This window comes from Streptomyces sp. NPDC029836 (genome assembly GCF_055574495.1).
In genome coordinates this window covers 623,432-735,744 of record NZ_JBVHZI010000001.1, presented here as the reverse complement: position 1 = coordinate 735,744, position 112,313 = coordinate 623,432, and the positions used below count along the sequence as shown (strand labels likewise).

Annotated in this window: 106 protein-coding genes, 7 pseudogenes and 1 riboswitch (1 of these 114 cut by a window edge); of the genes and pseudogenes, 72 read left to right on the top strand and 41 right to left on the bottom strand. The window is 72.0% G+C overall.

Going from position 1 to position 112,313, the window contains the following annotated elements; translation table 11 throughout:
- Positions 1–342: the 5' end (the start) of an FAD-binding oxidoreductase gene (locus tag ACZ4XJ_RS03500; RefSeq protein WP_468495148.1), read on the bottom strand. It extends 1,275 nt beyond the left edge of the window; 342 of the gene's 1,617 nt are visible here — the first part of the coding sequence; the start codon lies at positions 340–342; its stop codon lies off the left edge, out of view.
- 64 nt (positions 343–406) lie between these two features.
- Between ACZ4XJ_RS03500 and ACZ4XJ_RS03495 the strand changes: the two genes are divergently transcribed.
- On the top strand, positions 407–1,093 hold the full coding sequence (locus ACZ4XJ_RS03495) for a TetR/AcrR family transcriptional regulator (RefSeq protein WP_468495147.1): 687 nt from the start codon (positions 407–409) through the stop codon (positions 1,091–1,093).
- Here ACZ4XJ_RS03495 and ACZ4XJ_RS03490 read toward each other — a convergent pair.
- Positions 1,080–1,547, bottom strand: a complete 468-nt coding sequence (locus ACZ4XJ_RS03490) for a MarR family winged helix-turn-helix transcriptional regulator (protein WP_468495146.1) — start codon at positions 1,545–1,547, stop codon at positions 1,080–1,082. The two genes, ACZ4XJ_RS03495 and ACZ4XJ_RS03490, sit on opposite strands and share 14 nt — an antisense overlap.
- A gap of 89 nt (positions 1,548–1,636) precedes the next feature.
- Between ACZ4XJ_RS03490 and ACZ4XJ_RS03485 the strand changes: the two genes are divergently transcribed.
- Both ACZ4XJ_RS03485 and ACZ4XJ_RS03480 read left to right on the top strand, forming a co-directional pair.
- Positions 1,637–2,536 (top strand): SDR family oxidoreductase, encoded by a 900-nt coding sequence (locus tag ACZ4XJ_RS03485; RefSeq protein WP_362884205.1) that lies wholly within the window; start codon positions 1,637–1,639, stop codon positions 2,534–2,536.
- 611 nt (positions 2,537–3,147) lie between these two features.
- Positions 3,148–4,206 carry an AraC family transcriptional regulator ligand-binding domain-containing protein gene (locus ACZ4XJ_RS03480; protein ID WP_468495145.1) on the top strand — a complete coding sequence of 353 codons (1,059 nt, stop codon included), beginning with the start codon at positions 3,148–3,150 and terminating at the stop codon, positions 4,204–4,206.
- 198 nt (positions 4,207–4,404) lie between these two features.
- On the opposite strand, the gene ACZ4XJ_RS03475 is transcribed toward ACZ4XJ_RS03480, so the two are convergent.
- From ACZ4XJ_RS03475 to ACZ4XJ_RS03460, 4 genes are all read right to left on the bottom strand, one after another.
- Positions 4,405–5,268, bottom strand: coding sequence for an ABC transporter ATP-binding protein (locus ACZ4XJ_RS03475; protein ID WP_468495144.1), 864 nt, complete (start codon positions 5,266–5,268; stop codon positions 4,405–4,407).
- The gene (locus ACZ4XJ_RS03470) at positions 5,268–6,356 is read right to left on the bottom strand and encodes a FecCD family ABC transporter permease (protein ID WP_468495143.1); all 1,089 of its coding nucleotides are present in this window, start codon (positions 6,354–6,356) and stop codon (positions 5,268–5,270) included. Before ACZ4XJ_RS03470 ends, ACZ4XJ_RS03475 begins: the two co-directional genes overlap by 1 nt.
- Positions 6,357–6,370: 14 nt before the next feature.
- Complete coding sequence (locus ACZ4XJ_RS03465; protein ID WP_468495142.1) at positions 6,371–7,360, bottom strand: ABC transporter substrate-binding protein; 990 nt, start codon at positions 7,358–7,360, stop codon at positions 6,371–6,373.
- A 404-nt stretch (positions 7,361–7,764) separates the two neighbouring features.
- Positions 7,765–7,892: riboswitch (cobalamin riboswitch) on the bottom strand.
- A gap of 396 nt (positions 7,893–8,288) precedes the next feature.
- Complete coding sequence (locus ACZ4XJ_RS03460; protein WP_468495141.1) at positions 8,289–9,461, bottom strand: glycosyltransferase; 1,173 nt, start codon at positions 9,459–9,461, stop codon at positions 8,289–8,291.
- Positions 9,462–9,666: 205 nt separating this feature from the next.
- Between ACZ4XJ_RS03460 and ACZ4XJ_RS03455 the strand changes: the two genes are divergently transcribed.
- Positions 9,667–10,317 (top strand): hypothetical protein, encoded by a 651-nt coding sequence (locus ACZ4XJ_RS03455; protein WP_384000140.1) that lies wholly within the window; start codon positions 9,667–9,669, stop codon positions 10,315–10,317.
- A gap of 63 nt (positions 10,318–10,380) precedes the next feature.
- Here the strand turns inward: ACZ4XJ_RS03455 and katG are convergent, their stop codons facing one another.
- Positions 10,381–12,612: a catalase/peroxidase HPI gene (gene katG, locus ACZ4XJ_RS03450; RefSeq protein ID WP_468495140.1), complete on the bottom strand. Its 2,232-nt coding sequence runs from the start codon at positions 12,610–12,612 to the stop codon at positions 10,381–10,383.
- Positions 12,613–12,876: 264 nt separating this feature from the next.
- Between katG and ACZ4XJ_RS03445 the strand changes: the two genes are divergently transcribed.
- From ACZ4XJ_RS03445 to ACZ4XJ_RS03430, 4 genes are all read left to right on the top strand, one after another.
- Positions 12,877–13,290, top strand: a complete 414-nt coding sequence (locus ACZ4XJ_RS03445) for a Fur family transcriptional regulator (protein WP_468495139.1) — start codon at positions 12,877–12,879, stop codon at positions 13,288–13,290.
- A gap of 520 nt (positions 13,291–13,810) precedes the next feature.
- Positions 13,811–15,124: an extracellular solute-binding protein gene (locus ACZ4XJ_RS03440; RefSeq protein WP_468495138.1), complete on the top strand. Its 1,314-nt coding sequence runs from the start codon at positions 13,811–13,813 to the stop codon at positions 15,122–15,124.
- Positions 15,125–15,137: 13 nt separating this feature from the next.
- A complete protein-coding gene (locus ACZ4XJ_RS03435) occupies positions 15,138–16,112 on the top strand; it encodes a carbohydrate ABC transporter permease (protein WP_468495137.1) in 975 nt (324 codons plus the stop codon).
- A gap of 77 nt (positions 16,113–16,189) precedes the next feature.
- Positions 16,190–17,014 (top strand): carbohydrate ABC transporter permease, encoded by an 825-nt coding sequence (locus tag ACZ4XJ_RS03430; protein WP_362884566.1) that lies wholly within the window; start codon positions 16,190–16,192, stop codon positions 17,012–17,014.
- Between the two features lie 52 nt (positions 17,015–17,066).
- On the opposite strand, the gene ACZ4XJ_RS03425 is transcribed toward ACZ4XJ_RS03430, so the two are convergent.
- Entirely contained in the window at positions 17,067–17,645 is a 579-nt protein-coding gene (locus tag ACZ4XJ_RS03425; RefSeq protein WP_468495136.1) for an HD domain-containing protein, read from the bottom strand.
- Between the two features lie 12 nt (positions 17,646–17,657).
- Positions 17,658–18,770, bottom strand: a complete 1,113-nt coding sequence (locus tag ACZ4XJ_RS03420; protein ID WP_468495135.1) for a helix-turn-helix domain-containing protein — start codon at positions 18,768–18,770, stop codon at positions 17,658–17,660.
- 119 nt (positions 18,771–18,889) lie between these two features.
- Between ACZ4XJ_RS03420 and ACZ4XJ_RS03415 the strand changes: the two genes are divergently transcribed.
- Complete coding sequence (locus ACZ4XJ_RS03415) at positions 18,890–19,099, top strand: hypothetical protein (RefSeq protein ID WP_362884555.1); 210 nt, start codon at positions 18,890–18,892, stop codon at positions 19,097–19,099.
- A 303-nt stretch (positions 19,100–19,402) separates the two neighbouring features.
- Here the strand turns inward: ACZ4XJ_RS03415 and ACZ4XJ_RS03410 are convergent, their stop codons facing one another.
- Positions 19,403–19,873, bottom strand: coding sequence for a Dps family protein (locus tag ACZ4XJ_RS03410; RefSeq protein ID WP_362884551.1), 471 nt, complete (start codon positions 19,871–19,873; stop codon positions 19,403–19,405).
- 299 nt (positions 19,874–20,172) lie between these two features.
- Here ACZ4XJ_RS03410 and ACZ4XJ_RS03405 point away from each other — a divergent pair, with 299 nt between their 5' ends.
- Positions 20,173–20,652 carry a peroxiredoxin gene (locus ACZ4XJ_RS03405; RefSeq protein ID WP_362884549.1) on the top strand — a complete coding sequence of 160 codons (480 nt, stop codon included), beginning with the start codon at positions 20,173–20,175 and terminating at the stop codon, positions 20,650–20,652.
- 177 nt (positions 20,653–20,829) lie between these two features.
- On the opposite strand, the gene ACZ4XJ_RS03400 is transcribed toward ACZ4XJ_RS03405, so the two are convergent.
- The 8 genes from ACZ4XJ_RS03400 to ACZ4XJ_RS03365 form a co-directional block, all read right to left on the bottom strand.
- A complete protein-coding gene (locus ACZ4XJ_RS03400; protein WP_362884311.1) occupies positions 20,830–20,985 on the bottom strand; it encodes a DUF6131 family protein in 156 nt (51 codons plus the stop codon).
- Between the two features lie 143 nt (positions 20,986–21,128).
- Positions 21,129–22,010: an ABC transporter substrate-binding protein gene (locus ACZ4XJ_RS03395; RefSeq protein WP_362884309.1), complete on the bottom strand. Its 882-nt coding sequence runs from the start codon at positions 22,008–22,010 to the stop codon at positions 21,129–21,131.
- Between the two features lie 157 nt (positions 22,011–22,167).
- On the bottom strand, positions 22,168–24,093 hold the full coding sequence (locus tag ACZ4XJ_RS03390; RefSeq protein WP_362884307.1) for an ABC transporter permease subunit: 1,926 nt from the start codon (positions 24,091–24,093) through the stop codon (positions 22,168–22,170).
- Positions 24,094–24,280: 187 nt separating this feature from the next.
- Positions 24,281–25,396, bottom strand: a complete 1,116-nt coding sequence (locus tag ACZ4XJ_RS03385; RefSeq protein WP_468495134.1) for a quaternary amine ABC transporter ATP-binding protein — start codon at positions 25,394–25,396, stop codon at positions 24,281–24,283.
- Positions 25,393–26,970, bottom strand: coding sequence for a GMC family oxidoreductase (locus ACZ4XJ_RS03380; RefSeq protein ID WP_362884300.1), 1,578 nt, complete (start codon positions 26,968–26,970; stop codon positions 25,393–25,395). Before ACZ4XJ_RS03380 ends, ACZ4XJ_RS03385 begins: the two co-directional genes overlap by 4 nt.
- A 16-nt stretch (positions 26,971–26,986) precedes the next feature.
- Positions 26,987–28,564 carry an aldehyde dehydrogenase family protein gene (locus ACZ4XJ_RS03375; RefSeq protein ID WP_468495133.1) on the bottom strand — a complete coding sequence of 526 codons (1,578 nt, stop codon included), beginning with the start codon at positions 28,562–28,564 and terminating at the stop codon, positions 26,987–26,989.
- Positions 28,565–28,684: 120 nt separating this feature from the next.
- The gene (locus ACZ4XJ_RS03370; protein WP_468495132.1) at positions 28,685–30,013 is read right to left on the bottom strand and encodes an ion channel protein; all 1,329 of its coding nucleotides are present in this window, start codon (positions 30,011–30,013) and stop codon (positions 28,685–28,687) included.
- Positions 30,014–30,076: 63 nt separating this feature from the next.
- Positions 30,077–31,357 carry a ClC family H(+)/Cl(-) exchange transporter gene (locus tag ACZ4XJ_RS03365; protein WP_468495131.1) on the bottom strand — a complete coding sequence of 427 codons (1,281 nt, stop codon included), beginning with the start codon at positions 31,355–31,357 and terminating at the stop codon, positions 30,077–30,079.
- Positions 31,358–31,600: 243 nt separating this feature from the next.
- Between ACZ4XJ_RS03365 and ACZ4XJ_RS03360 the strand changes: the two genes are divergently transcribed.
- On the top strand, positions 31,601–33,280 hold the full coding sequence (locus ACZ4XJ_RS03360; RefSeq protein WP_468495130.1) for a BCCT family transporter: 1,680 nt from the start codon (positions 31,601–31,603) through the stop codon (positions 33,278–33,280).
- Between the two features lie 24 nt (positions 33,281–33,304).
- On the opposite strand, the gene ACZ4XJ_RS03355 is transcribed toward ACZ4XJ_RS03360, so the two are convergent.
- The gene (locus ACZ4XJ_RS03355) at positions 33,305–33,895 is read right to left on the bottom strand and encodes a TetR/AcrR family transcriptional regulator (RefSeq protein WP_362884291.1); all 591 of its coding nucleotides are present in this window, start codon (positions 33,893–33,895) and stop codon (positions 33,305–33,307) included.
- A gap of 139 nt (positions 33,896–34,034) precedes the next feature.
- Between ACZ4XJ_RS03355 and ACZ4XJ_RS03350 the strand changes: the two genes are divergently transcribed.
- Complete coding sequence (locus ACZ4XJ_RS03350; RefSeq protein ID WP_468495129.1) at positions 34,035–35,018, top strand: aldo/keto reductase; 984 nt, start codon at positions 34,035–34,037, stop codon at positions 35,016–35,018.
- A gap of 180 nt (positions 35,019–35,198) precedes the next feature.
- Positions 35,199–35,435 carry a chaplin gene (locus ACZ4XJ_RS03345; RefSeq protein WP_362884305.1) on the top strand — a complete coding sequence of 79 codons (237 nt, stop codon included), beginning with the start codon at positions 35,199–35,201 and terminating at the stop codon, positions 35,433–35,435.
- 82 nt (positions 35,436–35,517) lie between these two features.
- On the opposite strand, the gene ACZ4XJ_RS03340 is transcribed toward ACZ4XJ_RS03345, so the two are convergent.
- Positions 35,518–36,024 (bottom strand): C40 family peptidase, encoded by a 507-nt coding sequence (locus ACZ4XJ_RS03340; RefSeq protein ID WP_468495128.1) that lies wholly within the window; start codon positions 36,022–36,024, stop codon positions 35,518–35,520.
- A gap of 340 nt (positions 36,025–36,364) precedes the next feature.
- On the opposite strand from ACZ4XJ_RS03340, the gene ACZ4XJ_RS03335 reads away from it, so the two are divergent.
- Entirely contained in the window at positions 36,365–37,252 is an 888-nt protein-coding gene (locus ACZ4XJ_RS03335) for a YhjD/YihY/BrkB family envelope integrity protein (RefSeq protein WP_468495127.1), read from the top strand.
- A 12-nt stretch (positions 37,253–37,264) separates the two neighbouring features.
- Here ACZ4XJ_RS03335 and ACZ4XJ_RS03330 read toward each other — a convergent pair whose 3' ends face one another.
- Complete coding sequence (locus ACZ4XJ_RS03330) at positions 37,265–37,447, bottom strand: CsbD family protein (RefSeq protein ID WP_362876162.1); 183 nt, start codon at positions 37,445–37,447, stop codon at positions 37,265–37,267.
- Positions 37,448–37,618: 171 nt separating this feature from the next.
- Here ACZ4XJ_RS03330 and ACZ4XJ_RS03325 point away from each other — a divergent pair, with 171 nt between their 5' ends.
- On the top strand, positions 37,619–38,467 hold the full coding sequence (locus ACZ4XJ_RS03325; protein ID WP_468495126.1) for a PP2C family protein-serine/threonine phosphatase: 849 nt from the start codon (positions 37,619–37,621) through the stop codon (positions 38,465–38,467).
- Positions 38,468–38,512: 45 nt separating this feature from the next.
- Positions 38,513–39,541 (top strand): MASE1 domain-containing protein, encoded by a 1,029-nt coding sequence (locus ACZ4XJ_RS03320; protein ID WP_362876307.1) that lies wholly within the window; start codon positions 38,513–38,515, stop codon positions 39,539–39,541.
- 205 nt (positions 39,542–39,746) lie between these two features.
- Here ACZ4XJ_RS03320 and ACZ4XJ_RS03315 read toward each other — a convergent pair whose 3' ends face one another.
- The 4 genes from ACZ4XJ_RS03315 to ACZ4XJ_RS03300 all read right to left on the bottom strand — a co-directional run bounded on the left by ACZ4XJ_RS03315 (position 39,747) and on the right by ACZ4XJ_RS03300 (position 42,204).
- Positions 39,747–40,157 (bottom strand): rodlin, encoded by a 411-nt coding sequence (locus ACZ4XJ_RS03315; RefSeq protein ID WP_468495444.1) that lies wholly within the window; start codon positions 40,155–40,157, stop codon positions 39,747–39,749.
- 121 nt (positions 40,158–40,278) lie between these two features.
- Positions 40,279–40,458, bottom strand: coding sequence for a hypothetical protein (locus tag ACZ4XJ_RS03310; protein WP_362876164.1), 180 nt, complete (start codon positions 40,456–40,458; stop codon positions 40,279–40,281).
- 46 nt (positions 40,459–40,504) lie between these two features.
- Positions 40,505–41,791 (bottom strand): RNA polymerase sigma factor, encoded by a 1,287-nt coding sequence (locus ACZ4XJ_RS03305; protein ID WP_468495125.1) that lies wholly within the window; start codon positions 41,789–41,791, stop codon positions 40,505–40,507.
- Positions 41,788–42,204 carry a YciI family protein gene (locus ACZ4XJ_RS03300; protein ID WP_468495124.1) on the bottom strand — a complete coding sequence of 139 codons (417 nt, stop codon included), beginning with the start codon at positions 42,202–42,204 and terminating at the stop codon, positions 41,788–41,790. Before ACZ4XJ_RS03300 ends, ACZ4XJ_RS03305 begins: the two co-directional genes overlap by 4 nt.
- A gap of 387 nt (positions 42,205–42,591) precedes the next feature.
- On the opposite strand from ACZ4XJ_RS03300, the gene ACZ4XJ_RS03295 reads away from it, so the two are divergent.
- The 3 genes from ACZ4XJ_RS03295 to ACZ4XJ_RS03285 all read left to right on the top strand — a co-directional run bounded on the left by ACZ4XJ_RS03295 (position 42,592) and on the right by ACZ4XJ_RS03285 (position 45,924).
- The gene (locus ACZ4XJ_RS03295) at positions 42,592–43,866 is read left to right on the top strand and encodes a class I SAM-dependent methyltransferase (protein WP_468495123.1); all 1,275 of its coding nucleotides are present in this window, start codon (positions 42,592–42,594) and stop codon (positions 43,864–43,866) included.
- Positions 43,863–44,573: an alpha/beta fold hydrolase gene (locus ACZ4XJ_RS03290; protein WP_468495122.1), complete on the top strand. Its 711-nt coding sequence runs from the start codon at positions 43,863–43,865 to the stop codon at positions 44,571–44,573. Before ACZ4XJ_RS03295 ends, ACZ4XJ_RS03290 begins: the two co-directional genes overlap by 4 nt.
- A gap of 97 nt (positions 44,574–44,670) precedes the next feature.
- Positions 44,671–45,924 (top strand): NAD(P)/FAD-dependent oxidoreductase, encoded by a 1,254-nt coding sequence (locus ACZ4XJ_RS03285; protein WP_468495121.1) that lies wholly within the window; start codon positions 44,671–44,673, stop codon positions 45,922–45,924.
- 6 nt (positions 45,925–45,930) lie between these two features.
- Here ACZ4XJ_RS03285 and ACZ4XJ_RS03280 read toward each other — a convergent pair whose 3' ends face one another.
- Complete coding sequence (locus tag ACZ4XJ_RS03280; protein ID WP_468495443.1) at positions 45,931–46,200, bottom strand: UBP-type zinc finger domain-containing protein; 270 nt, start codon at positions 46,198–46,200, stop codon at positions 45,931–45,933.
- A 307-nt stretch (positions 46,201–46,507) separates the two neighbouring features.
- Between ACZ4XJ_RS03280 and ACZ4XJ_RS03275 the strand changes: the two genes are divergently transcribed.
- Positions 46,508–46,993 carry a cation:proton antiporter regulatory subunit gene (locus ACZ4XJ_RS03275; protein WP_468495120.1) on the top strand — a complete coding sequence of 162 codons (486 nt, stop codon included), beginning with the start codon at positions 46,508–46,510 and terminating at the stop codon, positions 46,991–46,993.
- A gap of 7 nt (positions 46,994–47,000) precedes the next feature.
- Positions 47,001–48,302: a cation:proton antiporter gene (locus ACZ4XJ_RS03270; RefSeq protein WP_468495119.1), complete on the top strand. Its 1,302-nt coding sequence runs from the start codon at positions 47,001–47,003 to the stop codon at positions 48,300–48,302.
- Positions 48,303–48,346: 44 nt separating this feature from the next.
- Here the strand turns inward: ACZ4XJ_RS03270 and ACZ4XJ_RS03265 are convergent, their stop codons facing one another.
- On the bottom strand, positions 48,347–50,020 hold the full coding sequence (locus ACZ4XJ_RS03265; RefSeq protein ID WP_468495118.1) for a helix-turn-helix domain-containing protein: 1,674 nt from the start codon (positions 50,018–50,020) through the stop codon (positions 48,347–48,349).
- A 139-nt stretch (positions 50,021–50,159) separates the two neighbouring features.
- Here ACZ4XJ_RS03265 and ACZ4XJ_RS03260 point away from each other — a divergent pair, with 139 nt between their 5' ends.
- The 5 genes and pseudogenes from ACZ4XJ_RS03260 to ACZ4XJ_RS03240 all read left to right on the top strand — a co-directional run.
- Positions 50,160–50,588 (top strand): hypothetical protein, encoded by a 429-nt coding sequence (locus ACZ4XJ_RS03260; protein WP_468495117.1) that lies wholly within the window; start codon positions 50,160–50,162, stop codon positions 50,586–50,588.
- Positions 50,582–50,887, top strand: a complete 306-nt coding sequence (locus ACZ4XJ_RS03255) for a helix-turn-helix transcriptional regulator (protein ID WP_384001687.1) — start codon at positions 50,582–50,584, stop codon at positions 50,885–50,887. Before ACZ4XJ_RS03260 ends, ACZ4XJ_RS03255 begins: the two co-directional genes overlap by 7 nt.
- Positions 50,884–51,858, top strand: a complete 975-nt coding sequence (locus ACZ4XJ_RS03250; RefSeq protein WP_468495116.1) for an NAD(P)-dependent alcohol dehydrogenase — start codon at positions 50,884–50,886, stop codon at positions 51,856–51,858. Before ACZ4XJ_RS03255 ends, ACZ4XJ_RS03250 begins: the two co-directional genes overlap by 4 nt.
- Positions 51,859–52,087: 229 nt before the next feature.
- Positions 52,088–52,276, top strand: a pseudogene (locus ACZ4XJ_RS03245) (3'(2'),5'-bisphosphate nucleotidase CysQ); the annotation flags it as partial.
- Positions 52,270–52,538, top strand: a pseudogene (locus tag ACZ4XJ_RS03240) (NAD(P)-binding domain-containing protein); the annotation flags it as partial. The pseudogenes ACZ4XJ_RS03245 and ACZ4XJ_RS03240, both read left to right, overlap by 7 nt.
- Before the next feature lie 102 nt (positions 52,539–52,640).
- Here ACZ4XJ_RS03240 and ACZ4XJ_RS03235 read toward each other — a convergent pair.
- Positions 52,641–53,087, bottom strand: a complete 447-nt coding sequence (locus ACZ4XJ_RS03235) for a DUF7144 family membrane protein (protein ID WP_468495115.1) — start codon at positions 53,085–53,087, stop codon at positions 52,641–52,643.
- A 179-nt stretch (positions 53,088–53,266) separates the two neighbouring features.
- Here ACZ4XJ_RS03235 and ACZ4XJ_RS03230 point away from each other — a divergent pair, with 179 nt between their 5' ends.
- From ACZ4XJ_RS03230 to ACZ4XJ_RS03210, 5 genes are all read left to right on the top strand, one after another.
- Complete coding sequence (locus tag ACZ4XJ_RS03230) at positions 53,267–53,893, top strand: alpha-ketoglutarate-dependent dioxygenase AlkB (RefSeq protein WP_468495114.1); 627 nt, start codon at positions 53,267–53,269, stop codon at positions 53,891–53,893.
- 105 nt (positions 53,894–53,998) lie between these two features.
- A complete protein-coding gene (locus ACZ4XJ_RS03225) occupies positions 53,999–54,964 on the top strand; it encodes a tellurite resistance/C4-dicarboxylate transporter family protein (protein WP_362876176.1) in 966 nt (321 codons plus the stop codon).
- A gap of 71 nt (positions 54,965–55,035) precedes the next feature.
- On the top strand, positions 55,036–55,470 hold the full coding sequence (locus ACZ4XJ_RS03220; protein WP_468495113.1) for a VOC family protein: 435 nt from the start codon (positions 55,036–55,038) through the stop codon (positions 55,468–55,470).
- Between the two features lie 158 nt (positions 55,471–55,628).
- Positions 55,629–57,917 carry a phosphatase domain-containing protein gene (locus tag ACZ4XJ_RS03215; RefSeq protein WP_468495112.1) on the top strand — a complete coding sequence of 763 codons (2,289 nt, stop codon included), beginning with the start codon at positions 55,629–55,631 and terminating at the stop codon, positions 57,915–57,917.
- A gap of 11 nt (positions 57,918–57,928) precedes the next feature.
- Positions 57,929–58,276, top strand: a complete 348-nt coding sequence (locus ACZ4XJ_RS03210) for an NYN domain-containing protein (RefSeq protein WP_468495111.1) — start codon at positions 57,929–57,931, stop codon at positions 58,274–58,276.
- Positions 58,277–58,285: 9 nt separating this feature from the next.
- Here ACZ4XJ_RS03210 and ACZ4XJ_RS03205 read toward each other — a convergent pair whose 3' ends face one another.
- On the bottom strand, positions 58,286–58,777 hold the full coding sequence (locus tag ACZ4XJ_RS03205) for a hypothetical protein (protein ID WP_362876179.1): 492 nt from the start codon (positions 58,775–58,777) through the stop codon (positions 58,286–58,288).
- Between the two features lie 406 nt (positions 58,778–59,183).
- Here ACZ4XJ_RS03205 and ACZ4XJ_RS03200 point away from each other — a divergent pair, with 406 nt between their 5' ends.
- From ACZ4XJ_RS03200 to ACZ4XJ_RS03190, 3 genes are all read left to right on the top strand, one after another.
- A complete protein-coding gene (locus ACZ4XJ_RS03200) occupies positions 59,184–59,708 on the top strand; it encodes a hypothetical protein (protein ID WP_468495110.1) in 525 nt (174 codons plus the stop codon).
- A gap of 156 nt (positions 59,709–59,864) precedes the next feature.
- The gene (locus ACZ4XJ_RS03195) at positions 59,865–60,098 is read left to right on the top strand and encodes a DUF397 domain-containing protein (protein ID WP_362876181.1); all 234 of its coding nucleotides are present in this window, start codon (positions 59,865–59,867) and stop codon (positions 60,096–60,098) included.
- 125 nt (positions 60,099–60,223) lie between these two features.
- The gene (locus ACZ4XJ_RS03190) at positions 60,224–61,132 is read left to right on the top strand and encodes a helix-turn-helix domain-containing protein (protein WP_362876182.1); all 909 of its coding nucleotides are present in this window, start codon (positions 60,224–60,226) and stop codon (positions 61,130–61,132) included.
- 7 nt (positions 61,133–61,139) lie between these two features.
- Here the strand turns inward: ACZ4XJ_RS03190 and ACZ4XJ_RS03185 are convergent, their stop codons facing one another.
- Both ACZ4XJ_RS03185 and ACZ4XJ_RS03180 read right to left on the bottom strand, forming a co-directional pair.
- Positions 61,140–61,961: an SAM-dependent methyltransferase gene (locus ACZ4XJ_RS03185; protein ID WP_362876183.1), complete on the bottom strand. Its 822-nt coding sequence runs from the start codon at positions 61,959–61,961 to the stop codon at positions 61,140–61,142.
- Between the two features lie 151 nt (positions 61,962–62,112).
- A complete protein-coding gene (locus tag ACZ4XJ_RS03180) occupies positions 62,113–63,159 on the bottom strand; it encodes a S66 family peptidase (RefSeq protein ID WP_362876184.1) in 1,047 nt (348 codons plus the stop codon).
- A 146-nt stretch (positions 63,160–63,305) separates the two neighbouring features.
- Between ACZ4XJ_RS03180 and ACZ4XJ_RS03175 the strand changes: the two genes are divergently transcribed.
- Positions 63,306–63,677: a YbjQ family protein gene (locus ACZ4XJ_RS03175; RefSeq protein WP_362876185.1), complete on the top strand. Its 372-nt coding sequence runs from the start codon at positions 63,306–63,308 to the stop codon at positions 63,675–63,677.
- 282 nt (positions 63,678–63,959) lie between these two features.
- On the top strand, positions 63,960–64,586 hold the full coding sequence (locus tag ACZ4XJ_RS03170; RefSeq protein ID WP_468495109.1) for a class I SAM-dependent methyltransferase: 627 nt from the start codon (positions 63,960–63,962) through the stop codon (positions 64,584–64,586).
- A 197-nt stretch (positions 64,587–64,783) separates the two neighbouring features.
- On the opposite strand, the gene ACZ4XJ_RS03165 is transcribed toward ACZ4XJ_RS03170, so the two are convergent.
- Positions 64,784–65,194, bottom strand: a complete 411-nt coding sequence (locus tag ACZ4XJ_RS03165) for a hypothetical protein (protein WP_468495108.1) — start codon at positions 65,192–65,194, stop codon at positions 64,784–64,786.
- Positions 65,195–65,695: 501 nt separating this feature from the next.
- On the opposite strand from ACZ4XJ_RS03165, the gene ACZ4XJ_RS03160 reads away from it, so the two are divergent.
- The 4 genes from ACZ4XJ_RS03160 (at position 65,696) to ACZ4XJ_RS03145 (ending at position 68,641) form a co-directional block, all read left to right on the top strand.
- Complete coding sequence (locus ACZ4XJ_RS03160) at positions 65,696–66,610, top strand: nitroreductase/quinone reductase family protein (RefSeq protein WP_468495107.1); 915 nt, start codon at positions 65,696–65,698, stop codon at positions 66,608–66,610.
- Positions 66,611–66,828: 218 nt separating this feature from the next.
- On the top strand, positions 66,829–67,329 hold the full coding sequence (locus ACZ4XJ_RS03155; RefSeq protein ID WP_468495106.1) for an LAETG motif-containing sortase-dependent surface protein: 501 nt from the start codon (positions 66,829–66,831) through the stop codon (positions 67,327–67,329).
- 8 nt (positions 67,330–67,337) lie between these two features.
- Complete coding sequence (locus tag ACZ4XJ_RS03150) at positions 67,338–68,060, top strand: RNA polymerase sigma factor (RefSeq protein WP_468495105.1); 723 nt, start codon at positions 67,338–67,340, stop codon at positions 68,058–68,060.
- On the top strand, positions 68,057–68,641 hold the full coding sequence (locus tag ACZ4XJ_RS03145; RefSeq protein ID WP_468495104.1) for a hypothetical protein: 585 nt from the start codon (positions 68,057–68,059) through the stop codon (positions 68,639–68,641). The genes ACZ4XJ_RS03150 and ACZ4XJ_RS03145 overlap by 4 nt, the downstream gene beginning before the upstream one ends.
- Positions 68,642–68,666: 25 nt before the next feature.
- Here ACZ4XJ_RS03145 and ACZ4XJ_RS03140 read toward each other — a convergent pair whose 3' ends face one another.
- Positions 68,667–69,128, bottom strand: coding sequence for a MarR family winged helix-turn-helix transcriptional regulator (locus ACZ4XJ_RS03140; RefSeq protein ID WP_362876191.1), 462 nt, complete (start codon positions 69,126–69,128; stop codon positions 68,667–68,669).
- Between the two features lie 204 nt (positions 69,129–69,332).
- On the opposite strand from ACZ4XJ_RS03140, the gene ACZ4XJ_RS03135 reads away from it, so the two are divergent.
- The 6 genes from ACZ4XJ_RS03135 to ACZ4XJ_RS03110 all read left to right on the top strand — a co-directional run bounded on the left by ACZ4XJ_RS03135 (position 69,333) and on the right by ACZ4XJ_RS03110 (position 78,284).
- On the top strand, positions 69,333–70,559 hold the full coding sequence (locus ACZ4XJ_RS03135; protein ID WP_468495103.1) for an MFS transporter: 1,227 nt from the start codon (positions 69,333–69,335) through the stop codon (positions 70,557–70,559).
- A 41-nt stretch (positions 70,560–70,600) separates the two neighbouring features.
- A complete protein-coding gene (locus tag ACZ4XJ_RS03130; RefSeq protein WP_362876193.1) occupies positions 70,601–71,035 on the top strand; it encodes a GlcG/HbpS family heme-binding protein in 435 nt (144 codons plus the stop codon).
- Between the two features lie 72 nt (positions 71,036–71,107).
- Positions 71,108–72,742: a beta-N-acetylhexosaminidase gene (locus ACZ4XJ_RS03125; protein WP_468495102.1), complete on the top strand. Its 1,635-nt coding sequence runs from the start codon at positions 71,108–71,110 to the stop codon at positions 72,740–72,742.
- A 165-nt stretch (positions 72,743–72,907) separates the two neighbouring features.
- Complete coding sequence (locus ACZ4XJ_RS03120; RefSeq protein ID WP_468495101.1) at positions 72,908–76,771, top strand: nSTAND1 domain-containing NTPase; 3,864 nt, start codon at positions 72,908–72,910, stop codon at positions 76,769–76,771.
- Positions 76,772–76,960: 189 nt separating this feature from the next.
- Positions 76,961–77,809: a C40 family peptidase gene (locus ACZ4XJ_RS03115; RefSeq protein WP_468495100.1), complete on the top strand. Its 849-nt coding sequence runs from the start codon at positions 76,961–76,963 to the stop codon at positions 77,807–77,809.
- A gap of 91 nt (positions 77,810–77,900) precedes the next feature.
- Positions 77,901–78,284: a hypothetical protein gene (locus ACZ4XJ_RS03110; RefSeq protein ID WP_362876197.1), complete on the top strand. Its 384-nt coding sequence runs from the start codon at positions 77,901–77,903 to the stop codon at positions 78,282–78,284.
- A gap of 164 nt (positions 78,285–78,448) precedes the next feature.
- Here the strand turns inward: ACZ4XJ_RS03110 and ACZ4XJ_RS03105 are convergent, their stop codons facing one another.
- Positions 78,449–79,312, bottom strand: a complete 864-nt coding sequence (locus ACZ4XJ_RS03105; RefSeq protein ID WP_468495099.1) for an endonuclease I family protein — start codon at positions 79,310–79,312, stop codon at positions 78,449–78,451.
- Positions 79,313–79,531: 219 nt separating this feature from the next.
- Between ACZ4XJ_RS03105 and ACZ4XJ_RS03100 the strand changes: the two genes are divergently transcribed.
- Complete coding sequence (locus tag ACZ4XJ_RS03100; protein WP_362876199.1) at positions 79,532–80,098, top strand: DJ-1/PfpI family protein; 567 nt, start codon at positions 79,532–79,534, stop codon at positions 80,096–80,098.
- 142 nt (positions 80,099–80,240) lie between these two features.
- On the opposite strand, the gene ACZ4XJ_RS03095 is transcribed toward ACZ4XJ_RS03100, so the two are convergent.
- A complete protein-coding gene (locus ACZ4XJ_RS03095; RefSeq protein WP_362876200.1) occupies positions 80,241–81,053 on the bottom strand; it encodes a glutamate ABC transporter substrate-binding protein in 813 nt (270 codons plus the stop codon).
- Positions 81,054–82,168: 1,115 nt separating this feature from the next.
- Between ACZ4XJ_RS03095 and ACZ4XJ_RS03090 the strand changes: the two genes are divergently transcribed.
- On the top strand, positions 82,169–82,714 hold the full coding sequence (locus ACZ4XJ_RS03090; protein WP_468495098.1) for a TerD family protein: 546 nt from the start codon (positions 82,169–82,171) through the stop codon (positions 82,712–82,714).
- Positions 82,715–82,894: 180 nt separating this feature from the next.
- Here ACZ4XJ_RS03090 and ACZ4XJ_RS03085 read toward each other — a convergent pair whose 3' ends face one another.
- Positions 82,895–83,497, bottom strand: coding sequence for a TetR/AcrR family transcriptional regulator (locus tag ACZ4XJ_RS03085; protein ID WP_362876202.1), 603 nt, complete (start codon positions 83,495–83,497; stop codon positions 82,895–82,897).
- A 236-nt stretch (positions 83,498–83,733) separates the two neighbouring features.
- Between ACZ4XJ_RS03085 and ACZ4XJ_RS03080 the strand changes: the two genes are divergently transcribed.
- The 4 genes and pseudogenes from ACZ4XJ_RS03080 to ACZ4XJ_RS03065 all read left to right on the top strand — a co-directional run.
- Positions 83,734–84,735, top strand: a complete 1,002-nt coding sequence (locus tag ACZ4XJ_RS03080; RefSeq protein WP_468495097.1) for a phosphatase PAP2 family protein — start codon at positions 83,734–83,736, stop codon at positions 84,733–84,735.
- Positions 84,732–85,643, top strand: coding sequence for a DMT family protein (locus ACZ4XJ_RS03075; protein WP_468495096.1), 912 nt, complete (start codon positions 84,732–84,734; stop codon positions 85,641–85,643). Before ACZ4XJ_RS03080 ends, ACZ4XJ_RS03075 begins: the two co-directional genes overlap by 4 nt.
- Before the next feature lie 106 nt (positions 85,644–85,749).
- On the top strand, positions 85,750–86,235 hold the full coding sequence (gene rraA / locus ACZ4XJ_RS03070) for a ribonuclease E activity regulator RraA (protein ID WP_468495095.1): 486 nt from the start codon (positions 85,750–85,752) through the stop codon (positions 86,233–86,235).
- Between the two features lie 86 nt (positions 86,236–86,321).
- Positions 86,322–87,191 (top strand): annotated as a pseudogene (locus tag ACZ4XJ_RS03065) (peptide-N4-asparagine amidase); the annotation flags it as partial.
- Positions 87,192–87,388: 197 nt separating this feature from the next.
- On the opposite strand, the gene ACZ4XJ_RS03060 reads toward ACZ4XJ_RS03065, so the two are convergent.
- The 3 genes and pseudogenes from ACZ4XJ_RS03060 to ACZ4XJ_RS03050 form a co-directional block, all read right to left on the bottom strand.
- Positions 87,389–87,559 (bottom strand): integrase, encoded by a 171-nt coding sequence (locus tag ACZ4XJ_RS03060; RefSeq protein WP_468495094.1) that lies wholly within the window; start codon positions 87,557–87,559, stop codon positions 87,389–87,391.
- Positions 87,560–87,643: 84 nt separating this feature from the next.
- Entirely contained in the window at positions 87,644–88,402 is a 759-nt protein-coding gene (locus tag ACZ4XJ_RS03055; protein WP_468495093.1) for a hypothetical protein, read from the bottom strand.
- 16 nt (positions 88,403–88,418) lie between these two features.
- Positions 88,419–88,950, bottom strand: a pseudogene (locus ACZ4XJ_RS03050) (transposase family protein); the annotation flags it as partial.
- Positions 88,951–89,435: 485 nt separating this feature from the next.
- On the opposite strand from ACZ4XJ_RS03050, the gene ACZ4XJ_RS03045 reads away from it, so the two are divergent.
- Positions 89,436–90,680, top strand: coding sequence for a hypothetical protein (locus ACZ4XJ_RS03045; RefSeq protein ID WP_468495092.1), 1,245 nt, complete (start codon positions 89,436–89,438; stop codon positions 90,678–90,680).
- Positions 90,681–90,771: 91 nt separating this feature from the next.
- On the opposite strand, the gene ACZ4XJ_RS03040 is transcribed toward ACZ4XJ_RS03045, so the two are convergent.
- Positions 90,772–90,936: a hypothetical protein gene (locus ACZ4XJ_RS03040; protein WP_468495091.1), complete on the bottom strand. Its 165-nt coding sequence runs from the start codon at positions 90,934–90,936 to the stop codon at positions 90,772–90,774.
- Positions 90,937–91,197: 261 nt separating this feature from the next.
- Here ACZ4XJ_RS03040 and ACZ4XJ_RS03035 point away from each other — a divergent pair, with 261 nt between their 5' ends.
- Positions 91,198–91,977, top strand: coding sequence for a hypothetical protein (locus ACZ4XJ_RS03035; protein ID WP_468495090.1), 780 nt, complete (start codon positions 91,198–91,200; stop codon positions 91,975–91,977).
- A gap of 239 nt (positions 91,978–92,216) precedes the next feature.
- Positions 92,217–92,780: a hypothetical protein gene (locus ACZ4XJ_RS03030; protein ID WP_468495089.1), complete on the top strand. Its 564-nt coding sequence runs from the start codon at positions 92,217–92,219 to the stop codon at positions 92,778–92,780.
- A 99-nt stretch (positions 92,781–92,879) separates the two neighbouring features.
- On the opposite strand, the pseudogene ACZ4XJ_RS03025 reads toward ACZ4XJ_RS03030, so the two are convergent.
- Positions 92,880–93,059, bottom strand: a pseudogene (locus ACZ4XJ_RS03025) (IS5/IS1182 family transposase); the annotation flags it as partial.
- A 135-nt stretch (positions 93,060–93,194) separates the two neighbouring features.
- Between ACZ4XJ_RS03025 and ACZ4XJ_RS03020 the strand changes: the two are divergent.
- The 17 genes and pseudogenes from ACZ4XJ_RS03020 to ACZ4XJ_RS02940 all read left to right on the top strand — a co-directional run bounded on the left by ACZ4XJ_RS03020 (position 93,195) and on the right by ACZ4XJ_RS02940 (position 112,049).
- Positions 93,195–93,602 (top strand): hypothetical protein, encoded by a 408-nt coding sequence (locus tag ACZ4XJ_RS03020; protein WP_468495088.1) that lies wholly within the window; start codon positions 93,195–93,197, stop codon positions 93,600–93,602.
- Positions 93,550–94,251: a hypothetical protein gene (locus ACZ4XJ_RS03015; RefSeq protein WP_468495087.1), complete on the top strand. Its 702-nt coding sequence runs from the start codon at positions 93,550–93,552 to the stop codon at positions 94,249–94,251. The genes ACZ4XJ_RS03020 and ACZ4XJ_RS03015 overlap by 53 nt, the downstream gene beginning before the upstream one ends.
- 425 nt (positions 94,252–94,676) lie before the next feature.
- A complete protein-coding gene (locus tag ACZ4XJ_RS03010; RefSeq protein ID WP_468495086.1) occupies positions 94,677–95,969 on the top strand; it encodes a DUF3800 domain-containing protein in 1,293 nt (430 codons plus the stop codon).
- A 252-nt stretch (positions 95,970–96,221) separates the two neighbouring features.
- Positions 96,222–97,172 carry a hypothetical protein gene (locus ACZ4XJ_RS03005; protein WP_468495085.1) on the top strand — a complete coding sequence of 317 codons (951 nt, stop codon included), beginning with the start codon at positions 96,222–96,224 and terminating at the stop codon, positions 97,170–97,172.
- An 80-nt stretch (positions 97,173–97,252) separates the two neighbouring features.
- Positions 97,253–98,161 (top strand): hypothetical protein, encoded by a 909-nt coding sequence (locus tag ACZ4XJ_RS03000; protein ID WP_468495084.1) that lies wholly within the window; start codon positions 97,253–97,255, stop codon positions 98,159–98,161.
- 20 nt (positions 98,162–98,181) lie between these two features.
- A complete protein-coding gene (locus ACZ4XJ_RS02995; RefSeq protein WP_468495083.1) occupies positions 98,182–99,207 on the top strand; it encodes an ImmA/IrrE family metallo-endopeptidase in 1,026 nt (341 codons plus the stop codon).
- Positions 99,208–99,355: 148 nt separating this feature from the next.
- Positions 99,356–99,640: a DUF3892 domain-containing protein gene (locus ACZ4XJ_RS02990; protein WP_468495082.1), complete on the top strand. Its 285-nt coding sequence runs from the start codon at positions 99,356–99,358 to the stop codon at positions 99,638–99,640.
- An 86-nt stretch (positions 99,641–99,726) separates the two neighbouring features.
- On the top strand, positions 99,727–99,987 hold the full coding sequence (locus ACZ4XJ_RS02985; RefSeq protein ID WP_468495081.1) for a multiubiquitin domain-containing protein: 261 nt from the start codon (positions 99,727–99,729) through the stop codon (positions 99,985–99,987).
- On the top strand, positions 99,962–101,125 hold the full coding sequence (locus ACZ4XJ_RS02980; RefSeq protein WP_468495080.1) for a ThiF family adenylyltransferase: 1,164 nt from the start codon (positions 99,962–99,964) through the stop codon (positions 101,123–101,125). The genes ACZ4XJ_RS02985 and ACZ4XJ_RS02980 overlap by 26 nt, the downstream gene beginning before the upstream one ends.
- A complete protein-coding gene (locus tag ACZ4XJ_RS02975; protein ID WP_468495079.1) occupies positions 101,122–101,529 on the top strand; it encodes a ubiquitination-like system serine protease family protein in 408 nt (135 codons plus the stop codon). The genes ACZ4XJ_RS02980 and ACZ4XJ_RS02975 overlap by 4 nt, the downstream gene beginning before the upstream one ends.
- A gap of 117 nt (positions 101,530–101,646) precedes the next feature.
- Positions 101,647–102,470: pseudogene (locus tag ACZ4XJ_RS02970) on the top strand (IS5 family transposase).
- 235 nt (positions 102,471–102,705) lie between these two features.
- A complete protein-coding gene (locus ACZ4XJ_RS02965) occupies positions 102,706–103,575 on the top strand; it encodes an IS5 family transposase (protein WP_468495078.1) in 870 nt (289 codons plus the stop codon).
- A 63-nt stretch (positions 103,576–103,638) separates the two neighbouring features.
- Positions 103,639–103,889: pseudogene (locus ACZ4XJ_RS02960) on the top strand (transposase); the annotation flags it as partial.
- A gap of 357 nt (positions 103,890–104,246) precedes the next feature.
- Complete coding sequence (locus ACZ4XJ_RS02955) at positions 104,247–105,500, top strand: alpha/beta hydrolase (RefSeq protein ID WP_468495077.1); 1,254 nt, start codon at positions 104,247–104,249, stop codon at positions 105,498–105,500.
- Between the two features lie 40 nt (positions 105,501–105,540).
- Positions 105,541–106,578 (top strand): trypsin-like serine peptidase, encoded by a 1,038-nt coding sequence (locus ACZ4XJ_RS02950; RefSeq protein ID WP_468495076.1) that lies wholly within the window; start codon positions 105,541–105,543, stop codon positions 106,576–106,578.
- A gap of 4 nt (positions 106,579–106,582) precedes the next feature.
- Positions 106,583–107,683, top strand: coding sequence for an effector-associated domain EAD1-containing protein (locus ACZ4XJ_RS02945; protein ID WP_468495075.1), 1,101 nt, complete (start codon positions 106,583–106,585; stop codon positions 107,681–107,683).
- On the top strand, positions 107,676–112,049 hold the full coding sequence (locus ACZ4XJ_RS02940; protein ID WP_468495074.1) for an AAA family ATPase: 4,374 nt from the start codon (positions 107,676–107,678) through the stop codon (positions 112,047–112,049). The genes ACZ4XJ_RS02945 and ACZ4XJ_RS02940 overlap by 8 nt, the downstream gene beginning before the upstream one ends.
- Positions 112,050–112,313: the final 264 nt, after the last annotated feature.

The following is a 112,313-nucleotide window of genomic DNA, read 5'->3' as shown; positions in this document are numbered from 1 at the left end:
GGCCACCCCCTGCTCGTCCGTCGGACGGGCGACGAGGTCCGGGATGCGGCCGGGCCGGCCGCGCAGCGCCCGTACGACGTCGCGGTACGCCTTGCCCATGGCGTGCGCCGCCCGGTCCGCGGGGTCGTCGCGGACCAGGTGGGCGAGGCTCGGCGGCGGTGCGACGGCGGGAGCGGGGACGTCCAGGTCGCGGACGCGCGGCAGGGGGAGCGGGCGGGCGAGGGTGCCGGGGAGCAGGGCGCCCATCGCGACGCACTCCGCGTCGCCGGGGTGGGCGTCCGCCCAGCCCCAGCCCCACCAGGAGCGGGTACGGGACGTCGGCTGAACGGTGGTACCGGCCATGGATGCGCTCCGGAGGTGGCAGGAATTTACCAAGGGGTAAATTACTTACTGATAATATCCGCTCATGGCAACCCCTCCTTCCAAAGCGGGCACCAAGGGAGTCCCCCGGCAGCACCGTCGGCAGCAGATGCTCGAAGCCGCCACGGAGGAGTTCGGAACCCGCGGCTACGCGGCCGCCTCGCTCCCCGCGATCGCCGCCCGGGTGGGTGTCACGAAGACGCTGCTGCACCAGTACTTCGGCACCAAGGAGGACCTCTACGTCGCCTGCCTGGTCCCCGTCGGCGACCGCGTCCTCGCCACCATCCGTGCGGCCATGGGCCCGAGCGGGACCTCGCCGCACACCCCCCTGCGCGTGCTGCACGCCCTCTTCACGGCCCTGGAGGGGCAGCGGGAGGCGTGGTTCGTCCTCTACGACATCACCCTGCCGCCCGACGGCGAGGCCGTGCGGCGGGCCTCGGAGTACTGGGCCGCCATCGACGGGCTCGCCGCGGGGGGCACCGCCGAGCTGCTGCGCGCGACCGGATCCAGCGACCCGTTGGACGCCGACGCGCTCAAGTACGTCTGGCGGGACCTGGTCGCCACCCTCGTGCGCTGGTGGGTCAAGCACCCGGAGCAGACCCCCGCGGCCATGACGCGGCGCTGCGCCCGCCTCTTCGCGGCCGCCGCGGGGCTGGCGTCCGCCGAAGACGCCGTCGGTTCCGAGGCGCCGACCGTCCCCGAGGGCGCGGCGGTCGGGCCTACGCGTCCTTGACGTCCTTCGCGGCCTTGAGCTTGCGCCACACGGTGCCCAGCGCCTCCAGGTCCCGTTCGTCGAGGAGGTCCGTGAAGGCCGGGGCGAGGGCTGCGTGGCGGGTGGCGTCGGCTTCGGCGAACACCGTGCGGCCCGCCTCCGTGAGGGACACCTCCACCGACCGGGCGTCGCGGGTGGAGGGCGTGCGCGTCACGAGGCCCCGTGCCTGTAGCGCGTCCACGACCCGCGACACCTGGCTTCGGCTGAGCAGGGTGCTGTTGCCGAGTACGGAGGCGGGTACGGGCTCGGGGCTGGAGGCCAGCCACAACATGACCTCGAACCAGGACACGGGTAGGTCGTGGGCCTTCACGAGGGCCCGGTCGACGCGGTCGGTCATCACGGTGCCGGCCCAGACCAGTCCGTAGAAGGCGTAGTCGGCCGCCGGCATCTCGGTTTCGGTGAGCTTCTTCGGCATGTCGGCAGTCTAGAGGTTGCGTGCGCACGCACATAACTTTATGGTGTGTGTGCACGCACATAAATCACGTTCCGTGAAAGGCGACCGCCATGACGTCCTTCCCCGTCACCCCCGAAGCCACGCCCGACGCCGCTTCCGCGCCCTCCGGCGGAGTCGGCCGCACCGTTCTGATCACCGGAACGTCCTCCGGAATCGGCCTGGCCGCCGCCATTGCCACCGCCCGGGCCGGCTGGCGCACGATCGCCACCCTGCGTGACACCGGCCGGGCCGACGCCCTGCGCGAGGCAGCCGCCGAGGCGGGCGTGGACGTCGACATCCGCCAGCTCGACGTCGTCGACGAGCGTTCGGTCGCCGCCGCGATCGACGGCGTGATCGCCGACTACGGCCGGCTGGACGCCGTCGTGAACAACGCGGGCGCCGGACACGTCGGAACCCTCGAACTCGAAACAGTCGCCGACGTCCGCCAGGTCATGGAGGTCAACTTCTTCGGCGTCCTCAACGTCTCCAAGGTCGCCCTGCCGCACCTGCGGGCCACCGGGGGTCGACTCATCACGGTCACCAGCGTCGGCGGCGTCGTCGGTCAGCCCTTCAACGAGGCCTACTGCGCGGCGAAGTTCGCCGTCGAGGGGTACATGGAGAGCCTCGCCCCCGTCGCGGGCGCCGTCGGCGTGAGCGTGTCCGTCATCGAGCCCGGCGCCGTGGCCACCGAGTTCGTCAACAACATCGGACTCGACATCGAGGGTCGGATCGCCGCTGCCGGCCCGTACGCCGACGCGATGCGCAGCTACGTCGACCGTACGGTCGGCCAGTTCCTGGACGGCGCCCAGACCCCGGCCGGCGCGGCCGAGGCGGTCATGGAGGCCCTGACCGAGGACCGCCCCGCGTTCCGCATCCAGACCTCGCAGTGGGCCCGCGACTTCACCGGGACGAAGCTGGCCGACGGGGACGGTTCCGCCGTCCTCGGCATGACCACCGGGTGGGTGTCCTGACCGGAGCGGGTGCGACCGCGTCGCTGCGGCCACCGGCGGCCGAACTGTGCGCCGGGTGGAACCGGGGCATGATGGCGGGGGGCGGACCGCCCCCGAGCGGCCGCCGCCGGAGCCGCGCGTGGTGACGCGCCCGAGCCGGGAGGTGCCTCGTACGCATGGACGAATCGCAACGGGCCTGGATGGCCGTGGGCGGTGTCATCGCCGTCATCCTGTTGAACCTCGTGGCCATCATCCTGATGAACGTCCTGTGACGGAGCCCCCGCGCGACGAACTCCGCGATCGGCCCGCAGGGTCACTTCGGCGAGACGCCTGGCTCGTACACCCGCCAGTCCTCCTGAACCCGCGGGCAATGGCGCGGTCCGTCCGACCCCCGTACGGCAGGACCGTCGCCATCCACCTCAGCGGATCGACGGCGCCACCCTCTGCGGGGGGCGGCGCCGTGACCCGAACGACCACCACGCTAGGGCCGCCAACGAGCCCCGGTCGAGGACGGCACGCGCCGGCCGGAGGACCGCGCGCGCCACGGGGGACCGGCCGCGCCACGAAGGGGACACCCGACGCCGGCCTCCGGCGTGAAGTGGCCGAATCCCGCTGGTCTATGCTCAGCCCTCGTGGTCTCACACGCACACCAGGGGACGACCTCGTCCGCCCTCACCCGACTGAACGTCAAAGCCGCACAGCTGGTCGGCGTACCCCCACACACCTACGCCCACCTGCTGGGTCTGGCGCGCGAGCACCTCGACGACGACGCGTGCCGGACTCCCGCAGCCTCGATCATCCGCGTCCTGGAACTGACGACAGGCCACGCCTCGTGGACGGAGACCTCCCTGTTGATGGCGCAGGAGTCGGCCATCGGCACCCTCGGGGTCTGGGACTACCTGATCACCTCCGCGGCCACCCCGCTCGACGGCATCCGGGACGCGGCTGCCTATCTGTCCACCGTCCTCGACACCCGCACCGACAACCTGCGGATCGCCGAGGACGGTGACCGGATCACCATCAGTCACATCAACGAGTCCGACCTGTCCCACCCGGCCGCCTGCGCCGTCCGCTCGTACGCACTGGGCGTGTACCGGCGCCGGCTCGGCGAAGCCGCCCGCCGCGACCTCGTCCCCGTCCACGTCGCGCTGGCCGCCGAAACACCCCGCCGACACGACGCCCTGACCCGGCTGTACGGCACCCGCGCCATCGAGTTCGAAGCCCCGGTCAGCTCGATCACCTTCCTCGCCGCCGACCTCAAGGCCCCCAACCCGCATGCCCAGATCGGCCTTTCCGCCGTCCTGCGCGACCACGCCGACCGGACCCTCGCCTCGGCGATACCCCTGCGCGACTGGCTGGACCTCTTCCGCGCCGCCCTGGTCTCCGCCCACGACGAGGGCGCGCCGACGCTGACCGGCGTCGCACGGCGCCTGGCCCTCAGCACCCGAACCCTGCAACGCCGCCTGGACGAACACGGCACCACCTGGAGCACCGAGGTCGAAGCCGTACGCCGGGCCCACATCACCCAACTGCTCCACGACACCGACCTGACCTTCGACGCGGTCGCCACCCGCAGCGGCTACGCCGACGCCCGCGCCCTGCGCCGCGCGGTCCACCGCTGGTACGGCACCACCCCCGCCGGGCTGCGCCGCGCCGGCCGACTCCCCACCGGCCGAGTCCCCACCGGCTAGGACCCGCCTCAGCACTTGTCCGACCGCTCACGCGAGGAGCGTGTGAGGTCTTCGTGTGTCACCGGACCGCCCGGCCGGCCGTCACCAGGCCGCGGCGACCCGGTCGGCCGTGGTCACGTACCCGCAGCGGCCCGCCGTCCACTCCAGCGCCGTCCGGGTGAGGCCGGAGCAGGCCGGAGCACGTCGAAGCAGGTCAGGTCAAGGCTCGGAAGGGGCGACCCGACCCGGCGGACCGTCGAGGCCCGGATGCACGCTGATGAAGGGCACCCCGGTGCGTGGGTGCGCCATGACCTCTGCCTCCACCTCGTACACGTCGGACAGGAGTTCCGCCGTGAGCACCTCCCGCGGAGTGCCCGTCACGATCACGCGGCCGGCGGCCATCACGCAGATGCGGTCGCAGAAGGCGGCGGCGAGGTTCAGGTCGTGCAGGGCGACGACGGCCGTGACGCCGAGGCGCCGGACGAGTCGCAGGGCGTCGAGTTGGTGGCGCAGGTCCAGGTGGTTCGTCGGTTCGTCCAGCACCATCGTCCCCGTGCACTGGGCGAGCGCGCGGGCGATCAGCACCCGCTGCTTCTCCCCGCCCGACAGCCGGTCGAACGGCGCGTGCGCCAGCGCGCCCACGTGGAGCTCGTCCAACGACCGGGTGATGACGTCGCGGTCGGCGGCGTCATCGCCCGCGAAGGCCCGCTTGTGCGGGGTGCGGCCCATGGCCACCACGTCGTACACCGTCAACTCGAAGTCCCCGGACGTCTCCTGCAACACGGCCGCGAGCCGCTGGGCGAGCCGCTTGCCGGGCATCCGCCACACGTCGTCGCCGTCCAGCAGCACCCGCCCCGACGTGGGTCGCAGCGCCCGGTAGAAGGTGCGCAACAGCGTCGACTTGCCCGCCCCGTTGGGCCCGACCAGGCCCACCACCTCGCCGGGATCGGCCCGCAGGGACACCCGGTCGACGAGGACCTTGCCGCCCAGGACGACGCTGACTCCCTCGGCTTCGAGGGACCCGGGGGTTCCGGTCGTGCCGGTCGCCCCGGTCGCCCCGGTCGTCACGTTCGGCTTGTTCATCACCGCGCCGCCTTCCGTCGCATCAGCCAGAGGAAGAAGGGACCGCCGACCAGGGCGGTGAGGATGCCGACGGGGATCTCCTCCGGGCTCATGAGGGTCCGGGCGGCCAGGTCCGCGGCGATCAGGAACGCCGCCCCCAGGAGCGCGGCGGCGGGCAGCGCCCGCCGGTGGTCGGCCCCCACGAGCAGCCGCACCACGTGCGGCATGATCAGCCCGACGAAGCCGATCTGTCCGCTGACCGCGACGATCGTGCCGATCATCAGGGCCACCAGCGTGAACAGGGCGCCGCGGAAGCGGTGCACGTCCAGCCCGAGGGCCGCGGCCGCTTCCTCACCGGCCAGCAGGAGGTTCAGGGGACGGCAGAGGCCGAGCAGGACGGCCGTCCCGATCAGGACCGTACCGACCGGGATCCACACCGTCGTCCACGTGGTGCCGGCCAGGCCGCCGAGCATCCAGCGCAGGGCGGACTGCGTCTTGTGCGGATCGTTCGAGGTGACGATCAGGAAGCTCGCCACCGCCGACAGCACCTCGGCCGTCGCCACGCCCGCCAGGACCAGTCGTACCGTCGTCATCCGGCCGCCCGAGCGGGCGAGGAAGTAGACGGCGACCAGGGCGGCCAGCGCCCCGCAGAACGCCGCGATCGGCAGGGTGAACAGGCCGAACAGGCTCAGGTTCAGCACCACGACGAGCACGGCCCCTACCGAGGCCCCCGAGGACACCCCCAACAGCATCGGGTCGGCCAGCGGGTTGCGGACCAGCGCCTGCAACGCCATCCCGGCCACCGACAGGCCGGCGCCCACCACGCCGGCCAACAGCACCCGGGGCAACCGGACATCGACGACGATCGTCTCGCGCACCGGGGTCCACGTCGGCTCGACGAGAGCCGGGGCCACTTGGTGCAGCAGGATGCCCCACACCTGACCGGCGGGCACGCCGATCGAGCCGACCGCGATCCCGGCCGTCGCGGTGCCCGCCACCAGAACGCCCAGGAGCGCCAGCACGATCGGATAGGGCGCCCCCGCCCGCCGCCCCCGGACCGCCGCGGCCGGCGGGCGGACGCCCGCCTCCGCGGCCGGCCCGGACGCCACGGCCTTCACCCCGGTCACTGGACCCGGCCCGGGTGGAGCTGACGCGCCAGCGACTCCACGGCCGCCGGCATCCGCACACCGAGCACGGTGGACGACAGTGGCAACACCGCGAAGCGCTGGTTCTTGATCGCCGGTACCTCCTTCAGCGCCGGGTGCGCGAGCAGGAACTTCTTCTTGTCCTCGACCGATTGGTCGCCGTAGTCGTAGATCACGATGGCCTCGGGCGCGCGCTGCGCCACCTGCTCGAACGACACGTCACCGAAGGCCTTGTCGAGGTCGGCGAAGAGGTTCACCCCGCCGGCCCGACGCATCATCTCGTTGCCGATGCCCTTGCCGCCCGCGGTGAAGGCCGTCTTGTCGCCGCTGTCGTACACGAAGAGCTTGACCGGCGGCACGCCCGCGAGCTGCGACTCGACGCGGTCGAGGACCCCGTGCAGCTTCGTCACCTGCTGTTCGCCCCGCTCGGGCACCCCGAAGATCTTCGCGACGGTGCGGATCTCCGCGTCCATCGCGGCCGCGTCGACCGGACCGGTCGGGCACTCCTCGCTGTTGAGGTGCGTGTTGATCCCGACCTTGGTGAAGGCGGCGCGGCTACGGCCCTCCTTCTCGGCGAAGGTCGTAGACCATCCTCCGTAGACGAGGTCCGGTTCGGCCTGCAACAGGACCTCGAAGGAGGGGTATTCCTTCGACAGGACCTTCACGCTGTCGTACGCGCCCTGGTACTCGGGGAGGATCCGGTCGTCGAGGTAGCCGGTGCCGACCATCGACTTCTCCAGGCCGAGCGCCAGCATGATCTCGGTCGCGTGCTGGTTCAGCGAGACGGCCCGCTGAGGCGGACGCCGGTAGGTGGTCTTCACCCCGCAGTTGTCCACCGTGACGGGGAAACCCTTCACGGGCGCGGCCGACGAGGGGCCGGCGGCGGGCGCGCCGCCGCCTCCGCAGCCGGATACGAGTAGGGCCGCGGCGAGTGCGGGGAGCAGGGTCTTCGGGAGGTTGCGGGGCATGGGTGGGTCCTCTCACCGCGGATGGAACGGATGGTCTTCGACGCCGAGTGGGCCCCGTGGCACGACGGTTCGGGGTCCGGGCGTCGGACGTCGGGCGTCAGGCGTCAGGTCGCCACGTCTCGGGTTCGGTCGACGGCCCGAGGGGATCGCGGACGCGGCCCGTACGTCGGCGGGGGAGCGTGAGGAAGGCCACTCGTGTGCCGGGGGTCGGGAGCGTCGCGGTGACCGGGGACGGCAGGTGCCGTCCGGGGTGCGGGTGCCGCGTCTGCCACTGTTCGGTCGCCACCGCCGGCCTCTCGTCCCTGCCGGGCGGGCTGGCTGCGTGGCGATGCACTCCCGTGCACGGTCGAGCCGTGGGGGAGCTGCTGACGGCCACACCGTAGTCCGCGACGGCGTTCCTCGTGTACATGACTGCGCGCCAGGTGTTCCGACTCGCCCGGTGGTTGCCGGGCCTACGGTTGCGGGTCAGCGCCGGATTTCGACCGGCTTCCCCTGGTGCTGAGTACTTATCAGCCGGAGTGCAACACGACCCGGCCCGGGGCGTCAAGCCCGCGGGTGTCCCACCGTCGCCGCCGGCCGGCCGTGCGCGCCGCACGGCTGGCGATCTCCCGGTCACTCGGGTACCGTCCAGGGCCGCCACGTGCGCGAACGCGCCGCGCGGACCGCGCGCGGCAGCTCAGGAGCACCCGGTGGAGGCGGCTCGTACGCCGGATGCGCGTACGTCGGACACCCGGACGCCGGACACCCGGACGTCGGACACCCGGACGTCGGACACCCGTACGTCGGACACCCGGACGCCGGACACCCGTACGTCGAACAGGAGGGCCGGAACGCACCTGCGACGTTCCGGCCCCCGCTCGGGCCCACGCCCGCTGCTCGTCCCTCCGTACGACGGCGGGCAACCGCCGTCCCCGCCCGATGCGAGGTGTCAAACCGTACCGGCGGCGGTGGCGGCGACGGCAGCCCGGTGGACGTGCACCGATCGCTCCAGTTCCCGGACGACCTCGGCGGCGGAGGGCATCCGCCGCGCCTCGTCCCGCAGCCGCCCGGCGGCCTCGCGGTACGACGGGTCCGTGAGCAGGTCCTCGACGGCTCCGGCGACGTTCTCCGTCGTGTCGTCCTCCGGCAGCACCAGCCGGCCCGCCCCGTGCGCGGAGATCCGCGCGCCGTGCTCCTCCAGGCCCGGCATGCTCGGTACGAACACCTGGGGGACGCCGTTCGCCAGGCAGCTCAGAGTGGTGTTCCCGCCCCCGTGGTGGACCACCAGGTCACAGGTCGCGGCGAGGACGTCCACCGGGAGCCAGCCCGCGCGGCCGCCTGCCGGGAGCGTCGGCTCCAACGCGCGGGCCACGGCCTCCGGGGTCGCCACCAGCAGCTCCACGTCCAGCGACCCGACCTTTTCCACCAGGCCGCGCAACGGCTCGAAATGATCGCTCGGCGTCACCCGACTACCCGCGCTGACCAGCACGCGCGGCCGTCTCCCCTTGGTGTACATCCACGGCTCCAACGGAACCTGTGTGCTGTAGGCGATGTGACGCAGCGACAGCGCCGGGGGCGCGGTGAGGGGGCGCAGGCTCGGCGGCAGGACGCTGAGGGAGAAGTCCGGGGCGGGTGGCGCCTGGAGGCCGAGCGCCTCCAGTTCCGGAGCGAGTTCGGACTGCGCCCCGAGGTCGACGGAGAGCGGTTCGCCGATGTCGATCGCGAACCGCACCCAGGGCACGCCGGCGTGGTGGGCCGCGAGGGGGCCCGCGTAGGTCAGCACGTTCGAGACGACCAGGTCGGGCCGCCAGCGGTCCACGAGATCGATCAGGCCGGGCAGTGAACTCGCCGCCAGCCGGCCGAACATGCGGCCGATCGCGATGTTGCGCTCCGGTCCGTTCGCCGGCGTCGGGACGAGACGGCCCTGCCGGTCGTGCCGGCAGTCCTCGATGGTCCGCGGGGTGACGGGGACGGCCGGGATCCCCGAGCTGACGATGGCGGGCATCGTCACCTCGGGCCCGGTCATGATCACTTCGTGGCCCGCGTTGCGGGCCGCCTGGGCCAGCGGGATGTTGGGGAAGATCGTGCCGGCGCCGTTTCCGCCTACGAACAGTATTTTCATGACCGGATGCTCCGGCACGGATCTGGAACTCCGCTCGAAAGTGCGCACGCGCGCCGGCCGCCACCTCTCGGCCGGCCCGACCCTGCGCCCGTGTCCGGAACTCGACGTTCGTTCCAACGAATCTCCATCCGGATGGCGAAGAGTCGCGGCACAGGCGGGAGCCGATCCTCGCCGGACACGAGAGACACGAGAGAGAGGAACCTCAGTGCAGCGCAAGTGGAAGCTGACGGGCGGAGCAGTCGGTTCGTTGGGCCTCGCCCTGACCGCGATGTTGGCCGCGCCCGGTACCGCCGCCGCGACCGGGTCGCCCGCGGTCACGACGACCAGCACCCTCCCGTACGTCTGCCAGACCCGGCTCTCCGGTGAGTGGATACCGGTCGAGTACAGCCGTAACTTCACCACCACGGCGCCGGCCAAGGTCGCCCCGTTCCACACCTTCAAGGTCACGTTCGACTCGGCGCCGATCAAGGCCATCGCCGACTACAACAAGCTGCTGAACACCATCTCGTTCAACTACAAGGTGCCCGCCAACGCCACCGTCCTCAGCTACAAGTTGACCGGCGGCAGCAACCTCGGCACGGCCAACCAGTGGGTCGAGCGGACCGGCAACGACCTGCGCGTGAAGTCGGACGGCGAGTGGGCCGGCGGCGTCGAGTTCGACTTCCCGAACCTCGAAGTCACCCTGCGCGCCCCGGGCAGCGGCACCCTCACCACGGGCGCCGGCGGCTCCAGCTTCACCGACACGGCGTTCGGCTGGGACCGTCTCCAGCCGACCACCAACGAGTGGGACCCCTTCCAGTGCTACGCCGACCCGGCGCAGCCCGTCACGTTCTCGACCACCAAGGTCAAGTTCTGACCGGAGTGCGGACGGGGGCGATCCGGGCCGGCCGGAGGACACCGGCCGGCCCGGACGTCACCATCAGGCCAGGTCGAACCGGTCGAGGTTCATGACCTTGTCCCAGGCGGACACGAAGTCCTTCACGAACTTCGCCTTCGCGTCGTCGCTCGCGTAGACCTCCGCGAGCGCCCGCAGCTCGGAGTTCGAGCCGAACACGAGGTCGGCGCGCGTGCCGGTCCACTTGACCTCGCCGGTGGCCGCGTCGCGACCCTCGAAGGCGTTGCCGTCCCCGGCGACGGCCGACCACGTCGTGCCCAGGTCGAGCAGGTTGACGAAGAAGTCGTTCGTCAGCGTCCCGGGCGTCGTGGTGAGGACCCCGTGCCGTGACTGCTGGTGGTTCGCGCCGAGCACGCGCAGACCACCGACGAGCACCGTCATCTCGGGGGCGCTCAGGTTCAGCAGGTTGGCCCGGTCGATGAGCAGGTACTCGGCCGGCAGACGGTTGCCCTTGCCGAGGTAGTTGCGGAAACCGTCGGCGGCGGGCTCCATCGCCGCGAACGACTCGACGTCGGTCTGCTCCTGTGAGGCGTCCACGCGACCCGGCGCGAACGGGACCTCGACATCGAAACCGGCGTCCTTCGCGGCCTGCTCGACCGCGGCCGCGCCCGCGAGGACGATCAGGTCCGCGACCGAAACCCGCTTGTTCCCGGACGCGGCCGAGTTGAACTCCTCCTGGATCGACGTCAGGGTGCGCAGCACCGTCGCCAGCTGGTCCGGGTCGTTGGCCTCCCACCCGTTCTGCGGCTGGAGCCGCACGCGCGCGCCGTTGGCGCCGCCGCGCTTGTCACTGCCGCGGAACGACGCGGCCGAGGCCCACGCGACGGAGACCAGCTGGGACACCGACAGGTCCGAGCCGAGGATCCGCGCCTTGAGGGCGGCGACGTCGTCGGCGTCGACGAGCTCGTGCGTCAGCGCCGGGAGGGGGTCCTGCCACAGCAGCGTCTCGGTCGGGACCTCCGGGCCGAGGTAGCGCACGAGCGGGCCCATGTCGCGGTGGGTGAGCTTGTACCAGGCGCGGGCGAAGGCGTCCGCGAACTCCGCCGGGTTCTCGTGGAAGCGGCGGGAGATCTGCTCGTAGGCCGGGTCGAAGCGCAGCGAGAGGTCCGTCGTCAGCATCGTCGGCGCGTGGGTCTTCGACGGGTCGTGGGCATCGGGCACGGTGCCCACGCCGGCGCCGTCCTTCGGACGCCACTGGTGCGCGCCGGCCGGGCTCTTGAACAGCTCCCACTCGTAGCCGAAGAGGATGTCGAAGAAGCTGTTGTCCCAGGTGATCGGGGTGTCGGTCCAGATGCCCTCCAGACCACTGGTGATCGCGTCGCCACCCTTGCCGGTGCCGTACGAGTTCTTCCAGCCGAAGCCCTGCTGCTCCATCGGCGCGGCCTCGGGGTCGTCGCCGACGCTCTCCGCCGGGCCGGCGCCGTGGGTCTTGCCGAAGGTGTGACCGCCCGCGATCAGGGCGACCGTCTCCTCGTCGTTCATCGCCATCCGACGGAACGTCTCGCGGATGTCGCGGGCCGCGGCTATCGGGTCGGGATTGCCGTTCGGGCCTTCCGGGTTGACGTAGATGAGGCCCATCTGGACCGCGCCGAGCGGGTTCTCCAGCTCGCGGTCGCCGGTGTAGCGCTCGTCGTCGAGCCAGTTGGTCTCCGGGCCCCAGTAGACGTCCTCGTCGGGCTCCCAGACGTCGGCCCGGCCGCCGGCGAAGCCGAAGGTCTCGAAGCCCATCTGCTCCAGCGCGACGTTGCCGGTCAGGATCATGAGGTCGGCCCAGGAGAGGTTCTGGCCGTACTTCTTCTTGACGGGCCACAGCAGGCGGCGGGCCTTGTCCAGGTTCACGTTGTCCGGCCAGCTGTTGAGCGGCGCGAAGCGCTGCTGACCGGCGCCGGCGCCGCCGCGACCGTCGCTGATGCGGTAGGTGCCCGCGCTGTGCCAGGCCATCCGGATCATGAAGGGGCCGTAGTGGCCGAAGTCGGCGGGCCACCAGTCCTGCGAGGTCGTCAGTACCTCGGCGATGTCCCGCTTGACGGCCGGCAGGTCGAGGGAGGTGAACGCCTCGGCGTAGTCGAACTCCTCGCCGAGCGGGTTGGCCACCGCCGGGTTCTTCGCGAGGATCTTCAGGTTGAGGCGTTCGGGCCACCACTGGTGGTTACCGCCGCCCTGCGTCGGGTGCGCGGCGCGCTCGTGCGCGACCGGACAACCTCCACCGCCCCCGTCCTTCGCGTCTACGACGATTGCGTCATGGTTCTCAGACATGGGAATCCTTCCGGACCGGATCACGGTGCTCAGGAACTGCATGTATGCGGAACAGTCGGGGCACAGGGCGCGGGCCCCGGTCGAGCCCGTCGGTGTGGCCTCTCCTGCCGCGCTGGAATCGTCCTGCCCCTTGGCTGTCAATGAATCCGATCCTACGATGGACTCAGTCCAAGTCAAGAAGAACACCAAGCTCCGTGCCACGGGTTCCCGGCCTCCGCCGGCGGTCCTCCGGGAACCCTCCGCCCGACCGAACAGGGTGATGCCATGAGTGACCTGCTGGATCGACTGCGAGGGCGTGGCTGGAGGATGACCGCGCAGCGGCGCGTGGTCGCGGAGGTCCTCGACGGCGAGCACGTGCACCTCACGGCCGACGAGGTGCACGCCCGTGCCGTAAGGAAGTTGCCGGAGATCTCCCGGGCGACGGTCTACAACGCCCTCGGCGAGCTGGTCTCCCTCGGCGAGGTCGCCGAAGTCTCCACCGACGGCCGCGCCAAGCGCTACGACCCGAACGCTCACCACCCCCACCAGCACCTGATCTGCACCGGCTGCGGCCTGATCCGCGACGTCCACCCGGCCGGCGACCCCCTCGCCGGCCTGCCGGACGGGGAACGGTTCGGCTTCGCGGTCGCCGAAGTCGAGGTCACCTATCGGGGGCTCTGCCCGACCTGCGCCGGCTGAGGCGCCACGCCCCCGGCGTTCCCGCACCGCCCGCCGCGCTTCCGCCGTCCCGGAACCGCTCCGAGTCCCGTACCGACCGCCCCGCGCGCCACCGTAGCCACCCGGCCGCCCCCGCCCGCTTCCGCCGTCCCCGGACCGGTGTGCCGGCCGGGGAGGCTCGCGGACCACTCGGCGCCCCGCACGACCGTCGCCGGCCCAGCGACGATGACGGCCGGAACCGTCCTGCCGACCGTACTGCCCACCGCCCCAAGGGTGTTCGGGCACGCCGCCCCCTTCGTGGCGGTCGCGTCCGGCTGCGCGGTGTTCCGGACCGCCCACCACACCGCCGTCATGCCCGGCGTCCCCGCGGACCTCACGACGGCGGCCCCTTCCGCGTTGCGCAGGATGCTTCGTCCGGTCACAGAGTGGTGGAGACCACTTGTCCCCGGGTTTGAGTCGTTCTAGCCTCCTCCAAGTTGTGCATGACGAAACAGGCGTTGCGCACTGTGCAACGCATCGCACTCTCTCCCGGGGACCGCCCATGAAGCTCCGCTCCCGCATAGCCGTACCCCTCGCCGCCCTCGCCCTGACCGGAATCACCGCGCTGACGTCCACCGCCTGCGCACCCCAGACCTCCGGCGCCACGTCCTCGAAGGACGAGACGTCCGGCACCCTGCGCGTCTGGCTCTTCCAGGAGGTCAACAACGAGCCGAAGAAGAAGGTCGTCGACGGCGCCGTCGCCGCCTTCAGCGGGCAGCATTCCGGCGTGAAGGTGGAGGTCGAGTACATCCCGGTCGAGACCCGCGCCCAGCGCGTCAAGGCCGCGTTCAACGACCCGAAGAGCGCCCCCGACCTGATCGAGTACGGCAACACCGACACCGCCGGTTACGTCAAGGACGGTGGACTCGCCGACATCAGCGCGGAGTTCGCCGCTTGGCCGGAGGCCAAGGACACCGACGGCACGGCCGCCCGGTCGGTCACCGTCGGCGGCAAGGTGTACGGCGCGCCGCTCTTCGTCGGCGTGCGCGCCCTGTACTACCGCACCGACGTCTTCACCGAACTGGGACTGGCGCCGCCGAAGACCCAGGACGAACTGGTCGCCACGGCCAAGCAGATCCGCAAGGCGAAGCCCGAGCTGTACGGGCTGGCCGTCGGCGGCGCCTACACCTACGGAGCCATGCCCTTCATCTGGGCCAACGGCGGTGAACTCGCCGAGGAGAGCGGCGGCACGTTCAAATCGACGATCAACAGCGACGCCGCCCGCAAGGGCATCGAGACGTACACCTCCCTCTTCGGCGACGACAACTGTCCCGCCGCCAAGTGCGCCGCGATGGGCGGCAACGCCACCGTCACCGCCTTCGCCTCCGGCAACGCGGCGATGGCCATCGGCGGCGACTTCAGCCACCAGGCCGTCGAAGCGGGCACGGTGAAGGGCAAGTACGCCGTCGTCCCGCTGCCCGGAGTCAAGGAGGGCGAGATCGCCCCGGCCTTCGCCGGCGGCAACAACATCGGCATGCTCAAGAGCAGTTCGCACCGCACCCTCGCCGTCGACCTGATGAAGCGGTTCGCCGCCAAGGACACCCAGCGCCAACTCTTCGACGCCATGGGCTTCCTGCCCACCTACACCGACGTCCGCGCCGAGGTGGCGCGCAAGGACCCGTTCGTCGAGCCGTTCGTACGGACCCTCACGGCGGGCACCAAGTTCGTGCCGGCCTCCCCGGGCTGGGGACAGATCGACGCCTCGACCGTCCTGCCGACGATGTTCCAGGAGGTCGTCAGCGGCAAGAAGGACGTACCCGCCGCCGCCGGGGACGCGGCGAAGAAGATGGACGCGGCCTTCTCCAGCGCCGGCTGACCGGCCCGCCGACATGACGCACGAAGCAACCGTCCTCGCGCCGCCCGCCACCTCCCCGAAGACCGCGTCGGCGCCCGCGCCCCGAGCCCCGCGCACTCGCGGCGGCGGGCGCCACGGCAGCCGCTGGACCCCCTGGTTCTACCTCGCCCCCGCCCTGCTCGTCCTCGCCGCCCTGCTGGTCTACCCGATCTACCAACTCGGCCTCATCTCCTTCCTCGAGTACACCCAGGCCCAGGTCAGCGGTGGTGAACCGACCACCTTCAAGGGGTTCGGCAACTACCGGACCCTCTTCGCCGATCCGCAGTTCTGGCAGGTCCTGCTCGCGACCGTCGTGTTCGCCGCCACGTGCGTGGTCACCACCCTCGCCGTCGGCTGCGCGCTCGCCGTCCTGCTGACCCGCATCAGGGCGCTCCCCAGGCTCGCCCTGATGCTGGCCGCACTCGGTGCCTGGGCCACCCCCGCCGTCACCGGCTCCACCGTCTGGGTGTTCCTCTTCGACCCGGACTACGGCCCGGTCAACCGGCTGCTCGGCCTCGGGGACTTCTCCTGGACGTACGGGCGCTTCAGCGCCTTCGCCCTCGTCCTCTTCGAGGTCGTCTGGTGCTCGTTCCCGTTCGTCATGGTCACCGTGTACGCGGGCATCAAGGCGATCCCGTCCGAGGTCCTGGAAGCGGCCTCGCTGGACGGCGCCTCCCAGTGGCGGATCTGGCGCTCCGTCATCGCGCCGATGCTGCGGCCCATCCTGATCGTCGTCACCATCCAGTCGATCATCTGGGACTTCAAGGTCTTCACCCAGATCTACGTGATGACCGCCGGCGGCGGCATCGCCGGCCAGAACCTCGTCCTCAACGTCTACGCCTACCAGAAGGCCTTCGCGTCCTCCCAGTACAGCCTGGGCTCGGCGATCGGCGTGGTCATGCTGCTGATCCTGCTGACCGTCACCCTCGTCTACCTACGCCTCATGCGACGGCAGGGAGAAGAACTGTGAGCCCCACCGGCACGCTCCCCACGCGCCCGGCCGTCCGACCGGCCCGGGCGGCCGGATCATCCCCGGCCCGGTTCGGGATCCGCCGCCCCTGGCGGCTCGCGGCCGAGGCGTCCGCGCTGACCGTCGCCGTGGTCGTCGCCTTCCCCCTGTACTGGATGGTGCTCTCCGCCCTCAAACCGGCGGGGGAGATCCAGTCGACCGAGGCCCGCCCGTGGACCCTCGCCCCGTCCCTGGACTCGTTCCGCCGCGTCTTCGAACAGCAGGAGTTCGGCCGCTACTTCCTCAACAGCCTGTTCGTCGCCGGCTCCGTGGTCCTCGCGTCCGCCCTGATCGCGTTCCTCGCGGCGACCGCCGTCACCCGCTTCAAGTTCCGCTTCCGCACGACGCTGCTCATCATGTTCCTGGTGGCGCAGATGGTGCCGATCGAGGCCCTGACGATCCCGCTCTTCTTCCTCATGCGGGACACCGGCCAGCTCAACACCCTCTGGTCGCTGGTGCTGCCCCACATCGCCTTCTCGCTGCCGTTCGCGATCTGGATGCTGCGCGGCTTCGTGAAGGCGGTCCCGGAGGCGCTGGAGGAAGCGGCGTACATCGACGGCGCGAGCCGCACCCGCTTCCTGTGGCAGATCCTCTTCCCGCTGGTCTTCCCCGGGCTGGTGGCGACGAGCGTCTTCTCCTTCATATCCACCTGGAACGACTTCCTCTTCGCCAAGTCGTTCATCATCAGCGACACTTCCCAGTCGACCCTGCCCATGGCCCTCCTGGTGTTCTTCAAACCGGACGAGAACGACTGGGGCGGCATCATGGCCGGCTCCACGATCATGACCCTGCCGGTCCTGATCTTCTTCGTCCTGGTCCAACGCCACCTGGTCTCAGGCCTCGGCGGCGCGGTGAAGGACTGACCCCCACCCCCTCCCGCCCCGGCCGGCGGGAGGGGGGCTCCGGGTCGGCAGGTCAGGTCTTCTCGCCGATGGCCACGCGCAGCCAGTCCAGGGGCCCCTGCTCCAACAGCTCGTCGGCCAGTCGCCGACCGGTCTCCGTGGTGAGCCGCGCCTTGCTGTTGTCGATCCACCGCTGCGCGTTCACATGGCCTTGGGCCTTGTACTCCAGACCCTGGAGCATGCACTCCAGTTTGTCGGCGTCGCGGGCACAGACCGCCTCCGCCGAGTCGTTGCCCTCGTACTCGGAGACCAGCTCCCGGATCGTCGAGGCCAACAGGTCGGGCATCCCGGCCGTCTGGTCGGCGGTCACCGCCTGGGGGTCGGCCGTTGCCGAGTACTTCTTGCCGAGGTGGTTCACGTCGCCGGTACGCGTCTCCTGGGTGTCGTGCCAGACGGCCAGGAAAGCGGCCCGCGCCGGATCGGCCCCCTCCAGCCTCGCGATGATCGACGCGATGAGGGAGGTCCGCCAGGAGTGTTCGGCCACGCTCTCCGGCTGCGTGATGCCCGCCATCCACCAGCCCGTGCGACGAGCGTGCTTGAGCGTGCCCGCCTCGTAGAGGAATCGGGCGACCGCGGACAGGTCGTCAGCCACTGTGTCTCTCCTTCACGCCTCGGCGAGGCGGATCGCGTACCGAATGCCTTCGAGCTCTCGCCGCGCGCGCTTCGAGGGCCCGGTGCCATCCAACAGCAGGGGAAGCCTCTCCCGCAGGGCGCCCATGGCTTCGGAAGTCCGCAGGAGTCCGGGGCGTGCGGCCAGGAGGGCCCAGATGGTGTGGATGTTCAGCTCGAAGAACCCACGGTCGGGGACGAGTCCGGTGACGAGGTGCTGGAGCAGCTTGTGGCCGTGCCAGGTGGGCACGCCGGTGGTGGCGATGAAGTCGTCCGAAAGCTCGAGGTGCGGGCTCTCACCGATCCAGTAGGCCCAGTAGTTCAGGTTGGCGGCTTCACCCGCATGGTCATCGTCCAGGGTGGTGGCGATGAAGTGCCGCATGCGGTCACCGTCACCCTGCCGAGCCGCGACAGCCGCTACAGAGCGAGTGGTGAGCCACCTGGTCAGCCAGTCCTGCGGACGTTGGTCGTGCTGTTGCCGACCCAGCCACTCGGGAGTGTCGGGCTCCTCGTCATAACCGGCGAGGTAGAGCGCTTGGCGGTGTAGGAGGAAGTCACCGCCGCGCGCCTCCTCAGCTGTTCGTCGCATCCGTCGGAAGAACCGGCGCCGGTCGTCCGCCGACAGCTCGGGCCGGGTCGGAGCGGGACCGCGCCGAGGCCGACCCGAGACGCCAAGTCCACGCATGGGTTCGGGCGTGACACCGTTCAGCGGCCAGACCAGAACTTCGACGAGATCGCGTTGTATGACCCACGCGCCCAGAGGGCTGTCGCAGGTGGCTCCTTCATCGGTGAGGGCATCGGCGAGGAGGACATCCGCCTCCAGCCCCCTGTCGAGGGCTCGGAGCAGCGCGGGGCTCACACCCATGCGCATCAGAAGATGTCGGTGCAGCAGCTTCTGGCCCACGGTCAACGAGGTCAGGGGACGTCGTCCCGATTCCCAGCCGGCAATCGTGTCAGTCGACACCTTGAAGGCGTCGGCCAGTGACTGCTGGGTGTGGTCCAATTCCTCGCGGATCACGCGGAACACATACCCGGACACCATGCCGGTGCGACTGCGGTTGGCGATTCCCCGACTGCGGGTCAGGGTGGTCCGGTCGTCACGACCCATGGCGCGTCCTCTGCTGGCGGGGGCCCCAAACTACCGGTACCCAGGGTCACTTCGCGCGCGTTGTCCGGATATCTAGGCTCGTTCCACCACCCGCTGACGACGATGGGGAGCCCAGAACGATGCCCGAGGTGTACGAGTACGTCCCGCACGCCCTCCTGCGCAAACGCGTCCGGGACATTCCTTCCGGCGCCGAGGGCGAGCTGATGGCGGTCGTCCGTGAGAACGTGGCGGACACCGGCGCCGAGCGGTGGGTGGACCTCGCCTACGTCCGGCTGCCGTCCGGCCGCGAGTTCTCGACCCTCGTCGACAACATCGAGGCGACAGCGTGACCGGCAAGGCCCCCGCCGAGGCCTGCCGCGGCTGCCCGCACTGCGGGGCCACCCCCGTTCCAGGGGGCGGCCCCGAGGGCGGCGCGACGATCCACGCGAAGGGCTGCCCGCGCGGCGGGCGCACGGGGATTCGCTGACCGCCGACCGGCGCCCTCCGAACTCTGCGCCACAGGCAATCCCCAGCGGGCCGGCACGCGATGGCGCCGAGACTGGAACGATTTCGCGCAAGTACCCCAGCGGTCGCTTCCGGCATGGAAGTGCCCCGACCGCCGAACGGCGGTCGGGGCACTGTTGCGCTTCGGCTCAGGCGCTTTCGGCCTGGAACATCCAGTGGTGCTTTTCGAGGTCGCCCGTCAGGCCGATCAGGATGTCCTCGGTGACCGGGTCGGCGTCGCCCGTCGCCTGGATGCGCTCGCGCATGCGGGTGATCACCGCAGCGAGGCCGTCCACGAGGATCTTGACGGCGTCCACGTCCTTCACCCAGCCCTCCTTCACGCCGGCGATCGCGCTGGTGGAGGCCACCGTCGCGGCGCGGCCGTCGGGGGAGACCCCGAGGGCGGAGGCGCGCTCGGCGACCACGTCGGAGTGGGTGCGGGCCGAGGTGACGACGTCGTCGAGCTGGAGGTGGACCGAGCGGAACCGCGGGCCCACGACGTTCCAGTGCACCTGCTTGGCGACGAGGGAGAGGTCGACGAGGTCCACCAGGGCGCCTTGCAGGGCGTCGCCCACGATCTTCAGGTCGGCGTCCTTGAGGGAGCTCTTCACGATGGCCACTGGGAATCTCCACTTCGCGATGTCGTCGACCGTACGTCCATCCCCTCGGGGCGGCGGAGTCGGCGAACACGGTGTCTCGGTCGAAACCTCGCCTACCCACCCCAGACGGGAGGAAACAGCCAAGAACCAGCCAGCCGATGCGCGAACCCGGCACACGCCCGTCCCCCCGCCCCCGGGGGTCCCGTACCGAACGGTCGGCACGGGTGCGCACAATGGCTGCCGACGCGTCAACGACCGACGCGACGCCTCACCGACCGACGCGTTGTGACGCGACACCGACTACGGAAGGAACCACCGCCATGGGCCGTACTCCCGCAGTGGGGGACATCGTGGGCGACTTCTCCCTGCCCGGGGGCGTCCTGCTCCAGGACAGGTTCGAACGCTCCGACTACGCCCTCGCGGACCACCGCGGAAAGCCCGTGGTCCTGGCCTTCTACCCCGGCGACAACACCCCCGTGTGCACCCGACAGCTGTGCTCCTATTCCGACGGTCTCGACGGGCTCCGGGCGTCCGGCGCGACCGTCTGGGGCATCAGCCCTCAGGACGTCGACAGTCACGAACGCTTCGCCCGTGACCGTGACCTGCGCATTCCCCTGCTCGCGGACGAGGGGCGGACCGTGGCCCGCGCCTTCGGCATCGACGCCCCGCTGATCGGTCTGCGACGGTCCGTGTTCATCGTCGCCCCCGACGGCCGCCTGCACTGGAAGCGCGTCGGCGCGGTCGGCGCCACCTTCCCCGCGCCCGAGGTGCTGAGCCGGCGGCTCGCCGGCGTCGGGTGATCGAGCAGCACGTAACCAGGCAGCATCCAACCAGGGCGCACGTAACCCGGTAGCACGCAATCCGCCAGCACATGCCTCCGGTAGCACCGCGCCCCGCGCACGAGTGTGCGGCGGCCCGCACCCGGCGCGGGCCGCCGCACACCGACGGAGGACTAGTGGTGACTGATGCCCCGGTCCCTACCAGTAGTGCTTGCGTCCACCAACGGCGTGGCCGAGGGAGCCGGCGATCCACAGGATCGCCCCGACGACGAGGAGAATCACGCCGATGGTCCACAGGATGCTGATGCCCGTGACGAAGCCGATGATGAGCAGAATGAGGCCGATGACGATCATGTTGCCCTCCGATTTCTCTTGATGCTTCTTCCGGGTGGTGCGCACTTCCGGAGCGGTCACGGAGGTGATCACGTGCTGCGCCTACCCGCTATCGGCCCCCGCACACCCCCCGATCGAGGCGTCCCCCGTTCGGCGCGGTCCCCTCAGTTCACCCACGCCCGCCAGGTGCTCTCGTTGCGCTCCACCCACTTCTTCGCGGCCTCCGCCGGCGCCATCTTCTCCTCGGCGATCATCAGCGACACCTCGTTCTGCTCCTCGACCGACCAGCGGAACTTCTTCAGGAACGAGGCCGCCTCGCCGCCCCGCTCCGCGAACCGCGTGTTCAGGTACTTCTGCAGCGGGGTGTGCGGGTAGGCGCAGGCCACCTTCTCCGGCTCGGCGTCGCAGCCCTCCTTGTACTCGGGCAGCTTCACCTCCGTCATCGGGACCCGTTCGAACAGCCACTGCGGCTTGTACCAGTAGGTGAGGAACGGCTTGCGCTCCTTCGCGAACTGCTTGATCTGGGTGATCTGCGCCGCCTCGGAACCCGCGAAGACCACCTCGTAGTCCAGCCCGAGGTTCTTCACCAGCGCCTTGTCGTTCGTGACGTACGAGGGGGAGCCGTCCATCAGCTGCCCCTTGCCGCGGCTCTCGGGGGTGCGCAGCTGGTCGGCGTACTTGTCGAGGTTCTTCCAGTCGGTGACGTCCGGATGTTCCTCGGCGAAGTACGTCGGCACGAACCAGCCGATGTGGCCGGTGACGCCGAGGTCACCGCCCGGGGTGATCGTCTTCTTCTCCTCGACGTACCGCTTCTCCTGCTCGGGGTGGCCCCAGTCCTCCAGGATCGCGTCGACCCGGCCCTGACTGAGGGCGTCCCACGCCGGGACCTCGTCGACCTGGACGGTGTCGACGCGGTAACCCAGCTCGTGTTCGAGCAGGTAGGAGGCGACGGCGGTGTTCGCCTGCGCCCCGACCCAGGACTGGACGGACAGGGTGACCGTCTTCGCGCCCTCGGCGGCCGCGTACGGCGAGGCCTGCCGGGTCATGTCGGCCGCGCCGCAGCCGGTCAGCACGGCCAGGGCCGTACCCGCGGCGAACACGGCGGCGAGCCGACCGCCCCGACGCCCGAGGACGCCGCCGCGGGCGGTACGGACGTCACGGCCCGGGCGGACGCGGCGACCCGCGTGGTGGCGCTCGTTCATGTCAGGCCTCCTTCGCGGGCTGGGTGACGCGGTCGAGCATCAGGCCGAGGCAGACGATCGCCGCGCCGGCGACGAGTCCGGTGGCGAGGTCGCCCTGGGCGAGGCCGAGGACGACGTCGTAGCCGAGCGCGCCGCCGCCCACCAGGCCACCGATGATGACCACGGCGAGTACGAGGACCACCGCCTGGTTCACCGCCAGCAGCAACGCGGGCCGGGCCAAAGGCAGTCGGACCTGCCGCAGCTGCTGCGCGCCGGTCGCGCCCAGCGAGCGGGCGGATTCCACGGCGGCGGGGTTGACGTCGAGCAGGCCCTGCGTGGTGATGCGGACGACGGCGGGCAGCGCGTACACGACCGCGGCGGCCGCGGCGGGAGCCCTGCCGACGCCGAACAGCGCGACGACCGGGATCAGGTAGACGAACTGCGGCATGGTCTGGCAGACGTCGAGCACCGGCCGCAGCAGCCGCTGCGCGCGCGGGCTGCGGGCGGCGCCGACGGCGATCGCGAAACCGAGTACGAGGGTGACGGCGACGGCCGCCAGCACCTGGGACAGGGTGTCGAGGGAGGGCTCCCACACCCCGAGGACGCCGATCGCGGCCAGTGCGAGGACCGCGGTCAGCGCGGTCCGCCAAGTGCCGACGAGGACGCCGATCACTCCGGTGAGCAGCAGCAGCGCCCACCAGGGGGCGGCCTCCAGCCCCGCGCGCAGCGGGTCGAGGATCCAGCCGGTGAAGCGGGCCGCCCAGTCGGCGGTGCCGCCGACCACGGGCACGCCGGAGTAGAGGTGGTCGGTCATCCAGGCGACCGCCCGGTTGACGGGCTCGGCGATCGGCACGGTCCAGGATCCGGGCCACAGGGTCGTTCCCGCCATGTGACCCACCACGGCGGCGGCGACGGCGGTGAGCACGGTGAGGAGCCGCCCGTACCAGCCCGCGAACACCCGGCGCAGCAGGGGCTGTTCCTCGGGCGGGACCGGGGCGGTGCCCAGTCGGCGGCCGGCCGCGTCGGCCGTGCGGTCGAGGACCACGGCGAGCAGCACGATCGGGATGCCGGCGGCGAGCGCGGCTCCGACGTCGACCGAGGCGAGGGCCTGGTAGACCCGGTCGCCGAGGCCGCCCGCACCGATCACCGAGGCGATGACGGCCATCGAGAGGGCCATCATGATGGCCTGGTTGACGCCCAGCAGCAGCTGGCCGCGGGCGAGCGGGATCCGCGCCGTCAGCAGCCGCTGGCGGCCGGTCGCGCCGAGCGAGGCCGAGGCCTCCAGCACCCCGGCGTCCGCCCCGCGCAGGCCCAGCGCGGTGAGTCGGGCCATCGGTGGGGCCGCGTACACCACGGTCGCCAGGACCGCGGCGGGTACGCCGATGCCGAAGACGAGCACCATCGGCAGCAGGTACGCGAAGGCCGGCAGCACCTGCATGGTGTCCAGGACGGGCCGCAGCAGGCGGTCGGCGCGCGAGGAGAGCCCGGCGGCGAGACCGAGCAGGGCGCCGACGACGACGGACACGGCGACGGCGACGACCATCAGCGCGAGGGTCTGCATCGTTGGCACCCACATGCCGAGGAGCCCGCACGCGGCGAAGGCCGCGACGCAGGTCAGGGCGAGCCGTACGCCCGCGAGCCGCAGGGCTACGAGTCCGGCCAGGGCGGTGACGCCCGTCCAGCCGGCGGCGAGCAGGACGACGTACACGGCGCGCACGGACACCACGACGGCGTTGCTGATGTGCCCGAAGAAGTAGAGGAAGAGCGGGTGGCCGTCCCGGTTGTCGACGATCCAGTCACCGGCGCGGCCCAGCGGTCCGGAGAGGTCCACGGACAGGGCCGCCGGCCAGCTACCGGAGCCGGGGAAGGCGAAGGCGAGGGGTATCAGCACCAGCGCGGCGACGGCGAGGGGCAGGACCCTGCGGCCGGCGCGGTGGTGGAACAGCATCGCCGTGAGGCGACGGCCGGGGGAGACGGCGGAGCCGGCGCCGGGTCGGGGCGGGTACCCGCCGCGGTCCGGTCGGTCGGAGGTCGGGGGACGGTCCCGGCGACCGGGTTCCCGTACGGGTCTGGTCGTCGTGGTCATCCGCACCACCGCCCGGTGTCGGCGGCGTTGCCACGGGGTCGGCGCGTCATCATGCCGCCACCCCTCGTCCGGCCGGGGCCGCAAGGCCGGCCACCACCGCGAGCAGGGCGGCGTCGTCGACGACGCCCAGGCACCGGCCCCGGTCGACGACCCGGGCGGGCGCGCCGCTGCGGGCGACGGCCTCGATGGCCTCGGCGACGGTGGTGGTGGGGGCGAGGGCGACCCCCTGGGCGTCCTCGCCGACCATGACGGGGCGCATGGCGCCGCGCACGGTGAGGACCTGCTCGCGCGGCACGTCGCGGACGAAGTCCCGTACGTAGTCGTCGGCGGGCGAGCCCACGATCTCCTCCGGGGTACCGAGCTGGACGATGCGGCCGTCGCGCATCAGCGCGATCCGGTCACCGAGGCGCAGGGCTTCCGACAGGTCGTGGGTGATGAAGACCATGGTGCGGCCCTCCTCGTGGTGGAGCCGGGCCACCTCGTCCTGCATCTCGCGTCGGATCAGCGGGTCGAGGGCGCTGAACGGCTCGTCGAACAGGAGCACTTCGGGATCGGCGGCCAGCGCGCGGGCGAGCCCGACGCGCTGTTGCTGTCCACCGGACAACTGGCCGGGGCGCCGGTTCTCCAGGCCTTCGAGGCCGACCTTGGCCACCATCTCGGCCGCCTTCGCGCGCCGTTCGGCGCGGCGCATGCCCTGGATCTCCAGGCCGTAGGCGACGTTGTCGAGGACGGTGCGGTGCGGCAGCAGACCGAAGTGCTGGAAGACCATCGCGGCCCGGTGGCGGCGCAGTTCGCGCAGCCGACCCGCGTCCATGGCGAGGACGTCCTCGCCGTCGATGGACAGGGAACCGGCCGTGGGCTCGATGAGCCGGGTCAGGCAGCGCACGAGGGTGGACTTGCCCGAGCCGGACAGGCCCATGACGACGAACACCTCTCCCTTGCGGACGTCGAAGGTGACGTCGCGGACGGCGGCGGTGCAGCCGGTCCGCTCGCGCAGTTCCGCGGCGGGCAGCGAGGCGTCCTCGGATCCGGGGACCCGGGCGGCCTTCCGCTCGGGCCCGAAGACCTTCCACAGGCCCTGCACGCCGAACACGGGGGCGCCGTCGCCCCCGGGCGCGCCGGTGGCGCCGGAACCGGTGTCGGTACGGGTGGCGGTGCTGGTCACAGGGACTCACCGCCCAGCAACTCGGCTGCCTTTTCGCCGACCATGAGCACTCCGATCATCGGGTTCACCGCGGGCATCGTCGGGAATACGGAGGCGTCGGCGATGCGGATGCCTTCGAGACCGCGGACCTTCAGGTCCGGCCCCACGACCGCTTCCTCGTCGTCCGGGGCGCCCATCCGGCAGGTGCCGGCCGGGTGGTAGACCGTGTGCGCCACCGAGCGGGCGTACGCACTGAGGGCCTCGTCGTCGGTGATCTCCGGTCCCGGGCAGACCTCGCGGCGCAGCCAACCGGCCAGCGGCTCCGTCGCCGCGATCCGGCGGGCCAGCTTGATGCCGTCCACCAGGGTGCGACCGTCGTAGTCGTCCTCGTCCGTGAAGTAGCGGAAGTCCAGGGCGGGTTTGACCTCCGGGTCCGCGCTCGTCAGGTAGAGGCGGCCGCGGCTGCGGGGCTTGGGAATGTTGGGGGTCAACGAGACGCCGTGCGCCGGGCGTTCGTAGCCCAGCCGCTCCGGATTGTCCGTGAAGGGGATCTGGTAGAAGTGGAACATCAGGTCGGGACCCGGGGAGTCCGGGTCGCGCCGCACGAACAGGCCGGCGTCGCTGTCCATGGCCGAGTTCTCGGGTATCGGGCCGTCCGTCTCCCAGACGATCACGGACTCGGGGTGGTCCAGCAGGTTCTCGCCCACCCCGGGCAGGTCGTGGACCGGCGGGATCCCGAGGGCCTCCAGGTCCTCGCGGGGGCCGATGCCCGAATGCAGCAGCAGGCGCGGGGTGTCCACCGCGCCCGCGCACACGACGACCTCGCGCCGGGCGGTCACCAGCGACCGGGTGCCGTCCGCCGAGCGGACGTGGACGCCGCGCGCCCGCGTCCCGTCCAGCTCCAGGCGGTACGCCCAGGTCTCCAACAGGATCCGCAGGTTCGGCCGTTCGTCCATGACCGGGTGCAGGTACGCCACCGAGGCCGAGGACCGCTTGTTGGTCTCCGGGTGGTAGGCCAGGTCGAAGAACCCGGCGCCCTCGTGGAACGGCTTGCTGTTGAAGCCCTCCACGAGCGGCACGCCCAGGGCCTCCCGGGCCGCGTCCACGAAGTCGCGGGCGATGGCGTTGCGGTCCGCCTCGGCGACCGGCACCACGTTGTTCAGCAGCCGGTCGAAGTACGGGTCCATGGCCGCCGCGTGCCAACCCTCGGCGCCCGCCCGCGACCACTCGTCCCAGTCGGAGGGGAGCGGCTTGAAGGCGATGAGGGTGTTGTGCGAGGAACAGCCGCCGAGGACGCGCGCCCGGCTGTGCCGGATGTACGAGTTTCCGCGCGGCTGCTCGGTGGTGGGGTAGTCGTAGTCGAGCTCACCGCCGAGCAGGCCCATCCAGCGGCGCAGCGTCAGCACGTCGGGGCGGTCCACGTCGCTCGGCCCGCCCTCGATGACGGCGACGGTGACGTCCGGGTCCTCGGTGAGCCGGGAGGCGATCACGGAGCCGGCGGTGCCACCGCCGACGATGACGTAGTCGTACTCCTGCACGGACGAGGACCCGCCGGACGCGGGTCGGTCCTGATGGTGGGGGGTGGTCGTGCTCATCGCTTCTCCTGCCTCCTCAACCCGCGAACCAGCGCACGGGGCGCGGGGCGAGGTTCTGGTACACGTGCTTGGACTCGCGGTACTCGGCCAACCCGGAGGGGCCGAGCTCGCGCCCGATCCCGGACTTCCCGAAACCGCCCCACTCGGCCTGCGGCAGGTAGGGGTGGAAGTCGTTGATCCAGACGGTGCCGTGCCGCATGCGGCCGGCGACCCGGCGGGCGCGACCCGCGTCGGACGTCCAGACGCCGCCGGCGAGGCCGTACTCGGTGTCGTTGGCGAGGGCGACGGCCTCCTCCTCGCTGCGGAAGGTCTCCACGGTCAGCACCGGGCCGAACACCTCCTCGCGCACGACGCGCATCCGCCGGTGGCAGTGGTCGAGGACGGTGGGGCGGTAGAAGTAGCCGGGCCCGTCGGGGCGTTCGCCACCGGCCCGCAGGACGGCGCCCTCGGCGAGCGCGTCGGCGACGTGGGACTCGGTGCGCTCGCGCTGCGCGGCGGAGACGAGCGGGCCGCACTCGACACCCGGATCGGTGCCGCGGCCGATGCGGATCCGCTCGGCGCGGCGGGCGAGTTCCGTCACGAAGCGCTCGTGCACCGACTCCTCGATGATGAGGCGCGAACCGGCCGAGCAGACCTGGCCGCTGTGGATGAACGCCGCGTTCAGGGCCTGGTCGACGGCGGTGTCGAAGCCCTCGTCGGTGGCGCAGGCGTCGGCGAAGACCACGTTGGGGTTCTTGCCGCCGAGTTCGAGGGCGACCTTCTTCACCGATTCGGCGGCCGCGCGCATGACCTTCGTACCGCTGACGAGCCCACCGGTGAAGGACACCAGGTCGACGTCGGGATGGGCGGACAGGCGCGCACCGACGGGATCGCCCGCTCCGGTGACCAGGTTGGCCACCCCGTCGGGCAAACCGGCCTCGGCGAGCAGCTCCATCAGGGCAACCGTGGTCAGCGGCGTGATCTCGCTCGGCTTGATGACGAAGGTGTTGCCCGCGGCCAGCGCCGGCGCGATCTTCCAACTGGCCTGGAGCAACGGGTAGTTCCAAGGCGTGATCAAGGCGCAGACCCCGACCGGCTCGTGGACGACGACGCTGTGCACGTCGGGGTTGCCCGCCTCCACGACCCGCCCCGCGTCCTCACCGGCGACGAGGCCGGCGAAGTAGCGGAACGCGTCGACGACGCAGTCCACGTCCGCGCGGCCCTCTTCGAGGGTCTTGCCCGCGTCCAGGCTCTCCATCAGGCCGATGCGGTCGCGGTCGCGGCGCAGCAGATCGGCGGTGCGGTGCAGCAGCGCCGCCCGCTCGCGGGCCGGGACGGTGCGCCACGGGCCGAGGTCGAACGCGTCGCGTGCCGCGCTCACGGCCGCGTCGACGTCGGTGGTGCCGCCCTCCGCCACCACGGCGAGGACGGACCCGTCCGCCGGGTCCAGTACCTCCCGGGTCGCTCCCGAGGCCGCGGACCGCCAAGCCCCGGCTGTGTAGATGGTCTTTCGCTCCGACACGACGCGCTGTACCTCCGCTTGTGCCACCGCGGCGGACCCACGGTGAGCTGGCAATGACCTCGCTTGCCCCGCCCTCCACAGGTCATGTCCCATCCGTCACTCGAAGTGACCGGTGTCACTCTCGGCAATCGATGTGCGGTGCGGAAGCGGGGCGAGCGGGGGAATGCCGGGCCGACGGAGCGGTACGCGGTGGACGCGCGGCGTCACACCGGGTCAGCGCAGCGGTACCCCTGCCTCCGTCAGCTGCATCTGCGGACGCCCGCTGACCAGCAGCCAGGCGGGCAACAGCCCCACGCACAGGAGCGGCAGCAGCCCCGGGTCCGGCGCCAGGATCGCGGCGGTGAACAGGCTGACCCAGCCCTGCCGGGTGACGGCCAGCAGGACGCCCAGCACCGCGCAGGTCACCGCGACCGGCGGCTGCACCGACGGGACGAGGGCGCTGACCGCGAACCCGAGCGCGGCCCCCGCGAAGACGGACGGGAAGATCCGGCCGCCGCGGAACCCGGACCCGCAGGCCACCAGGACGGCAGCGAGCTTCACCACGGTCATCAGGACCAGCGCGCCGACGGAGTAGGCACCCGGATCGGCGGCCAGCTCGCCCATCTCTGCCAACCCCTTGAACAGGGTCAGCCGCCCGCCGAGCGCCGCCAGCAAACCCAGCACCACACCGCCCAGGGTCAGCGCGAGCACCGGGTGCGGCAGCAGGTGGAAGGCCCGGTGGACGTGGGGGAAGGCGTGGACGGCCGCCATGGCGAGGGCGGCGCCCACCGAGGAGACCACGAGCGCGCCGAGCAGGTCGGCCCAGCCGGGGCCGGTGAAGGGCGGCAGCGGGAGCCCGAAGACGGGCGCCTCGATCAGCCGGCTCGTCAGCGCGCCCGCGCCCGCGGCGATCAGCGGGGCGAAGAGCTGGTCCCACAGTGTGGGCGGCTTCCCGCCCGGCACCGCCGGGGGCTGCCGGGGCCCCGACACCATCGACTCGGTGAGGATCAGTACGGCCGCGACCGGGGTCCCGAACAGCGCCCCTACCGTGCCGGCGGCGCCCAGCCCCACCCACAGCTGCGGGGCGCCGGCCGGCATGAACGTGCGGCCCAGCCAGAAGGCGAGGGCGATGTTCGCGGCGGTGATCGGGTTCTCCGGGCCCAGACTGACGCCGCCGGCCAGCGACAGCACGGTCGCCAGCAGCAGGCCGGGAATCACCGCGGGCGGCAGCGGCGGGTCGACCAGCCCGGTGGTCGCCGGGTCCGGCCCGGCATGACCGTGGACCTTCCACACGACGAGCCCGACCGCGAGACCGGTCACGGTCAGGACGGTCAGGGTCCACGCGACGGACCAGCGGCCCACCCCGATCGCGTCCGGAAGGGTCTCCCACAGGACGTTCTTCAGCAGGTCGGCCAGTTCGCTGACGCCCGTCAGCAGCAGGCTGGAGCCCACGCCGACCACGAGCGCGGGCAGGACCAACGGGAGCAGGGCCCTGACGGGGGAGGCCGGCGGGAGGGCGGCGGCCGGTGCGGGGGCGGTCACCGGATCAACGTAACGGGCCATCACCCCAAAACCTGACACATCGGAAGTCCATGTGGGTTCCGTCCCGAGAAGGCGGCGGCGTCCTCAGGAGGACCGCGCCATGCGCACCCGCAAGGTGTCGTAGACGGGAACGCTCCCCAGCCGGTCGGCGGTCAGCGTCGCCGCGAAACAGGCGGTCAGCAGCGGAACGAGCAACGAGGTCGTCCCCGTCATCTCGACCACCAGCACGACCCCGGTCAGGGGCGCCCGCACCACCGCCGCGAACAACGCCGCCATGCCCACGGCCGCGAACGACGCCGCTCCCGTCCCGCCCGGCAGGACCGGATCCGCGAGGCCGTGGAGGAGCGCTCCCCACAGGGCGCCCAGCGCCAGCAGCGGAGCGAACAGGCCACCCGGCGCGCCGGCCGCGTAGCTCAGCGGCCCGGCCACGAAGCGCACCACCAGGTAGCCCGCGAGGACGGTCACCACCGGCACCTCGCCGTCCACCAGCAGCCCGCTCAGCTGCTCCCCGCCGCCGCCCAGCGACGGATCGATGCCGAGCAGCAGGCCCACGACCGCCCCGATGACGGCCGCCCGCGCCACCGGCCCGACCCGGGTGACGCCGTCGCAGTAGGCCAGGGCGCCGACGACCAGTCGGTTGTAGCCCACCCCCAGGACGCCGGTCGCGGCGCCCAGCAGCAGGAAGACCGGCAGCAGCGCCAAGGGCGGCGGGACCGGGTCGGGCATCGCGAAGACGGGCCGGTCGCCCAGGATCAGTTGCGCGCAGCCGACGGCGGTGGCGGTGCCGATGAGGGTGAGCAGGACCAGGCGGGCCCGGACGGTCCGCGTCACCTCCTCGAAGACGAACACGGCTCCGCCGAGCGGGGCGGTGAAGGCCACCGCGAGCCCGGCCCCGGCCAACGAGGTGTGCAGCAGGGTGACGTCCCGCTCGTCCAGCCGCGTCCGACGTCCCGCCTCGGTGCCGATCGCGGCGCCCATGTGCACGGTGGGCCCCTCGCGGCCCAGCAGCAGGCCGGAGCCCATGGCGATCACGCCGCCCACGAACTTGGCCGGCACCAGCGGCCACAGGCGCGGCGGCTCCCGCTCCCCGTGCCACACGGCCTCCACGTCCTGGATGCCGCTGCCGGCGGCGGCCGGCACCCGCCGGGCGATCGCGCAGGCGAGGGCGGCGCCCCCCGCCGCGAGGGCGACCGGGACCAGCAGGCCGGCGACGCCGAGGTCCCGGGAGGCGTCCAGCAGCGAGCCGCGCAGCGTCCCGGCCCGTTCCAGGCACCAGCGGAAGGCTCCGCCGACCAGGCCCACGACGCAGCCGGCGAGCGCCCCCACCAGGTGGACGACCGATCCGCCGCGGCGAGCACCGGGCATGCGTGGACACCTCCGCCGGGCCGTGGTTCGTCCCGTCCGAGACTGACCCGCGGCCCCGGCGCCGCCCCGGACATCGTGGCGGCCGCGCCGAAAGCGGCCCCGACTGGGCCAACGGCCCGGCGGCGTGCCCGGCCGCGGCGAGGATGAGCCCGGTTCCGCCCGCGAAGCGTGATAGGTCAGGTATCCACGCAAACGTTCCTGCGTGGCCACGTCGAACGAGGTCACGCGTGAGAGGGGACCTCGTTGTCGAAAGAGCAACCGGCCGGCCCCCGCTCCCGTACGGACACGGTGGTCTTCGGCGTCACGGCGGTCCTGACGCTCGCCTTCGTGCTCTGGGGTGCCCTGGCCACCGACTCGCTGGAGAGCGTGTCGAGCAGCCTGCTGAAGGGCCTGATCCACAACGGCGGCTGGGCCTTCATGCTCGCCGCCAGCGGCTTCGTCGTGTTCGCGCTGTGGCTGGCCATCAGCCGGTACGGCCGCATCAGGCTCGGCCGCCAGGGCGAGGAACCCGAGTTCCGCACCGTGTCCTGGGTCGCGATGATGTTCAGCGCCGGCATGGGGATCGGGCTCATGTTCTACGGCGTGAGCGAGCCGCTGGCCCACTACGACAAGCCCCCGCCCGGCACCCACCCCGTCGACTCCGCCGAACGCATGCAGACGGCGATGGCGACCACCCTCTTCCACTGGACGCTGCACCCCTGGGCGATCTACGCCGTCGTCGGCCTCGCGATCGCCTACAGCACGTTCCGGCGCGGACGCCGCCAGACGATCAGCGCCGTGTTCGAGCCGCTCATCGGCGAACGGCACGCCCACGGCGCTGCGGGCCGGGTCATCGACATCCTGGCCATCTTCGCCACCCTCTTCGGCTCCGCCGCCTCGCTGGGCCTCGGCGCCCTGCAGATCGGCAGCGGTTTCCAGGAGCTGGGGTGGATGAACTCGGTCAGCACCGGCCTCCTCGTCGGCGTCATCGCCGTGCTCACCGTCGCGTTCGTGGGCTCGGCGGTCTCCGGCGTCGAGCGCGGCATCCAGTGGCTGTCGAACATCAACATGGTCCTCGCCCTGGTGCTGGCCGTGTTCGTGTTCGTCGCCGGGCCGACGATCATCGTGCTCGACCTGCTCCCCACCTCCCTGGGCGCCTACCTCGGCGACCTGCCGCAGCTCATCGGCCGTACGGAGGCCACCGGCGCCGGCGAGGTCGCCACCTGGCTGGGCAGTTGGACGGTCTTCTACTGGGCCTGGTGGATCTCCTGGACCCCGTTCGTCGGCATGTTCATCGCCCGCATCAGCCGCGGCCGTACGATCCGCCAGTTCATCGGCGGGGTCATCCTCGTCCCGAGCACCGTCAGCCTGCTGTGGTTCGCCATCTTCGGCGGCACGGCGATGAAGCTCCAGGAGAGCGGCCGACTCAGCGGCGAGAGCACACCCGAGGGGCAACTCTTCGGACTGCTCCAGCAGTTCCCCATCCCGACGGTGATGAGCCTGCTGGTGATGCTCCTCGTCGGCATCTTCTTCGTCTCGGGGGCGGACGCCGCGTCCATCGTGATGGGCACGCTCTCGCAGAAGGGCACCTTCGAACCCGCCCGACCGGTCGTCGTGTTCTGGGGCGTGGTCACCGGCGCCGTCGCGGCCGTCATGCTGCTCATCGGCAACGGCAAGGGAGACGCGCTCGCCGGGCTGCAGAACCTGACGATCCTGGTGGCGGCCCCGTTCACCGTGGTGATGATCGGCATGTGCGTGGCCCTCCTGCGCGACCTGCGCCGGGACCCGCTGATCGTGCGTGGCGAGATGGGCGAGGAGGCCGTCGCCCAGGCGGTGGTCGCCGGCCACGAGGAGTACGACGGCGACTTCGAACTCCGCATCGGGCCGGGCAACGGCCCCGAACCGGACGCCGACCGGCCGTCCCCCCTGGAGGACGCGACGTGACGCCGGCCGGACGGGCCGCCCCGCTCAGCCGGCCGGGTCGCTCGGCGGGGCGGTCATCCGGCGTACGGACTCCACCACGGCCGCGCGGTGCCGGGCCAGCCGCTCCTGCGTCCAGCCCGCGCCGGCGCCGCCGGCCGCGGGTCCGCCGAGCGCGCCGAACCAGGCCTGGGACAGGCCCATGACGAGCACGAGGAGGTCGACGGGGTCGATCGCCGGATCGACGCACCCCTCCTGCTGGGCCCGCTCCACCACGCCGATCTTGGCGGTGTAGGACTCCACCTCCGCCGCTGTGGAACCCGGCCGCTCCAACTGCTTCCACAGCACCAGGCGCATCAGGTCGGGTCGCTCCACGAGATGGTCGAAGACCGCCCCCGCGTACCCGGGCAGGTCCTCGGCGCGGAAGGGGACGGTCTCCGAGCCCGCCTCCAGCGCCCGCTGGAGCACCACGTCGAAGAGCTCTTCCTTGTTGCCGAAGTAGACGTAGATGAGCCGCTTGTTCGCCTGGGCCGCCTCGGCGATCCGGTCCACGCGCGCTCCGGCGATGCCGTGGGCCGCGAACTCGGAGAAGGCCGCGTCGAGCAGCCGTGCCTTGGTTGCGCTGGAATCCCGTGCCATGGCGGCAGCCTAGCAAGTAACTATCCAGTTATTGACATGCTGTGCCGCTTGCGTGCATGCTTTACCTATCCAGTTAGTTACTTTCGTTTCCAGCCACTGACGTCCCCGGACACCACCGGACACTCCCGAGGAGAACACCATGGACATGCGCGCACTGGGCGGCCACGGCCTGCAGGTCGGCGCCGAAGGACTCGGCCTGATGGGCATGAGCGCCCACTACGGAGCCACCGACGACACCGAATCGCTCGCCACCATCGACCGCGCCCTGGAGCTGGGCGTGACCCTGCTCGACACCGCCGAGGGCTACGGCCCCTTCCACAACGAGCAGCTGCTCGGCAGGGCCCTCGCAGGCCGCCGGGACTCCGCCGTCGTCGCCACGAAGACGGGGATCGAGTTCACCGACGGGGGCGAGTTCCGCGGCCACAACGCGACCCCGGAGTACATCCGCCGGTCCGCCGACCGCTCGCTGCGCCACCTGGGCACCGACCACATCGACCTCTACTACCTCCACCGCATCGACCCCCGGGTCCCCGTCGAGGAGAGCGTCGGCGCGATGGCGGAGCTCGTCGCGGCCGGCAAGGTCCGTCACATCGGCCTGTGCGAGGCCGCGCCCGCCACCATCCGCCGGGCCCACGCAGTGCACCCGCTGGCCGCGGTGCAGACGGAGTACAGCCTCTTCGAGCGCGGCATCGAACAGGACGGCGTCCGCGCCGCCCTCGACGAACTCGGCATCGGCCTCGTCGCCTACTCGCCGCTCGGGCGCGGCTTCCTCTCCGGCGCCCTCACCAGCCCCGACGACTTCGCCGCCGACGACTTCCGCCGCACCGACCCCCGCTTCCAGGGCGAGAACTTCGACCGCAACCTCGCCGTCGTCGACCTGCTCCGCAGCCTCGCCGCCGAGAAGGGCGTCACCCCCTCCCAGCTGGCCCTCGCCTGGACGCTGTGCCAGGGCGCGGTGCCCATCCCGGGCACCAAGCGCCGCCGTTACCTGGGGGAGAACGTCGCCGCCACCGCCGTCGAGGTCGGCGACGAGGACCTCGCCCGCATCGAGGCGGTGGCCCCGCTCGGCGTGGCCTCCGGCGACCGCTACGCACCCGAGCTGATGAAGGGCCTGGGCGGCTGACGGAGCCGGGTGCCCGCGGTACGGCCGATCAGTGGCGCACCGGCACTCCTTAGGGGGAAAGCGTCCTCCCGGGACGGGGCTGGGCGCCCGATGCTGCCGATGAGAGGGGGACGGCCCCGGCCCGGGGCCGTGCGGCGCGCGGACGCGCCGCTGCGGCAGTTGCGAGGAGATGTACGCGTGATGCGAATGTGGAAGAGCGCGGGTCTTGCCCTGGCGGTCGGCATGGCGGTTCTGGGCGGCGCCTCGGCGGCGTCCGCCGATGCCCAGGCGGACGGGATCGCCGCCGGCTCGCCCGGCGTCCTGTCCGGCAACCTGATCCAGGTCCCGGTCCACGTGCCGATCAACATCTGCGGCAACAGCGTGAACGTGATCGGCCTGCTGAACCCGGCCGTCGGCAACGTCTGCTACAACGACTGATCCCCCCGGCCCCGGCCCCTCCCGTCCGCCCCCGTCCGGGCGGTCCCGGGAGGGGCCGGGGCCTCCTCATGCCGTCATCGGGTCACCCGGCCCGGCCGTAGCGGACGTTCTTGCTCCAAATGCGTTCCAGTCGTACCCGGGTGCCCGGACGGGGCGCGTGCCAGATCTTGTCGTGACCGGCATAAATGCCCACGTGTTCCACGGTGGAGCCCTGCGGGAAGAACACAAGATCACCCAATGCGCGTTTGTCGCGGGAAACGTGGGAAGTGTGCTCGTACTGCTGCTCAGCGGTACGGGGGAGCTGTTTCCCGGCTTTGCGGAACGAATACAGGGTCAGCCCCGAGCAGTCGAACCTTTTGGGTCCCATTGCGCCGCGCGCATAAGGGGCACCTTCCTTCGAAGCCGCCACGGCCAACGCCTCCGCGCCGTACGGTGTGGCCGCTTCGGCCGGTGCTACCGGCCCGGCCAGGGTGCCCGCGGTCAGCAGGCAGAGGAGCAACAAAAGGCGAGGGGGACGGAATCCGACGGTGCGGCTGACAACTCGGAGAGCCTCTCGGGCTTTATGGGAGTCATTCCTGCAGACGGACATCGTGATACCTCCGCGTTCGGGTGGACTTGAGGTCGTTCGGATACCTGTGAAGGTCCTGCTTTCTCGGATGTCATTCCTGGAACGCAACGGCGGACAGTTTTCTCCGAAGCCGCCCGAAATTCAGGTCCGGACATGGGTGCAGATGTATCGGTTCTGTAACGGATTCGCGAACATATGGAAAAACACCTGGTGGTGGCTGTCCTTCGCGGGCCGCGCGGCGAGCGGAAAACGGGGCCCGCCGGCGCCCGGGGTGCCGCGCCACGGCCGATCCCGCATCCTGCTCGTGGACGGCGCCGCCGCAGGTGGAAGGGCGCCCGTTCCCCCGGAAGGAGCCGTCACCGTGCCCGGAACGCGCCTCTGGCCGCGCCGCTTCGTCGTGCCGGCCTGGATGCGCACGTACGCGCCGTTCCTCGGCCGGGTCCTGGAGCAGCTCGCACGGGTCCACGTGCTGGACTGCGCCACCCGTTTGGCCGCACAAGCCTTCCTCGGGGCCATTCCCGCGCTGTTCGTGATCGGCGCACTCGCCCCCGAATGGATGCGCCAGGAACTCATCCGGACGATCAGCACCACCCTGGGCATGACGGACACCGCCCTCGATCAGGTCCGCGCGGTGTACGCCGCCGGCGACACGGTGGCCGTCGCCGGCACCGGCGCGGTGGGCGTGGTGGTGACCCTGCTGTCCGCCACCGCCTGCAGCCGGGCCCTCCAGACCACCTGCGAACGGTCATGGCACCTGCCGAAGGCCGGAGCCCGGCTCGCGGCCTGGCGGTGGGTCGCCTGGCTCGGGGTGTGGATGACCGCGCTGCTCTTCCAGGGCCCGGTCCAGGACGCGTTCGGCGCCGGCCTCGTCGTCGGCGCGGTGCTCTCCCTGGTCAGCGGCACCCTGCTGTGGTGGTGGACCCAGCACCTGTTGCTCGGATCCAGGGTGCCGTGGCTGCCGCTGCTGCCCGGCGCGGTCCTCGTCGCCTTCGGGGTGCAAGCCGTCACCCTCGGGTCGCGGTACTACATGCCGCGCGCCGTCGACCGCAGCCTGCAGCAGTTCGGCGGGCTGGGGCTGGTCTTCGTCGTGCTGTCCTGGCTGATCGGGTTCTTCGTCGTCGTCACCGTCGGCATCGCCGTGGGCCGGGTACTGGCCCACGAGCGGCGGGCCGCGCACCGGCTCGGCACACCGCAAGACCCCCGGGACGGGGCCGGGCCGCGGCCCGACCCCACCCCGGGGGCCCGATGACGACGGAAGCGGTCAGTGCTTCCGGTGCCGGAAGATGTCCTTCATCTTTTCCTTGGCCTGACGCAGGTCACCCTTCGTCCGCTCGCTGCGGCCCTCGGCGGCCAGCCGGTCGTTGCCCACCGCACGACCCGCCGCTTCCTTGAGCTTGCCCACGGCCTGCTCGGCATTGGCCCGACGCTTCTCGTTGTCCGGCACAGCTGATCACTCCCTGGAGTCGAACGGGAACTCGTACCCCCTCGTGTGGCCCGGATCCCGCACCTCAAACGCCGGCGCCGCACGGACGCGGATGTGATCAGCGGGCCGCCGAAATATGATGAGTGCTGTCTCGCGTCAGAACCCTGAAGGCGGACGTACCCCGGAGGGCCCATGACCTCCCATCGGTCCCCGCGGTCGGAGACCGCCGACGATTTGCTGACGAGGCTCGGCCGACTGACGGCCCAGGCCAGGGAAGGCGCGGAACTCCAGCAGGCCCGCGTGGAACTCGCCGAGGCGCTCCAGCGCGAGATCCTCCCCGCCTCGCTCCCCGCCGTCCCCGGTCTGCGCACGGCCGCCCGGTACACGCCCGCCCGCCACGGCCTGAGCATCGGCGGCGACTGGTACGACGGCTTCGCGCTCCCCGGCGGAGCCCTCGGCTTCTCCATCGGCGACGTGGAGGGCCACGACGTGGAGGCCGCCGCCTTCATGGGTCAGGTCCGCATCGCGGTCCGCGCGGTGGCCGCGGCCGCCGCCGATCCGGGCGAGGTGCTCAGCCGGGCCAACGACCTGCTGCTCTCCGTGGACTGCGACCTCTTCGCCACCTGCACCTTCCTCCGGTTCGACCCCGACACCTGGGAGATCCAGACGGCCCGCGCAGGCCACGTGCCCGGTGTCTGGGCCACCGTTGACGGCCGGTCCGGCGTCGTCGAGGACGAGGGCGGGACCCCGCTCGGCATGCTGCCCGGCGCCGAGTACCCCGTGACCCGGCGCCGACTGACGACGGCGGGCTCGTACGTCCTGGTCACCGACGGGGTCGTCGAAGGCCCGTCGTTCCCGATGGAGGCCGGGCTGGCACGGGTGGCCGCCGCGGCCCGCGCCGCCGCCGGCGCGGAACCGGGGGCGCTGGCCGCCGAGGTGATGAAGGTCGCCGATTCGACGGGCCACGAGGACGACGCGGCCGTCCTGGTGCTGCGCCACGAGGCCTCCCGGGCCGGACCGGGTGACACGGGCGACGCCTGAGGCGTGTCACGCCGCGCCGACGGGCCGGAGCTGTTGTCTGATGCAGTGATGCGCACCGAGGGCTTCCGACGTCCGTTCCTGGCCGTGGTCCGGGTCCTCGCCGTTGCCGCTGCCTACTTCGCGGGCGCCCGGATCGGGCTGCTCCAGCAGGTGGTGATCGAAGGAGCGGTCGTCACCCCGCTGTGGCCGCCCACCGGTATCGCCCTCGCCTGCCTGCTCTGGCAGGGCCTGCGGGTCTGGCCGGGCATCGCGCTCGGCGCGTTCCTCGTCATCCGTTCGCTCGGCTCCGAGGACCCGGGCGGCCTGGTGATCGTCGCGGGCAACACCCTCGCCCCCGTGTGCGCCGCCCTGATGCTGCGCCGGGTCGGCTTCCGGCGGGACCTGGACCGGCTGCGCGACGGGGTGGCCCTGGTGTTCCTCGGAGGTCTGGCGCCGATGCTGATCAGCGCGACCGTCGGCGCCTGGCTGCTGGTCCTCACCCACAGCCTGCCGGACGGTGGATTCTGGACGGTGTGGTGGACGTGGTGGGCCGGCGACGCGATGGGCGTGCTGGTGCTGACGCCGCTGCTGCTGGTCGCGCACAAGGTCCACGTGTCCCAGGACCCCTACCGGTGGGCCGAGGCCGCCGCCCTGGCCGTCGGCTCGCTCGCCATCACGCTGCTGGCGACCAGGAGCGGCCTGGCCCTGCTCTTCCTCGTCTTCCCGCTCCTGATCTGGGCGGCCCTGCGGTTCCAACTGGCGGGGAGCGCCCCCGTCATGCTGCTCGTGTCGGTCATGGCGAACGCCGCGGCGATCGCCCGCGTGGGCCCCTTCGCCCACCACACCTTCGTGGAGGGGATGGTCAACCTCCAGGCGCTCAACGGCAGCGCGGCCCTCACCTCTTTGCTGCTGTCGGCGCTCGTCACCGAGCAGAACACCATCCGGCTGCGGATCGAGCAGGCGTGCCTGGACCTCGCCGAGGTGGTGGACCAGCTCGCGTCGGGCAAGACGGCCTCGCACTGGCACCCGCGCGACGCCGCCGGCCCGGGCGCGGAGGGTTCGCGCGGGGAGGGATCCCGCGCGGACGGCGAGTAGGCGCGCGCGGTTTCCCGCCGGAGGCCCGGACCCGTCGGGCCCCGGGACACGCCAAGAGCCTCCGGCCCACCGGGCCGGAGGCTCTTGGCATCAAGGGTGGTGCCCACGGGGAGGTTCGGATCCGCGGATCCGGGGGTGGTGCAAGCCGGGGCCCCGTGGGCACTCGCGCAGGCGTCGGAGGCCCCGGCTCGAAGAGAGGACCGGGTCAGCTGTTGGCGGACACGTTGCCCGAGAGGACCGGGATGTTGCTGAGGATGTGCGAGAGCGGCTCGTCGCCCTTGGCCTGGGTGGAGTTCTCGGCGCACTGCTGGTTCTGCGGGTTGGACAGGACGTTGATGTCCTGGACACCGATGTTCAGCGCGGCGATCAGCGACTGGGCGTTGACCTTGGCCGGCAGGCCGATGCAGGGCTTGTTGAGCGTGCCCTGGACGAGGCCGAGCTGCGGGCTCTGGTCGCCGTGGGTCTTCTGGTTGCCGTAGACCTGGGAAGCGCCGTTGCCGTTGACGGTGTTGATCCCGTTGTCGTTGCCGATGGCCATGGCCGGAGCGGCAACAGCGGCGCCGGCGCCGAGGATGGAGGCGGTGGCGGCGGCGGTGGCCATCATCTTCTTGATCATCATGGTCCTTCTGTTGCACGAGTGCACGGTGGTGAGCGGCTTGATCAACGCCCGGACCTGCGGCAGGTTGCTCTTCTTCACCCGATCGGCCCTACCCCGTGCACCGCCCGGCGGCCCCCGCTCAGGCCGCCGTGACGACCGACGCCCGTATCGCCGACGCCCACTCCTCCAGCAGCCCCGCGTGGCGCACCCGCTCGTCGTCACGAAGACGCCCCTCGGCGCGGGCGAACAGGCAACGGATGTCCGCGTTGATGTCGGAGAGGGGGCGGCCGGTCGTCGTGGAGTCAGGGGTCGGGCTCATGTGATCAAGGGTAGGCGCAGGGTCCGACAGTCGAGGTTCCTGTCCGTCATGCGGACGCCCCTGCCCGGTCGTTGGCATCGCCGTCGGGGTCCTCGCCGAGCCGGGCGGCCCGGGAGCGCAGGTAGCGCCGCTCGGGGAGGCTGAGGGTCAGCTCGGCGGCCCTGGTGTAGGCGGCACGGGCCGCCACGGCGTCGCCGGCCCGCTCCAACAGGTGGGCCCGTACGGCCTCCGGGCGGTGGTGACCCGCGAGGTGTTCGTCCCGCTCCAGGTCGGCCAGCAGGGCGAGGGCCCGGTCCGGGCCGTGCACCATGGCCACGGCCACCGCGTGGCCCAACAGTTCCGCCGGCCCGGGCACCAGCCGGATCAGGACCTCGTACAACCCGAGGATGTCCGTCCAGTCGGTGTCCTCGTCGCGGGCGGCCTCGCCGTGGACGGCCGCGATGGCGGCCCGCACCTGGTACGGGCCGAGCGGCGCCCGCGTCAGGGCGTCGCGGACCAGGGCGACCCCCTCGGCGATCGCCGCCGCGTCCCAGCGTCCGCGGTCCTGTTCGGCGAGCGGGACCAGGCTGCCGTCGGGCGTAGTACGGGCCTCCCGTCGCGCGTCGGTGAGCAGCATCAGGGCCAGCAGGCCGGCCACCTCCCCGTCGGCGGGGAGCAGGGCGTGGACGGCCCGGGTGAGACGGATCGCCTCGACGGCGAGCGCGGCGCGCCGCAGTTCACGGCCGGAGGTGGCGGTGTGGCCCTCGTTGAAGATCAGGTAGAGCACCTGGAGGACGTCCCCGAGCCGCTCGGCGCGGTCGTCCTCGTCCGGCATGCCGAAAGGAGACCCCGCGGCCCGGATCCGACGCTTCGCCCGACTGATCCGCTGCGCCACCGTCGCCTCCGGGACCAGCAGCGCCCGGGCGATCTCGGCGGTGGTCAGACCGCCCACGGCGCGCAGGGTCAGCGCGATCCGGGCGGCCGGGCCCAGGTCGGCGCGACAGCACAGGAACAGCAGCTTCAGGGTGTCGTCCTCGGCCGGGGCGCGGGCCTCGCCCGGCGGCGGGGCGAGGAACTCGTCGCGCGGGGTCAGCGCGGCGGCCGACTCCTCGCGGCGCCTGCGCGCCTCCTCGCCGCGCAGCAGGTCCGTCAGCCGGCGCGAGGCGACCCGGATCAGCCAGCCGCGCGGATTGTCGGGCCGTCCTTCGCGCGGCCACTGCCGGGACGCGGCCAGCAGCGCCTCCTGCACCGCGTCCTCGGCGAGGTCGAAGTGGCCGTAGCGGCGCACGAGCGCGCCGAGGACCTGCGGCGCCGTGCGGCGCAGCAGATCCTCGGGGACGGGGCCCGTCGTCACATCTCGGTCCCCACGCCCTCGCCGACCGGGTGGACGACGACCGGGTAGTTCGGGGCGCCCTCGGGGACGGGGCAGGCGTAGGCCCGGGCGGCGATCTCGGCGGCCCGCGCGAAATCGGCGACGTCGACGATCCAATAGCCGGCGAGCACCTCCTTCGTCTCCCCGTACGGACCGTCGGACACGATCGGCGAGCCGTCGGCGCCGGCGGTCACCAGCCGGGCCCCGCGCGGTTCGGCGAGGCCTTGGCCGTCGACCCACTCGCCCGACTCGGCGAGGTCGTCGTTCAGCGCGTTCATGTGGTCGAACATCGCCTTGACGTCCGCCTCGGACCACGCCGGACTGCCGGGGCTGCCCTTGCCGGCCATGGCGTCGTAGTCGGCCTGGTTGCCGAGGACCATCAGCATGTACTTCATGGGGTGCCAATCCTCCAGATCGTTGGCCACCTCCGCGGTGGCCTCTCGCAGGGGACGTCGGAGCCGTGGCTCCCATTTCGACACGCGGCCCGCGGCATCGCGCGACGACCCGCCGTCCGGAACGCCCCTCGGGCCTCGTCGTCGCAGGTCCGGGCGTTGTCGAAAGGCGAAAACATCTGCCGCGGGAGGCGGGTGAGGCGCGGCAACGGGCACGAAACGGATCAAACGCGGCACCTCCGGGGTCCGTCGTGGGGGAAGCGCCGGGCCGTGAATAACCCGACCCATCCGAATCCGCGCCGGCCGCGAAGGACAGGTGACAGACCGCTGCCGGGCGGCACGACACACAGCGGCCCGGCGCGGAACGCAGCGACCGGAAGGCCCCACTTCGTGACCCTCTCGACGCCTCGTGCCACGCGTGAGGACCAGTCCGTTCCCCACCCGCGGATACCGGCCGACCCCCGGTCCTGGCCCGACGTGGTGCGCCGCCCGGAACCACCACTGGGTCACACGGCCATCGCCCGCGGGCTGCTGCGGCGCGCCTTCGCCCGGCTCCCGCTGCGCGTGCGCCTCGGTGATCTCGCGCCCTGCGGCAACGGCCCCGAGCTCACCGTCCACGACCCGGACGCCTTCTTCCGCCGGATCGCCGCCCACGGCCTCATCGGCTTCGGGGAGTCGTACATGGCCGGCGAATGGGACGCCGCCGACCTGCCCGGCGTCCTCACCGTCCTCGCCGCCCACGTCGACGAACTCGTCCCCGCCCCGCTGCGCCGGCTGCGCGCCGCCTGGGTGCGGAGCAGGCCCGACGCGCAGCGCGGCACCCCGGAAGGCGCCCGGGAGAACATCCAGCACCACTACGACCTGTCGAACGAGCTCTTCGAACTCTTCCTCGACCCGTCGATGAGCTACTCCTCGGCCGTGTTCACCGCCTTCCCCGCCCGCCCCGAAATCCTGGAGACGGCGCAACACCGGAAGATCGACCGGCTCCTCGACCTCGCCGGCGTCGGCCCGGGCCGCCGCGTCCTGGAGATCGGCACGGGCTGGGGCGAACTCGCGCTGCGCGCCGCCTCCCGGGGCGCCGACGTCGTGACGCTCACCCTCTCCGCCGAGCAACGGGACCTGGCCGAGCGCCGGATCGCCGCGGCGGGCCTCTCGGACCGGGTCACCGTACGGCTGCGGGACTACCGCGAGGTGCGGGGCACGTACGACTCCGTCGTCAGCGTGGAGATGATCGAGGCCGTCGGCGCCGACTACTGGCCCGTCTACTTCCGTTCCCTGCGCGGCGCCCTCGCCCCGGGCGGCAGGATCGCCCTCCAGTCCATCACCATGCCGCACGACCGGATGCTCCTCACCGACCGCACCCACACCTGGATCAGCAAGTACGTCTTCCCCGGCGGACTGATCCCCTCCCGGCGCGCCATCGAGGAACACGCCGGCCGCGCGGGCCTCGGCGTCGTCTCCGACGAGGGCTACGGCGACCACTACGCGGAGACGCTGCGCCTGTGGCGCGAACGGTTCACCGCCCGCGCCGACGAAGTGGCCGACCTCGGGTTCGACCGTACGTTCCGCCGCATGTGGGAGCTGTACCTCGCCTACTCCGAAGCCGGGTTCCGGGCCCGCTACCTCGACGTCCGTCAGCTGCTCCTCGTCGAGGGGTCCCGGTGACCCCCGTGACCGACCGCCCCGCCGGGCCCTCCCGGGACTCGCGCGGGGCCCGTGAGGCCGGTGCGTCCGCGGACGCCCTGCGGGTGCGACGGGCGCCGCGGCGGCCCGACTGCGCCGTGCTGCTGCTTCACGGCGGCCGTGCGGAAGGACTCGCGCCGCCCCCACGCGTCGGCCTGCCGTCGCTGCGCATGCGCCCCTTCGCCGCCGCCGTGCTGCGCGCCGGCCGGGCGGAGCGGATCCTGGTGGGCGACGTCCGCTACCGGCACCGGGGGTGGAACGGCGACCGGGCGGACCCCGTCGAGGACGCCCGGCGGGCCCTACGGGAACTGCGCCGCAGCGCCGGGCCGATACCGGTCGTGCTGATCGGGCACTCCATGGGCGCCCGCACCGCCCTCCGGGTGGCCGACGAGGCGGACGTCCGGGGCGTCGTCGGCCTCGCCCCCTGGTGTCCGCCCGGCGAACCGGTGGCCCACCTCCGGGACACCCCGATCGTCCTGCTCCACGACGAAGCGGACCGGGTCACCCGTGCCGAGGACACCTGGGCGTACCTGCGCCGCGCCCGCGCCCGCGGCACACCGGCCGAGGGCATCGCGATGCCGTACGGGAGCCACGCCATGCTCCGCGACGCCCGCACGTGGCACCGGACCGCCACCGCCGCCGCCCTCGCGCTCCTCGACCTCGGCCCGATGCCCGCCACCGACCGCTGAGCCGAAGCCGGTCGTCCCCCGGGGTGCATCCGGCGGGCGGTTCGGGGCCGAAGGGGCAGTGACAGCAGCAGCCGTAGGACGGAAAGGACGGCGGCCCATGCCCGGCACGCGCGGCACCCGTGGAGGAAACCGCTCCGTCATCGTGGTCGGCGCCGGGGCGGCGGGCCTCGCCTGCGCAGCGGACCTCGCCCGCGCCGGGACGGAGGTGTCCCTGTTGGAGGCGTCCGACCGGGTGGGCGGCCGCATGCGGACCGACGTACGCGACGGGTTCCGCCTCGACCGGGGCTTCCAGGTGTTCAACACCTCCTACCCCCAGGTCAAACGCCGCCTGGACCTGCGCGCCCTGCGGCTGCGCCCGTTCACCCCCGGCATGCTCGTCCACACCGACCGGGGGCGCGTCCGCTTCGCGGATCCGACCCGGCGGCCCGGCGAGGCCCTCGGCCTGCTGCGCGACGGCCGGCTGTCCCCGGCGGGCGCCGCCGCCACGGGCGCGCTCGGCGCGGCGGGCCTGCTGCTGCCGGCCCCGCTCCTCAAGCGGCTGCCGGAGACCGGCACGCGTGAGGCCCTGCGCTCCTGGGGCCTGCCGGCCCCCCTGACCGAGGAAGTACTGGGCCCCTTCCTGGCCGGCGTGTTCCTCGAAGACCGCCTGGAGACCTCCAGCCGGGTGTTCCACCTGATCTGGCGCAGCTTCCTGCGCGGCACCCAGGCGCTGCCCGCCCTGGGCATCGGCGCGGTGCCGGAGCAACTCGCCGAGGCCGTCCCGGCCGGTCGGCTGGCGCTGGGCACCGCCGTCGCCTCCGTCGCCGACGGGGGAGTGGTCCTCGCCGACGGCTCCTCCCGCGAGGCCGACACCGTCGTCGTCGCCACCGACCCGGCCACCGCGTCCCGCCTGCTCCCCGGCCGGCCGGCCGTCGCCACCCGCACGGTGACCACGTACTACCACGCCTGCGCCACGTCCCCGCTGAAGGAACCGACCCTGCTGCTCGACGCGAAGCACAGGTTCCTGAACAGCTGCGTGCTGACCGAGGTGGCCCCGTCCTACGCGAGCGACGGCCGCGCCCTGGTTTCCACGTCGGTCCTGGGCGCGGGCGCTCCCGAAGCCTCCGCGGACCTGTTGGCGGCGCTGTCCGAGGCCTACGGGACGGACGCGGGCCGGTGGGAGCCGGTCGCCGCCGTCACGGTGGAGGGGGCGTTGCCCGTCATGCTCCCGCCGTGGCCGCTCAGCCGGCCCACCCGGATCGCCGACGGCCTGCACCTGTGCGGCGACCACCGGGCGACCGGTTCGCTCCAAGGCGCGCTGGCCTCCGGCGCCCGCGCCGCGCGCGAGGTCCTGCGTACCGTCCGCGCCTGAGCGGTCTCAGGCGGGTCGGCCGCCGGTCACCGGGACGAGGAAGACCTCGTCCTGGTAGCACCAGGCCCACGCCTCGCCGTCCTCGGCGGACCGGGCCACCGGGTGACCCGAGGCGGCGGCGTGCGACGCGGCGTGCTTGCCGGCGGAGCTGTCGCAGCAACCGACGTGACCACAGCTCAGGCACAGCCGCAGGTGCACCCACGACCGTCCGGCCGCCAGGCACGCGGCGCAGCCGTCGCCGGCCGCGGGAGGCTCGCCCCCGCCGGCCGTGTCCAGATGCCCGCACGGGCGCCCCTCGGGCCTGCCCGCGTCATGGGCGACGGTCCAACGCGTCACGACGGCTCCCTTCGTGCGGCCTTCACACGGCTTGGCGCGGCCTTCGTGCGGCCGTGGTGCGGCCTTGGTGCGAGAGGCCCCCGCTCCATCCTCGTCGCCGTTCGGGCCCGTGTCCATCCGTCATGACACCCATATCCCCGGCTCGTTCGCAGGTGGCAACATATGGTCTTGCCGCGCTGGATCACCTGCCTGAATCCGCCGCGCGCCACACCACCATCGCAAAGAACGAGATTGAGGGGGATGGGCTGTGCCTGCTCCACGGATGAGCACGACACCGCTGCCCGGCATCGGCGTGCAGTACGACCTCACCACCCGGGAACACCGACACCTGTCGGTGATCGCGCACCGGGACGGGACCCGGACGGTCAACGTGTACCGGGCCGACGACCCCGACGCGTGTTCCCAGTCCCTGCACCTGACGGGCGCGGAGACCACGTCCCTGATCGACGCCCTGATGCCCGCGCACCACAGCCCGAACCTGCTGCACACCACCGACCTGGGCCTGGTCGCCGAGCGCATCGAACTGTCGGCGCACTCGCACTGGAACGGCCGCGTGCTCGGCGAGACCCGGATGCGCACCGAGACCGGGGTGTCCGTGGTTGCCGTCCTGCGCCGCGCCGAGGCCCGCCCCTCGCCCGCGCCCGACTTCCGCCTCGCCGGCGGCGACACCCTCATCGTGATCGGCACCCGCGAGGGCGTCGACGCCGCCGCCTCGATACTCGGACGGGAGTGATCCGCACGTGCATTCCGCAGTCTTCCTGATCGAATTCGGTGCGATCATCCTCGGCCTGGGTCTGCTGGGCAGGCTCGCCGGCCGCTTCCACTTCTCCCCGATCCCGCTCTACCTGCTCGCGGGCCTCGCCTTCGGCACCGGTGGGCTCCTGCCGCTGGGCGCGAGCGAGGAGTTCGTCGCCATCGGCGCCGAGATCGGCGTCATCCTGCTCCTGCTGATGCTCGGCCTCGAGTACACCGCCAGCGATCTGGTGTCGAACCTCAAGACCCAGTACCCCGCCGGTCTCGTCGACTTCACGCTCAACGCCGTACCCGGCGCGGTCGCCGCGCTGCTGATGGGCTGGGGACCGGTCGCCGCCGTCGTGCTGGCGGGGGTCACCTGGATCTCGTCCTCCGGGGTCATCGCCAAGGTGATGGGGGACCTGGGGCGGCTCGGCAACCGCGAGACGCCGGTCATCCTCAGCATCCTGGTGCTCGAAGACCTCGCCATGGCCGTCTACCTGCCGATCGTCACCGCGCTCCTCGCGGGCGTCGGCCTCGCCGCGGGCAGCCTCACCCTGGCCATCGCCCTCGGCGTCGCGGGCGCCGTGCTGTTCGTGGCCGTCCGCTACGGCCGGGTCATCTCCCGCTTCGTCTCCAGCGATGACCCGGAGAAGCTCCTCCTCGTCGTCCTCGGCCTGACCCTGCTGGTCGCCGGCGTCGCGCAGCAGCTCCAGGTATCCGCCGCCGTCGGGGCCTTCCTCGTCGGCATCGCGCTCTCCGGTGAGGTCGCCGAGGGCACCCACACCCTGCTCAGCCCGCTGCGGGACCTCTTCGCCGCCGTATTCTTCGTCTTCTTCGGTCTGCACACGGACCCCGCGAGCATTCCGCCCGTGCTGCTGCCGGCGCTCGCGCTCGCCGTGGTGACCGCGCTGACGAAGATCGCCACCGGCTACTGGGCCGCCCGGCGGGCCGGCGTCGGGGTCAACGGGCGCTGGCGGGCCGGAGGCACGCTCGTCGCCCGCGGCGAGTTCTCCATCGTCATCGCGGGCCTCGCCGTCACCGCCGGCATCGAACCCGCCTTGGGCCCGCTCGCCACCGCCTACGTCCTGCTCCTGGTGATCATCGGACCCCTCACCGCCCGCTGGACCCAGCCCGTGGCCGTATGGATCACCGGGCGCCGCACGCCGCCCGCCCCGCCCGTGCTCGCCGCGGTGCCCTCGCCGGCGACGTCCCCGGAGCGGGGGACGGGGACGGGTACGGGGACGGGGACGGAGACGGCGGCGGACCGGCGTTCGGTCCAGGACCAGGACCCGGCCGGCCGCGCCTGAGCCCGGCCCGCCCGGGGCCCGCGTACGGTTCCGGGCGGCCGGCGTCAGTGCATGCGCAGCGCCGCGACGAAGTCCATCTTGTCCTCCAGCCGGGCCAGGTTGCGGCCCGTCAGCGACTCGATGCGCGTGATCCGGTAGCGCAACGAGTTCACGTGCAGGTGCAGCGACTCCCCGCAGCGGGCCCAGGACCCGTCGTGGTCCAGGAAGGACCGCAGCGTGGGGACCAGGTCGCTGTGGTGCCGGCGGTCGTACTCGTACAACGGGGACAGCAGCCGCCGGCTGAACGCCCGTCGGACCTCCGCCGGGATCAGCGGCAGCAGGGACATCACGTGCGAGGCCATGTCGGCGGGGCCGCACACGCCGACGGACGACGCCGGCCCGGTCCCGGCCGTCCTCGGCGCGGCCGCCACCTGACGGGCGTGGCGGGCCTCCGCCACGGCGTGCCGCAGGTCGGCCGCGTCCTCGACCGGGTCGCCGAGCCCCAGGCTCAAGCGCTCCCCGTCCCGCAGCGCGAGCGGCAGGGCCGCGCCCGCCACGTGTCGTACGGCCTCGGACGTCAACTCCTCGCCCCGCGCCAGGAGGACGAAGGCCACCGCCTCGCCCGCGTCCCCGGTCGCCGTCACCGCGATCCGGTGCGCGGCGTCGGGGCCGAGGCACCGCGGGTGCAGCAGTACCTCCTCCAGCAGGTCCGCCACGGGCGCACCGCCCGTAAGGGTCTCCCACCGCGCCGCCACCGGCTGCCAACGGACCCCGTCGCCGGGCCCGTCCGCTCCGGTCAGGGTCGTGGCGAGACGGGCCGCGGCCTCCGCGGGAGCCGCCACGCCGCCGCCCGCGGGGGATTCCAACGGGCCGAGCAGCCGCCCCGCCGCCCGCCGCCCCGGGGCACGGTCGGCGTGCCGGCCGGCGCGCTCCACCGCCATCAGGGCGGCCAACCGTTCGACGAGGTCGATGTGTTCGCCGGGCCAGTCGCCGCTGTCGGCCTCCACCGCCACCAGCCAGTCCGTCGGCGCGGCCCCGGCGCCCGTGCCCGACCGCACGGGGAACAGGGAGTAGGCCGTGGTGTGGACCCTCGTGCGGTGCGGGGGCCGCCGGCGAGACCGCTCCGCGGTCAGGAACCGGGCGGCGAGGGCCGTCGCCGTCTCCTCGGGCAGGGCCGGTCGGGTGCCGGCGACCAGCCGGCCTGTGGGGGACACGAGGTGGGCGCGCAGGTCGAGTTCGGACCACAGCAGATCCAGGAGGGCCTCGGCCCCGCCGCCGGTACCGCCGGCCGTCGTCAGTCGCCGGTGCCGGTCCACCAGCGCCGCCAGGTTCCCCACCCGTGCCCCGGCCTGTCGGCGGGCGACGAACTCGGCGATCGAGGTGAAGGAGACGTTCACGCCGATCGCGAGCAGTGGCAGTCCGTGCCGGGTGCAGGCCTCCTCCAACGCGCTGGGCACGTGCCCGAACTCGGCCTCGCCGGCGCCGAGTGCGGCGGCGCCGGCCTCCACGAGGATCCGTACGTAGGCGTCGGGGCGCTCGGGATCCTGTCGCAGCCAGATCAGTCCGGTCAGTACCAGGTCGCCGGGGGAGACGAACCGCCGCGGGTCCGGCAGGTCGATGGTCACCGTGCGGTGCACGGGCCGGTCGAGCCCGTCGTCGCCGTCCCGGTCCGCCCGACCGGCCCGCCCGTCGTCGACGAGCCGAAGGAGCCGGGACGAGATCACATCGCGCAACTGCATGGCCCCAGCCTGTCATGACCTCGCACAACTGCCCCAGTAGGACCACATGGTGGGCGAGGTAAAGAATGCTTGACACGATGTCGCGCGTCCTTGACACTCCAGGTGTCTGGTTTTCTTGACATGGGCGGTGGTGGTGGCAGTGGCGGTCGAAGAGAAACGCGCCTGGATCATGCTGGTGGTCGCGGTGACGTCGTACGCGGCGTACCTGTGGTGGGTGCTGGCGCGCCCCGCCGGGGTGGAGCTGGATCAAGCGCCGTACGTGGCGGCCCTGTTGTGGACGGTCGGGCTGTCGATCGCCGCCTCCGTCGCGGGGCACGTCGCGGTGTCGGCCCTCGCCGCCCCGGAGGACAACACCAAGGACCGGCGGGACCGGGAGATCCACCGGTTCGGCGAGTACGTCGGCCAGTCGTTCGTCGTGATCGGCGCGGTCGCCGGACTCCTGCTGGCGATGGCCGAGGCCGCGCCCTTCTGGATCGCCAACGCGATCTACCTGGCCTTCGTCCTGTCGTCGGCCCTCGGCTCCACGGTCAAGATCGTCTCCTACCGGTTCGGATTCCACCCGTGGTGAAGCCGACGAGGGTCACCAACACCATCCGGGCCCAGCGCTTCGCGCACGGCGAGATGACCCAGGCCGAACTCGCCCGCCGCATCGGCGTCAGCCGGCAGACGGTCATCGCCATCGAGCAGGGCCGCTACTCGCCCTCCCTGGAGATGGCGTTCCAGATCGCCGCGGTGTTCGGCGTCCCGCTCGACAACGTCTTCCAGTACGCGGGTGGTTCCGCCGCGCCGGTCACGCCGACCGAGCCCGCCGCGCCCGCCGCGCCGACCGAGCCCGCGCCTTCCGGCGACGAGGGAGGAACCCCGTGAGAGCGATCGTCCAGGACGTCTACGGACCGCCCGAGGTGCTGCGCCTCGACGACGTGCCCCGGCCCGTTCCCGGCCGCGGCGAGGTGCTCCTGCGGGTGCACGCCGCCGGCGTCGACCAGGGCGTCTGGCACCTGATGGCCGGCCGGCCCCACCTGATCCGCGCCGTCGGCTTCGGCCTGCGCAAGCCCAAGGACCGCGTCCGCGGCCTGGACGTCGCGGGTCGGGTCGAGGCCGTCGGACCCGGCGTCACCCGCTTCGGCCCGGGCGACGAGGTGTACGGGATCTGCGACGGCTCGTTCGCGGAGTACGCCCGCGCCAAGGAGGACCGCCTCGCCCCCCGGCCCGCCGGGCTCACCCCCGAACAGGCGGCCGCCGTACCGGTGTCGGCCGCCGCGGCCCTCCAGGCGCTGCGCGGCACGGGACGGCTCCGGCCCGGCGGTAGCGTCCTGGTCATCGGGGCGGCGGGCGGTGTCGGCACGTACGCCGTGCAACTGGCCAAGGCCCTCGGCGCCGGCCACGTCACCGGGGTGTGCGGCGCCGGCGCGGCGGACCTGGTCCGCGCGCTCGGCGCCGACGAGATCGTCGACTACGCCACCGAGGACCCCGTCGACGGCGCCCGGCGCTACGACCTGGTCCTCGACATCGCCGGGAACCGTCCCCTGCGGAACCTGCGCCGGGCCCTCGCCCCGCGCGGCACCCTCGTCATCGTCGGCGGGGAGAGCGAGGGGCGCTGGATCGGCGGCAACGACCGTCAACTGCGAGCCCTGTTGCTGTCGCCCTTCGTCCGACACCGCCTCCGGGCCCTGGCCTCCGCGGTCCGCGCCGACGACCTGCTCGCCCTGGCCGGGTTCATCGACTCGGGCGCGCTCGTACCGGCCGTCGACCGGACGTACCCCCTGGTCGAAGTGCCGGACGCCATACGGCACTTGAGGGCAGGTGGGGTACGGGGCAAGCTCGTCATCCGGGTGTGAGGCCGGGACCGGCCTGCGTCGTGGTGGGGGCGGTCGGTGGCGCGAAGAGCGCCCGGACGGTTTCGGTGGCCAGGTCGCGCAGCCAGGCGTGGGCGGGGTCCTCCTCGTAGCGCTGGTGCCACAGGAGGTACAGGGGGACCTCCGGCAGGGGGAGCGGCGGCGGCAGTGCGACGAGGCCGAGTCGCTCCCGGACCGCGCGGGTGACCGCGTCGGGGAGGGTGACGACCCCGACCTGGGCGCCGCCCTCGTCGGCACCGGCCAGGCCAGGCCCGGCGAGGACGAGCGCACCTCCCGCCGGATCGGTGACTCGGTCACCGCGATGCTCATCAACGGCCTGGTCGTGCGCGTGTCCGTCCCCGCCACGATGCAGCTCATCCACGTCGCGGCCGGCCGCACCGACGCCTTCTGGCAGTTCTCAAGACCCACAACACCATGCTGTTCATGGTCATGACCGCCCCCGAAACCCTGGCCGTCCCACCGACGGCCTACCTCTCGGGTGACGACCGGGAGGCGAAGAGCACCGTCGCTCACCTGCTCGGTGACCTGGGCTGGCAGCCCGGGTGGATCGAGGACCTCGGCGGCATCAGCACGGCCCGCGCCACCGAGGCCATGATCCTCGTGGTTGCCACGTCCTGCGCCGACACGGCTTCCAGCCCTTCGCGGTCTCCCTCTCCCGTTGACCCGTCCTCCGGGTGCGGGCGGACCCGGCCCACGGTGGAGGCCCGGCGCTCCAGCGGATCGTCGGCCCGGGTCTGCGTGGACACGGGCCCGTACGCCCGGATTCAGCGCACCGGGCCGGTATCCGCCTCGCGTTGCATGCCCGTGCACAGGGCCCAGATGATGAAGAGGTTGACGGCGATCAGCACCAGCGCCCACAAGGGGTAGTACGGCAGCCAGAGGAAGTTGGCGATCGCGCCCAGGCCCGCGATGGCGACGCCGAAGTAGCGCGCCCACAGGGCGCCGCTGAGCACCGCGCAGCCGGCGAGGACCAGGATGATGCCCAGGATCAGGTGGATCCAGCCCCAGCCCGTCAGGGTGAGCCGGAACACGTAGTGGCGGGTCATCAGGAACAAGCCGTCCCGCGAGAGGGCCGCGATCCCCTCGAAGACCGCCATGATCCCGCCGAAGATCATCAGTGCGGCGGCGAGGACGGTGGTCCCGGACGTGTGCGCGTGCGTGGGGCTCGGATGCGTGCGCCCCGGTTGGGGTCGGGTGGCGTCACTGGCCATGTGGGTCTCCTCGGATGGCAGAGCCGGACGAGCAGCCGGGGCGGGTGATCCTTCGATTCAGCGTGGCACAGGGGCATGACGTCGGCACTCCGGCCGGGAGGGAGCGGCGACGTGGCCGCGCGCAGGCCACCGCCCGCCATATTCGAGCAGGTGTTCGGATTCGGGGGTATCGTGGAACCATGCACGCGCTCCAGGGCTCCCTCTTCGACCAGACCGACGAGATCCGACTCGGCCCCCTCGCCGGCATGCGGCGCACGCCGCTCGGCGCCGGAGCCTGGGTGGACCGGCTGCCCGGCTGGCTGACCGGAGCAGACGCCCTCTTCGAGCAGCTCGCCGCCGAGGTGCCGTGGCGTGCCGAACGCCGGCAGATGTACGAACGCGAGGTCGAAGTGCCCCGGCTGCTCGCGTTCTACGGGGACGGCGCGGAACTGCCCCACCCCGCCCTCACCGAAGCCCGTACGGCGCTCGACCGGCACTACGCCGCCGAGCTGCACGAACCGTTCGTCACCGCCGGCCTGTGCCTCTACCGCGACGGCCGTGACAGCGTCGCCTGGCACGGCGACCGCACCGGCCGCTCCGCCACGCAGGACACCATGGTCGCGATCCTGTCCGTCGGCGATCCCCGAGACCTCGTACTGCGCCCGCGCGACGGTGGCGCCACCCTGCTCCGACTGCCCCTGGGCCACGGCGACCTCGTCGTCATGGGCGGCTCCTGTCAGCGGACCATGGAGCACGCCGTCCCCAAGACGGTCCGTGCCGTCGGCCCCCGGATCAGCGTCCAGTTCCGCACCCGCGGCGTCATGTGAGGACCCGGCGCGCCGACGTCGCGGGCGCCGCCGCGTTGAGGTGTCATGGGACCCGCCCGGGAACCGCACCCCTCGCGAGCCCGACGGGACCGAAAGCCGGTGGACATGAGCGTCGCACCCGACCGGGGCCGGTGGACCGGACTGACGCCCGCCGCCGGGGGCGCCGTCATGGCCGGCGGCATCCTGTCCGTCGGCCTGGACCTCGTCGGCCGCACCTGGATCTCCCTCGGCGCCCTCGCCGTCGCCGTGGCGCTGTGGCTGGTGCTCGCCGCCGACTTCGCGGTCCGGCTCGTCGCCGACCGCGGCCGGTTCCGGGCCGAGGCCTACACCCCTTCCGCCCTCACCGCCGTCGCCGCCACCACCGTGATCGGCACCCGCGTCGCGCAGCTCGACCGGGCGGCCGCGCAGACCACCGCCACCGCGCTCCTGGTACTCGCCGCCGTGCTGTGGCCCGGCCTCCTCGGCGCCGTCGTCCGGCACTGGCGTCGACGGATGCCCGGCGCCGCCTTCCTCGCCTGCGTCGCCACCCAGGGGCTCGCCGTCCTCGCCGCGACCCTGGCCGACGGCCGGCACGTCGACTGGCTCGCCCGGGCCGCCCTGGCGTGTTTCTGCCTCGGACTGGCGCTCTACGCGCTGGCCCTGCCCCGCTTCGACTTCCGGGAGGTCACCGGCGGGGCGGGCGACCACTGGGTGGCCGGCGGGGCGCTGTCCATCACCGCCCTGGCGGGCGCGAAACTCACCGCCTCCCCCCTGTGGACCGGCGCCGCGCACACCGCGCTGCGCACCCTCACCCTGGCCTGCCTCGCCGTCTCCCTCGTCTGGTACGCCGTCCTGCTCGCCGCCGAAGTGCGCAGCCCCCGCACGCACTACGACATCCGCCGCTGGTCGACCGTCTTCCCGCTCGGCATGACCGCCACGGCCTGCCTGTCCGCCGCGGCCGCCACCGGCCCCGGCTGGCTGCGGCCGCTGGGCGAGGTGCTGCTCTGGATCGCGGTCGGGGCGTGCGTCCTCACCTGCGCGGCCTTCTGGCTGTCCCGTCGGGGCGGCGGTTCCGGTACGCCGGGCCCGTGACGGCGTGCCGCGGGCGGGCCGGGCGGGGCCGTGCGGTGGCGGGTCGCGGCAGTGGTCAGTAGGGTCCCGGCATGGCGTACACGTTCCAGGTGACCATCGACTCCACCGACCCGCACCCGCTCGCCGACTGGTGGGCCGAGGCCCTCGGCTGGGAAGTCGAGCCCAGCGACGAACAGTTCATCCGCGGCGTGATCGCGGCGGGACACGCGAGCGACGAGGACACCACCACCCACCGCGGCGTGCTGGTCTGGAAACTCGGCGCCGCCATCCGCCACCCGGAGGGGCTCGAACAGGCGCCGCGCGTCCTGTTCCAGTTGGTGCCGGAGGCCAAGACCGTGAAGAACCGCGTCCACCTCGACGTCCGCATCGGGGACGACGACCCGAAGGCCGTCGTCGAGCGGTTCCTCGCCATGGGGGCGACCCACCTCCACGAAGCGAGCCAGGGCCCCTTCCGGTGGACCACCCTCGCCGATCCGGAGGGCAACGAGCTCTGCGTGACGTACTGACGTCGCGTCGCCCGACCTCGACGGCTGCTTCTTCCTTCCCGACCGCATCCTGCGCCCCGCGACATCAACCGCCCGGGCGCCGCCCCGACCAGGCACAATTGACTACCGGGCACCCCCTCCCACAGGCGAGAATGAGCCATCTAAACCGGGAGGAACCCATGAGCCAGGACCACCTGACTCTGCATGACCTGGTGCCCGCCCAGGCACTGGCCGAGTCGATCGCCGCCGGGTACGTCACCCGCAAGCCGCACCCCGAGCTGCCGCTGTCGATCTACACGTACACCAGGGCGGCCCAGTACCAAGGCGTTTGGGACCAGGTCACCACGCGCTGCCGCGGACTCGTCGCCGACGACGGCACGGGCGCGGTCGTCGCGCTGCCGCTGCCGAAGTTCTTCAACGTCGGCGAGCACGAGGCCGGCATGCCCTACGCGCCCGCCCTCCCGGACGAGCCGTTCGAGGTGTACGACAAGGTCGACGGCAGCCTCGCCGTCGTCTTCCACTACGCGGACCGCTGGCGCGTCGCCTCCAAGGGGTCCTTCACCAGCACCCAGGCCGACTGGGCCCAGCGGCGCCTCGACGGCAAGGACACCGGTGCGCTGCGCCCGGGCGTCACCTACCTCGCGGAGATCCTGTACCCGCAGAACCGCATCGTCGTGAACTACGGCGACCGCCGTGACCTCGTCCTGCTCGCCGCCTTCGGCCCGGACGGAGCCGAGGTCCCGCTGGCCGAGGCCGCAGGCCACTGGGAAGGCGTCGGCTCCGTCGTCAAGGTGTGGCCCGCGATGCCCCTGGGCGAGCTGATGGCGCTGACCGAGTCCAACACCCTGCCCGGCGGCGCGCCCGCGACCGGCACCGACGCGGAGGGCTTCGTCCTGCGCTTCGCCTCCGGCGTGCGCGCCAAGGCCAAGCTCTCCGAGTACGTCCGCCTCCACCACGTCCTCACCGGCGTCAACGAGCGCGACATCTGGCGCGGCCACGGCATCCAGCGGTTCGCCGGCGTGCCCGCCAAGCGGCTCGCGCAGGGCCTCAACTGCACCGTCGCCGAGATCGAGGCCTCCGGCGGCAAACCGCTGGACGCCCTGCTGGAACAGGTGCCCGACGAGTTCGACGCCTGGGTCCGCGAGGTCATCGCCCGCCTGGAGGCGCGGGCCGCGGACCACGAGCGGGCCATCGACGATGCCTGGGCGAGCCTCGCGCACCTGGCCGCCGACCGGGGGGCGTTCGCCCGCGCCGTCAAGGGACTCCCGGACCGGGACGTCCGTCCGGCGATGTTCATGCGGCTGGACGGCCGGTCGACGGAACTCACCAGCTGGCGTCACGTACGGCCCGACGTGGCCGACACCCACACCACCGACGAGGAGGGCGGCGCGCAGGAGTCCGCCCGAGGTTCCGCGCCGCGCCCAGTCGTACCGGCCGCGGCCCGCCCCGCGGTTCCCGCCGGTCGGCGGCCCGCCGCGCGCGAAGCCGCTCCGCGGCAGGCGGCCGCCGACCCGGCCGCCGGTGGGGACGGCGTGCTGCCCGTCGTGCACGTCATGACGGGACTGCCGGCCTCCGGCAAGACGACCGCCGCGCGCGCCCTGCAGGCATCGGCCGGCGGCCGGATGCGCCGCGTCAACCTCGATGACCTGCGGGCCATGCTCGACCTGCCGGACCCCGAGCGCGGCCGGTCCTTCGCCCACGAACAGACCGTCCTGGAGATCCAGGACGCGGCCGTCCGCGCCGCCGTCGACGGCGGGTTCGACGTGGTCGTCGACAACACCCACCTGACCAAGAACATCCCGAAGCGGCTCAAGGCGGCGGTCGGTGGTCTCGCCACCTTCGTCGTCCACGACTTCACCGACGTGCCCCTGGAGGAGTGCCTGCGCCGCGACGCGGCCCGGGAACGGCAGGTCGGCGAGGAGATCATCCGGATCCTGGCCGACAAGCACCAGAAGGCCCGCAAGGGCGGCTGGCGGCTCACCGCCGAGTGGATGAACGGCGGCTCCGACGGGGCGGCCCTGCCGGCCGTCCGGCCCTACGTCCCCGACCCGGCGCTGCCCTCGGCCGTGATGTGCGACATCGACGGGACCCTCGCGCTGCTCGGCAACCGGGGACCGTACGACTTCTCGCGCTGCGAACTCGACCTGCTCAACGAGTCCGTGCGGCACGCGCTGGACGCCTTCCGGCGCGCCGACGACGACGTGATCGTGCTGCTGTCGGGACGCAGCGAGGAACACCGTCCGCAGACGGAGTCCTGGCTGCGCGGCCACCGGGTGCCCTACGACGAACTGTGGATGCGGGCCGCCGGGGACACGCGCCGCGACGACGTGGTCAAGGCGGAGCTCTTCGACGCGCACGTGCGCGACCGCTACGCCGTCCGCGTCTCGCTCGACGACCGGGACCGCGTGGTCGCGGTCTGGCGCCGGATGGGCCTGCCGACCTGGCAGGTCAACTACGGCGATTTCTGAGAGGTGACGCCGTGACGGTCCTCATCGTGGACGCCGCGAACGTGGTGGGGTCCGTCCCCGACGGCTGGTGGCGGGACCGGCGCGCCGCCGCCGAGCGGCTGCGCGACCGGCTCGCGCTGCGCGAGGCGGGGGAGGAGATCATCCTCGTGGTCGAGGGCGCCGCCCGCGGCGTCCCGTCCGTGCCCGGCGTACGGGTGGACGAGGCGCCCGGCAGCGGCGACGACCGGATCGTCGAGCTGGCCGCCGCCCACGCCGGCCGCGGCTGCGTCGTGGTCACGGCGGACCGGGAACTGCGCGAGCGGGTGCGGGCGTACGGAGCCGAGTGCGCGGGGCCCCGGAGCGTACGCCCGCAGGACTGACCCGGAAGGTCAGCGGCACCACTTCACGGGCGTGATGTTGTGGATGTAACGGGCGGAGACCCAGGCCTCCCGGTGGTCCATGCGGCGCTCGTCACCGCGGGCGCCGTCCGACTCGTCGCCGCGGACCGGCTCGCCGTTCATGTCCTCCCGGCGGTCCTTGCGGTCCAGGAGGTACCAGAGGTCGTTGCCGTCGACGCGCTCACCGCGCTGCTTGCACTCGATCGCCAGCTTCTGGTTCGGGTACACCTTGCCCAGCTCGTACCCGCGCGTGCTCGGCTTGCTGCGGACCTTCAGCGGCCCGCGCGAGACGACCTTGCCCAGGGCGTGGCGCGGCTTGGGGTAGATGACCGGCCCGCCGGTCTGGACATCGTCGTACACGTCTTCCTGCGCGGGCCGGTCCCTGTACGGACCCTCGTCCGCGACGGAGACGCCCGCACCGACCAGGCCGAGCACCAGGCTTCCGGTGGCGAGAGCGAGGATGGTCCTGGTGGGCTTCAGCATGAGCCGCTCCTCTACGAAGACTTCCGCCCGGCCCGCGACGCGCGGCCCGGGGCGGCAACCAGCCGGTTGCCACCGACGACTATGGCGAGGCGATGCCGCCGGGCCCGTCCGACGCACCGCCCTTTAGCCCGATATGCCCAATGCGCGGCCGGGGTCGGGGCGCGGCCTCGGGGCCCGGCGTGGATGTCCGGCCGCCCGGGCCGCCGTTCCGGCGCGGGACAACCGCGCCTCGTACTCAGGCGGTTGGGCGCACGTACTCGGGCGGCCGAGCCCCCGCGCCGCTACCGTGTGGGCAGCCGGGGGAACCGACGGCAGTTCAGGGGGCGGTCATGCGTCGTCGTACGAGGGCGATCGCGGGGGCGGGGTCACTGGGCGGGGCGCTGCCGGCGTCCCTGCTCCTCGCCGGGTGCGGTACGGACGCCGGCGGCGCCGAGCCGGGGACGGGGCCCCCGGGACGGTCGCCACGGCGACGCCCTCCGCCGCGGCGGGCCCCTCCGGGACGTCCGCGCCGGCCCCTTCGGGGTCGACGGCTCCCGGCACGCTGCCGACGGCGTACGCCTTCACCCCCGACCCGGCGCGCGTCCCGCGCACCGCCGGGGAGGCACGCCGGTTCACCCGGGCCGCCGCGCTGGACCCGGACTCCTGGTCGGCCGGCATGGTCCGGCACGGCCCGGCCCCGCTGCACGCGGCCGAGGCCTACGACGCGGTGCACCTGCCGGCCCGGTGCGCGCAGGACCTGGGCCGCGTCCGGGTGGAACGCGGCGACCTGCTCGCGTCGGTGCGCGGGACGACGTACCAGGGGGTGTCGAAGAAGTACGCCTTCGAAGCGGCGAACGGCACCTTCACCGGCGACGGCGGCCTGTACTTCTACACCGTCTCCGCGGGCCGGTTCCGGCTGCTCGGCGACCGCCCGACGCTCTGGCCCGCGTGAGGGCGACCAGTACCGGCCGGAACTGGCCGATACGCGAGCACCCTTTCGGGGGACTCCCGTTCGGCCCCGGCGTGGCTAGCATTCTCGTAAGTGCTTGTCACGCAATCGCATATGGGATTGCGTGATCATGGACGTCCGATAAGAAGGGGACCGAACATGCAATTACGCAATGGGGTCGTGGCGAGCGAGATTCCCGACGTGACGTGGGTGAAGAGCAGTTCCAGCGTGGGCAACGGCAACTGCGTGGAGGTCGCCGCACTCGACGGCGGCGGGGTGGCGATGCGCAACTCGCGCTTCCCCGACGGACCCGCGCTGGTGTTCACGGCGGCCGAGATCGAGGCGTTCGTGGACGGGGCGAAGCGGTCCGAATTCGATCACTTGGCGGGATGAGCGCCGGACCACGGGCCGTCGCGCAGGCTGGATTCCGGGCTAATTCGTAGGCCAAAGCTTGGACGGTCGGGTGGAGAGACTCCATGGTGATGACTGGGACCTGCCTCAGTCGTATAGGAGTTCATATGCCCGCGCTCCCCGAGCCGCTGCCCGATCAGGTCGCTCCGGTACTGCCCCTGGGGCGAGAACCGAGTCGGGCGGCGGCGGGCCGCGTCCTGGGCCAGGCGCTCCGGGGGTTCCGTGAGGACCGCGGCCTCACCCTGAGGGACGTGGCGCCCGTCATCCGCGGCTCCGTCTCGAAGATCAGCCGCCTGGAGCGGGGCGAGAGTCCGCCCAAACCCAAGGACGTCCTCGACCTGGCCCGGCACTACGGACTGGACGCCGAGGAGACGCGGACGCTCGAACGGCTCCTGGAGTTCGCCCAGGACTGCGAGTGGTACGAGCAGTACAGCGACGTGACCCCCGGCTACCTCAGGCGCCTCATCCAACTGGAGGGCGACGCCGAGGAGATCTGCCTCTACGAGAACCTAGTGGTCCCCGGCATCCTCCAAACGCCCGACTACGCCGCGCACATGGTCCGCGCCGTCATGCCCAGCGCCCCGCACGAGGAGATCGTCCGGGTCGTACAACTGCGCACCCAGCGCCGCCTGCGCCTCATGGGGGCCGAGGTGCCGCGGTTGACGGTGCTGCTCGACCAAGGCGTCCTCAAACGCCGCTGCGGCAGCTCCGAAGTGATGCGCGAGCAACTGTCGTACCTGCTGAGCGCCGGTGACACCGCCAGGGTCAACATCCGGATCCTCGACATGACCTCGGGGTACGTCGCCGCGCCGCCCTATCCGATCACCCACCTCACGTTCCGCGACGGCGGACCCGGCGAGCTGGCGTACGTCGAGCACATCAACGGCGCCAACTACGTGACCCGGCCGCGGGCCCTGGACGACCACCGCAACGCGCTGAGCAACCTGCGGGTCGCGGCGGCCTCCCGGGACCGCAGCCGGGAACTGATCGTCGAGGCGCTCGACGGCTTCCGCTGAACCGGGTTCAGCGCAGCCGGCCCACGCCGCCCCACTCGACCCAGTCCCTCGGCCGGAGCTCGGGGGGCGGCGGTGTGCTGTCAGGGCGCCAGTCGACCACGTCGACGAGGTGCGGTTCGAGGATGTCCAGACCGTCGAAGTACCGCTCGACCTCGTGGGTTTCGCGCACCCGGCCCCAATGGCCCTGCGTGCTCACGTCCATGAGCCGGGTGACGTCCTCGCGCACGACCGGATCGTCGCTGACGAGCTGGCAGATCACCATGAAGCTGCCCGGCGGCAGCATGGCCGCGGTCCGGCGCACGACCGCCGCGGGATCCAACTCGTCGCCGGTGTCCGGAATGCAGTGCAGGACCGACACGAACAGGGCGGCCATCGGCGCCTCCCAGTCCAGGAAGGTGTCCGTCGCCCGCCGAATCGATTCGGTGTCCCGCAGGTCCCGCGAGATGACCAGGGTGCCCGCGTTGTCGTGGAGGGTCGTCTGGGCGTGCGCGAGGACCATCGGGTCGTTGTCGACGTAGGCCACTTTGCAGCGGGGATCGACGCGCTGCGCCACCTCGTGGACGTTGTCCTGGGTGGGGAGGCCGGATCCGTGGTCGAGGAACTGCCGGATGCCGTAGTCCTCGACGAGGGTCCGTACGACCCGGGTGAGGAACGCCCGGTTGTTCCGGGCCAGGAGCTGGGTGCTGGGCGCGATCTCCAACAACTTGGCGCAGGCGGTGCGGTCGCTGTCGTAGTTCTCCACACCTCCCAGGAGCCAGTCGTACATGCGCGCCACGCTCGGGGTGTGCATGTCGATCACGGGTGGCCGGCGGTTCTGCCCTAAGTCCATGTGCCCTCCTCGTGGCCCTGCCGGGCCTGTGCCGTGGAACCGGCCCATGGTAGGGAGTGCCCGGCCCCCCTGCCAATGGCCCGTACCCGGTTCCGGCCGTCCTGTGGTCCGGTACCGGCCGCGGCCCGGCCCGGCGGGCGGAGACGCCGGCTCAGTAGGTGACGACGATCCGCCGCGCCGGCCCGTCCACCCGGATGTTCCCGCCGACGGGCACCACGAGTTGGGGGTCGGTGTGGCCGAGGTCGACGTCGAACACGGCCATCGTGTCCGGGGCGTACTCGCGCAGCGCCCGCAGGACGGCCTCCCGCTGCCGCTGTCGGAACAGGACCTTCTCCGCCGGGTCGAGGGGCTGGTCGAACGACCAGCTCTTGGCCCGGCCCATCAGCAGTGCGGGGAACTGTCGCAGGAGACCGCGTTCGCCCATGCTCCGCAGGACGCGGTACACCTCCTCGGCGCGCGGCATGTCCTCCGAGGTCTCCAGGAACAGGACCTGGCCCGCGTGGGATTCCGAGGGCCCGATGCGGCCGGCCATCAGGAGCTGGGCGATGATCTCCAGGTTGCCGCCCCAGCCGCGGCCCTCGACCACCCGGTCGTCGCCGTACCAACTCCAGCCGTCGACCGGCTCCGTGCGCGGTTCGGAGTCGAAGGTGCGCGGATCGTCCCAGGGTCGGTCGACGTCCCTCGACGCGGACGCCGGGGTGAGTTCGTACGGGCCCGAGGTGAACAGCGCCGCGCGGAGCGAGGCCGCCGTCGCCGGGTGCAGCATTCCGGGCCGGCCCCACTCGACCATCACCGAGCCGCCGTGGTAGGCGACCATGCCGAGCTCCCGCAGGAACAGCAGCAGGTTCGTGTTGTCGCTGTAGCCGAAGAACGGCTTGGGGTGGGCGCGCAGCAGTTCGCGGTCGAGGTGCGGGAGGACCGTGATCTGGTCGTCGCCACCGATGCTGGCGATCACGGCCTTGACCTCGGGGTCCGAGAAGGCCGCGTGCAGGTCCGCCGCCCGCTCCGCGGGCGTCGCGCCCATGCGCCGGGTGGTCGGGTACTCCACGGTCCGCAACCCGAAGTCCTCCCGGAGCCTGCGCAACCCGAGCTCGTGCGGCAGCGGGAACAGGCCGGGCAGCCCTGCGGCGGGGGACACCACCGCGACCAGGTCGCCGGGGCGGGGCTTGACCGGGTGGACGGGCTCGATCGTGGTCATCGGATGATCGTAGACGGGCCGCGGGCCCTGCGGGGAGAGGTCGCGGGAGCCGAGCGGGGCCCTCGAATCGAACGGACGTGCGTTGCGGGTCGGCCGCAGGTCGGGCTGCGGATGCGGGGCGGCGTGGGTGGCGCCACAGTGGGCCCATGGGTATCGAAGACTACGGCGGCGGGCCCGGCGCCCAGCAGACCGGCGTACTGGTGGTCACCACCAACGACGTCCCCGGGTACCGGGTCGAGCAGGTCATCGGCGAGGTCTTCGGGCTCACCGTGCGCTCCCGGCACCTGGGCAGCCAGATCGGCGCAGGCCTGAAGTCCATGATCGGCGGGGAGCTGAAGGGCCTGACCAAGACCCTCGTCGAAACGCGCAACCAGGCCATGGACCGGCTCATCGAGCAGGCCAAGGCGCGCGGCGGCAACGCGGTGCTGATGATGCGCTTCGACGTCACCGAGGCCGCCGACATCGGCACCGAGGTGTGCGCCTACGGCACGGCCGTCGTACTCGTACCGGCCCCCTGACCGGGTTCGGACCCGCCGGACCCTCACCGCAGGGGCCGACGTCCGGATCCGGCCGCGCGAGATCGGCCGGTAAGGGTCCCCGACGCGCCGCGTGCCCTTCGCCCCGGGGTGGGCGCACTCCGGGCACCGCGCGCCGCACGGCCGCACGGGAGCACGTCGGCAACCCCCGTACCGCCTCGACGAGTTCGACATCGGCCATCGGCCCTGACGTCGGAACACCGCAAGGGGCCCCGGCCCGTGCCGGGCGCCCAGTACGGTGGGTTTCCGAGACGAGGAGGGGCTATGACCCGACGCAAGTCAGCGGCAGAGGTGTTCGACGCGCTGGGCGAGCGGTACGAGGACCTGTTCGGGCAGGTCCCCGGCCAGCTCGAAGCCCTCGACTGGCTCGCGGAACGGCTCCCCGCCGGCGCCCGGGTACTGGACGTCGGCAGCGGCACCGGCCGACCCACCGCCGAGGTGCTCGCCCGCGCGGGCCACTCCGTGACCGGCATCGACGTGTCGGCGGCCATGGTCGAGGCCGCCCGTGCCCGGGTCCCCGGGGCCCGCTTCGACCAGGCCGACGTACGCACGTACGCGCCGCGGCAGGGCGGGTACGACGCCGTCTGCTCCTTCTTCCCGTTGCTCGTGGACCAGCCGGACATCGCGGCCGCGCTGCGCCGCATGGCGTCCTGGGTGATGCCCGGCGGCTACTTCGTGCTGGCCACGGTGCCCGGTGACATCCGGGGGCTGGACATCGAGTGGATGGGCCACCCGGTCACCGTCAGCAGCCTCTCCACGGAGGTCCACCTCTCGCTGCTCGCGGAAGCGGGCCTCGACGTACTGCGCCACCACACCGCGTTCTTCACCCCGACCGACCCGCTCGCGGGCCCCGAGGAACACCTGTTCTGCTACGCGCACCGGCCGGTCTGAGCCGGCCCGCCGGCGCCCGGAGGGGGCGACCGCTCAAGGCGCGGCGATCCCCCTCCCGTCCCGGGCCACCGGCTCGGGCCGCAGCACCAGCGCGAGACCGGCGACCACCACCGCGAGGCCCCGCCACACGGCGGGCCCCGGCACCCCGCCCCCGGTCAGGGACCCGACCGCTACGGCCGCCAGGGGCGCGACCCCGGTCAGCAGCCCGGGCCGGCCCGGCCCGCGCCGACGGCGGTCACGGTGCGGTACGAGGGCGGGAAGGCGGCCACCGGACTGGTGCCGTTCAACTTGGCGATCCCGGCCGGCGACAGCCACTCGCGTCCCCTGGGGCGCACGATCCGCACCCGGGCGACCCGGGCCGGCGGCGACGGGACCTGCTGTCCTGGGCGGCCGCCGGGGGACTGGTCGTCGAGGACGACCACGACGCCGAGCACCGCTACGACCGCGCCCCCGTCCCCGCCCTGCGCGCCCTCCTCCCGGACGCCGTCTGTTACGCCGGGAGCGTCTCCAAACTGCTCGCCCCCCGCCCTGCGCCCGGGCCGGCTGCCGGTCCCGCCGCGGCTGCGCGACCGGGTCGTCACCGCGAAGCGGTACGCGGACCTGGGCAACCCGGTCCTTGCGCAGCTGGTCCTGGCACCGCCAGCGCCCGGGCCCGCCGGGGCGGATCCTCGGCTACGCCGCCGGGTCGACGGGCGGGATCGAGGAAGGGGCGGCCCTGCTCGGCGCGGCCCTGCGCAAGCAACCGCAAGATCATCGGCGTTGACAGGGGACGGCCGAGTACGTCTAATGGTGCCCGGTGTCGCGTGACTCCGGCCACAGAGCAGTGGGCCGGCCGGTGATCGGGCGAACACCCCGCACACCCGAGGACGCGCCTTGAGCCAGAACTCCGCGCCCCGCAGCTGACGCGTTCGTGGCCGCACACCGGCCCCGCCCAGCTCCGCAGCACCTCCACCACCGAGCATGCCACCACGGCCCCGCCCCGCCGCGCCGTTCGGCGTCCGCGGGATCGGCCGACCGCATGCCCCGCCCCGCCCTGACGCGCCACGCCCCGGGTCCCGTACCGTCGGCCGGGTGGCGTGCGCGCTCCTGCCCCGAGAGGGAAAACAGTCGTGCCCACGTCCTTCAACCAGTCCGTCATCGAGGAGTTCCGAGCCCACCGGGGGAAGGTGGGCGGCCCGTTCGAGGGATCGGAGCTGCTCCTGCTGACCACCACGGGCGCCCGGTCGGGCGCCGAACGGACCACACCGCTCGGCTTCGTCCGCCACGGCGAGGGCCTCCTCGTCGTCGCCTCCAACCTCGGCGCCCCCCACCACCCCGACTGGTACCACAACCTGCTCGCCCACCCTGAGGTGCGGGTGGAACTCGGCGCCGACACCTTCGAAGCCCTCGCCGTGCCGGCCGAAGGGGCCCGGCGGGACGAACTCTTCGCCCACGTGCTCGAGGCCGAGCCCGGCTACGGGGACTACCAGAACGGCACCGAGCGGATCCTGCCGGTCGTGGTCCTCGGCCCGGCCGACCCCGACGGATGGCAGGCCCCCGGCGAGGTCCGCGACCTCGCGGCCAAGGTCATGGAGGTCCACACCTGGCTGCGGGCCCAACTGCGGCACGTGGGCGTCGAGACCGAAGCCCACTTCACGGCCCGCGCCTCGCACACCGGCCCGGGCGAGCCGCCGCCGCCCGGACTCGGCCTGCAGATCCGCCAGCGCTGCCTGGCGTTCTGCCAGGCCCTCGCGTTCCACCACGCGAGCGAGGACGACCACCTGTTCCCCGGGATGGCCCCCCACCACCCGCACCTGGCCGCGACGTTCGCCCGGTTGCGGGAGGAGCACGAGGAACTCGCCCGGATCCAGACCCGGCTCGTGGCCCTGCTCGACGGCGTCCACATCGCCGAACCGGAGCGGTTCCGCACCGAACTGGCGCGGATGACGGCCGAACTGACCGCGCACCTCGACCACGAGGAGGCGGAGCTCATCCCGCTGCTGGCCGAGATCCCCTGGCCGCCGCTGCCGCCCGGCCGCGACTGATCGACGCCGGCCACGGGGGGCGAGGCGGGGGAGCGGGGGCGGCAAGCGGGAGCCCGCCCCCGGAGCAGGAGCCCGCCCCCGGGGGCAGGGGCGACGGGCTTCGGGCACGGTCCGGCAGAAAGTTTTTCGGAAACGGTGACAACCGATCGGACCGCCGCGCGTCGTGCGGGGGTGAAGGGCGTGGTTGAGCGCCCTCGACCCGACCGTGGAGAACCACTGTGAAGAACCTCAAGCGCGTCCCCCTCTCCGCCCGCCGGGCGGCCGTCGCCCTCGCCGTCGCCGCGGGGGCGACCGTCGTCCTCGGCGGGCCGGCCGCGGCCGCGCAGGGTGCGGCCGGCGCTCCGGTGCCCACCGCCAGCGCGAGCCCGAGCGCCGCGCCCAGCGGCGTGCCGACCCTCCCGGCCGGCGCGAAGCCGACCCCGTCGTCCAGCGCCCCGACCACCTCGAAGCCCGCTCCGACCGCGAGCGTGCCCGCCGGTGCGAAGCCGAGCGCCCCGACGAGCCCCAAGCCGAGCCCGAGCGTCAGCGCGCCGGGCAGTGCGACGCCGAGCGCGCCGGGTGCCACGCCCACCGCGACGCCGTCCGCCGCTCCCGGCGGATCCGAGCTGGCGCATACTGGCTCCTCGGCGACCACCGTCGCCCTCGGCGCGGGTGCGGCCGGGCTCGTCGCCGTCGGTGGCGGAGCCCTGTACGCCGTACGGCGCCGCACCGCCAACTGAGGACCCCCGTGCTCGACCTCGCACCAACCGCCGGCCCCTTCACGCCCGGGTTCGCCCGGGCGTGGCGGGGCTTGTGGTGGTGGCTCCCGCGCCGCGACCGCACCGCCCCACCGGCCGGTCCCGGCACGCGCCCGTACGCGTACACGCACGACCACGCGTACACGCACGACCACGCCCGAACGTACGACGACGCCGGGGGCTTCGCCGACGACGGAACGTACGGCGGCGCGGACGAACCACCGCCCAAACCCACCATCAGCGAGCTCTACCACGCGCACCGGCTGGGCATGGTCCGCCTGGCGGTGCTCCTCGTCGACGACCCGGCCACGGCCGAGGACGTGGTCCAGGACGCCTTCACCGCCCTGTACCGCAGGTACGGAGAACAGATCTCGGAGGTCGACAACGCGCTCGGCTACCTGCGCACCTCGGTGGTGAACACCTCGCGCTCCGTGCTGCGCCGACGGCGCACCGCCCGGGCGTGGGTGCCGCCGGTGACGGCCGACATGCCCTCGGCCGAGGCGTCGGTCGTCCTCGGAGAGGCGCACCGCGAGGTGTTGGCCGCGCTCCGCGAGCTGTCCCCGCGCCGCCGCCAGGTGCTGGTGCTGCGCTACTGGGCCGATCTGAGCGAGGCGGAGATCGCCACCACCCTCGGCATCAGCCGGGGATCGGTGAAGTCGAACGCCAGCCGCGGTCTGGACGCGCTGGAGAGGATCTTGGAGGGCCGGGTATGACGGGTACGACGGACAGGGAGCGGCACGACGGCGAACGCCCCGTCGAACACCGACTGCGGCAGGCCCTGGCCGCGCGGGCGGACGAGGTGACGGTCATCGGGCTCCGGCCCGCCGATCCGCCCGGTCCGCACCTGCGCCGGCTGTCGGTGCGCGCGCTGTGGCGGCGCCGCTCGACCTGGGCCCTCGTCGGGCTCTCCGGGTTGGCCGCGGCGGCCCTTGCCGGGTACCTGGTGCTCGGGCCCGATACGGTGGCGCCCCGACCGGTGCCGCCCGCCGCGCCGCCCGAGCTCACCTCGCCGAGCCCGAACCCGAGCCCGCCACCGACCTCGACCTCGAAGCCGCCCCCGTCACCGAGCCGGCCGTCGACGTCCCCCGCACCCGGTGGGGCGCCGTCGCCCTCGGCGACTCCCTCGGGGCTGGTCGGTCCGTCCCGGATGCCGCCGTCCGCCACCGCGGGGGCCGGCTCCGCACCGACACCGTCGCGGGCGCCCGCGACGACTCCGGCGAACTCCGTCCCGCCGTCCACGACCTCCCCGTCGGCCGCCAAACCCTTCCCCACCCCGAGCTCCCCGTCCACCTGACCAGGCCGGATCCGGAAGGGACGGCCTACGCGCGCTTCGAGCCCGTGGCCTCGATCGCCGTGACCAGAGGGGCCAGTTCGGGGTTGCCGGCGGCTTCGTCCAGGGCTTCCCGGAGGGCCGCGGCGTTGGTCGGGCGGGCCTGGGAGAGGAGGGCCAGGCCCGCCGCGCTGACGTCGGTGTAGATGCCCCGGCGGTCGGTGTCGCAGATGTAGCGGTTCAGCAGGCCGCGGTCCTCCAGCCGGCTGACCAGACGGGTCGTCGCGCTCTGACTGAGCACCACGGAGTCCGCGACCTGGTGCATGCGCAGGTGTCCGCCCGGTCCGCTGTGCTGCCTGCTGAGCACGTCCAGCAACGAGTACTCGCGCACGCTCAGGCCGTGTTCCGCCTGAAGGGCCCGCTCGATGTGGGCCTCGATGCGGCCGTGGAGGAGGGAGAGGGCGCACCAGCCCTGGGCGAGGGCGGTCAGTGCGCTGTGCGTGGCCGTCATGGCTCCTCCGTCGATTGCCGTTGGCGTCGCCCTACGACGCGTACCGCCAGGATAGGCCACTCGCGCAATAGCCCGCGCTTGCAAATATCCCGCGTGTGCAATTAATGTGGACGAAGGCAAACGGCGAACGCATCCATGAGGTGCGGCATTCGACCGGATCACCCCGCCACTCACCCCACTCGAACCCTGAAGGGCACCTCCCTCATGCCTCTCGCGCTCCTCGCCCTCGCCATCGGGGCCTTCGGGATCGGCACCACCGAATTCGTGATCATGGGCCTGCTCCCCGAGGTCGCCTCCGGCTACGGCGTCACGATCCCCACGGCCGGCCTGCTGGTCACGGGCTACGCCCTCGGCGTCGTCCTCGGCGCCCCGCTGATGACCGTCCTCGGCACCCGCGTCCCCCGCAAGCGCATGCTCATGCTGCTGATGGGCCTCTTCATCGTGGGCAACGTGCTCTCCGCGCTCGCCCCGACCTTCGGCCTCATGCTCACCGGCCGGGTGGTCGCCTCCCTGGCCCACGGCGCCTTCTTCGGGATCGGCTCGGTGGTCGCCGCCGGGCTCGTCGCCCCCGAGAAGAAGGCCGGCGCCATCGCCATGATGTTCACCGGCCTCACCGTCGCCAACGTCGTCGGCGTGCCGCTCGGCACCCTCGTCGGGCAGCACCTCGGCTGGCGCGTCACCTTCCTCATCGTCGCCGCGCTCGGCGTCCTCGGGCTCCTCGGCATCGCCCGGCTGGTACCCGACCTGCCCCGCCCCGAGGGCGTGCGCGTCCGCCACGAGATCGCCGCGTTCCGCAACGTCCAGGTGCTGCTCGCCATGGCGATGACCGTGCTCGGCTTCGGCGGGGTCTTCGCCGCCATCACCTACATCACCCCGATGATGACCAATGTCGCCGGTTTCGCCGACACCTCCGTCACCTGGCTGCTCGTCCTCTTCGGCGTCGGCATGGTCGCGGGCAACCTCGTCGGTGGCCGGTTCGCCGACCGCTCGCTGATGCCGATGCTGTACGTGTCCCTGGGCGCGCTGGCCGTCGTACTGGCCGTCTTCACGCTCACCGCCCACACCAAGGCGGGCGCCGCGATCACCATCGTCCTCATCGGCGCCCTCGGCTTCGCGACCGTGCCCCCGCTGCAGAAGCGGGTCCTCGACCAGGCCGCCGGCGCCCCCACCCTGGCCTCCGCCGTCAACATCGGCGCCTTCAACCTGGGCAACGCCCTCGCCGCCTGGCTCGGCGGGCTCGTGATCGCCGCCGGCCTCGGCTGGACCGCGCCGAACTGGGTCGGCGCCGCCCTCGCCGCCTCCGCGCTCGTCCTCGCCGTCGTCTCCGGAGCCCTGGAACGCCGTACGGGACGCCGGGCGGCGGCGGGAACCGGCGTCGTCGTCGCCGAACCGGCAACGCCCGCGCCCGCACCCGTGTCCGCACACCGCTGACCGCCGACCGTCACCCCTCCCCACACCACAGGAGCCCCCGCATGTCCCGCACCACCGCCATCCGCCCCACCCTTACGCCCCTGACCAGCGATGACGCCGACCTGCTCGTCGGCGCCGCCCGCACCGCCGCCGAGGCGGCGGGGGTCAGGGTCAGCGTCACCGTCCTCGACGCGGGCGGCCACCTGCTCGCCTTCCGTCGCGACGACCGGGCCGTGCTGATCTCCGGCGAGACCAGCACCCGCAAGGCCTTCACCGCCCTCCAGCTCGACACCCCCACCGCCGACCTCGTCGACGCCGTCCAGCCCGGCGGGCCCTTCCACACCCTGCCCACCGCCCTCGACCGGCCGCTGCTCTTCATCGCCGGCGGCATGCCCGTCCACCGCGACGGCCGTCTCATCGGGGCGATCGGCGTCGGCGGCGGCGCCCCCGACCAGGACCACGGCTTCGCCGCCGCCGCGCTCGACGCCCTGCTCTGAGCTCCGCCGCCGCCCCCGGGTCGCGCGCCCGTGCCCCCCGTGCCAGGTTGGTACAGGGGGTACGGGCACACCATGGGACAGACGACCGGGACGTTCAGGAGAGTCAGGACCATCGCGACGGCAACGGCCACCGCACTGGTCACCCTCGCGGTGCCCGCCTGCTCGGCCTCCTCCGGGACCGCGCCCGCCGGCCCGGGAACGGCCGCCACGGCCGGAGTCGGCACCACGAGCGCCGCTCCCGATCCGACGCCCCCGCCGGAACCCTCGTACCCGATGTCCTCCACGCCGAGCACCGTCCCGGCCGTACGGGAGCACCAGCCCGCGCGGGGCCCCGGCTGGAAGCCCGCGCCCGGCGCCCGGGTGGTCGTGGCTCCCGCCGACCGTGCGGCCCTCGCCGACGAGGGGAAGCTGCTCGCGGGCGAACTGGGCCTGGGATACGCGGAGTCCGACGAGGTCAAGCCGGGCGACGTCCAACTGGACCTCGGCGCCGAGGGATCGGGCGCCGCCGAGTCCTACACCCTCACCGTCCGCGACGGCCGGGTCCACATAGCCGGACCCGACGAGGCGGGAGTCTTCTACGGCACCCGCACCCTCAAGCAGGCGGTGCGCGGCGCCGGTTCGGCCCCCGAGGGCACCGTCAAGGACGCGCCCGCCAAGGCACAGCGCGGCCTCAACCTCGACATCGCCCGCAAGTACTTCGCCCCCGAGTGGATCGAGGACCGGCTGCGCGAGATGGCAGACCTCAAGCTCAACCAGCTCGGCCTGCACTTCTCCGACGACCAGGCCTTCCGGATCCAGTCCGACAGCCATCCCGAGATCGTCTCGACCCCGCACCTGACCAAGGCGGAGGTCCGCCGGATCACCGCGCTCGCCGCCCGACTGCACATCGCCGTCGTCCCCGAGATCGACTCGCCCGGACACCTCGGCGCCGTCCTGCGCGCCCACCCCGACCTGCAACTGCGCGACGCGCAGGGCAAGGCCGTCAAGGGCGCCGTCGACATATCCGATCCGGCGTCGGCCAAGCTGGTGGACGAACTGCTCCGCGAGTACATCCCGCTGTTCCCCGCCGGAGCCTGGCACCTGGGCGCCGACGAGTACCAAGCCCTCGTCGTCCGCGACCCGCAGGCCTCCTTCCCCGAGCTCGCGGCCGCCGCCCGGCAACGCTACGGACCCGCGGCCCGGGTCCAGGACCTGGCGACGGGCTGGCTGAACGACAGGGCCGCGGTGGTCCGTCCGTCGGGCAAGGCCCTCAAGGCGTGGAACGACGGATTCTTCCGCGGCGGAGTGGTCGCCGCCGCGCCGGACCTCCAGGTCGAGTACTGGACCGGCAAGGAGATCGGCGCCCGACCGCCGCTCCAGTACCTCGACGCGGGCCGCAAGGTCGTCAACCTCAACGACGAGTACCTCTACTACGTGCTCGGCGAGCCCAACGAGTTCACCTACCCCACCGGCCGCCGCATCTACGAGCAGTGGACCCCGCTGGTGCTGCGCGGCACCACACCCGTCCCCGCGCGCTACGACGCGCAGATACTCGGCGCCCGACTGGCCATCTGGGCCGACCTGGCCGGGGCACAGACCCCCGCCCAGGTGGCGGCCGGCATCCAGCTGCCCCTGGCGGCCCTGTCCCAGAAGGTGTGGGACGCGCGGCCCCCGCAGCTGCCCTGGCCCCGGTTCCAGGCCCTCGCCGACCGGCTGCGGACCCCGTAGCGCCCGAGTCGCCCGGCCCGCGTACGGCACCCGGAGCGTGGCCGCACCCCCCTTGTCGGAGTTCCATGCCACCGCCATGGGGATTCAGCCGAACGGGTGGGCGCACGGTGCGGGGGCCTCGGGCGCCTCGCTAGCGTGGGCCGCCGGACCGCAACGGAGGCGCCCATGGACGGACGTGACCGGTCGCCGGACGGAGCCGCCGGGCCCGCCCCGACCGGGAAGGAAGCGGGCGCGCACGGAGCCGCACGGCCCGCCACCGAGGACGAATCGGGAGCCGAAGGAACCGCCGGGGACGGGGCCGGCCCGGCCGCGGACTTCGGGGCGGCGCTGCGGCGGATCCGGACGGAGCGCGGGCTGTCGCTCTCCGGCCTGGCCCGGCTCATGCACTACAGCAAGGGCTACCTCAGCAAGATCGAGAACGGCACCAAGCCGCCCACCGCCGATCTCGCCCAACGCTGCGACGAGGCGCTCGGGGCGGGCGGCGCGCTGGCCCGGCTGGTGCCCGACCCGGTGCCCCCGGCCCGCCGGCCGGAGGCCGAGCCCGGCGCCTGCCCGTACCGGGGACTGGCCGCGTTCGGCCCCGGCGACAGCGACTGGTTCTTCGGACGGGAACGGGCCACGTCGACGCTGCTGCACCGGCTGGCGGGGCAGGCCGGCAAGGGGCCCCTGGCGGTGGTCGCGCCGTCGGGAGCCGGCAAGTCCTCGCTGTTGCGGGCCGGGCTCGTGCCCGCCCTGCGGCGGGGCGGCGACGGACTCTTCGGCGACCGGGCGCCGCGCGTGCTGCTCTGCACGCCGACGGCCCACCCGATGCGGGAGCTGGCACGCGTGCTGGAACCGACCACCGGACCGGTCCCCGCACCACGGCCGCGGGACGGCTCCGCGCCGGACGGGACCCGGCTGGTCCTGGTGGTCGACCAGTTCGAGGAAGTGTTCACGCTCTGCCGCGACGAGGGTGAACGGCGCGCCTTCATCACCGCGCTCACCGAACTCTCCGCGCTCTCCGGCGGCGCCGCCGACGCCCCCGCGCTCGTCGTCCTCGGCCTGCGCGCCGACTTCAGCGGCCGCTGCCTCGACCACCCCGAACTCGCCGACGTGTTCGCCCGCGGACTGTTCGTCCTCGCCCCGATGACTCCCGAAGAGCTGCGCGCGGCCATCACCCGCCCCGCCGAACGGGCCGGACTGCTGCTGGAACCCGGCCTGGTGGAACTGCTCGCGCGGGACGCCGGAGCGGAGGACGGCACCCCGGCGGGCTCCGCGGGAGCCCTGCCGCTCCTTTCGCACGCCCTATTGGTGACCTGGGGCGCCCGCTCGGGCCGCACCCTCACGGTCGCCGGATACGAGGCGACGGGAGGCCTGCGCGGCGCGGTCGCCCGCACGGCGGAGGACGTGTTCACCGGGCTGGACGCGGCCGGCAGGGACGCGGCCCGGCGCCTGCTGCTGCGGTTGGTGCGGGTCGCCGACGGGGACGTGGAGACCCGGCGCCGGGTCGAGCCCGACCGGCTGCTGGCGGGGCTGCGCGACGCGGGCGCGGCGGGCGCCGCGCTGGACGCCTTCGTACGGGCCCGCCTCGTCACGGCGGGGGACTCCGCGGTACGGATCACCCACGAGGCCCTGCTCCGGGCCTGGCCCCGGCTGCGCGAATGGATCCACTCCGACCGGGCGGGCCTGCTGCTGCGCCAGCAGCTCGCCGACGACGCCGCGGCCTGGGTGCGCGGCGACCGGGACGCGGAACTCCTCTACCGGGGCAGCCGGTTGGCGGCGGCCGGGGAATGGGCCGAGCGGCAGGACGGCCACGACCCCCCGGGCCCCTGGGAGGGCGAGTTCCTCGAGGCGAGCCGGGCCGAGGAACACGGCCGCCGGCTGCGGTCCCTGCGCCGGACACGGACGCGCCGCAGACTGCTGGTGACCCTGGGCCTGCTGCTCGCCGTGGCGCTGACCGCCGGCGGCCTGGCCTTCCACCAGTGGTCGCGGGCGGTGGAGGAACGCCTCGTCGCGCAGTCGCAGGCGCTGGCGGTGCGGTCCGGGGCGATGGCCTCCGGCCGGCCCGAGGCCTCGATGCTGCTGGCGGCCGAGGCGTACCGGACGGCGCCGACGACCGAGGCGAGGGGCGCCCTGCTCAGCACCCAGGCGCAGGCCTTCACCGGTCGACTGTCCGGGCACACGGGCCCGGTCAACGGCGTGGCCTTCGCCCCGGACGGTGAGCTGCTCGCGACGGCCAGCGCCGACGCGACCGTACGGCTGTGGGGCGGCGCCGGCCACCGCTCGGCGGTGGCCACGCTCACCGGGCACGGCGGGCCCGTGCTGGGGGTGGCCTTCGCACCGGACGGCAGGCTGCTGGCGTCGGCGAGCGCGGACGGGACGGTCCGACTGTGGCGGCTGCCGGACCGCCAGCCGGCGGGCACGCTCTACGGGCACGGCGGCGGGGTCCGGTCCGTCGCCTTCTCGCCCGACGGCGCGACCCTCGCGACGGGGGGCGTCGACGGGACGGTACGCCTGTGGGACACGGCGTCCGGGCGGCAGCGGAGCACCCTGCGCGGACACACCGACGCCGTGCACGCGGTCGCGTTCTCCCCGGACGGACGGCGCGTGGTCTCGGGCGCCGCCGATCGCACCGTCCGGCTGTGGGAGGTGTCCGACGCGGAGGCGCCCGCGGAGGTCCTCGAAGGGCACGAGGACGGGGTGCTCGGGGTGGCCTTCGCGCCGGACGGGCGCGGCGTCGCCTCGGGCGGCGCCGACCGCACCGTCCGGATCTGGGACGTTTCCGGGCCGGGCCGCCCGACGGTGACCGAGGTGCTGCGCGGGCACAGCGACGACGTCAACGCCGTCGCCTACACACGGGACGGCACCACCGTCGTCAGTACGAGCGGCGACGGCACCGCCAAGCTGTGGGACACGGCCGGACACCGGGTCACCCAGGTCCTCGCCGGGCACACCGACTACGTGCTCGCGGTCGCCGTCGGACCGGACGACCTGCTGGCCACCGGCGGCTTCGACCAGTCGGCGGTGGTGTGGGACCCGGGCCGGACCGCGTTGGTGGTCCGCCCCTTCGCCGAGGTGTGGCAGGCGGCGTTCGCCCCCGGCGGCCGGCTGCTCGCCTCGGCGGGCGCGGACCGGGCCGTGCGCCTGTGGGACCTGCGGCAACGCCGTCCCGCCGGGCTGCTCGCCGGGCACCAGGGGGCCGTTTTCGCGGTGGCGTTCTCGCCCGACGGCCGACTCGTGGCCTCGGCGGGCGCCGACCGCACGGTCAGACTGTGGGACTGCGCCCGGCGCACGCTCCTCGCCACCCTCACCGGACACGGCGGGTCGGTGTTCGCGCTGGCCTTCTCTTCGGACGGGCGCACCCTCGCGTCGGCGAGCGCGGACCGCACCGTCAAACTGTGGGACACCGCCCGACGGACCCAGCTCAGCACCCTGACCGCGCACCAGGACTTCGTCAACGCGGTCGCGTTCTCCCCGGACGGGCGGCTCCTGGCCTCCGGGAGCGACGATCTGACGGTGCGGCTGTGGGACGTCGCCGGGCGTTCGGCGCGGACGGTCCTGCGCGGGCACCGCGGAGCCGTGCGGAGCGTGTCCTTCAGCCCCGACGGCACGCGCCTGGCGAGCAGCGCCAACGACGGGACGGTCCGGGTGTGGGAGCCGGCGTCGGGCCGGTCCCTCGCCACTCTCGCCGGGCACACCGGCGCGGTCCGCGCCGTCGCCTACGGGCCCGACGGCCGGGTCCTGGCCTCCGGTGGCATCGACGGCACGGTCCGGATGTGGGACGCGGTCGGCTTCCGGCCCGTCGCCACCCTCGCCGGACACGCCGGGGCCGTGTGGGGCGTCGCCTACGACCCGTCCAGCGGCCGCCCGGCGAGCAGCGGCACCGACGGGACCATCCGCTTCTGGTCCGTCGACCCGGGCGAGCGGACGGCCGCGATCTGCACCCTGATCGGCGACCCCACGCCGGAGGACTGGCGTTTCCTGCTCCCCGGACGTCCGTACCGGCCGCCGTGCGCGGCCGCCGCGCCCACCGTCGCCCCCCGGGGCTGACGTCACGTCAAAAGCCCTGGTGGGAGGGGGTTTCCTCAGGGTTTCCCGTTTCCCGTCGCGGTGGGCGACCGTGGGGCCCTCGACAGGGAGGGGGCCCGGGGAACAGTCTCGAAGTGCCCGGCGGAGTGCCGGAGCGCGATCACGGGGACCGCACCGCGGCGACACCGCGACGGGGACGGGGAGACGTACATGGGGATGCGGAGAACGGTGGGGGCGATGGTGGCGGCGCTGCTGCTCCTGGCCGGGTGGGGAGGAGCGTGCGCCACGGCGGCGGCGGCAGGGGCACCAGCGGCGTCCTGCGGGGTGCTGGCCCCCGGGGCCTCGGCGACGTCGGAGGCCGCCGTGCGGGCCGCCTGCGAGCAGGTCGGCGTCTGGTACAGCTGGGGCGGCGGCCACGGGCCGCGGCCGGGGCCGACGTACGGCCAGGTCGACCCGAGCGACCCGGCGAGCGAACACGACCCGGAGCGGCTGGGCTTCGACTGCTCGGGCCTGGTCCGGTACGCCTGGGCCCGCGCCGCCGGCGGTGATCCGCTGTCCGGCAACGCGTACCACCAGTTCAACTCCCCGCGGGTGAAGCAGCGTTTCGCGGCGGGGCAGGGGACGGCGCCGCTGCTGCCGGGGGACCTCCTCGCCTGGGGGTCCGGGGGCTCCGTCCACCACATCGCGATCTACCTGGGTGCCGGGAAGCTGGTCGAGGCCCGGCAGTCGGGCACCCGGATCGCGGTGAGCGACGTACGGCTGGGCGGGGACTACGCGGGCGCGGTCCGCATCGACTCGCCGGCCCCGGCCCCGGGCACGTTCAGCACCTGGGGCACCGATGTGTGGACCCACACGGAACCCTCCGCGGGCAGCGCGCGGGTGCACCGGTTCGCCGGCCCGACCTCGGTGCGCGTCGAGTGTCAGAAGCACGCCGAACTGGTCACGGCGGACGGCTACACGAACGACGCCTGGTCCTACCTGCCCGAGTACCGGGCGTGGATCAGCAACATCTACCTCAAGGGCCCGGCCTGGCTGGACGGCGTGCCCACCTGCTCCTGACCACCGACGGCCGGCCGGTCACCGACCGCCGGCCGGGACCCACCACCACACCCATCACCGGCTCCCGACGGAGCCCTTCGAAGGAGGAAACATGTCCGCACGCAAGAAGATCGCCCTCGGTCTCGCCGCAGCCGCCCTGGCGGGCGGCCTGGCGACCGCGACCGCTCCCGCGATGGCGACGCCCACGACCGTGAAGGGCGCGGCCGCCGAATGCGGGGTCCGCTCCGACGGCAAGCTGTGGTGCGGCAACCGGGCCGGCGCCAAGGGCTACGAGCACCGCTCCTACGGCTCCGCGGTGCGCGGCCCGCTGAACACGAGCTTCAGCTGGTTCCAGTGCTGGGGTCGCGGCGACAACCACCCCGGCGGCAACAACATCTGGTACTGGACCCAGCTGGACAACGGCCAGTGGGGCAACGTTCCCGCGGTGGACGTCCACACGTCGGTCGACCCCGCGCCGGGCCTGCGCCAGTGCTGAGCCGGCCGACGGGCTGACCGGCTGACGGAGCCGCCCCTTCCCGCACGGGGAGGGGCGGCTCCGTGGGCGTGTGCGGGTTGCCCCGGGGCCCTCGTACGGGGCGCCGACGATGAAGTGCCGCCGACCGAACCCGCCCTCGACCGGATCCGTGCGGTGCGCGCTCCCTACCAGATGGCCCCGACCCACTCCGGGTGGTCGATGAAGGGGTTCCGGTTGTGCTGGTAGGTGTCGTGGATGACCTGGTTGCGGCGCTGCTCGAAGGCGTCCGGCGGGTCCTGCTGGTGCCACTGCTTCAGCAGGCTGATGCGGCCCATCGCGGGGGCGCTGCCGTTGTTGACCTTGTCGTTCATCTCCAGGTCGGCGAAGCCGTCGCCGCCCTCGTACCGCACCGCCATGTAGAGCAGCATGCGCGCGACGTCGCCCTTGACCGCGTCGCGCGGCTCGAACGAGTCCCCGTCGGTGAAGCTGCCGGGGGCCTCGGAGACCGGGCTGCCGCCCTTGTCGAAGTCCTTGTTGCCGCGCGTGCTGTTGACCGTCACGTCCTCGGGCCGCAGGTGGTGCAGGTCGGTGCCCGGGCCGGTGGCGGTGCCGAAGTCGCCGTGGCTCTTGGCCCAGACGTGCTCGCGGTTCCAGTCGTTGGCGCCGCCGCCGTTGGTGGACTTGGACTGGGAGCGACCCGAGTAGAGAAGGATGACGTTGTTGGAGTTGGCCGGGTCCTGGTCGGTCACCTTGAGCGCGTTCCACACGCCGTCGTAGGACACCTTGGACTGGTTCTTGATGATGCCGTGCAGCGCGGACTTCAGCGCCGCGCCGGTCTTGCCCGCCGCGGGGGCCCAGTAGTCCGCGTAGGGATCGGCTGCGGACGGAGCGGCCGCGGCGGCCGGAGCGGCCGTGGTGGTGTCGCGGACCTGGCCGGCGTGGGGAGCCGCCGCCGTCCGTTCCTGGACCGCCGAGGCGGTCGCGGGTATGAGGAGCAGGGAAGTGGCCGCGAGGGCACTTGCCCAGCCGGCCGTACGGGAGATTCTCATGACGTGGGGGATGCCTCTCCACACGCACCGTCCCCGCCATGGCAGTTGGCGGGGTGTCTGGTGGCAGAGCGAGGTTCACATTGTCATGTGCCCTACAGGTTGATTCCATGTGTCGGGCGTGAAGATCCCGAGGGTGTTTCGGGCCTGCCCGCGGGGCAGGGTACGGGTGGCCCCGGGTGGGGTCCGACCGTGCGCGAACAGCCTCGACAGGAGCCGTACATGGCAGTGAAGATCCTCATCGTGACCGGTGACGCGGCGGAGTCGCTGGAGGTCCTCTACCCCTACCAGCGCCTGCGCGAGGAGGGGTACGAGGTCCACATCGCGGCCCCCGCGGTCAAGAAGCTGCGGTTCGTGGTGCACGACTTCGAGGAGGGCTTCGACACCTACACGGAGAAGCCGGGCTACACCTGGCCGGCCGACATCGCCTTCGCCGACGTCGTCACGGAGGAGTACGCGGCGGTGGTCGTCCCGGGCGGCCGCGCGCCGGAGTACCTGCGCAACGACCCCGAGGTGCGGCGGATCCTGGCCGGCTTCGCCGACGTCGACAAGCCGATCGCGCAGATCTGTCACGGCCCGCTGATCACCGCCGCGAGCGGGGTGCTGGACGGCCGGCGGGTCACCGCCTATCCCGCGCTGGAGCCGGACATGAAGGCGGCGGGGGCCGACTTCGAGGACTCCGAGGCGGTCGTCGACGGAACCCTCGTCTCCGCCCGGGCCTGGCCCGACCACTCCGCCTGGATGCGGGAGTTCCTCACCGTGCTGCGCGCCAAGGCGCCGCAGGACTGATCCGCGGGGCGTGCGCCGCGGCGGCGCCCCCGGGTGCCCGGCGGCCACCGGTCACCCCGACGCACCGGACCCGCCGGCCGCGGGCCTCCGTGGGGCTGCGGCCGGCGGGCGCGGGGGAAGGGGGGCCGGCGGGCCGGGGGCCTCAGTCGTTCGTGGTGACCTGGGGGGCGGGCTCGTACTTGTAGTTCGCCGGACCGAAGTTCTTCTTCACGGCGGTTTCCCAGGAGCCGTCCGAGACCATCTTGGTCAGCGCGGAGTTGATCTTCCGCTGGAGGTCCCCGTCACCCTTCTTGAGGCCGATGCCGTAGTTCTCGTTGCTCAGGCTCAGCCCGACGAGGCGGAACTTGCCCTCGTTGCCCTTCCTCGCCGCGTACCCGGCGAGGATGGAGTTGTCGGTGGTCATCGCGTCGACGAGGTTGTCCTGGAGGGCGACCAGACACTCGGAGTACCCGCCGAGCTCCAACACGCTCGCCTTGGGGGCGAGGTTGCGCTTGACGTTCTCGGCGGAGGTGGAGCCGGTCACCGAACACAGCCGCTTGGTGTTGAGGTCCTCGGCCTTGGTGATGGAGGTGTCGTCCGCGCGGACGAGCAGGTCCTGGTGCGCGACGAAGTAGGGGCCGGCGAAGTCGACCTTCTCCTTGCGCTTGTCGTTGATCGAGTAACTGGCCGCGACGAACTCGACCTCGTTGTACTGGATCAGGAGTTCCCGGTCCGAGCTGAAGACCTGCTTGAACACGATCTCGTTCGGCTTGTAGCCGAGCTCCTTCGCGATGTACGTGGCCACGTCGACATCGAAACCGGTGAAGGTTCCGTCGCTCTCGCGCATCCCCATGCCGGGCTGGTCGAACTTGATCCCGATGGCGAGGGGCTCCTTGGGGTCCGCACCGGCACAGCCCGAGGCGGTGACGGCGATGGCGATCGCGGCGGCGACCGCACCGGCCTTGGGAACCTTCATGCTGAACTCTTTCCTCGGGAACGCGGGACCACAGGGGGTGAATCGCGGGAACGGGGCACGTGGGGGACCGGGGCGCGGGAACGCCCATGTGAACGCACGTGTACGAGGAAGCTAGGAAGGTCACGGGCTCAGCGTCACTACATCTGAGTAAAACTTGAGGATAACGATCCGGTTCGGCCGAAGATCCTGCGGCCGTCCGGCCCCGGCGGGGGAAGGGTGACGGCCCGGGTGGTCGGCGGGGAGTGAGAGGGTCGGCACTCCCCGGAGTCGGACGAAAGGGCACGGATCGGATGCAGTAGGGACATTGTTGCGTCCGTTCGGCGCTTCCCCGTGCCGGAGTTGCTCAAACAGGTGATCGAGTCCCGGATGCTCCCGCCGCTATGATCACCCCGGCAAGGTCGTAGCGCTGAGCTCGTCGCGCCCGGGCATCGAGCCGGAGGGCGTCGGTTCGCATCCGTCCGGTCCTGCGTCTCCTTCCCGCCGCGGCGCACCCTCGACCTCGTCAACACCGGCATCGGTACCGCCGGCATCCGCCTGCTCCTCGACGCCCTCCTGGTCCGCGAACGGCCGCTGGAGCGGATCTTCCCTCGACCTGGGCCGGACCCTGTCCGAGCGCAGCCTCGGCGCCGCAGGCAACGACCCCGGTGACGAAGGGGCGTACGCCCTGGCCGCCGCCCTCCCCGGCAGCCCGCTGCGCCGCCTCGACCTGTGCCACACCGGCATCACCGGACGCGGCTCCAAGAGCCTGCTCGCCGCGCTGCCCGAGGACGCCCCCCTCGAACACATCGGCCTGGGGCCCGGCACGCCCCGCCGGGTCAAGCGCGCCTTCGCCGAACGGCTGCGCCCCCCGCGGCCGCCCACCCGGACGTACGGGCCATCGGGAGTGCGTACCGGTGACGCCGGCCGCCCCGCCGCCCCGCGCACCGAGGGCGCGTCGGCCCGGCGACGAGTCCGCCGCCACGCCGTCCCTCGCCGGATGATCAAGCGGGCCGGCGCGCACCGCGTGGCCGGGAACGTGCGGTCGGCCGGCCCGTGAGTGACCGGTCGTGACAGCATGGCCGGGCATTGTGTAACAGGCAACACGGGCCAAAGCGCCCGAGCGGAGGGGGAGTTCGGTGAGCGGAGTACGCAAGAGCCTGGCCAAGGTGGAGATAAGCCTGCGCTGGGACCCGAGTCCGGCCGGAACACCCGCCAACGACCTCGACATCGTCGCCGCCGCGTACGCCACGGCCGACCCGCACGGGGAGCCCGTCCACCTCGTGCACTTCGGGAGCCGGTCACCCGACGGCACCATCACCCTGAGCCGCGACAGCCGGACCGGCCAGGGCTTCGGCTTCGACGAGGTGATGGTTCTCGAACTGGACCGAATGGCTCCCGAGTTGGGCCGCGTCGTGGTGGGCGTGGTGATACAGGACTCCGACCACGGGGGCACCGCGGACCGCAAGACCTTCGCCTCCGTCACCGGGACCGGCCTGCGGATCCGCGAGGGGTACGAGGACCTCGCCGAGACCGACTTCGCGGCCGTCCCGAACGCCACGGCGGCCCGGGTCGCCGAGTTCGTCCGCGACACCCACGGCGGGTGGTCCCTGGAGGCCCGGCCGTACGGATTCGACGTGGAGCCGCAGGAGTTCGCCCGCGTGATGGGCGCCGTACGCGGGTGATCACCGGCCGCGTCGCGGGGTGAACCGTACGTTCCCGGGGGTGCGGTCATCCGTACGGACCGGGTGGCGGTCACTCTGCTCGAAAGTGACCGCCACCCCGTCCGGTGGCGCGCTGCCGCCGTCCCCACGAGGCAGCGCGAGCAGGCAGCCGTCCGGTCATCGTGGACGGCGGCCCACCGTTCAGGGGGTGATGCCCAATGCGGGCAGCAGGGCCGCGTCGACGAACCTGACCAGGTAGTCGGCGTCGGCGTACCGTCCCTCCAGCACCGGCCGGATGCGCAGCACGCCCATCAGCTGCGCCGGCAGGAACTCGACCGCGGGGTGGTCCGCGCGGATCTCGCCCCGCGCCACCGCCCGCGCGACGATCGCGTCGAAGGCGGTGAGCTCGGGCTCCACCAGGGCCTCGCGCAGCGCGCGCTGGAGCTCCTCGTCGCTGAGGACGGCGTGTCCCAGCGCCTGGCTGAGGCGGGTGTCCCTGCCCGAGGTGCCGGCCGCGATGCGCGCGGCCTCGCGCAGGTCTCCGACGAGGGTCCCGGTGTCCACGCCGGCCAGAGTCCGATCGGTCCGGCTCGCGCGCAGGGCCGCCGCGACCAGCTGGGGCTTGGTGCGCCACTGCCGGTAGAGCGTGGACTTGCCGCAGCTGGCGCGGGCGGCGACACCCTCCATGGTCAGGGCCTCGTACCCGTGCTCGCGCAGGGCGTCCAGGACCGCGTCGTAGAACTCCTGCTCGCGCTCCGGGCTGATCTTGGAGCGGCGCGCGGTGACCTGCGGCGTCGACGTCATGGGGTGCGGCTCTCCTCAAGGGTTCCCGGGCGGCCTGATCCGTGCTCCGAGTGTACGGCTCCACCAGGCTATCGGAACACCAGCGTATCGATACGCCAATGTATCGATACACTGGCGTGTCGATGCGGTACGGATCCGGCCGGCGGTCACCCGCCGCGCCGCCCGCTTCCGGCCCGGAAGCCGCACCGGCACGGCAGCACCACCGCAGCACCACCCGAAAGAAGTGAGACCGGGGGATGACCTCCCACACCACGCCCGGCGGGCCACGCGCCGCCGGGAAGAAGGACGAAAGGCGCCGGCTCATACGCGAGCTGTTGCTCGTCGCGGGGCTGTTCGCCGTCTACAAGGCGGGCCGGACGCTCTCGACGGGCCGCACCGGCGAGGCCTTCCGCAACGCCGACCGGGTGTGGGACGCCGAACGTGCCCTGCACCTGCCCGGCGAGGGCGTCGTACAGCGGCTCCTGCTGCACTCGGACGCCGTCGTGCACACCGCCAACACCTACTACGCGGCCGTGCACTTCCCGGCGACCGTCCTGTTCCTGATCTGGCTCTACCTGCGCAGGCCCGCCCACTACCTGTGGACCCGTCGGGTCCTCGCGCTGCTCACCGGCGCCGCCCTGGTCCTGCACCTCACCTTTCCGCTCGCGCCGCCGCGGATGCTGGCCGCCGCGCACCTGGTGGACACCGGCCAGGTCTACGGGCCGTCCGTCTACCGGGCCGCCCCCGCCGCCGACACGATGGCCAACCAGTTCGCCGCGATGCCCTCGCTGCACTTCGGATGGGCCCTGATGCTGGCCGTCGGGATGATCGCCGCGACCTCCTCGCGGCTGCGCGCGCTGTGGCTGCTGCACCCGCTGGTGACCCTGCTGGTGGTGGTCGGCACGGCCAACCACTACTGGCTCGACGCCCTGGTGGCGACCGCGCTGCTGGGCGCGGCCCTCCTGCTCGTTCCCCGGCCGGCGACGGAGCCCGGCGCGCCGCTTCCGGTCCCGGACGGCGCTCCGGACGGACGCGCCGTACCGGTGGCGGCTCCGGCGCCCGGAGCGGGCATCGACCCCGCGCCTGCCGGGGCGGTCGTGCCCGCGCCCGCTGGGGCGGGCATCGCCCCCGCGCCCGTCGTGCCGGATCGCGCTTTCGTGTCGCCGCGCGTGCGGGCCGGAGCCGCCCCGGGCGGTCCGCACGGGGTGGCCGAGGCGGCCGTCGTGGCGGTCTCCGGGGCGAGGAGGGCCGGTCGGTGAACGCCACCGCGCTCGCCGTCGTCCTCTGCCTCGCCTCCGCCGTGACGTACGCGGCCGCCGCCGTCGCCCAGGAACGCCTCGCCCGCCGGGCCGTCGCCCGCAGCGCCTCGGCCCTCCTCGGCAACGGGGCCTGGTGGTGGTCGGCCGGCCTGAACGCCGCCGCCGCGCTACTGCACGCCGCCGCCCTGCGCTACGGGCCCCTCACCCTGGTCCAGCCGCTCGGCGCGCTCACCCTGGTGGCCGCCGTACCGCTCGGCGCCCGCGGCGCCGGACGCCGGGTCGCGGTCACCGAGTGGCGGGGCACGGCCGCCACCGTCGCCGGACTCGGACTGCTGCTGCTCCCCGCCTCCGGCCCCGCCCCCGACGACACCCTCACCCTCGCCGAGGCCCTCGGCGTGTCCGGGGCCACCGCCGCCGTGATCCTGCTGCTCACCGTCCGCAAGGACCCCCGTACCGGGCTGCGCCACGCGACCGCCTCCGGGCTGGCCTCCGCCGCCGCCTCCGCGCTGACCCAGACCGTGGCCGTCGCGGCGGGCCGGGGCGGTGCCCTGCTCAGCTTCCGGGTAGCCGCCGTCGCCCTGCTCGTCGCCGTGTTCGCGGTCGGCGGCATGCTGCTCTCCCAACGGGCCTACCGGGGCGGGCTCGGCGCCCCGCTGGCCGTGGTGAACCTGGCCAACCCGCTGGCCGCCGCCACGATCGGCATGGTCCTGCTCGGCGAACGCCTCCAGGGCGGTGCCGTGGGCGTCCTCCTCGCGATCGGCGGGGCCCTCGCCGCCACCCGCGGCGTCCTGTTGCTGACCCGCACGTCGCAGCCCCCGCCCCCCGGCGCGGAAGCCCGCCCCTCCGGACCCTCTCCGTCCGCCGTCATCACGTCCCTGCCGGCGGGACCCGCGCTGCCGCGGCCGTAGGCCGTCGCGGGCCCGGCCCGTGGACACGTACGCCGCGCGAAGCGGGCCCGCGCCTACGCTGGGCCGGCACGGCGCGACGTACGAACCGCGAGGAGCCCGGATCCCCATGAGCGTCACCCCCGTCCCCACCGCCGACCTGTACGACGAGCACGGCGAGGACCTCGGCATCTGCGCCGCCCCCTTCCGGCGCGTCGGCGGCCGGGCCCTCTTCGCCGGACCCGTGCGCACCGTCCGCTGCCACGAGGACAACGCCCTGCTCCGCGAACTGCTGCACACCCCCGGCGACGGCGCGGTCCTCGTCGTGGACGGCGGCGGTTCGCTGCGCACCGCCCTGGTCGGCGACCTCATCGCCGGGGCCGCGGCGCGCGCCGGCTGGGCCGGGCTGATCGTCAACGGCGCCGTCCGCGACAGCGTCGCCCTGGGCGGGCTCGACCTCGGCGTGCAGGCGCTCGGCACCTGCCCCCGCAAGAGCGGCAAGACCGGCGCGGGCGCCGTGGACGAACCCGTCACCATCGGCGGGGTCACCTTCCGCCCCGGCGACACCGTGTACGTCGACGACGACGGCGTCGTGGTGCTGCCCGCCGCCTGCTGAGCGACCCCGGGGAGGGGCGAGATTCCGCCACGTCGGGGCCGGCAACCCTGGCGGCCCGCGCCCCCGACGGGTTTCACTGCGGGGCCATGAGACGACTCAGGATCATGGGCCTGCTCGCCGCGCTCACCCTCGCCGCGGGCACCCCGGCCGTCACCGCGCCGGCCGCGGCGGCGGCCCCCGCCCGGGCCGCGGCGCCCTCCACCGGCGCACCGGAACCCGCCCCGCCCGCCGAGTTCGGGACGGACTGGCACGACCCCCTCACCGCCGCCCCGCCCGTCGTGCGGCCCGCCACCCGCTCCTGCCGGGTGACCCTGGCGGAGGCCCGGTTCAGCGACTTCACCCCCCACCGCGGGACCTACGCCCCGCCCGAGGGCTGCGGTCGCGGCCCCTGGGCGAAGGTCGTGCTGCGTCTCGACGGCGCCGTCAAGGGGCGCCAGTACGACCGCCTCGGCAACCTCACCGTCGGCGGCGTCGAGATCCTGCGCACCTCCACCCCGCAGCCCTCGCCCGACGGCATCACGTGGTCCGTCGAGAAGGACGTCACCCGCTACCGCGACACCCTCAGCCGCCCGCAACCCGTCGAGATGCTGATCGGCAACGTCGTTAACGACACCTACACCGGCGTCATCGACGTCAAGGTCACCCTCACCTTCTACGCCGCCGAAGGCGCCACCGCCCCCGCCGACACCCCCGACCTGGTGCTGCCGCTCACCACCCCCGACGTCACCACCCCGCGCAACACCGAGCGGCTCATCGCCGAGGTGTACGCCACCGGCTCGGGCGGCGGCTGCGAGGAGTACTGGTACCTGACCGTCCCGGACGCGGCCCCCTACTCCTGCAAGGCCGCCGACGGCCCCCACCGCGAGGTCCGGGTGTCCGTCGACGGCCGGCTCGCCGGCCTGGCCGCGCCCTTCCCCACCGTCTGGACCGGCGGCTGGTCCAACCCGTTCCTCTGGCAGGGGTTGGGGAAACGTTCCCGCAGGTGAAAGGCTCGCAGCACGCGCAGTCGGGCATTGATCGGGCACATGGGCGCACCGGGTGCCCGCCGAAGTGATACGTGCAGGGCCGAAGTCGATCAGCCGAGTCGTCATGGCCCGATAGCCTGGCACAACCGAAGCCATCACCACACCTTCCGCCGTCAGTTGAGACATGATCAGGCCGCCGTCATGAAGTTGCCCATGGCCTCCAGCCCCCGGCCGCCGGCGTCGGGGATGAAGTGCGCGTAGGTCTCCAGCACGGTCTCCACGGTGTCGCCCATGTACTCCGCCACCGTCACCGGCGTCTCGCCTGCGCCGAGCTGCACCGAGGCGTAGGTGTGCCGCAAAGCGTGGAATGTGAACGGCGCCGTGCCATTCCAGGCATCCCGAGGCGTCCCCTCCGCCCGGTACAGCCGCTCCACCAGCCCGGCTTACTCCCGAGCCGGATTCCAGTTGTCGGTCCGGAAGATGTTGCTGGTGATCGGGTTGTCGTACGCCGTAGTGGTGAGCAACCGGACCGTCACCTGTGGCCTCCGCTCCCATGCCATGGTGGGTTCGCTCGCGTCGACCCAGGGCAGCGTCACCTCTACGGATGGGAATGTCTCCATGTGGGCGAGCAGGGCCTCCTCCAACTCCGTCGGCACGGGCAGGCGGCGGGTCTTGTCCCTCTTCGGCAGCTTGAACCAGTGCCGCGCCCCGATGCTCTGGAGCTGCCGGTCGACATACAGCCAGCCGTCCCGCAGATCGTCGGGGCTCCACGCGAGCGCCTCGTCGGGGCTCCACGCGAGCGCCTCGCCGGGGCGCAGGCCAGCGGCGACGCCGAGATCAGCGAGGGCGCGGTACCGCGGGTGGAGGGCAACACGCACATCCCGGAACACCGACGGGCCCCACGCCTCTTTGTTCGTCGGCGGCCTTTTCGGCGGCCGAGCAGAATCCAGCCCGCGGCAGGGATTTCGGGGAATGCGGTTCGCCTCGCACGCGGCCTGAAGGATCTTCGGCAGGTTCTGCCACGCCGTGCGGACTGTCCCCGACGCGACCTGCTTGCGCAGAGCGAGCTTCCAGGCGTTCAGTTCTTCCGTGCCGATGTCGAGCAGTCGCTTCTCCCCGAGGTAGGGCAAGATGCAGGACTTCACACGCTGTTCGGTGCGCTCCCGGGTACCGGGCAGGATCTCCGCATGCGGCCACCACACGGAGCCTTTTCCAACCTCATGGTGAGGCGTGGTGAAGGACGAGGACGGCCTTCACGATGTCGGTGATCCGGTTGGTGCTGCAGCGGAGCTTCCGCAGTAGGCGCCAGCCCTTCAGGGAGGCCATGGCCTGCTCGCCGACGCACCGGATCTTGGCGTGGGTGCTGTTGTGCCGTCGCTTCCATCGCTTGAGCCGGCGGCCCCGGAAGGGGACTCGGATGTGGCGGCCGGCGCCTTGGTAGGCCTTGTCCGCCCAGCACTTCAGTCCCGCGGCGGCGAGCGCGTCGACGATCCCGTGGCTGCGGGAGGCCGTCAGGTCATGGGTGGATCCGGGCAGGGCCGGTGACGCCCAGAGCAGTCGGCCGAACGGGTCGGTGAGGACCTGAACGTTCATGCCGTGCCGTTTGTGTTTGCCCGAGTAGTAGGGGGGTGTCGGCGGCGATCCGGTCGATCGGCAGCAGGGTGCCGTCCAGGATCACGAATGCCTTCGTCCGGGCGGTCTCCATCGCCTCGGCCAGGGTCGGTGCCGCAGAGGATTTCGCCGCCTCCACGGCAAGGCCCCTCAACCGGCCGGTGCACCGAAACCCAGCACCGCAGGCCCAGGCCGGCCAATCGGCATGAAGAACAAGCACCGTGCACGCGAACGCACCGTCGGGAAACAGGACCAACCGGACCTCACGGCAACCATCGCAAGCAGCAGAGCTGGATAAACGTCAAGCTTAGGAACAGTTCGCCTGTCTCAGGCCCTTGGCTGTCTCAGCGTACGGCGCTGCTGGCTCCGCACTCCCTGGTGTAGCGGCGTTAACCCTGGCGTCTCAGTCGGCATCGAAAACTTTACTCTTCTGTGATCTCGATTTGCTGACTTGTCGCTCGCCGTAGACAGCTATTGCTGCGGTCGGCGATCAAGGAACGCCCGGACAGCTGTGTGCATCGTGGGCAGCAACAGGCGGACGGGATGGGTCTCACCGCTCGGTCGCTGTCGGTGGTCGCCCGTAGAGTCATCGCGGGGCCAACGTGGCCGCAACCTGGCTGACGGATGGACAAGTTGGTATCGGGACGCGCGACTGATCCGGAAGAGGCGCGGCAGCTCATGCTTCGGAACGGGTGCGACCCGAAGGTGCCTTTCGCCTCGAACAAGACGCCCTGGGAGAGCACCTGCATGAGGTGCCAGGGGGATATTGACCCGACGTACGACAGCATCTCCACGAAGGCCAAGCGGCACGGGGATGCTCCCCGCGGTTGTCGCCCGTGCGCCGACAAGGTGCGTGCAAAGAAGTTCAGGCTCGATGAGGACGAGCTGGCGAAGAGCGTCGTAGTCGCCAACATCGAGCCACTGGAGCCGTACGAGAAGAACTCCAAGGGGTGGGCATGCCGTTGCCTCAATGTCGGTTGCCCACGCGAGGGCAAGCCGATCAAGGTACTCATGAAGGTGGTTCGGGCCGGCGGCATGGCCTGCCGTTTCTGCTCCAAGAAGGAGATCCACCCCGATGATGCGTTCAAGATGATGGTCGACTCGGGGCTGGTCGAGCCCAAGGTGCCCTACCCAGGCATCGACATACCGTGGCTCGGCGAATGCCTGCGGTGTCACAAGGATGTGACCCCTCGTCTGAACGACGTCCGAAACGGTCAAGGAGCGTGCATACACTGCGCGCCTAACACTCCGCTAACCCCGGAGCAGGCATGGGACCGCGCCCTCTCCTACCGTGTTCTTCCCGATGATCTGCACGCATTCAAGAGCACGAATACCCCTTGGCCGGGGACGTGCATCGAGTGCGGGGCCGATGTGGAGCCCCGACTGGGCAACCTCTACCGGGGCCAGGGCGCCTGCAACTCGCAAAAGTGCAAGGTCACCGGCTTCAAGGACGACGCGCCGGGCCTGATCTACCTCCTTCACCGCTCGGATCCGGAGATAGCGAAGATCGGCATCTGTGATCACGCTCCGCGCAACAAGCGCCTTGAGCGCCACATCAACAACGGCTGGGAAGTGGCGCAAACGCTAACTTTCCAGGTGGGACTCCATGCACGGTTGCTGGAGTCGACCATCAAGAGGTTGTGGTTCAAGGACCGGGCCTGGGCGGACGGCCGGGCCCGCGGAGAGGCGTGGTTCGACGGCTACACCGAGACGGTGCTGCTCGATGACCCAGAGCGGACTGAACCGTGGACTTCGCTCACGGCGCTGTGCCTGTGGACCGATGTCCAGGTCCAGGCGGAGCGGCTGGGCTTCGCCATGGATGAGCGGCGCGCTGAGGCCGAGGCCGAGGGAGGCGAGCAGCTGACCTGAGTGGGGCGAACTACGTGTCGTTCGGCTTGGGCGTACAGGTGAGCGACCCCTATGAGGGCAGGCCGCGCAGTTTACTTGGCCCGTTCACGGGTCATGTTTGCGTGGCGTTGCCGCCGTGCAGGAGGCAGGTCCCGGTGTCGTACGGGCGACCGGTGGCACAGGAGCCGCCGTCGGGCGCGCCGATGACCAGGTGGTCGGCGGCGCAGTTCCGCACGAGGCCGGGATGGAGGTGTTCTTCGCGCTCAACATGTCTCATGAGACATGTTGCTTGACGCTGGCCGCGTGATTGACCGGGAGGCTAGCCGGATTGGCGAGAGCCTCTGGAGCGTAGTGGGGGTAACGGCGGCTGAGACGTTCGGACGAGCATCTGGAGGCTGCGGCGGCATCGTATGCACTTTCCCTAAAACTCAGCCCCTTCAGCCCCTTGCAACAAGCAGTCACGGGCTCTTGACCAGGTGATTCATCAATCTTGACCGATTGGGTTCGCCTGTTCAGACCGCAGCTCTAGTCTTGGGATGTGACTTCAGAAGTCGGCAAGACCTCGAACAAAGAGGCAGCGCTCTCCGTCGAAGAGACCGTCCTCGGTCAAACGGCCTGGTTCCTTCATGATCAGGGAGATGTCCAGGCAGCGGCTCTTCTCCTAGATGTCGAGGGTATCGAGTGGTCTCCCGGCAACAGCTTCGGCGACTGGATGAACGCTCGCCTCCTTGTCCCCGGTTGGCTGATGGACCGGTTCACCGAAGACGCTCTTGCACGGATCCGGGACGCCCTCTTGCCGATTGCGGAGCGGAACGGGGTGGAAGCACAGTCTGTCCATGTCGGGCCAGCGCTTCCAGAGGTGGGTTTGGACTGGAGGCAGGCCCTTCAGGGCCGACTCACGTCGGATACCACAACCAACCATGCCGCGCGGGTCACCGATCCGAAGCCCGAACTGCGACGCGACGGATTCGTTTTCGATTCCCGCGAGGAACTACGTGTCTATGAGGCGCTCAAGCGAGCGCAAGCTGCCCTCCCTGCCGATGCCACCATCTCAATCTTCCCTCTGCCACTGGGGCGCGTGGGAGTCGGCAACTCATGGACACCGGACTTTCTAGTCGTTCGTGAGGGCCGGGCGGGCCTGATCGAGGTCGACGGGCCGCATCACCGCGGCCGACTGGCAGCTGACGGAACTCGGGATCGACATTGGCGGAACAGCGGGTTCGTTCACATCGAGCGAATCCTGGTGGAGGAGACCTCCAAAGACTTGGAGCTCGACGCTCTCGTCAGGACCTTCCTCAAGCGGTTGCGGACCCACTGAAGAGCCCTGCAGTCCCCTTGCTGCCAGTCCTCGGAACGTAGCCCGCGTCAGCGCCTGACGCCTGCGTGCACTGCCGACCACGAAGGAGAGCGCGCCCTCCGATATGAGGCTTAGTGCGTTGTTACAAAGGGAGGAGGGAGTTCCTATTCGATGAGCAGGGGCTTCTTCGTGTGCGGGGAATGATCGCGGAGGGGTAGGGGCAGGCAGCGAACGGCTTGTTGTGGATCGAGGAGGGTGCGATGCCGTCGGTGCTGGGGTTGATGGAACAGCGTGAGGCGCGAGCGAGGCAGAATCTGGAGTCCTGGACGGAGGTTTTGGAGCAGGCTCAGGCGGAGGTGGATGCCGCGCGGGAGCTGGTCGAGCGGGCTCGGGTGGGGCGTGGGGAGCTCGTGTCGGTGCTGGCCGAGGAACGCCCGGTTGATATGCCGGTTTCCGTGCCGTCTGGTGGTGAGATGGCTGCCGTGGGAGCGGGCGGCTCGGGTGTGGGGCATGGCGTGCGGCCGCCGGTGTGGCGGTCGGGCATGGGTGAGGAGGTGCCCAGCGGCCTGTATCGGGAGGTGTTCGCCGCGGTGGTGGCTGCTTCGGGGCCGGTGAACGGGGTGGAGCTGACGTGGGCGGTGGGCCGGGAAGCGGAGATCGAGAACGAGGTGGAGAAGATCCGTCACCGTGCCTATGTGCTGGAGAAGCGGGGCTCGCTGGCGCGGGCGAAGGACGGACGGTTCATGTCCGCGCCCGCAGCAGTCGGCCGAGGCGCTTCTCGGGCCAGTGCGGAGCATCCCCGGCCAGACGCCGGGACAGCCTGATCACGGCGGCCCACCACACCATCTGGGCGTGGTGGTCGAGGCGGCGCTCCTGGTCGCGGTTGAGGCGGCGTGAGTGGGCCAGCCAGCTCAGCGTGCGCTCCACCACCCACCTGCGGGCCAGTACGACAGACGCCGGCCTTGGTCCCGCAGCCGGCGCCAGGCCGTGACTCCGGAGCAGCCCACGGTCTCGGCCGGGACGTCGCGCTGGGCAACGCCGGTCCGCAGGACGTACACGATCCCCGCGAGAGCCACTCGGTCCGGAGCGCGAAGCCGCCCGGGATACGAATCTGTAGGACGGACGCCAAGGGTCCAAGGAACGTGTCACGACGTGTCCGGCAGCCTTGAACCGCCTTGCGCGGCCGGTCGCGACGCCGCCCTGCCCATAAGGCTCGCCAACTGGTCTAGGGTCGGCCCGTGTCACAGACCGCCGATCAGGACGATCAGAACGAGATACCAGGGTTCCTCTACCAGTGGGACCGCGACCAGGCGCTCACCCAGGACCGATGCTTCCTGTGCGGGGCCGACCTTGCCGGAGGCCGGACCGACGAGCATGTCTTCCCCCAGTGGCTGCTGCGGCGGTGTGACCTGTGGAACGAGAAGATCACACTGCTCAACGGCACCCTGATGCCGTACAAGCAGATGAAGATTCCCTGCTGCAGCACCTGCAACAACGAACACTTGTCCCGCATTGAACAAGCCGTGGGCGACGCCTTCGCCGAGGGCCCCGAAGCGGCGTGCGGCCTTGGACGCCACCACCCTGTTCTTGTGGATGGGCAAGATCTACTACGGCCTCATGTTCCGGGAACTGTCGCTCCTCGCTGACCGGCGTGACCCGCAGGGCGGCTCCATCGTCTCGCCCGAATTCCTGACCACCTTCCGCATGCACCACCTGCTGTTGCAGGCGGCTCGCGGCGCCGTACGCTGGCGAAAAGATCAGCATCCGGCCTCCGTGTTCGTTTTCCAGGCGCAGGAGCCCACCGACCCGCGCCACCGCTTCGACTACGTGGACATCATCAACTTCCCGTTCTTCGCCATCAGAGTCGGAGCGACCGCCGTCGTCGCCGTGCTCCAGGACTGGGGAGCGCTCGCCCAGGCTGTGACCGTGCCAGCTTTCGAGGCGGCCCGACAACTCGTGCTCCACCCGCAGCAGTTCCGTGAGGTGGCTGCCCTGGCCGCCTACATGACTACCCTGTTCAACCGCGTCCCCAAGCACCTTCTGTATGCAGGTGAGAACCACGTCGATGTCATGACTCTGCCCCTCCAGGGCATGTCCACCAAGTTCGTCTTCGATCCCTTCGATGTGGGCGACTACGCACAGGTTCTGTCCCATGTCACGGGCCATCCCCTCGAGGACCTGTATGACGGACGCAACATCGTCACCCTCCTGCGGGACGGGGACAACCAGCCGTGGGCTGTTCCATGGCCTGCCGACGAACGCCATTACCCCGACATCCGGTTCATGCAGCGCTGACCTGCACAGCAATTCCCGCAGGCCGACAGGAGCAGCTCACGTCATGCGGCCTGCACCCGAGCCCCAAGCCGCGGTCTGCATCGGGAGCCTCGACGTCGTGCTGGCGATGCCGGCGCAGGCAAGGGAACGGATCTCGCCGGCGGCGCGGAGGTCGTCTGCCCGGCGGCGGAGCGAGGAGGGCACGGTGGGTCCTTCGGCGCTGTCCGGCCGGCTGGAGCACCACATGATGCGGATCAAGAACAATCATGAAGGGCGAAGCGGGTGCGCCGCACCCTCTGCCGGCGCCACGGAGCATCCGGGATGCCTCCTGCACCCGGTCCAGTCCTCCACGGACTGGTACACCGACGCTGCAACTGCGCGGCGCACCCCTCGTCTGCGATACGCACCGTCATCCCTGCCGGCTGCGAGAAAGAGGCTTCACCGGCATGCTCGTCATGCCTGCAGCGCAGCAGCAGGCACGGGAGTCGGGTGGAGCGGTCGGGCAGCTTGTCGGTGTGGCGTCGTGCGGCGAGGATGGCGGGGTGATCGAACGTGACCATGCGCCGAACGCCGGGACGGGACTGCTCGGAGCGAACTTCAGTCGTCGCAGCCGTCTGGAACCGACCGACGACCGGGCCGGGGCCGGGCGGTGGATCGCCATCGACGAGTCCGGCTACCACGGCGATCAGCTGCACGGCGGGGACCGCTACATGATCCTAGGCTCGGTGGCCATTGATGACGCCGATGCTGCCGCCATCGTGGACACCCTGCGTGTCGAGGGGGGGATCCAGAAGTCCGCGACAGAGCTGAAGTTCCAGAAGATGTTCGCCGGCCCGGCTGCGGGCCGGCGCCGTCACCTCCTGGGCGACCTGCTGGCACCCGATGGTCCGCTCCATGACCGCGCCTCGGTATACGTGATCGACAAGCACTACTTTGTCGCGGCCAAACTTGTCGACCTCCTGCTGGAGGAGCGGTTCAACGCCGTGGGCATCGACATCGTCATGAACGGCGTCGCCCGGCAGTTCGCCCTGGACCTGGCCACCGAAGGCCCCCGGGCGATGGGCCGCGACGGCTTCGACCGACTCATCGCCACCGCCGTGGGCTTCTTCTCCAAGAAGAACCGTACGGGCGACCTTGTCACCGTCGACGAGCTCTTCACCGTCATCCAGCAGTGCCACGCCTACGCCCGTCGCCGTAAAGCCCCGCAGGCGAAGAAGGCGGCACAGGTCCTGGAGATGTTGCGCACAACCCGCCCGGAAGCCGAAGCCTTCGCCCGTGAGCGGCCGTCCGAAGCCACACCGACCGGAGAGCACGGGCTGCTCGACGACTCCACCGATCCGCTCGTCACCGCCGTGCCGACGGTCATCCTCCACGCCTCGATCCGGCACGGCGGCAAGCTCCAGGTCCTCGCGGACGACCAACGGCTTCTGACCGACGACAAACTCGACGTCCTGGAACGCGGGGCGACAGCCGTGGGTCTGGTGCAAGGCCTTATCGAGCAGAGCCATCTTCAGAGCCTGGTCCGCGGCCGGTCGGTGGATCATCCCTCCCTCCAGCTTGCCGACCTGGTGGCAGGCGCCGGCCGGGCGGTTGCAAGATGGCACGACGGCCAGGACGACCCTGCCGGGCAGGACCTTCACCTAGTAGTGGCGCCACTCGTGGACCCCAACGGCCTGCACATGGGGGAGAAGCCCGCCGATTTCGCGCGAGTCGACACCGCCCGCGCGAAGCGCCGCTGAACGCCGTGCGCTGCCATAGAGTCACCTGCGGCTCGAGCACCGACGCTGCCCGCCCGAGGTGTTGTGTCGTCGCTGCCCCTGCCGCCGCGCAGAGAGCTGATGCCCCGTGCCCGGACAGCAGTCGGCGAGCCCTTCCGCACGGCATGAGGAATATGCGCGTGTCGCATGCGAGGGAGGTGGATTCTGGTGTAACCAGGCGTGAGGCCCCGCGGCCGTAGACGTCCGGCGGGGGCAGGGATCGGGGTGGGGCTCGTGACAGAAAGCGCGTACGAGGAGCTGCAGACCGGCGGGTTGGGGCCAGCAACGTTCGAACTGCTGCGGAGGCTGGTTCACCAGGTGCGCCGTGGCACCGGTTTTCCGCCCCCGAAGGGGCACACGGTGTGGAGCGATGACGCGGCTTACGACGTGATTAGCGCGATGTTGTCCCAGGAAGGAGCGGGACAACGGTTCGTGACCGTCTGCTTCACCCAGGCCGCCGACGAAGCCTCTCTGGAACGACTGTTTCTCACGTCGATCAAGAACTTCCTCATCGACGAGGCGAAGAAGACACCGCGAGGCAAGCTTCGGCGCCGTATCGCCCGGCTGATGGGCGAGAACGCGGCCTACCGCAGGCTCAAGGGTTCCCCACCGCGCTGGGCACTGGCCGACCACGCCGAAGGAGCCGTATGGCAGGGAGATCTCGACGATCTCATCGCCCAGGCCGCACAGGTGAAAGGCATCGGCATCACCCGCTGGAACCACTCCGGCCCCACACCCCAGCAGACCGTGCACGCCCTGATGGCCATCCTGCTGTCCGTGCTGCAGTACGCGCAAGGAGCGGTACGGGAGGAAGACCTCGCCAAGGTTCTCGAGGCCCGGTTCGGGCTTCTGTCACCGGCCCGCATGACCCCTCTATTCGCCGACGAAGGGACCGTCGCCGCCATCGTCGAGCAGCATGCAGCCACCACCGCACCTGACCCGACCGGGGTCGAAGGGGTTGCCGAGGACATCTGGCAGCGCCTCTCACCCAACGAGCGTCTGCTGCTTCCCTACCTCGACAAGGACGCCCACCACGCGGCGCAACTACTGGAGATCCGGCAAGGCCATGCGGCGCTTGTCCTGTCCAACCTCAAGACAATGCTCCGTGATGCCCTCTCCGCTGACAGTGCCCCCCAGGTGGTCATGGCTGCCCTGTTGCGGCGCTGCAGCGAGGCTGCGTCGTGAACAGCCCCAGTTACGTCGTCTGGACCCAGTGAGAAGAGAATGCGCTGATGGACCACAGCCGAGGAGACGGGGGAGACGGCATGAGCTCTGTCCACACCACTGCCTACCAGAGGCTTCTAGCCGCCGCAGCGAACCTGAAAGTACCCGACGCCGTCCACCGAGTGGCCACCGCAGCACCCCAGGACCCCCGCCCCGGCCAGATCTGGCGCGCGATGTGGGAGGACACCATCGGGCTGCTGCTGATCACCACGGCCTGTGACGACGACACCGCGCGCGTCGTGCCGGCCTCCTTCGAGCGGTACGCCGACGCCGACACCCTGCTTCTGCCCGCCCAGGCGACCACCCTGGAGCAGCCGCTGGCCCTGTGGTGGGGCCTGGAGACCACCGTGCCGTGGTGTGTGCTGGACCGGCAGGTCAGCGAGCTGACAAGCCGACCCGACAACCTCACCTCCCGTGCGCTCGCCGACACAGTGACCGGCGCCCAGTGGGGGAGCCGTACCGTCTTGTCCACAGCGGCAGGCGAGTACCGCGCCGTTCTCACCGACCACTTCGAGGTCCTCGGCTCCGCATGGTGGGCCCCGCAAGGATCGGGAGGTCTCTCCGAGCTCCTTGGGGAGCATGGAATCGCCGTCAAGCAGCTCGCGGCCGAACTGAAACTGCTACCCCCTCTGGCGCTGGACGTGTGGCGGGGCCAGCAGCCCCTCACCGCCGAACAGGCCGCCATACTCGCCGCACTCCTCGGCCAGCCCGCCGCCCGCTTCCTCGACGCCAACCCCGCCCTGCCACCCGCCGTCGTCCACGAACTCAACCGGCCTCTGCGGCGCAGCCAGGTCAAGAAGCTCTCCGCCCAGTACGACGAGACCGAACACGCCGCCCGTCTGCGCGCCGCCTATGGCGTCTACACGCTCGCGGCACGCGACGACAACCGCACCCAGCCGAACTGGACCACACGCACCGACCGCTACTTCGAACTCCTCCTGGACCAATAGAGAAGAGGGGGTACCCCCGAGTGGTCAACTACGTGCTCGCCGGCGCCGCCCGCACCCAGGCCGCCGCCATGATCACAGAACTCGAAACGGCCCGCCCCGGCGCCGTCGAACTCCTGGCACAAGGCGCCCTCGCGGAACTGCGGACCTGGCCCGAGCTCACCGTCAAAGACGTCCCCGAGAACGAGGCAGCCCAAGGCTGCAGCGTCGCCGGCGCGTACGACTACGGCCCCCCACCCCGCCTGTCCGTCGCCACCTCCAACAGCCACGCACGGCGGGACTTCACCGCCCTGCACGAACTCGGTCACCACCTGCAGAAGAACAGCTTCGACCTCATGGAGCCCTTCAGCAAGGAAGCCGACCGCGGCGTCCTCCTCGAAGACGCCGCCTGCGACGCGTTCGCCGCCCAGATCCTGCTCCCTGCATACCTCGTCGACCAGCACCTGGACGCCAAAGGGCCCACCGCCTCAGCGATCACCCTCCTGTGGGAGACGAGCAAAGCCTCCCGCATGGCCGTCTGCGTACGAGCAGCCCAGCACCTCCCCGCCCCCGGTCACGTTCTCCTCCTCGACCCTGTCGGACACCTCGCTTTCGCCGCCTCCCACGGCCTGCCGCCCCTGCGGCGCGGCAGCTTCCAAGGCGACATCCCCGTCATCGACCGCGCCCTGGCCGGCCCCGGCCGCGTACAAGGACGGACCCAGGTCCGCTACCGCGACGGCATCCTAGGACGCGAACTGCACACCGATACCGCCCCCATGGACGGCTACACCGTCGCCGTCCTCGTCACCGACTCCGCCCCCTGGCGCGCCTTCACCCCGCCCACCACCGACACCGGCCCCCGGCCGCGCGACTACATCTGCGCGAACTGCGACGAGAACTACCGCTCCTTCGAACCCGCCTGCCGGCGCTGCCGCGTCCCTCACTGCCCCGAATGCGGCCGCTGCGCCTGCCCGCCCCGCACCCCCGGCCGCTCCTGCCCCGGCTGCTTCCTCGAGCACCCGCCCGCGATGTTTGCCCCGGACAGCGACCGCTGCCTCGACTGCTCCTGACACCCCGCCGGCCCCGCCAGCCACACGCGTCTTCCTACCCGCGAGTTACGTCGTCTGTCCCAGGCGAAGCACCCCACCCCGGGGTGCTCACGGAACCCTGGCGCCGGCCGCGGGGACCCGCAGGAACGTCGCCGGCAGGGACAGCAACATGGCTATCCAGATCATCGCAGTGCGCCTGACGGCCGGCGGAACCGCGCACGAACACATCACCCACCTGTGGTGGACTGAGCAGGCGACTGGCAAGACCGGCGACAACACCCGGGCCGAGATCGTCCACTGGATCGAGAACAAGGCCGGCAAGGCCTACACCAGTGACGCAGCCGGCCGCAGCACGGAAGTGCTCGCGGTGACGCCCACCCGGGGCGAGAAGTATCTGCGGACCCACGCCGACGGCGTATGGACCAACAACCTTCTCGCCCTCCCCAGGCGCTGACCCGCCACAACCCCTCGGGCACTCGGCGCGCCGGGGTACCCCGGCATCCACAGTCCGACACGCGCTCCCCACTTCAGGAGGACCCCATGTCCCAGGACACTCACGGGCCTAAGCCCGTCACGATCATCGTCAACGCCCGCCCCCACATCTGGGAGGCGAAGGAGATCACGTATGAGCAGGTCGTCGACCTCGCTTACCCCGGCCAGCCGTCGAACGACCAGGACACCTACACCGTCCGCTACAGCCGCGGACATGACGGCCACGCAACAGGCAGCCTCACCGCCGGCCACAGCGTCCGAGTGAAGGAGGGAATGGTCTTCGATGTCTACCGCACTTCTCGCTCGTGACCCCGACCTGTCCCGCCTCATCGACGACGGCTACGCCATCACCGTCCACGCCGGCCACATCATCGTCCGGATCCCGTACGTCACCGAGAACGGCACTGTTGAGCGTGGCTTCCTCGCCCACCCGATCACCGTCAGCGGAGACCGCCTCGTTTCCGGCACCGACCACCGCATCTGGTTCGGCGGCTCCACCCCCTGCACCGAGCACGGCCACCCCCTGCCCCTGGCCACCCCCGAGAGCCGGGTGATCGCTGAGGGCATGCAGGCGAGCTTCATGCTCTCCAGCAAGCCCCCGGACGGCTACCCCGACCAGTACACGAAGATCACCGCGTACGCGCGGATCATCGCCGACCACGCCCACGCCCTCGACCCCTCAGCCACGCCCACCCCCGGCGCCGCGTGGCAGGAGATCGACGACGACAGCCCCTTCGCCTATCGCGACACCGCCACCTCCCGCGCCGGCATCACCGCTATCAACCGCCGCTTCCGGGGCCACCGGATCGTGATCGTCGGCCTCGGCGGCAGCGGCAGCTACATCCTCGACCAGGTCGCCAAGACCGAGGTCGACTCGATCCTCCTCATCGACGGCGACACTTTCGACAACCACAACGCCTTCCGCGCACCCGGCGCCCCCACCCTCGACACCCTGCGCACCCGCCCACCCAAGGCGACCCACTTCGCCTCGATCTACGCCAACATGCACCAGGGCGTGACCGACTGCGCGCAGTACATCGACGAGGACAACCTCGACCTGCTCACCGGAGCGACGTTCGTGTTCCTCGCCTCCGACGACGCCGCCAGCAAGCCGGCCATCATCGACTGGCTCGAAGCCCACGGCGTGCCGTTCATCGACGTCGGCATGGGCATCGAAGAGATCGACGGCCGCCTCAGCGGACTGCTCCGCATCACCACCAGCCTCCCCGGCCGCCGAGACACGCCCCGCGAGCGCATCCCCCGGCCGGCACCCGAACGCGACGCCTACGCAAGCAACATCCAGACCGCGGACCTCAACGCGCTCAACGCCGTCCTGGCCGTCATTCGATGGAAACGCTCCCTCGGCATCTACGCCGACGCCACCGACGAGGCCCACACCACGTACTCACTGATCACCAACGAGATCGCCAACGAGGACCTCCCGTGACCCCGCAAGACACCCTGCGCCCGGTCTTCACCGAGACCTTCCCCCAGGCCATGGACGCAGGAGTGCTTTACATCTCGATCCCGTACCGCACCTGCGGCCACCTGTGCTGCTGCGGATGCGGGTACGAAGTCGTCACACCGCTTTCCCCGGCCCAATGGTCCCTCACGTACGACGGCGAGAACGCCTCCCTTACCCCCTCAATCGGCAACTGGTCCCTCCCGTGCCAGTCGCACTACTGGATCCGTGACGGCCGCGTCCGCTGGGCCCGCCGCTACTCGCCGGCGGAAATCGACCAGAACCGGAACCGGGACGGTCACCTGCTGGCCGTCCACGACACCAGAGATCCCCAGCCGAAACGACGGGAAGGGTTCCGCCGCCGTCTCCGGTTCTGGCACCGTCCGTAGACCGACGGGCGAGCCCTGCCCCCACCGCCCTGCCGGACAAACAGACCCCCACAATGCACTTACAGGTCCTAACAGAAGCTGTTGATCATGTGACTTTCGGTCCGGCTGGTCGTTGGTATGGCCGTGGGGAAACGTCAGTCGCGACCGTGGATCGTGTCGGATGAACTGCGGTCGCTCATCGAGCCGTTGCTGCCTGAGCCGGCGCCGAAGCAGGCGGAGGGACGTCCTCGGGTGCCGGACCGGCAGGCACTGTGAGGGATCCTGTTCGTGCTGCATACCGGAATCCAGTGGGAGTCCCTGCCGCAGGAGCTGGACTTCGGATCCGGCATGACCTGTTGGCGGCGCCTGGCCGCGTGGAACGACGCCGGCGTATGGGACCAACTGCACTTGCTGCTGCTGAAGAAGCTGCGGGTCGCGAAGAAGCTGGACTGGTCGCGGGCGGTGATCGACTCCTCCCATGTCAGGGCTGCTCGGCGGGGCCCAAAAGCGGGCCCAGCCTGGTCGACCGCGCACGTCCGGGCAGCAAGCACCACCTCATCGTCGACGGCCAAGGCATCCCGCTCGCCGTCTCGCTGACCGGCGGCAACCGCAACGACGTCACCCAGTTGGTACCCCTGCTGAAGAAGATCCCGTCTGTCGCAGGCCTGGTCGGACGGCCATGCAGCCGACCCGACAGCCTGCTCGGCGACCGCGGCTACGACCACGACAAATACCGCCGTCTCGTCTGGGCGCTGGGCATCAAACCGGTGATCGCCCGCCGCGGCGTCCCGCACGGTTCCGGCCTCGGCATCCACCGGTGGGTCGTCGAGCGGACCATTGCATGGCTCCACGGCTTCCGCCGATTACGGATCCGGTGGGAACGGCGCGACGACATCCACGAAGCCTTTCTCGGCCTCGCCACTTGCCTCATCACCCACCGATACGTCCAACGCCTTTGTTAGAGGTCGCTTTAACCTGGATTGCAGGAATTTGGTGTGATTCACGAGGCGGTCGGTCGCGGTGCGGTAGTGACCATGGGTGGAGCCGGTGCCTGTGGGCCGGGTGAGGTGGCGGGTGGGGCGGTTTGGGTCTTGTTCCTGTCTCATCCCAGGATGTCCGGCCATTGGTGGCCTGCGTGCTTCCGGAGCCGCGGCTGTGCGCCTAGGCGCACTTGGTCCGCGGCAGTACGCCGGAATCATGACAACGCGACGCCCGTATCCGAGTGATCTGTCCAATGCGCGCTGGGAGTTGATCGAGCCGGTGCTGTCCGCGTGGCGCTTCGAGCGCCGTGGCCGGGCTCTGGACTTCGGCCGGCCTCCGCGGCATGACCTGCGCGAGATCATGAACGCGATTCTCTACGTGGACCGCACCGGCTGCCAGTGGGCCTACCTCCCGCATGACTTCCCGCCACACCAGAGCGTCCACGGCTACTTCGCCAGATGGGCGGACGAGGGCGTGTTCGCCCAGGTCAACGGACTCCTGCGGCAACTTCTCCGCGAGAAGGAAGGACGGGACGCGGAGCCCTCAGCGTGTGTGATCGACGCCCAGAGCATCAAGACCTCCACCAGCGTTCCTGACGCCAGCCAGGGTATCGACGCGGGCAAGAAGATCGCGGGCCGCAAACGGAGCATCGTCACCGACACCCTCGGCCTTCTCCTCGCGGTGCTGGTCACCGCGGCCAGCGTGCAGGACTCCGTCGCCGGCACCCGGCTCATCGACCAGGTCGCCGCCGACCACCCCGGAATCCGCAAGGTCTGGCTCGACGGCGGCTACCGCCAGCACCTCGTCGAACACGCCGCCACCCTCGGCATCGACATGCAGATCACCGCCCGCAAGCCCGGGACCAGGGGTTTCACCCCGATCCCGAAACGTTGGGCAGTCGAGAGGACCTACGGCTGGCTCATGCTCCACCGCCGCCTGGCCCGCGACTACGAAGCCCTTCCCGCCCGCTCCGAAGCCATGATCCACCTCGGTATGACCGACCTCATGGCCCGCCGTCTCACCGGCGAGAACACCATCTCCTGGCGCGACCCGACACACCAGACCAAACAGCCGATCCCGGGATAAAACAGCGGGATAAAACGACCTCTAAGACCGTGTCCTATGTGGTGAGGCGTCGTTGATGTCGGTATGGGGCGGGGCACTTGGACTTGGAGTGTGCCGGACGGCTGTGGGAGATCGCGGAGCTACTGATCCCACCGTCGAAGGTGCGGCCGCAGGGCGGGGGGACGCGGAACACGCCTGATAGGACGCTGTTCGCGGCGATCATCTTCGTCCTGGTCAGCGGATGTGCCTGGCGGTCGCTGCCGCCATGTTTCGGGATATCGCAGTCCACGGCACACCGCAGGTTCCTGATCTGGTCCCTGGCAGGGGTCTGGGGCGGCTGCACGAGGAGTCCTGCACCGCCTCGTGTCGCGATCCGAGGGACCCCCGTAGCGACCTCCCTCCGTCCGCCCGCCGACCCCTCCGGGTCCGGGCCGACCGGTCCCCTCCCCGCCCCCGAGCGTCAGCCCGTACGGCAGGCCCCGGCCTTCCGCCAGCAGTCAAGCGCGGCCGGGGCTCCAGGACGGTACACGCCTCGCCGCCCGCCCTCCCCGCGGAGAACGCGAAGCGCATGACTCCCGCCGTGACGGGTTGTTAGCATGCCGCGGGGCGATGGCACGTGAACGTTCGTGAGGGGTAGGGGCATGGAGGACTGGGGACCACTCGTTCCGGCGGTGGCCGGGGTTTGGCCGAAGGTGCGCGAGTTACTCGGCGGCTCGGAACTCCCGGACTTCGAAGCGGAGGCCCTCGAGGCTCTGCGCGCACTGGACAGCGCCCGGGACCTCCGTGGAACCGCCTCCCAGGCGACCGCGGACGAGGCCGAGGACACCGCCGCGCGAGCGGTGGCCTCGCTCTTCGAGCGGCACGAACCGCTCGGTACCCTCTTGGAGAAGGAGTTCGACCGGCTGGCGGACCGCCTGGAGGCCTTCGGCCCTGAGGATCCGCCCCCCAGCTGGGTCTCCTGGCAGCGGGCGCTGCTCGTACCCGTGCTGTACGCCACGAACCGGGAGCTGGTGACGACCGGCGGGACGGCGGCTCCAGGCACGGCCGACGGGCCGCTGTCCTACGGACAGGTGCGGGTCTCCATCCCCGACGACCACCGCATGGGAGCCGCGGAGAAGCCGCGGTCGTGGCGGCTGCGGCTGGGGCTCCGCGAGGACCCCGCCGCGGTTGCGCTATGCGACCCGGTGTCCCCGATGTCCCCAGGGGAGTTCGCAGACAGCGCCCGCGCGCGGCTGTCGGAGGGTGGCGCGGGCCAGGCGCTGCTGTTCGTCCACGGGTATAATGTTTCGTTCCGCGAGGCCGCGACCCGCGCCGCCCAGATCGCCTACGACCTGAACTTCATCGGTCTGCCGATGCTGTACAGCTGGCCCTCGAAGGGACGGCTGCGCGGCTACGCCGCGGACGCCAACGCGGTCCTGCGGACCGTCCCGGCCTTCCAGGAGTTCCTCCGCCTCGTACTGGACTCGACCGGCGTGCGCGAACTCCACGTCATCGCCCACAGCATGGGCAACAGACTTCTCGTCGATGCCCTCTCCGACCTCGACACGAGGGCCCCCGGTGCGGGCCGACTGGGCCAGGTGGTCTTCGCTGCCCCCGACGTGGACGCCGAGGTCTTTCGGCAGCGGCTCCCGCGGATCACGCGGCAGGCCGCGGGCTGCACCCTCTATGCCTCCTCCGCCGACCGGGCCCTCGCCGCAGCGGCGGGACTGGCCGCCGGGCCGCGGGCCGGGCAGGCCGGGCCCGGGATCGTCGTGGCCCCCGGCCTGGACACCGTCGACGCCACCGGGCTGGACACCGGGCTGATGAGCCACGCGTACGTGGGCGACCACACCTCGGTCCTCGCCGACATCCACGGCCTGGTTCGCCAAGGGCGTCCACCGTCCGAGCGGTTCGGGCTCACGTCCGTCCCGCACGGCGACGGCGCGTACTGGTCCTTCCAGCCGTAGCAACCCAGCCTCCCAGACCCCGTTCGGCAAGGTGACACCGATGTCGCACTTCCTCGACCGCCTCCCCTTCGACTGGACCGCACCCGGTGCGCGCGAGCTGCGCGACCTGCTGGCCTCCTCCTACGACGAACCCGCCGCCGTCAAGGCCCTGGCGCGGGAAGTCGGCATCGCAACCCAGTACATGGTCTGGCAGCAGTCCGCCCACGGCTGCTGGACCGAACTGATCGGTACCGCGCGCAACCAGGACAAACTGAGAGCGCTCCTCGCCCGGATCGAGGAGGGACCCGACGGAGCGGTCGCCTCACGGCTGCGGGAGCTGGCCGGCGACCACCCCGTGTTGGAGGCACCGGAGCCCGAGTCGCCGCCGGGCACTTGGAAGCACTTCACCGACCCCGACGGCCTGGAACGGCAGATCTTCGCCCGCGGCACCTTCCAGGACGCGGCCTTCCTCAAGGTTGGCGCGGAGACGGCGACCGCAGTATGCCGCCTGCGCGTCCGGGACGCCGAGAGCGGCGCGTACCACCACGGCACCGGTTTCCGGATCGGCGAGGACCTGCTGATGACGAACCACCACGTCCTGTACAGCCGCGGCGGCGTTCCCGTCACGCACGCGGAGGCCTGGTTCGGCTACGAACAAGACCTCGACGGCCGCGAGTCCGAGCACGTCTCCGTAGCCCTCGACCTCTCCTCCGCCGCCGGGGGAGCCGACGACGACTGGGCGGTCATCCGGGCGGCCGCTTCCCTGCCCGCCGACGCGTTTGTCATCCCGCTCCCCGAAAGCGCCATCATCGGGAATGGGGACCGTGTCTACGTCATCCAGCACCCGCAGGGCGGCGTGAAGAAGCTGGCCGCGCGGCACAACGTGGTCCGGCACGTCGACGACCAGGTGGTGCAGTACTGGACGGACACGGCGAAGGGGTCCTCCGGGGCGCCCGTCTTCGACGAACGATGGCGCCTGGTGGCACTCCACCGCCGCCACACCGAAGCCGGGAAGCTCAGTGAGCGGACCGAGTACCGCAACGAAGGGGTCAGGATCGAGCGGATCCTCGCCGCCATGGCGCGGGCGGGCCTGAGGTGAGCCGGTGACACTGTTCCTCGACCGCAACACCTTCGATCTCAGTGAACCGCAGGCACGCGACCTGCTCGACGTGCTGCTGGCCGTGCACGACGACGAGAACGGGGTGAAGATCTTCGTCAGGGACGCCGGCCTGAACCGGAGCGACATCGACTGGAAGGGGGCACTGGCGGACAGCTGGCCCCGGGCACTGGAGCACGCGGCGGTGGAGGGAAAGCTGAGGAAGCTGGTCGAGGTGGTGTCCGCCCACCCCGACAGCAGCGCGCACGCCATCTTCAAGACGCTCCTCACCCAGGAACCACCGACCGGGGACGCCGACCCGTGCGAGGCCCTGCTGATCGGCAGCGGGCGGCCCCGGGCGTTCATCGACCGGGCGGAACTCCGTGGGACGCTGCGAGACATGCTGACGGTCCCCGGCGGCCGCGTGCTGATCGTGGACGGGGGCCGCGGCTCGGGGAAGACCTGGACTTGGTACCTGCTCTGTCATGTGCTCCACCACCACGGGATCACCCCGTACAAAATCGACTTCTCCTTGTACGCAGAGCCCGTCACGGTGGCCGACATCGCCTCTGAACTCGGCGACCAGCTCGGCTGGGAGCTCGGCCGAGGGGATACCCTCGCCACGGAGGAGGCCCAGGCAAGGCGGGTGGTCAACCAGGCGAAGCGCTGGATGCGGGACCGGCCGGTCCGGCACGACCTGTGGCTGGTCTTCGACGGCATGGCTAGGACCGCTCTGAACCCCTCGGCGCTGCGGCTGGTGGAATTGCTGGCCCAGGCGGTCGCCGACGGCGAGACGGGAGAGCACCTGAACCTGGTGCTGATCGCCTACGAAGGGCGGCTCCGCCCGTCCGCAGACCCCTGTGTGTGGCGCACGCACCTCGGCCCGGTCCACGTGGCGGACCTGCGGGAGTTCTTCTACTCCATCGCCCGGCGCGCCGGAGAGGTCCTGGAGGCGGATACCGCCACGCAACTGGTCGTCGAAGTACTAAGGAAGACCGTCGGGATCGACCACGACCCCGCCACGCCCCTGCCGCTGGAGAGGGTCTCCGCCGCCGCAGGAACCCTTGGGAGCCTGCTGGCCCGTGAGTACGGAGGTGCCGGTGTCTGAGCCGACCGGGTCGCGGCGCATCACGGCCCAGGACGTCCTGAACCTGGTCAGGGAAGCCGAGTCGGAGACCGGACCGTGGCACGACCACGCGGTCTCCCAGCACCGCTGGACCCTGCGCGAGTCGACGTCGCTGCTCAGCGCCTTCGACGCCGCACAGTTGGAGGGGCTTGTGACCGGACAGGGTGAGGGACCGCACCGGTTCCTCACCCAGGACTGCGAGCGGGTCCACACGGGGGGAAAGCGCCGCTGGCGGCTTCGCCCGGAGGTCCGCGGCGCGACCCTAGAACGGCTGCGCACCCCGGACCGGCTCCTCCGTGCGCTGCGTGCCAGCGGTACGGCCGGGCCGGACACCGCCCGGGACTACACGGAGCAGTTGCTCACAAGGTCCGCGCCACCGCTGGACGAGCGCGGGACGGATGAACTGCACCCCCTGCTGGCGCTCGTCGACTGGTTCGACAGGGCCCCCGGCGCACGCGCCGCCCTCGCCGAGGCGTCTATCCTCCTGCCCCACCGGTCCGAGCTGACCCGCCACCTCGAACGGGCCATGCTGCTGGCGCCCCTGACCGGGCTCGCCGACGACACCTTCTGCGGCCGCGAGGACATGCTCGCCAAGCTGGCCGCGTACGTAGGCGACTCCGCGGGGCGCCGCGCCTGGCCGATGTTCCACGGGCCCGGCGGGGTCGGCAAGTCGACCCTAATGGCACGGTTCCTCCTCGACCACGTGGTCCGGCCCGGAGCCGAAGGGGGGCTCCTCTTCGCATACCTCCCCTTCGACCGGGTCGATCTGGTACCGGAACAGCCGCTCGGCCTCCTCGCGGAAACCCTGCGCCAACTCGCGGTGCTGAATCCCGAACTCGGCGGACGAACCGCGCAAAGCCTGGAGAACACCCTCCTCTCCACCCTCCGGGCGGACACCCGGGCCGAGACGGAGGAGCGGGGCCGCACGGGACCGAGACCGGACCGTTCGGGCGACGAGCGGGCTCTCGTGCACCTCTTCTCCGACCTGGTCGAATGGACACAGCGGCACGGCAAGCGGCCCGTCCTCCTCTTCCTCGACACCTTCGAGCAGGCGCAGGCCAAGGGCGCCGACGCGCTGGCCCGCCTGACGGACTTCCTCGACCTGCTGCAAGAGACCTGCCCCTGGCTGCGGATCGTCGCCGCCGGGCGCGCACCCGCCGAGGACCGGCGGTTCACCGACATCCCTCTGAAAGGGTTCGGCCCGGCCACCGCACGCACGTTCCTGGGCCTGCTACTCCCCGGGGACGGTCCCGACCACGACGAGCTCCTGCGCTCGGTCGTCGAGATGGTCCGTTCGGAGCCACTCAGCCTCAAGCTGGCCGCCGAGGTGCTCCGGAAGGAGGGACCGGAGGCGCTGCGCGACCCGGCGCTGCGCCGCCTGGCACTCCTGCGGGTACAGCCGGAGGAGCGCCAGGGAGTGCTGTACCGGCGCATCCTCGACCACCTGGCCGACCCGGACCTGCGGCGGATCGCCAGTCCCGGCCTAGTCGTCCGGAAGGTGACCCCGGGAGTCATCCGCGAGGTCCTGGCGGGTCCCTGCGGACTGGGACGCGTCGACGAGGAGCGTTCCCGCGCGCTGTTCCACGGGCTCAGGGCCGAGGCCGGGCTGGTCGCCGACGTACCGGGCGCCGAAGCCGTCGTGCACCGAGCCGACGTGCGCCGGGTCATGCTCGGCCTGCTGCTCGGCGATTCGGGACCGACCGTGGACCGGATCCACCGGGCCGCGGTCAAGTACTACGTGGCGCTGGCCGTGAGCGAACCCGACCGGGCGACGGACCATCGCACGGAGGAGCTGTACCACCGCCTGTGCCTGGGCCAAACGGCGAGAACGCTCGCTCCCCGCTGGCAGGCCGAGGCCGGCGGGGCCCTGGCCTCCGTCATCGAGGAACTCCCCATCCGCAGCCAGGTGTACCTGTCCGACAAGCTGGGCCGGTCCGTCGCCCCCGAGCTGCTCAGGCGGGCCGACGACGAGACCTGGCGCAGCCAAGCCCTGCGGACCGGCACCGCCCGACTGGAGGACGGCAGGACCGCCGAGGTCTTGGCCCTCCTCGACCAACGCCCCGACCAGATCGGAGCCGACGTACGGCTGTCCCTGCTGCGCATGCGGGCCCTGGCCGCGGAGGGTCTGCCGGACGAAGCCCTGACCCGGATCGAACCGCTGCTGGACGCGGCCTCCCGGAGCTCGGACGGGAATGCCTTCATCGAGGTCGTCCTGTGCGGAGCCCGCATCGAAGAGGACCGGGGCCGGTTCCGCGCCGCACAGGAACTGCTGACCCAGGCCGACGCCGTGCCCGACGCCACGGTGGTCGACCGCGTCACGCTGCTGAAGGTGTCGGTGGCACGGCTGCGCCTCTACCGCCGGGACGGCAGCGCCGACAGCCACACCGCCGACCTGCTGCGCGCGCACGTCGTGGACAGCATGGAGCAGATCGGACGGCGCACCCTCGACCGGCATCCCGCGCTAGTCCGCGAACTCGCCGCGGAGGTCGGCGACGACGCACCGGAGCTGGTGGCCCAGGCCGCCCGCCTGTCCGGGGTGAGCGCGTGGGGATCCGCAGGATTGATCCTGGGCACGATGCTCGGAACCGCCGCAGTGGGAAGTCTGGCGAAGGCCGTGATCGAGCGCGGGCGGAAACGGGCCGCCAGGACCGCAGAGCTGGTCGCCCGCACCGACACGGAGGTGGAGACAGAAGCGGAAGCGGAAGCGGACAGCGAGAACTGGCTGGTGGCGCACAACAGCATCGCCCGCGGGGAAACGATCGGCGCGTACATCGAGAGCGACGCCGAACACCACGGGGCGGTGAACCACGCGCTCGTCAACACGTACCAGCACGAGGTCGACCGTGCCAAGCGCTCCCGGCCGGTACTCTCGGCAAGCGGTGCCATGCCCGACGCGGTCGTCGTCGTACCGGGATTCGCGGGCAGCGCGCTGAGGGACACGGACACCGGCGCGTACGTGTGGGGCACGGCCCCACCCACCGGCCTCGCCCGCTTGTGGACCCGCCCCGGAGAGGTGGACCGGCTGCGGCCCACGGACGAGGAGCTGTCGGGCGAACGGCAGCGCATCGAGCCCGTCTCCCTGCTGCGCACATCGGCCTGGGCCCCCTGGCTCGGTCCCTCCGAACCCTTCGGACAACTCCTCCGGGGTGTCATCGACGCCGTCACACATTCCGAGGCCGTACTCGAATTCCCCTACGACTGGCGGCTGGACGCAGAGCACAACGCCCGGCTGCTCGGCCGCGCCGCCCACCGGCACCTCCGGCGCTGGAGCGCCCACGAGAGCGCCCGCAGGGCCGCCGAACGGGCGGGCAGGGAGCCGCGCGTGGTGTTCATCGCGCACTCCACGGGCGGACTGGTCGTATGCGCCGCGCTGGAGCAGGACCCGCGGCTCGCGCGGATCACTCGGTCCGCCGTGTGCCTGGGCACCCCGTTCTGCGGCGTCCCCAAGGCAGTGGGCGCGCTCGCCGCTCCGGCCGGGGCGGTCTCCCTCCCCCAGCGCACCATGCGGAACCTTCTGTGCTCCCTGCCGGGGTTCTACGACCTGCTTCCCGACTACCCGTGCGTGGAGGAGGACGGCCGCCTGCGGCGGCTCCGCCCCGACGACGTGGCCGCCTTGGGCGGCGACCACGCACTCGCCGGCCGGGCCCTCACCAGGCGTCCCGACGGAAACCCGGAAGCGTCCCTGCCGCTGATCAACACGGTGGTGGGGATCGGGCAGCCGACGGTCCAGCGAGTCCGGATCGAGCACGGGACCGTCCGCACATTCGACACCATGCCGAGGCTGTCGACGAACGGCCATCCGCTGCTCGGCAGCCGGGGCGAGACGCTGGAATGGGACGAGGGCGGGGACGGGCTGGTCCCGCGGAGTTCGGCGAGTCCACGGACGGGAGCATCGCTCTTCGTCCGGACCCGAAACGCGTCGCTCATCAGGCACCGCGAGGTGGCGGCGCACGTGGCAGGGACGCTCCTCGCGGGGCCCGGTTTCCAGGAGGATCCACGTCCCGCCGCGGACCCGACCACGGGCCCGGGGAGTCAGTCCGGGCCGGGTCCCCACGGACATCTCGGGCTGTCGTCGCCCCAGGCCCTGCACCTGTCCGCTCCGGAGACCGCGGAGGCGGGCCGGCCCTTCTACCTCCGGATCCACGGCGCCTCGACGCAGGTACGGCTGCGCAACCTCGGCCCCGACGGTCGGTCAGCCACGCTCCGGCTCGCGGCACCCGGCGATGGGCGCAGCGTCGGGACCACTCTCGTCCTCACGGCTCCAGGTCTGCACCGGGTGACGGCGGACGACGGACAGGAATCCGCTGACCTGTCGATCCTCGTCCTGCCGCCGGAGGCCGCCCGCTGAGCTGCCGTGCCGACCCACGGCCCCCGTTCGTACCCAAGAACGCGGTGCGCGCCCGGCGCCACTCCGCCTCGGAGTTCCGCACACGCGGTGTCCTCCCCGCCGCCGGCACCAGCCCCTGGCCGCCCTGGTCCGCGCCCCGCCCCCGGACTTCCCTACCTGCCGCGCCGCGGAGACCCGTTGGGACAACCTGACCAAGAGAGCTCGTGTGCACTACAGAGCTCGCCGGGACCTCAGCACTGCCGATGAGGCATCCGAGCAAGCGCA

Coding starts and splice junctions, on each gene's coding strand:
- ACZ4XJ_RS03100 (WP_362876199.1), top strand. CDS start 79,532: ATGGCAGTGAAGATCCTCATCGTGACCGGTGACGCGGCGGAGTCGCTG.
- ACZ4XJ_RS03215 (WP_468495112.1), top strand. CDS start 55,629: ATGAGCCAGGACCACCTGACTCTGCATGACCTGGTGCCCGCCCAGGCA.
- ACZ4XJ_RS03045 (WP_468495092.1), top strand. CDS start 89,436: ATGGACAAGTTGGTATCGGGACGCGCGACTGATCCGGAAGAGGCGCGG.
- ACZ4XJ_RS03465 (WP_468495142.1), bottom strand. CDS start 7,360: ATGCCCCGCAACCTCCCGAAGACCCTGCTCCCCGCACTCGCCGCGGCC.
- ACZ4XJ_RS03105 (WP_468495099.1), bottom strand. CDS start 79,312: ATGAGAATCTCCCGTACGGCCGGCTGGGCAAGTGCCCTCGCGGCCACT.
- ACZ4XJ_RS03010 (WP_468495086.1), top strand. CDS start 94,677: ATGCTCGTCATGCCTGCAGCGCAGCAGCAGGCACGGGAGTCGGGTGGA.
- ACZ4XJ_RS03475 (WP_468495144.1), bottom strand. CDS start 5,268: ATGAACAAGCCGAACGTGACGACCGGGGCGACCGGGGCGACCGGCACG.
- ACZ4XJ_RS03340 (WP_468495128.1), bottom strand. CDS start 36,024: ATGTCCGTCTGCAGGAATGACTCCCATAAAGCCCGAGAGGCTCTCCGA.
- ACZ4XJ_RS03370 (WP_468495132.1), bottom strand. CDS start 30,013: ATGGCCCGTTACGTTGATCCGGTGACCGCCCCCGCACCGGCCGCCGCC.
- ACZ4XJ_RS03115 (WP_468495100.1), top strand. CDS start 76,961: ATGGGGATGCGGAGAACGGTGGGGGCGATGGTGGCGGCGCTGCTGCTC.
- ACZ4XJ_RS03145 (WP_468495104.1), top strand. CDS start 68,057: ATGACGGGTACGACGGACAGGGAGCGGCACGACGGCGAACGCCCCGTC.
- ACZ4XJ_RS03135 (WP_468495103.1), top strand. CDS start 69,333: ATGCCTCTCGCGCTCCTCGCCCTCGCCATCGGGGCCTTCGGGATCGGC.
- ACZ4XJ_RS03420 (WP_468495135.1), bottom strand. CDS start 18,770: ATGGGTCGTGACGACCGGACCACCCTGACCCGCAGTCGGGGAATCGCC.
- ACZ4XJ_RS03180 (WP_362876184.1), bottom strand. CDS start 63,159: ATGACCACGATCGAGCCCGTCCACCCGGTCAAGCCCCGCCCCGGCGAC.
- ACZ4XJ_RS03490 (WP_468495146.1), bottom strand. CDS start 1,547: ATGCCGAAGAAGCTCACCGAAACCGAGATGCCGGCGGCCGACTACGCC.
- ACZ4XJ_RS03310 (WP_362876164.1), bottom strand. CDS start 40,458: ATGAGCCCGACCCCTGACTCCACGACGACCGGCCGCCCCCTCTCCGAC.
- ACZ4XJ_RS03230 (WP_468495114.1), top strand. CDS start 53,267: ATGCACGCGCTCCAGGGCTCCCTCTTCGACCAGACCGACGAGATCCGA.
- ACZ4XJ_RS03235 (WP_468495115.1), bottom strand. CDS start 53,087: ATGGCCAGTGACGCCACCCGACCCCAACCGGGGCGCACGCATCCGAGC.
- ACZ4XJ_RS03435 (WP_468495137.1), top strand. CDS start 15,138: ATGACGCACGAAGCAACCGTCCTCGCGCCGCCCGCCACCTCCCCGAAG.
- katG (WP_468495140.1), bottom strand. CDS start 12,612: ATGTCTGAGAACCATGACGCAATCGTCGTAGACGCGAAGGACGGGGGC.
- ACZ4XJ_RS03130 (WP_362876193.1), top strand. CDS start 70,601: ATGTCCCGCACCACCGCCATCCGCCCCACCCTTACGCCCCTGACCAGC.
- ACZ4XJ_RS03265 (WP_468495118.1), bottom strand. CDS start 50,020: ATGCAGTTGCGCGATGTGATCTCGTCCCGGCTCCTTCGGCTCGTCGAC.
- ACZ4XJ_RS02980 (WP_468495080.1), top strand. CDS start 99,962: ATGTCTACCGCACTTCTCGCTCGTGACCCCGACCTGTCCCGCCTCATC.
- ACZ4XJ_RS03460 (WP_468495141.1), bottom strand. CDS start 9,461: ATGAAAATACTGTTCGTAGGCGGAAACGGCGCCGGCACGATCTTCCCC.
- ACZ4XJ_RS03195 (WP_362876181.1), top strand. CDS start 59,865: ATGCAATTACGCAATGGGGTCGTGGCGAGCGAGATTCCCGACGTGACG.
- ACZ4XJ_RS03015 (WP_468495087.1), top strand. CDS start 93,550: ATGGGCAAGATCTACTACGGCCTCATGTTCCGGGAACTGTCGCTCCTC.
- ACZ4XJ_RS03170 (WP_468495109.1), top strand. CDS start 63,960: ATGACCCGACGCAAGTCAGCGGCAGAGGTGTTCGACGCGCTGGGCGAG.
- ACZ4XJ_RS03415 (WP_362884555.1), top strand. CDS start 18,890: ATGCCCGAGGTGTACGAGTACGTCCCGCACGCCCTCCTGCGCAAACGC.
- ACZ4XJ_RS03095 (WP_362876200.1), bottom strand. CDS start 81,053: ATGAAGGTTCCCAAGGCCGGTGCGGTCGCCGCCGCGATCGCCATCGCC.
- ACZ4XJ_RS03030 (WP_468495089.1), top strand. CDS start 92,217: ATGCCGTCGGTGCTGGGGTTGATGGAACAGCGTGAGGCGCGAGCGAGG.
- ACZ4XJ_RS03405 (WP_362884549.1), top strand. CDS start 20,173: ATGGGCCGTACTCCCGCAGTGGGGGACATCGTGGGCGACTTCTCCCTG.
- ACZ4XJ_RS03325 (WP_468495126.1), top strand. CDS start 37,619: ATGACCTCCCATCGGTCCCCGCGGTCGGAGACCGCCGACGATTTGCTG.
- rraA (WP_468495095.1), top strand. CDS start 85,750: ATGAGCGTCACCCCCGTCCCCACCGCCGACCTGTACGACGAGCACGGC.
- ACZ4XJ_RS03175 (WP_362876185.1), top strand. CDS start 63,306: ATGGGTATCGAAGACTACGGCGGCGGGCCCGGCGCCCAGCAGACCGGC.
- ACZ4XJ_RS03080 (WP_468495097.1), top strand. CDS start 83,734: ATGACCTCCCACACCACGCCCGGCGGGCCACGCGCCGCCGGGAAGAAG.
- ACZ4XJ_RS03140 (WP_362876191.1), bottom strand. CDS start 69,128: ATGACGGCCACGCACAGCGCACTGACCGCCCTCGCCCAGGGCTGGTGC.
- ACZ4XJ_RS02985 (WP_468495081.1), top strand. CDS start 99,727: ATGTCCCAGGACACTCACGGGCCTAAGCCCGTCACGATCATCGTCAAC.
- ACZ4XJ_RS03365 (WP_468495131.1), bottom strand. CDS start 31,357: ATGCCCGGTGCTCGCCGCGGCGGATCGGTCGTCCACCTGGTGGGGGCG.
- ACZ4XJ_RS03355 (WP_362884291.1), bottom strand. CDS start 33,895: ATGGCACGGGATTCCAGCGCAACCAAGGCACGGCTGCTCGACGCGGCC.
- ACZ4XJ_RS03120 (WP_468495101.1), top strand. CDS start 72,908: ATGGACGGACGTGACCGGTCGCCGGACGGAGCCGCCGGGCCCGCCCCG.
- ACZ4XJ_RS03285 (WP_468495121.1), top strand. CDS start 44,671: ATGCCCGGCACGCGCGGCACCCGTGGAGGAAACCGCTCCGTCATCGTG.
- ACZ4XJ_RS03185 (WP_362876183.1), bottom strand. CDS start 61,961: ATGGACTTAGGGCAGAACCGCCGGCCACCCGTGATCGACATGCACACC.
- ACZ4XJ_RS03390 (WP_362884307.1), bottom strand. CDS start 24,093: ATGCTGTTCCACCACCGCGCCGGCCGCAGGGTCCTGCCCCTCGCCGTC.
- ACZ4XJ_RS03220 (WP_468495113.1), top strand. CDS start 55,036: ATGGCGTACACGTTCCAGGTGACCATCGACTCCACCGACCCGCACCCG.
- ACZ4XJ_RS03380 (WP_362884300.1), bottom strand. CDS start 26,970: ATGAGCACGACCACCCCCCACCATCAGGACCGACCCGCGTCCGGCGGG.
- ACZ4XJ_RS03205 (WP_362876179.1), bottom strand. CDS start 58,777: ATGCTGAAGCCCACCAGGACCATCCTCGCTCTCGCCACCGGAAGCCTG.
- ACZ4XJ_RS03495 (WP_468495147.1), top strand. CDS start 407: ATGGCAACCCCTCCTTCCAAAGCGGGCACCAAGGGAGTCCCCCGGCAG.
- ACZ4XJ_RS02965 (WP_468495078.1), top strand. CDS start 102,706: ATGACAACGCGACGCCCGTATCCGAGTGATCTGTCCAATGCGCGCTGG.
- ACZ4XJ_RS03485 (WP_362884205.1), top strand. CDS start 1,637: ATGACGTCCTTCCCCGTCACCCCCGAAGCCACGCCCGACGCCGCTTCC.
- ACZ4XJ_RS03125 (WP_468495102.1), top strand. CDS start 71,108: ATGGGACAGACGACCGGGACGTTCAGGAGAGTCAGGACCATCGCGACG.
- ACZ4XJ_RS03000 (WP_468495084.1), top strand. CDS start 97,253: ATGAGCTCTGTCCACACCACTGCCTACCAGAGGCTTCTAGCCGCCGCA.
- ACZ4XJ_RS03300 (WP_468495124.1), bottom strand. CDS start 42,204: ATGAAGTACATGCTGATGGTCCTCGGCAACCAGGCCGACTACGACGCC.
- ACZ4XJ_RS02990 (WP_468495082.1), top strand. CDS start 99,356: ATGGCTATCCAGATCATCGCAGTGCGCCTGACGGCCGGCGGAACCGCG.
- ACZ4XJ_RS02950 (WP_468495076.1), top strand. CDS start 105,541: ATGTCGCACTTCCTCGACCGCCTCCCCTTCGACTGGACCGCACCCGGT.
- ACZ4XJ_RS03440 (WP_468495138.1), top strand. CDS start 13,811: ATGAAGCTCCGCTCCCGCATAGCCGTACCCCTCGCCGCCCTCGCCCTG.
- ACZ4XJ_RS03085 (WP_362876202.1), bottom strand. CDS start 83,497: ATGACGTCGACGCCGCAGGTCACCGCGCGCCGCTCCAAGATCAGCCCG.
- ACZ4XJ_RS03110 (WP_362876197.1), top strand. CDS start 77,901: ATGTCCGCACGCAAGAAGATCGCCCTCGGTCTCGCCGCAGCCGCCCTG.
- ACZ4XJ_RS03190 (WP_362876182.1), top strand. CDS start 60,224: ATGCCCGCGCTCCCCGAGCCGCTGCCCGATCAGGTCGCTCCGGTACTG.
- ACZ4XJ_RS03395 (WP_362884309.1), bottom strand. CDS start 22,010: ATGACCCGGCAGGCCTCGCCGTACGCGGCCGCCGAGGGCGCGAAGACG.
- ACZ4XJ_RS03445 (WP_468495139.1), top strand. CDS start 12,877: ATGAGTGACCTGCTGGATCGACTGCGAGGGCGTGGCTGGAGGATGACC.
- ACZ4XJ_RS03375 (WP_468495133.1), bottom strand. CDS start 28,564: ATGGGACATGACCTGTGGAGGGCGGGGCAAGCGAGGTCATTGCCAGCT.
- ACZ4XJ_RS03345 (WP_362884305.1), top strand. CDS start 35,199: ATGCGAATGTGGAAGAGCGCGGGTCTTGCCCTGGCGGTCGGCATGGCG.
- ACZ4XJ_RS03040 (WP_468495091.1), bottom strand. CDS start 90,936: ATGAGACATGTTGAGCGCGAAGAACACCTCCATCCCGGCCTCGTGCGG.
- ACZ4XJ_RS03225 (WP_362876176.1), top strand. CDS start 53,999: ATGAGCGTCGCACCCGACCGGGGCCGGTGGACCGGACTGACGCCCGCC.
- ACZ4XJ_RS03315 (WP_468495444.1), bottom strand. CDS start 40,157: ATGATCAAGAAGATGATGGCCACCGCCGCCGCCACCGCCTCCATCCTC.
- ACZ4XJ_RS03400 (WP_362884311.1), bottom strand. CDS start 20,985: ATGATCGTCATCGGCCTCATTCTGCTCATCATCGGCTTCGTCACGGGC.
- ACZ4XJ_RS03350 (WP_468495129.1), top strand. CDS start 34,035: ATGGACATGCGCGCACTGGGCGGCCACGGCCTGCAGGTCGGCGCCGAA.